Source organism: Flavobacterium sp. CF108 (genome assembly GCF_900129795.1).
In the GTDB taxonomy this organism is placed as follows: Bacteria; Bacteroidota; Bacteroidia; order Flavobacteriales; family Flavobacteriaceae; genus Flavobacterium.
Window position 1 is genome coordinate 173,014 of record NZ_FQWW01000007.1, and the last position, 115,343, is coordinate 288,356.

96 protein-coding genes (2 of these 96 only partly in view) are annotated in these 115,343 nt (G+C 35.6%); 49 read left to right on the forward strand and 47 right to left on the reverse strand.

Features of this window, described 5'->3' with window-relative positions:
- From BUE10_RS18770 to BUE10_RS18790, 5 genes are all read left to right on the forward strand, one after another.
- Positions 1 to 137, forward strand: the 3' end of a protein-coding gene (locus tag BUE10_RS18770) for a DoxX family protein (protein WP_073487603.1). Its footprint begins 265 nt before the window's first position; the window shows 137 of its 402 coding nt (coding positions 266-402); its start codon lies off the left edge, out of view; it ends in the stop codon at positions 135 to 137.
- 242 nt (positions 138 to 379) lie between these two features.
- Entirely contained in the window at positions 380 to 715 is a 336-nt protein-coding gene (locus BUE10_RS18775) for a hypothetical protein (RefSeq protein ID WP_234984771.1), read from the forward strand.
- A 98-nt stretch (positions 716 to 813) separates the two neighbouring features.
- The gene (locus BUE10_RS18780) at positions 814 to 2,469 is read left to right on the forward strand and encodes a peptidase domain-containing ABC transporter (RefSeq protein ID WP_073487606.1); all 1,656 of its coding nucleotides are present in this window, start codon (positions 814 to 816) and stop codon (positions 2,467 to 2,469) included.
- Between the two features lie 2 nt (positions 2,470 to 2,471).
- Entirely contained in the window at positions 2,472 to 3,830 is a 1,359-nt protein-coding gene (locus BUE10_RS18785) for an HlyD family secretion protein (protein WP_056198520.1), read from the forward strand.
- Entirely contained in the window at positions 3,811 to 5,226 is a 1,416-nt protein-coding gene (locus BUE10_RS18790) for a TolC family protein (protein ID WP_073487608.1), read from the forward strand. The genes BUE10_RS18785 and BUE10_RS18790 overlap by 20 nt, the downstream gene beginning before the upstream one ends.
- A gap of 66 nt (positions 5,227 to 5,292) precedes the next feature.
- Here BUE10_RS18790 and BUE10_RS18795 read toward each other — a convergent pair whose 3' ends face one another.
- Positions 5,293 to 6,168, reverse strand: a complete 876-nt coding sequence (locus BUE10_RS18795) for an NmrA family NAD(P)-binding protein (RefSeq protein ID WP_073487610.1) — start codon at positions 6,166 to 6,168, stop codon at positions 5,293 to 5,295.
- A gap of 80 nt (positions 6,169 to 6,248) precedes the next feature.
- Here BUE10_RS18795 and BUE10_RS18800 point away from each other — a divergent pair, with 80 nt between their 5' ends.
- Complete coding sequence (locus tag BUE10_RS18800; RefSeq protein ID WP_073487612.1) at positions 6,249 to 6,611, forward strand: winged helix-turn-helix transcriptional regulator; 363 nt, start codon at positions 6,249 to 6,251, stop codon at positions 6,609 to 6,611.
- A gap of 149 nt (positions 6,612 to 6,760) precedes the next feature.
- On the opposite strand, the gene BUE10_RS18805 is transcribed toward BUE10_RS18800, so the two are convergent.
- From BUE10_RS18805 to BUE10_RS24045, 8 genes are all read right to left on the reverse strand, one after another.
- Positions 6,761 to 7,150 (reverse strand): RidA family protein, encoded by a 390-nt coding sequence (locus tag BUE10_RS18805; protein WP_073487980.1) that lies wholly within the window; start codon positions 7,148 to 7,150, stop codon positions 6,761 to 6,763.
- A gap of 175 nt (positions 7,151 to 7,325) precedes the next feature.
- Positions 7,326 to 7,889 (reverse strand): Crp/Fnr family transcriptional regulator, encoded by a 564-nt coding sequence (locus BUE10_RS18810; RefSeq protein ID WP_073487614.1) that lies wholly within the window; start codon positions 7,887 to 7,889, stop codon positions 7,326 to 7,328.
- Between the two features lie 503 nt (positions 7,890 to 8,392).
- A complete protein-coding gene (locus tag BUE10_RS18815; RefSeq protein ID WP_073487616.1) occupies positions 8,393 to 9,637 on the reverse strand; it encodes a sensor histidine kinase in 1,245 nt (414 codons plus the stop codon).
- A 10-nt stretch (positions 9,638 to 9,647) separates the two neighbouring features.
- On the reverse strand, positions 9,648 to 16,025 hold the full coding sequence (locus BUE10_RS18820; RefSeq protein WP_083598169.1) for a HAMP domain-containing protein: 6,378 nt from the start codon (positions 16,023 to 16,025) through the stop codon (positions 9,648 to 9,650).
- A gap of 122 nt (positions 16,026 to 16,147) precedes the next feature.
- The gene (locus BUE10_RS18825) at positions 16,148 to 16,579 is read right to left on the reverse strand and encodes a response regulator (RefSeq protein WP_073487617.1); all 432 of its coding nucleotides are present in this window, start codon (positions 16,577 to 16,579) and stop codon (positions 16,148 to 16,150) included.
- A complete protein-coding gene (locus BUE10_RS18830; protein WP_073487619.1) occupies positions 16,576 to 18,027 on the reverse strand; it encodes an ATP-binding protein in 1,452 nt (483 codons plus the stop codon). Before BUE10_RS18830 ends, BUE10_RS18825 begins: the two co-directional genes overlap by 4 nt.
- Before the next feature lie 111 nt (positions 18,028 to 18,138).
- Positions 18,139 to 18,516, reverse strand: a complete 378-nt coding sequence (locus BUE10_RS18835) for a response regulator (protein ID WP_073487622.1) — start codon at positions 18,514 to 18,516, stop codon at positions 18,139 to 18,141.
- Positions 18,517 to 18,667: 151 nt separating this feature from the next.
- The gene (locus BUE10_RS24045; RefSeq protein WP_159439068.1) at positions 18,668 to 18,820 is read right to left on the reverse strand and encodes a hypothetical protein; all 153 of its coding nucleotides are present in this window, start codon (positions 18,818 to 18,820) and stop codon (positions 18,668 to 18,670) included.
- 303 nt (positions 18,821 to 19,123) lie between these two features.
- Between BUE10_RS24045 and BUE10_RS18840 the strand changes: the two genes are divergently transcribed.
- The gene (locus tag BUE10_RS18840; RefSeq protein ID WP_056198477.1) at positions 19,124 to 19,372 is read left to right on the forward strand and encodes a hypothetical protein; all 249 of its coding nucleotides are present in this window, start codon (positions 19,124 to 19,126) and stop codon (positions 19,370 to 19,372) included.
- Between the two features lie 82 nt (positions 19,373 to 19,454).
- On the opposite strand, the gene BUE10_RS18845 is transcribed toward BUE10_RS18840, so the two are convergent.
- The gene (locus BUE10_RS18845) at positions 19,455 to 19,682 is read right to left on the reverse strand and encodes a hypothetical protein (RefSeq protein WP_073487624.1); all 228 of its coding nucleotides are present in this window, start codon (positions 19,680 to 19,682) and stop codon (positions 19,455 to 19,457) included.
- 439 nt (positions 19,683 to 20,121) lie between these two features.
- Here BUE10_RS18845 and BUE10_RS18850 point away from each other — a divergent pair, with 439 nt between their 5' ends.
- The 5 genes from BUE10_RS18850 (at position 20,122) to BUE10_RS18870 (ending at position 29,021) form a co-directional block, all read left to right on the forward strand.
- Positions 20,122 to 20,679, forward strand: a complete 558-nt coding sequence (locus BUE10_RS18850; protein WP_073487625.1) for an RNA polymerase sigma-70 factor — start codon at positions 20,122 to 20,124, stop codon at positions 20,677 to 20,679.
- Positions 20,680 to 20,795: 116 nt separating this feature from the next.
- A complete protein-coding gene (locus BUE10_RS18855) occupies positions 20,796 to 21,719 on the forward strand; it encodes a FecR family protein (protein WP_073487627.1) in 924 nt (307 codons plus the stop codon).
- Between the two features lie 115 nt (positions 21,720 to 21,834).
- Positions 21,835 to 25,224 carry a SusC/RagA family TonB-linked outer membrane protein gene (locus tag BUE10_RS18860; protein WP_083598170.1) on the forward strand — a complete coding sequence of 1,130 codons (3,390 nt, stop codon included), beginning with the start codon at positions 21,835 to 21,837 and terminating at the stop codon, positions 25,222 to 25,224.
- Positions 25,225 to 25,242: 18 nt separating this feature from the next.
- The gene (locus tag BUE10_RS18865; RefSeq protein WP_073487628.1) at positions 25,243 to 26,778 is read left to right on the forward strand and encodes a RagB/SusD family nutrient uptake outer membrane protein; all 1,536 of its coding nucleotides are present in this window, start codon (positions 25,243 to 25,245) and stop codon (positions 26,776 to 26,778) included.
- A gap of 419 nt (positions 26,779 to 27,197) precedes the next feature.
- Positions 27,198 to 29,021: an alkaline phosphatase gene (locus BUE10_RS18870; protein ID WP_073487989.1), complete on the forward strand. Its 1,824-nt coding sequence runs from the start codon at positions 27,198 to 27,200 to the stop codon at positions 29,019 to 29,021.
- Between the two features lie 342 nt (positions 29,022 to 29,363).
- Here the strand turns inward: BUE10_RS18870 and BUE10_RS18875 are convergent, their stop codons facing one another.
- Positions 29,364 to 29,903 (reverse strand): ATP-binding protein, encoded by a 540-nt coding sequence (locus BUE10_RS18875; protein ID WP_073487630.1) that lies wholly within the window; start codon positions 29,901 to 29,903, stop codon positions 29,364 to 29,366.
- A gap of 221 nt (positions 29,904 to 30,124) precedes the next feature.
- Between BUE10_RS18875 and BUE10_RS18880 the strand changes: the two genes are divergently transcribed.
- The 9 genes from BUE10_RS18880 (at position 30,125) to BUE10_RS18920 (ending at position 41,939) form a co-directional block, all read left to right on the forward strand.
- Positions 30,125 to 30,703 carry an RNA polymerase sigma factor gene (locus BUE10_RS18880; protein WP_073487632.1) on the forward strand — a complete coding sequence of 193 codons (579 nt, stop codon included), beginning with the start codon at positions 30,125 to 30,127 and terminating at the stop codon, positions 30,701 to 30,703.
- A 254-nt stretch (positions 30,704 to 30,957) separates the two neighbouring features.
- Positions 30,958 to 31,806, forward strand: a complete 849-nt coding sequence (locus BUE10_RS18885) for a FecR family protein (protein WP_073487633.1) — start codon at positions 30,958 to 30,960, stop codon at positions 31,804 to 31,806.
- Positions 31,807 to 31,909: 103 nt separating this feature from the next.
- Positions 31,910 to 35,149, forward strand: coding sequence for a TonB-dependent receptor (locus BUE10_RS18890; protein ID WP_073487635.1), 3,240 nt, complete (start codon positions 31,910 to 31,912; stop codon positions 35,147 to 35,149).
- 239 nt (positions 35,150 to 35,388) lie between these two features.
- Positions 35,389 to 36,702 (forward strand): hypothetical protein, encoded by a 1,314-nt coding sequence (locus BUE10_RS18895; RefSeq protein WP_083598172.1) that lies wholly within the window; start codon positions 35,389 to 35,391, stop codon positions 36,700 to 36,702.
- A 493-nt stretch (positions 36,703 to 37,195) separates the two neighbouring features.
- Positions 37,196 to 38,512, forward strand: a complete 1,317-nt coding sequence (locus tag BUE10_RS18900) for a hypothetical protein (protein WP_073487639.1) — start codon at positions 37,196 to 37,198, stop codon at positions 38,510 to 38,512.
- Between the two features lie 69 nt (positions 38,513 to 38,581).
- Entirely contained in the window at positions 38,582 to 39,430 is an 849-nt protein-coding gene (locus tag BUE10_RS18905) for a T9SS type A sorting domain-containing protein (RefSeq protein ID WP_073487641.1), read from the forward strand.
- Between the two features lie 46 nt (positions 39,431 to 39,476).
- The gene (locus tag BUE10_RS18910) at positions 39,477 to 40,259 is read left to right on the forward strand and encodes a hypothetical protein (protein ID WP_073487643.1); all 783 of its coding nucleotides are present in this window, start codon (positions 39,477 to 39,479) and stop codon (positions 40,257 to 40,259) included.
- 24 nt (positions 40,260 to 40,283) lie between these two features.
- Positions 40,284 to 41,639 carry a S41 family peptidase gene (locus BUE10_RS18915; RefSeq protein WP_083598174.1) on the forward strand — a complete coding sequence of 452 codons (1,356 nt, stop codon included), beginning with the start codon at positions 40,284 to 40,286 and terminating at the stop codon, positions 41,637 to 41,639.
- Between the two features lie 27 nt (positions 41,640 to 41,666).
- Positions 41,667 to 41,939, forward strand: a complete 273-nt coding sequence (locus BUE10_RS18920) for a hypothetical protein (RefSeq protein WP_073487645.1) — start codon at positions 41,667 to 41,669, stop codon at positions 41,937 to 41,939.
- Positions 41,940 to 41,948: 9 nt separating this feature from the next.
- Here the strand turns inward: BUE10_RS18920 and BUE10_RS18925 are convergent, their stop codons facing one another.
- Positions 41,949 to 42,563 (reverse strand): tetratricopeptide repeat protein, encoded by a 615-nt coding sequence (locus tag BUE10_RS18925; protein ID WP_073487647.1) that lies wholly within the window; start codon positions 42,561 to 42,563, stop codon positions 41,949 to 41,951.
- 179 nt (positions 42,564 to 42,742) lie between these two features.
- On the opposite strand from BUE10_RS18925, the gene BUE10_RS18930 reads away from it, so the two are divergent.
- From BUE10_RS18930 to BUE10_RS18960, 7 genes are all read left to right on the forward strand, one after another.
- Positions 42,743 to 43,333: a Crp/Fnr family transcriptional regulator gene (locus BUE10_RS18930; RefSeq protein ID WP_073487649.1), complete on the forward strand. Its 591-nt coding sequence runs from the start codon at positions 42,743 to 42,745 to the stop codon at positions 43,331 to 43,333.
- 75 nt (positions 43,334 to 43,408) lie between these two features.
- The gene (locus BUE10_RS18935; RefSeq protein ID WP_073487651.1) at positions 43,409 to 43,996 is read left to right on the forward strand and encodes an NAD(P)H-dependent oxidoreductase; all 588 of its coding nucleotides are present in this window, start codon (positions 43,409 to 43,411) and stop codon (positions 43,994 to 43,996) included.
- Positions 43,997 to 44,024: 28 nt separating this feature from the next.
- On the forward strand, positions 44,025 to 44,246 hold the full coding sequence (locus tag BUE10_RS18940; RefSeq protein ID WP_073487653.1) for a 2TM domain-containing protein: 222 nt from the start codon (positions 44,025 to 44,027) through the stop codon (positions 44,244 to 44,246).
- Positions 44,247 to 44,265: 19 nt separating this feature from the next.
- Positions 44,266 to 44,994 (forward strand): putative quinol monooxygenase, encoded by a 729-nt coding sequence (locus BUE10_RS18945; protein WP_073487654.1) that lies wholly within the window; start codon positions 44,266 to 44,268, stop codon positions 44,992 to 44,994.
- A 53-nt stretch (positions 44,995 to 45,047) separates the two neighbouring features.
- Positions 45,048 to 45,872, forward strand: coding sequence for a DJ-1/PfpI/YhbO family deglycase/protease (locus BUE10_RS18950; protein ID WP_083598176.1), 825 nt, complete (start codon positions 45,048 to 45,050; stop codon positions 45,870 to 45,872).
- Between the two features lie 14 nt (positions 45,873 to 45,886).
- Positions 45,887 to 46,996, forward strand: a complete 1,110-nt coding sequence (locus BUE10_RS18955) for an alkene reductase (RefSeq protein WP_073487656.1) — start codon at positions 45,887 to 45,889, stop codon at positions 46,994 to 46,996.
- A 125-nt stretch (positions 46,997 to 47,121) separates the two neighbouring features.
- On the forward strand, positions 47,122 to 48,162 hold the full coding sequence (locus tag BUE10_RS18960; protein ID WP_159439069.1) for an adenylate/guanylate cyclase domain-containing protein: 1,041 nt from the start codon (positions 47,122 to 47,124) through the stop codon (positions 48,160 to 48,162).
- Here BUE10_RS18960 and BUE10_RS18965 read toward each other — a convergent pair.
- From BUE10_RS18965 to BUE10_RS18980, 4 genes are all read right to left on the reverse strand, one after another.
- Positions 48,155 to 48,514: a hypothetical protein gene (locus tag BUE10_RS18965; RefSeq protein WP_073487660.1), complete on the reverse strand. Its 360-nt coding sequence runs from the start codon at positions 48,512 to 48,514 to the stop codon at positions 48,155 to 48,157. The two genes, BUE10_RS18960 and BUE10_RS18965, sit on opposite strands and share 8 nt — an antisense overlap.
- A gap of 97 nt (positions 48,515 to 48,611) precedes the next feature.
- Positions 48,612 to 49,232 carry a DNA-3-methyladenine glycosylase gene (locus BUE10_RS18970; RefSeq protein ID WP_073487661.1) on the reverse strand — a complete coding sequence of 207 codons (621 nt, stop codon included), beginning with the start codon at positions 49,230 to 49,232 and terminating at the stop codon, positions 48,612 to 48,614.
- Positions 49,233 to 49,304: 72 nt separating this feature from the next.
- Positions 49,305 to 53,021: a hypothetical protein gene (locus BUE10_RS18975; protein ID WP_073487663.1), complete on the reverse strand. Its 3,717-nt coding sequence runs from the start codon at positions 53,019 to 53,021 to the stop codon at positions 49,305 to 49,307.
- 24 nt (positions 53,022 to 53,045) lie between these two features.
- Complete coding sequence (locus BUE10_RS18980; RefSeq protein ID WP_073487665.1) at positions 53,046 to 53,831, reverse strand: hypothetical protein; 786 nt, start codon at positions 53,829 to 53,831, stop codon at positions 53,046 to 53,048.
- 477 nt (positions 53,832 to 54,308) lie between these two features.
- Here BUE10_RS18980 and BUE10_RS18985 point away from each other — a divergent pair, with 477 nt between their 5' ends.
- The 10 genes from BUE10_RS18985 to BUE10_RS19030 all read left to right on the forward strand — a co-directional run bounded on the left by BUE10_RS18985 (position 54,309) and on the right by BUE10_RS19030 (position 70,181).
- Positions 54,309 to 55,874, forward strand: a complete 1,566-nt coding sequence (locus tag BUE10_RS18985; RefSeq protein ID WP_073487667.1) for a peroxidase, FMP-type — start codon at positions 54,309 to 54,311, stop codon at positions 55,872 to 55,874.
- Positions 55,875 to 56,209: 335 nt separating this feature from the next.
- Positions 56,210 to 58,597, forward strand: a complete 2,388-nt coding sequence (locus tag BUE10_RS18990) for a TonB-dependent receptor (RefSeq protein WP_073487669.1) — start codon at positions 56,210 to 56,212, stop codon at positions 58,595 to 58,597.
- A 189-nt stretch (positions 58,598 to 58,786) separates the two neighbouring features.
- Entirely contained in the window at positions 58,787 to 59,413 is a 627-nt protein-coding gene (locus BUE10_RS18995) for a LuxR C-terminal-related transcriptional regulator (protein ID WP_073487671.1), read from the forward strand.
- Between the two features lie 172 nt (positions 59,414 to 59,585).
- A complete protein-coding gene (locus BUE10_RS19000; protein WP_073487672.1) occupies positions 59,586 to 61,118 on the forward strand; it encodes a pyridoxal phosphate-dependent decarboxylase family protein in 1,533 nt (510 codons plus the stop codon).
- Between the two features lie 6 nt (positions 61,119 to 61,124).
- Complete coding sequence (locus BUE10_RS19005; RefSeq protein WP_073487674.1) at positions 61,125 to 62,456, forward strand: lysine N(6)-hydroxylase/L-ornithine N(5)-oxygenase family protein; 1,332 nt, start codon at positions 61,125 to 61,127, stop codon at positions 62,454 to 62,456.
- 2 nt (positions 62,457 to 62,458) lie between these two features.
- A complete protein-coding gene (locus BUE10_RS19010) occupies positions 62,459 to 63,574 on the forward strand; it encodes a heparan-alpha-glucosaminide N-acetyltransferase domain-containing protein (RefSeq protein ID WP_073487676.1) in 1,116 nt (371 codons plus the stop codon).
- Positions 63,575 to 63,741: 167 nt separating this feature from the next.
- On the forward strand, positions 63,742 to 66,129 hold the full coding sequence (locus tag BUE10_RS19015) for a GNAT family N-acetyltransferase (RefSeq protein WP_073487677.1): 2,388 nt from the start codon (positions 63,742 to 63,744) through the stop codon (positions 66,127 to 66,129).
- Between the two features lie 10 nt (positions 66,130 to 66,139).
- The gene (locus BUE10_RS19020; RefSeq protein ID WP_073487679.1) at positions 66,140 to 66,736 is read left to right on the forward strand and encodes a GNAT family N-acetyltransferase; all 597 of its coding nucleotides are present in this window, start codon (positions 66,140 to 66,142) and stop codon (positions 66,734 to 66,736) included.
- A 10-nt stretch (positions 66,737 to 66,746) separates the two neighbouring features.
- Positions 66,747 to 68,549 (forward strand): IucA/IucC family protein, encoded by a 1,803-nt coding sequence (locus BUE10_RS19025; protein ID WP_073487681.1) that lies wholly within the window; start codon positions 66,747 to 66,749, stop codon positions 68,547 to 68,549.
- 267 nt (positions 68,550 to 68,816) lie between these two features.
- Complete coding sequence (locus tag BUE10_RS19030) at positions 68,817 to 70,181, forward strand: MATE family efflux transporter (protein WP_234984772.1); 1,365 nt, start codon at positions 68,817 to 68,819, stop codon at positions 70,179 to 70,181.
- Between the two features lie 275 nt (positions 70,182 to 70,456).
- Here the strand turns inward: BUE10_RS19030 and BUE10_RS19035 are convergent, their stop codons facing one another.
- Positions 70,457 to 71,473 (reverse strand): chemotaxis protein CheB, encoded by a 1,017-nt coding sequence (locus BUE10_RS19035; protein ID WP_073487685.1) that lies wholly within the window; start codon positions 71,471 to 71,473, stop codon positions 70,457 to 70,459.
- Between the two features lie 492 nt (positions 71,474 to 71,965).
- Here BUE10_RS19035 and BUE10_RS19040 point away from each other — a divergent pair, with 492 nt between their 5' ends.
- Entirely contained in the window at positions 71,966 to 72,391 is a 426-nt protein-coding gene (locus tag BUE10_RS19040; protein WP_073487687.1) for a response regulator, read from the forward strand.
- Between the two features lie 172 nt (positions 72,392 to 72,563).
- Here BUE10_RS19040 and BUE10_RS19045 read toward each other — a convergent pair whose 3' ends face one another.
- Positions 72,564 to 72,782 (reverse strand): hypothetical protein, encoded by a 219-nt coding sequence (locus BUE10_RS19045; RefSeq protein ID WP_073487689.1) that lies wholly within the window; start codon positions 72,780 to 72,782, stop codon positions 72,564 to 72,566.
- Positions 72,783 to 73,264: 482 nt separating this feature from the next.
- Here BUE10_RS19045 and BUE10_RS19050 point away from each other — a divergent pair, with 482 nt between their 5' ends.
- Complete coding sequence (locus BUE10_RS19050) at positions 73,265 to 73,669, forward strand: response regulator (protein WP_073487690.1); 405 nt, start codon at positions 73,265 to 73,267, stop codon at positions 73,667 to 73,669.
- A 289-nt stretch (positions 73,670 to 73,958) separates the two neighbouring features.
- Here the strand turns inward: BUE10_RS19050 and BUE10_RS19055 are convergent, their stop codons facing one another.
- From BUE10_RS19055 to BUE10_RS19110, 12 genes are all read right to left on the reverse strand, one after another.
- Positions 73,959 to 76,766 carry a M16 family metallopeptidase gene (locus tag BUE10_RS19055; protein WP_083598178.1) on the reverse strand — a complete coding sequence of 936 codons (2,808 nt, stop codon included), beginning with the start codon at positions 76,764 to 76,766 and terminating at the stop codon, positions 73,959 to 73,961.
- A gap of 14 nt (positions 76,767 to 76,780) precedes the next feature.
- Positions 76,781 to 79,042 (reverse strand): Gldg family protein, encoded by a 2,262-nt coding sequence (locus BUE10_RS19060; RefSeq protein ID WP_073487692.1) that lies wholly within the window; start codon positions 79,040 to 79,042, stop codon positions 76,781 to 76,783.
- A complete protein-coding gene (locus tag BUE10_RS19065) occupies positions 79,039 to 79,995 on the reverse strand; it encodes an ABC transporter ATP-binding protein (RefSeq protein ID WP_073487693.1) in 957 nt (318 codons plus the stop codon). Before BUE10_RS19065 ends, BUE10_RS19060 begins: the two co-directional genes overlap by 4 nt.
- 63 nt (positions 79,996 to 80,058) lie before the next feature.
- The gene (locus tag BUE10_RS19070; RefSeq protein WP_159439070.1) at positions 80,059 to 81,393 is read right to left on the reverse strand and encodes a RagB/SusD family nutrient uptake outer membrane protein; all 1,335 of its coding nucleotides are present in this window, start codon (positions 81,391 to 81,393) and stop codon (positions 80,059 to 80,061) included.
- Positions 81,394 to 81,438: 45 nt separating this feature from the next.
- Positions 81,439 to 84,681 carry a TonB-dependent receptor gene (locus tag BUE10_RS19075; RefSeq protein ID WP_159439071.1) on the reverse strand — a complete coding sequence of 1,081 codons (3,243 nt, stop codon included), beginning with the start codon at positions 84,679 to 84,681 and terminating at the stop codon, positions 81,439 to 81,441.
- 248 nt (positions 84,682 to 84,929) lie between these two features.
- The gene (locus tag BUE10_RS19080) at positions 84,930 to 85,973 is read right to left on the reverse strand and encodes a FecR family protein (RefSeq protein WP_073487698.1); all 1,044 of its coding nucleotides are present in this window, start codon (positions 85,971 to 85,973) and stop codon (positions 84,930 to 84,932) included.
- Between the two features lie 215 nt (positions 85,974 to 86,188).
- The gene (locus tag BUE10_RS19085; RefSeq protein WP_073487700.1) at positions 86,189 to 86,776 is read right to left on the reverse strand and encodes an RNA polymerase sigma factor; all 588 of its coding nucleotides are present in this window, start codon (positions 86,774 to 86,776) and stop codon (positions 86,189 to 86,191) included.
- Positions 86,777 to 86,850: 74 nt separating this feature from the next.
- Positions 86,851 to 87,264, reverse strand: coding sequence for a cupin domain-containing protein (locus tag BUE10_RS19090; RefSeq protein WP_073487702.1), 414 nt, complete (start codon positions 87,262 to 87,264; stop codon positions 86,851 to 86,853).
- Between the two features lie 277 nt (positions 87,265 to 87,541).
- The gene (locus BUE10_RS19095; RefSeq protein WP_083598182.1) at positions 87,542 to 88,282 is read right to left on the reverse strand and encodes an alpha/beta hydrolase; all 741 of its coding nucleotides are present in this window, start codon (positions 88,280 to 88,282) and stop codon (positions 87,542 to 87,544) included.
- A complete protein-coding gene (gene ygiD / locus BUE10_RS19100; protein WP_176427555.1) occupies positions 88,279 to 89,169 on the reverse strand; it encodes a 4,5-DOPA-extradiol-dioxygenase in 891 nt (296 codons plus the stop codon). Before ygiD ends, BUE10_RS19095 begins: the two co-directional genes overlap by 4 nt.
- 12 nt (positions 89,170 to 89,181) lie before the next feature.
- Positions 89,182 to 89,745, reverse strand: coding sequence for an ester cyclase (locus tag BUE10_RS19105; RefSeq protein ID WP_073487704.1), 564 nt, complete (start codon positions 89,743 to 89,745; stop codon positions 89,182 to 89,184).
- A gap of 82 nt (positions 89,746 to 89,827) precedes the next feature.
- On the reverse strand, positions 89,828 to 90,658 hold the full coding sequence (locus BUE10_RS19110) for a helix-turn-helix domain-containing protein (RefSeq protein WP_073487706.1): 831 nt from the start codon (positions 90,656 to 90,658) through the stop codon (positions 89,828 to 89,830).
- A 307-nt stretch (positions 90,659 to 90,965) separates the two neighbouring features.
- On the opposite strand from BUE10_RS19110, the gene BUE10_RS19115 reads away from it, so the two are divergent.
- From BUE10_RS19115 to BUE10_RS19125, 3 genes are read left to right on the forward strand one after another with little or no spacing between them, the layout of a single operon-like run.
- Positions 90,966 to 91,187, forward strand: coding sequence for a tautomerase family protein (locus tag BUE10_RS19115; protein ID WP_073488002.1), 222 nt, complete (start codon positions 90,966 to 90,968; stop codon positions 91,185 to 91,187).
- A gap of 28 nt (positions 91,188 to 91,215) precedes the next feature.
- Positions 91,216 to 91,611 (forward strand): YybH family protein, encoded by a 396-nt coding sequence (locus BUE10_RS19120; RefSeq protein ID WP_073487708.1) that lies wholly within the window; start codon positions 91,216 to 91,218, stop codon positions 91,609 to 91,611.
- 20 nt (positions 91,612 to 91,631) lie between these two features.
- Positions 91,632 to 91,838 (forward strand): hypothetical protein, encoded by a 207-nt coding sequence (locus BUE10_RS19125; RefSeq protein ID WP_073487709.1) that lies wholly within the window; start codon positions 91,632 to 91,634, stop codon positions 91,836 to 91,838.
- A gap of 219 nt (positions 91,839 to 92,057) precedes the next feature.
- On the opposite strand, the gene BUE10_RS19130 is transcribed toward BUE10_RS19125, so the two are convergent.
- Entirely contained in the window at positions 92,058 to 92,735 is a 678-nt protein-coding gene (locus BUE10_RS19130; RefSeq protein WP_073487711.1) for a YceI family protein, read from the reverse strand.
- Positions 92,736 to 93,232: 497 nt separating this feature from the next.
- On the opposite strand from BUE10_RS19130, the gene BUE10_RS19135 reads away from it, so the two are divergent.
- Positions 93,233 to 94,345: an NAD(P)-dependent alcohol dehydrogenase gene (locus BUE10_RS19135; protein WP_073487712.1), complete on the forward strand. Its 1,113-nt coding sequence runs from the start codon at positions 93,233 to 93,235 to the stop codon at positions 94,343 to 94,345.
- A gap of 107 nt (positions 94,346 to 94,452) precedes the next feature.
- Complete coding sequence (locus tag BUE10_RS19140) at positions 94,453 to 95,010, forward strand: NADPH-dependent FMN reductase (protein ID WP_073487714.1); 558 nt, start codon at positions 94,453 to 94,455, stop codon at positions 95,008 to 95,010.
- 73 nt (positions 95,011 to 95,083) lie between these two features.
- Here the strand turns inward: BUE10_RS19140 and BUE10_RS19145 are convergent, their stop codons facing one another.
- The 6 genes from BUE10_RS19145 to BUE10_RS19170 form a co-directional block, all read right to left on the reverse strand.
- On the reverse strand, positions 95,084 to 95,761 hold the full coding sequence (locus BUE10_RS19145) for a hypothetical protein (RefSeq protein WP_143187741.1): 678 nt from the start codon (positions 95,759 to 95,761) through the stop codon (positions 95,084 to 95,086).
- Between the two features lie 16 nt (positions 95,762 to 95,777).
- Entirely contained in the window at positions 95,778 to 96,650 is an 873-nt protein-coding gene (locus BUE10_RS19150; protein WP_073487716.1) for an alpha/beta fold hydrolase, read from the reverse strand.
- 312 nt (positions 96,651 to 96,962) lie between these two features.
- The gene (locus BUE10_RS19155) at positions 96,963 to 97,571 is read right to left on the reverse strand and encodes a TetR/AcrR family transcriptional regulator (RefSeq protein WP_143187742.1); all 609 of its coding nucleotides are present in this window, start codon (positions 97,569 to 97,571) and stop codon (positions 96,963 to 96,965) included.
- A gap of 189 nt (positions 97,572 to 97,760) precedes the next feature.
- Complete coding sequence (locus BUE10_RS19160) at positions 97,761 to 98,384, reverse strand: Crp/Fnr family transcriptional regulator (protein ID WP_073487719.1); 624 nt, start codon at positions 98,382 to 98,384, stop codon at positions 97,761 to 97,763.
- 107 nt (positions 98,385 to 98,491) lie between these two features.
- Entirely contained in the window at positions 98,492 to 98,740 is a 249-nt protein-coding gene (locus BUE10_RS19165) for a hypothetical protein (RefSeq protein ID WP_073487721.1), read from the reverse strand.
- Between the two features lie 73 nt (positions 98,741 to 98,813).
- The gene (locus tag BUE10_RS19170; RefSeq protein WP_073487723.1) at positions 98,814 to 99,806 is read right to left on the reverse strand and encodes a DUF6268 family outer membrane beta-barrel protein; all 993 of its coding nucleotides are present in this window, start codon (positions 99,804 to 99,806) and stop codon (positions 98,814 to 98,816) included.
- Between the two features lie 290 nt (positions 99,807 to 100,096).
- Between BUE10_RS19170 and BUE10_RS19180 the strand changes: the two genes are divergently transcribed.
- Both BUE10_RS19180 and BUE10_RS19185 read left to right on the forward strand, forming a co-directional pair.
- Positions 100,097 to 101,176, forward strand: coding sequence for a sensor histidine kinase (locus tag BUE10_RS19180; protein ID WP_073487726.1), 1,080 nt, complete (start codon positions 100,097 to 100,099; stop codon positions 101,174 to 101,176).
- Entirely contained in the window at positions 101,173 to 101,901 is a 729-nt protein-coding gene (locus BUE10_RS19185) for a LytR/AlgR family response regulator transcription factor (RefSeq protein WP_073487728.1), read from the forward strand. Before BUE10_RS19180 ends, BUE10_RS19185 begins: the two co-directional genes overlap by 4 nt.
- 80 nt (positions 101,902 to 101,981) lie before the next feature.
- Here BUE10_RS19185 and BUE10_RS19190 read toward each other — a convergent pair whose 3' ends face one another.
- From BUE10_RS19190 to BUE10_RS19210, 4 genes are all read right to left on the reverse strand, one after another.
- On the reverse strand, positions 101,982 to 105,080 hold the full coding sequence (locus tag BUE10_RS19190; protein ID WP_073487731.1) for an efflux RND transporter permease subunit: 3,099 nt from the start codon (positions 105,078 to 105,080) through the stop codon (positions 101,982 to 101,984).
- 5 nt (positions 105,081 to 105,085) lie between these two features.
- A complete protein-coding gene (locus BUE10_RS19195) occupies positions 105,086 to 106,147 on the reverse strand; it encodes an efflux RND transporter periplasmic adaptor subunit (protein WP_073487733.1) in 1,062 nt (353 codons plus the stop codon).
- 5 nt (positions 106,148 to 106,152) lie between these two features.
- The gene (locus BUE10_RS19200) at positions 106,153 to 107,472 is read right to left on the reverse strand and encodes a TolC family protein (RefSeq protein ID WP_073487735.1); all 1,320 of its coding nucleotides are present in this window, start codon (positions 107,470 to 107,472) and stop codon (positions 106,153 to 106,155) included.
- 595 nt (positions 107,473 to 108,067) lie between these two features.
- Complete coding sequence (locus BUE10_RS19210) at positions 108,068 to 108,454, reverse strand: winged helix-turn-helix transcriptional regulator (protein ID WP_073488007.1); 387 nt, start codon at positions 108,452 to 108,454, stop codon at positions 108,068 to 108,070.
- Between the two features lie 535 nt (positions 108,455 to 108,989).
- Here BUE10_RS19210 and BUE10_RS19215 point away from each other — a divergent pair.
- On the forward strand, positions 108,990 to 109,475 hold the full coding sequence (locus BUE10_RS19215) for a hypothetical protein (RefSeq protein ID WP_143187743.1): 486 nt from the start codon (positions 108,990 to 108,992) through the stop codon (positions 109,473 to 109,475).
- A 96-nt stretch (positions 109,476 to 109,571) separates the two neighbouring features.
- On the opposite strand, the gene BUE10_RS19220 is transcribed toward BUE10_RS19215, so the two are convergent.
- From BUE10_RS19220 to BUE10_RS19235, 4 genes are read right to left on the reverse strand one after another with little or no spacing between them, the layout of a single operon-like run.
- Positions 109,572 to 110,879 carry a PcfJ domain-containing protein gene (locus BUE10_RS19220; RefSeq protein WP_073487741.1) on the reverse strand — a complete coding sequence of 436 codons (1,308 nt, stop codon included), beginning with the start codon at positions 110,877 to 110,879 and terminating at the stop codon, positions 109,572 to 109,574.
- The gene (locus BUE10_RS19225; RefSeq protein ID WP_073488010.1) at positions 110,876 to 111,259 is read right to left on the reverse strand and encodes a PcfK-like family protein; all 384 of its coding nucleotides are present in this window, start codon (positions 111,257 to 111,259) and stop codon (positions 110,876 to 110,878) included. Before BUE10_RS19225 ends, BUE10_RS19220 begins: the two co-directional genes overlap by 4 nt.
- A 25-nt stretch (positions 111,260 to 111,284) precedes the next feature.
- A complete protein-coding gene (locus BUE10_RS19230) occupies positions 111,285 to 111,644 on the reverse strand; it encodes a DUF7222 domain-containing protein (protein WP_073487743.1) in 360 nt (119 codons plus the stop codon).
- A 42-nt stretch (positions 111,645 to 111,686) separates the two neighbouring features.
- Positions 111,687 to 112,079 (reverse strand): single-stranded DNA-binding protein, encoded by a 393-nt coding sequence (locus BUE10_RS19235; protein WP_073487744.1) that lies wholly within the window; start codon positions 112,077 to 112,079, stop codon positions 111,687 to 111,689.
- A 353-nt stretch (positions 112,080 to 112,432) separates the two neighbouring features.
- Here BUE10_RS19235 and BUE10_RS19240 point away from each other — a divergent pair, with 353 nt between their 5' ends.
- Complete coding sequence (locus BUE10_RS19240) at positions 112,433 to 114,070, forward strand: endonuclease NucS domain-containing protein (RefSeq protein ID WP_073487746.1); 1,638 nt, start codon at positions 112,433 to 112,435, stop codon at positions 114,068 to 114,070.
- A 110-nt stretch (positions 114,071 to 114,180) separates the two neighbouring features.
- Here the strand turns inward: BUE10_RS19240 and BUE10_RS19245 are convergent, their stop codons facing one another.
- Both BUE10_RS19245 and BUE10_RS19250 read right to left on the reverse strand, forming a co-directional pair.
- On the reverse strand, positions 114,181 to 115,110 hold the full coding sequence (locus BUE10_RS19245; protein WP_143187744.1) for a hypothetical protein: 930 nt from the start codon (positions 115,108 to 115,110) through the stop codon (positions 114,181 to 114,183).
- Positions 115,079 to 115,343, reverse strand: the 3' portion of a protein-coding gene (locus BUE10_RS19250; RefSeq protein WP_073487750.1) for a hypothetical protein. 287 nt of this gene lie beyond the right edge of the window; 265 of the gene's 552 nt are visible here — the last part of the coding sequence; its start codon lies beyond the right edge, outside the window; it ends in the stop codon at positions 115,079 to 115,081. Before BUE10_RS19250 ends, BUE10_RS19245 begins: the two co-directional genes overlap by 32 nt.

Sequence of the window (115,343 nt, forward strand, 5' to 3'; positions counted from 1 at the left end):
GTCAGGATATTTTAAAAATTAGTGATCACGGAGGCTGGGAATTAGACCTTCTGGGGTTATATTTCTTTACGGCAATTGCATTGTTTTTTACCGGAGGAGGAAAATTTGCAGCTTCAAAAAGCAATAAGTGGGACTAAAAACTCATTAAAATATAAAAATATAAAGCGGCCGTTTGAGCCGCTTTTTTTATGATTTTATTAGTAAGAAAGTCAGTAAAATCAAAGGCTGATAATAATTTGAATTCTAATGTTATTCTAATGTAGCGACGAAAATTTAGTTTTAACTTGCACCCTGAAATTTATTTTTTACGATGCTTAATAAAATTAAAAATAGCCTTTTATGTAAATGCCTTCAGGTGTTACTAATCGGCTATTTTTTAATGAGCAGTATTAATGTCTCAGCAACTTTCAGCCGAATTATAAAAGAAAATACTGAAACTCATTCTGTTAAAGGAATAGCGTGTACTCTTTTGAAGAAAATCTTCAAATGCGACGGAATTCCCGAAGAACTGGACGACTATGAAACAAAAGATACTAAGACCACAAAACTCGCAAAAGGAATTGTGTTATTAGAATATCTGGTTCCTTTAGACGCATCTGTACCGGGATTTTATTTTCAAAATAACCTTAAAGGAAAAAACTATATAGACAATCCAATTTTCTCCTTTGGATTTCACGGTAAGATCCATTTGCCTCCTCCACGATTTGTAATATAAGTATTTAGTTTTGATTGGATTATGGTAATTTTTGTAATCCTTAATGCGATATTTTTCGTAAATTAACATCTATTAATCTTGTATTTATATATAAATCCATGACACCTTTAAAACGTTTTTATAACTTACTCGCGTTAGACAAACGTGACGTATACCAAATTATATTTTATGCCGCTTTTGCGGGTTTGGTAAACCTTTCCCTGCCTTTAGGAATTCAGGCGATTATTAATTTTATTCAAAGCGGACAGCTTAGTGTTTCGTGGATTGTGCTGGTTTTTTTGGTTACAATTGGAGTTGGCTTTGGTGGAATCTTAACCATTCTGCAGCTGCGAATTGTAGAAAATCTGCAGCAGCGAATCTTTGTGCGTTCGTCTTTTGAGTTTGCATACAGACTGCCTTTAATTAAGTTTAAAGAAATGTATTCTGAATATGCTCCGGAAAAAGCCAACCGATTTTTTGATACCCTTATGGTTCAAAAAGGAACAGCAAAACTTTTACTGGACTTTTGTACAGCTTTTTTGCAGGTTGGTTTGGGGATTATTTTACTGGTTTTGTATCATTCCTTTTTTACCGTAATCGGACTTTTATTTATCGTTATTCTGTATGTCATTTTTAAATTTTCTTATAAAGATGGTTTAGAAACAAGTCTTAACGAATCAAAGTTTAAATATAAAGTCGCGGCCTGGCTTCAGGAAATTGCACGTAATCGCGAGAGTTTCCGTAGAAAAGGCGGTTTCGATTATGCTTTAGACAGAAATGACGGTTATGTGAGTCATTATGTCAATTACCGTGAAAAACACTTTCAGGTAATGAAAAAACAATACATTCAGCTTACAATTTTTAAAGTAATTGTTACAGCTGCCCTTTTGTCGATTGGTGGTTTTCTGGTAATTCACCATCAAATGAACATTGGGCAGTTTGTGGCAGCTGAAATTGTGATTGTATTGCTGATCAATTCCGTAGAAAAAATAATCTTCGGACTGGAATCTTTTTATGATGTATTGACATCTTTAGAAAAAATTGGTCAGGTTACCGATATGGAAATTTCATGTATTCCAAAAACATCTGCTGTAACCGAAACAGGAATTACAATCGAGACCGAAAGTATTGCATACAATTATCCGGAACATAATAAAAAGTCGCTTAAAAATATTAACCTGAAAATAAATCAGGGCGAAAAGATCATTTTAAGAGGAACCAACGGTGCGGGAAAAAGTACTTTATTACGCTTACTTGCCGGATTGCTGGAACCAGAAGGCGGCGCGATGTATGTGACCGATAATTTCATGAACCGTTTAGACGAAGACACTTACAGAGCACAATCCGGTACACTTTTGCAGGGCGATACGCTTTTTGAAGGAACAATTAAGGAAAACATTCTTTTTGGAAATGAAACCATAAATAATGACGATTTAAAATGGGCTTTAGATAATGTGTGTTTAACGCCTTATATTAAAACTTTCCCGAACGGACTGGAACATCAGATTCATCCGGGCGGACGTGAACTTTCGGCTTCAGATGTTCAAAAAATTCTTTTGGCCAGAAGTATTGTGACCAAACCTAATATATTATTCCTTGAAGATCCGGTTGATAAAATGGACGAACTGACGTCGGGTAAAATTGTTGATTTTTTACTTGCCGAAGAAAATGACTGGACGGTAATTGTTACTTCTAAAAATGATGTCTGGAAGAACAAATGCAGCCGTATGATTACGATTGATGATGGAAAAATTATTAACGACATAAAGCTTTAATCATGCTTAATATATCAAAAGATAATAACGTACTTATAACGCCGGGTAAATACAAATCGATTACCGCCGTTGCCCGCAGACCGCACTATAAAATTTTAAACCGAGTAATTGTTGGATTTTTAATTTTCTGCATTGCCTGTCTTTTTCTTCCGTGGACACAAAATATTTCCGGAAGCGGTTCTGTAACAACTTTAAAACCAGATCAAAGACCACAGACTGTTCATAATGCCATTGCCGGAAGAATCGAAAAATGGTATGTACAGGAAGGGGATTATGTAAAAAAAGGAGATACGATTTTGTTTATTTCTGAAACCAAAGAAGATTATTTAGATCCGAATTTAGTTGGAAACACAAAAGATCAGGTTGATGCCAAAAAAATGGCTGTAGAATCGTATGCTGATAAAGTAAGTTCGCTTAACGTTCAGGCACAGTCGCTTAATACGGAAAGAGAATTGAAACTGCAGCAGGCTCAAAATAAAATCAAACAAGCCCAGCTGAAAATTAAAAGTGACAGCATGGATCTTGAAGCGGTAAAAACGCAGTTAAGAATCGCAAAAACACAATTTGACCGTTCGACTGCATTGAATAAAGAAGGTTTAAAACCGCTTACAGATGTAGAACAAAAACGATTAAAACTGCAAGAATCTGAAGCGTATATTATTACACAGCAAAATAAACTTTTGAGCAGTAAAAACGAATTGATAAATGCAAGAGTAGAAATAAACCGCATCACGGCTGAATATTCTGAAAAAATATCAAAATCAAGAAGTGATAAATTCACCGCTTTAAGCACGCAATATGATACAAAAGCTCAGGTAAATAAACTGGAAAATCAATACGTAAATTACAGTATTAGAAATGGTTTGTATTACATAACAGCTCCGCAAAGCGGATATGTAAACCGTGCTTTACTGGCCGGACTTGGCGAGACAATTAAAGAAGGAACGCCAATTATCAGCATTATGCCGGCAAGTTATGATATTGCGGTTGAAACGTATGTAGATCCAATCGATCTTCCGTTGGTACATCGCGGTGCAAAAGTGCGTGTTTGGTTTGACGGATGGCCAAGAATTGTATTTTCTGGATGGCCGGGATTGTCATACGGAACTTTTGGCGGTAAGGTAGTGGCAATTGAAAATTTTATTAGTGCCAATGGAAAATATAGGGTTTTGATTTCACCAGATGGAAACAAAGATGAAAAATGGCCGAAAGAATTAAGCATTGGAGCAGGAGCGCAGAGTATTGCTTTATTAGAAACGGTTTCGGTTTGGTATGAAATATGGCGAAACTTAAATGGATTTCCGCCAAATTATTATAAGTCAGATGAAAAGGAGGCAAAAAATGGGAAAGACAAAAAATAAATTTAAAACTATAGTTCGACTGTTTTCTCTTTTGTTTTTATTCAGTTTTTCTGCTTATAGTCAGGATTTTAATAAAGAAGAATTGAGTTACAGCGAATATTTAGGATATGTAAAAAAATACCATCCGCTGGTAAAACAAGCTAATCTTGAAATTAGCAATGCGCAGGCAGCGTTAATGCTGGCGCGCGGTGGTTTTGATCCGAAAATTGAAGTCGATTACAATAAAAAAGAGTTTAAAGGAACAGAATATTATTCGCTTTTAAACAGCAGTTTTAAAATCCCGACTTGGTACGGAATCGAAATTAAAGCTGGATTTGACGATACAGACGGACAATATTATAATCCGCAGAATCGTACGCCGGATAACGGATTAACTTCTTTAGGAGTCAGCGTGGCGCTTGGGCAGGGAATGTTTATCAACCAAAGAATGGCAGATGTCCGAGAAGGAAAACTGCAGTTAAAACTAAGCGATGCACAGCGAAAACTGAGAGCAATTGAGGTTTTGTATAAAGCAAGCGAAGCTTATTTTGAATGGAGAAAAAGTTACAACGAGGCCGAACTTTATAAACGATATCTTGGTTTTGCAAGTACACGTTTTGCGGGAGTAAAAAAACTAATCGAACTTGGAGATTCTCCTGCAATTGACAGCGTTGAAGCCGGAATTACGGTTCGAAACCGGGAATTAAATGTTGAAAATGCAAATCTAAAATTAGCAAAAGCAAAATTGTATTTGTCTAATTATTTATGGCTTGAAAATGTTCCTGTTGAATTGGGAGATATGGTGAAACCGGAAGAAAATCTAATTCTGACTTTAGAAGAAACCCTAAAAACAGATGCGATGATGGTCAATGTGGAAACGTTAGATACGCATCCCAAAATTCAGGCTTTAGAAACTAAAATGTCGATGCTGGAAGTGAACAGACAATTGAAAGCCAATTCGCTGCTTCCAAAATTAAATGTGGGTTATAATTATATTTCTGAGCCTTCTTATTTTGATTCTTTTAATGCTGATGATTATAAGTTTAATATAGATTTCAGCATTCCGATATTTTTGAGAAAGGAGCGAGGAAGCCTGAAAATGGCAAAACTTAAAATTCAGGATTTAAAATTTGATATTGAACAACAGAGACTGGAATTGAAAAACAAAATAAAAGCCCAGCAAACGGAAATTGCTTCTTTAAAAAGGCAGAAAAATGTAATTGACAATTTGGTAAAAGATTATGTAACGATGCTGAATTCTGAAGAGAAGTTGTTTTCCTTCGGCGAAAGCTCGATCTTTTTACTTAATTCGAGAGAGAATAATTTGGTAAGCGCAAAACTGTCTCAAATTAGTATTGAAAATCAGTTTTACATTTCAAATGCTGAGTTGTATAAAATATTGGCTAATCCCGATTAATTTGAATTTCCTAAAATAAAAAAAGCAGCAAAGATAATTTGCTGCTTTTTTTGCTTTAATAAGTAATTAGAATTTTGTTGCAAATTCTTTCGCAAAATCTTCCAGTTTTATTTTTCCGTCAACAGAAGCATTGCTTGATAAGAAATGTTCAATGATTTTTCCGCTTCTTAAACCAGTTCCCATTTCGGCATAAAGATTAGCAATTTCTTCCGGAATTCCTGCTTGTGCCATTCCTCCAAGAGCTTGTTCATCTGTAAATTCAACCCACGGTAATTCTGGTTTTGCAATTGCTGCACCCAAAACTTTTGCAGCTTCACCCGGAGTACGAACATCGCTGATAATATATCGGATATTTTTTCCTGCCGGAGTCTGCTGTAATTCTTCGGCGACAGCCTGAGCAATATCTACCGGATGCACAAACGGAATTGTTATATCAGCTGGATAATTTGAACCAATAATTCCAGCTCCCTGAATCATCGGAACATCATTATAAAAATTAGTGAAGAAGAAACCTGCTCTTAAGAAAGTTACAGAAGTATTCAATTCCTTATATATTTCTTCAATTTTATGAAGTCCGGCAATTGGACCAGTTCCGTTTGGTAAATGAGCGCCAATACTGCTTAACATTACGACTCTTTTTACTTGAGCTTCTTCGATTGCTTTTGCAAAAGATTTACCAGCGTTTTCAGTATTTGCAATTACATTTGCTCCGCCTAAATTTGGAGGTGTCATGGCAAAAATGGCATCCGCACCTTTTAATGTTTCCAATAAAAATGCTGCATCGCTTACAGAACCTACTGCTGCTTTTGCGCCCAGATTTTCGATTGCTGTTTTTCTGTCAGCATTACTGCTTATTACGGTTACGTCGTGACCTGCAGCGACAAGTTTTGTAGTTAATGGTTTTCCTATGTTCCCTAAAGAACCTGTTACTATAATTTTCATATATATAATTTTTTTTATTACAGTTACAAAGGTATCTTTGTACTTACTTTTATACAAGTACTTACCCTATAGTATGTATCATGACAGCAATTAAAGAATCATCGACAATTCAGGAGAATAAGCAATATGCACTGGAAAAATGCCCGGTTACGTTTGTAATGGAAAAAATAGGCGGTTACTGGAAACCTATTATTCTTTGGCATTTATCAAGCGGAATGAAACGTTACAGCGAATTAAAAAGAGAAATTCCTGCCGTGACAGAAAAAATGCTCATTCAGCATCTAAAACAATTAGAGGCAGATGGTCTTGTGATTCGGGAAGCAAAACCAGTTGTACCACCTTTTGTAACTTATAGATTAAGCAATGCAGGACAAGGTTTACTGCCCGTTATTGAAGCAATGGCGGAGTGGGCTTTTAAAGTTAAGGATGGAGAGTTTCTTTAGAAGGTTCAAAGGTTTTTTAGTTGCAAAGGTACAAAGGTACAAAGGTACAAAGGTGCAAAGTGACAAAGGTTTTAGAAAAAATCTTAGAATCTCAGCATCTTAGTATCTCAGAACCACCTTTGAACCTTTGTGACTTTGTACCTTTGAACCTATTTAACAACTGTCGCTTCCAATTCTACCTTAACGGTTTCAAAAAGACTTTTTACTTCCATTAAAGTTGTGGCTTGCTGAATGTTGTGTTTGGTAATCCATTCCTGCAGGATATTGAAGTGAGGCCAAAGCTCGGAAGTTGCAGTTGTATAAATCGTTAATCTCACGATGCCGCTGCATTCGTAACCTGCTTCGGTGATTACTTGTTCCAGATTTTGGATCGCTAATTTTAACTGCGATTCCATGTTTTCATTGCTTGAAATTCCTTCGGCATTTATAGCAGTCTGTCCGGAAACATACAATGTTCCCTGCGGATTTTTTACTTCAACTGCCTGATTATAACTACGCTCGTTTTGCCATTTCCACGGATTGACAACTCTTTTTTCCATTTGATTTCCTTTTTTAGTTTGTGCCAATAGCGGCATTGTTGCGATTAATAATAATCCTAAAAGTTTTGTTGTTGTTTTCACGATTACAGTTTAAAATTTATACTGCAAAATTGAAAATAACTTGTGGAAACAGGTCTTGACATTTGTCACGATTATAATGTGCGAAATGTCACATTTACGAAGATAATCGGCTTAAGGTTTCGCGCGAAACGCCTAAATAAGAAGCAATAAGACTTTTAGGAACGCGCTGAAAAAGAGAAGGGTATTGTTTTAAAAGCTGCTCGTAACGTTCTTTTGGATTAGAAGTCATCCAGTAAAGAATACGACGCTGTGAGGCAAGAAAACCAAAGTTGGCTTTTTCCAGTAAAAAGCGCAGCATTTTTGGGGAATTATCGCATAAGTCTTTATAATCCTCCAAAGTAAAACAAAGCACTTCTGTATCTTCAAGACATTCTAAAGACATTGTAGCTTTTGTTTGGGTGAAAAAAGCATAATAATCACTTTCCCACCAGTCTTCCATAGCAAAGGAAGCAATATGCTGTTTTAGGGATTCATCGGTGTAAACCAATTTTAAAAGTCCGGAAATTATAAAATAAGCATATTTTACATCATCTCCTTCCTGAATTAAAAATTGATGTTTTTTGAATTTTTTGGTGATAAAATGCTGACTGATAAATGAAAATTCTTCATCTGTCAGCTTTATTATTTTTTCGATATGTTCCCGAAGTTTTTCCTGCATGTTATGGTCAAAGATATTTAAATTTTTTGATGATCAAAAAGGGTGATTTTAATTGGATTGAAATTAAAACCGGATTGAAATCGCACACGTCGTTAAACCGGATTGAAATCCGGCCCTACAATATGAATCATCCCTTCGGAATTTTACATTCTGGGTGTTAATGCGATCTATAATTTTTCGGCATCAAAATAAAGAGCCGAAGGCTCGATTTATATTGTAGGGCTGGATTTTAATCCAGTTTCGGTTATGATATTTTAGGTGTATAACGAAATTAAACCGGATTGAAATCCGGCGTTACAATGATATTAAACCAGATTGAAACAAACATATCGTTAAACCGGATTGAAATCCGACCCTACAATATGAATCATCCCTTCGGGATTTTACATTCTGGGTGTTAATGCGATCTATAATTTTTCGGCATCAAAATAAAGAGCCGAAGGCTCGATTTATATTGTAGGGCTGGATTTTAATCCAGTTCATATTGTAGATTCGGTTTTAATTCATTTTTGTGGAATATAAATATTAAACGTCGCGCCCTCCATTGGTTTTGCCGTAGCATTAATAATCCCATTATGATTTTCAACAATCTTTTTTACAATGGCAAGACCAATTCCGGTTCCATCGTAAATATCCCTGCTGTGCAAGCGTTGAAAAACACCGAATATTTTTTCGCTGTGTTCCGGTTCAAAACCAATTCCGTTGTCTTTAAAACTGATATGACAATAGTTTTCTGATGCTGATAATTTATCATTTTGTAATTCTTCACCACTGACAATTCGGCTTTTGATTTCGATTTGAAGCGGAATTTCCTTTTGAGAAAATTTCAAAGCATTATTTACCAAATTTTCGATAAGCTGAATAAATAAAAACGGAATAATATTTATTTTGCCATGAAGATCCGTAATAATCGAGGCATTTTTTTCCTTAATATTTTCCCGAAGTGCTTCTTTTACATCTTCAATAATGATATTAAGATCCGTATTTTCATAAATACGATCTGTAATATTCGTTCGTGAAAAAGTCAAAAGATCATTGATTAATTCCCGCATTCGGTTGGTCGAATATAAAATACGCTCGAATTTTGCCTGTCCGTCGGGACTTAAATTTGGATATTCTTTTGCCAGAATAATGTTAGTAAAGGTTTGAATTTTACGCAGCGGTTCCTGTAAATCATGACTTGAGATATGCGTAAAAGCATCAAGTTCTGTGTTTTTCTTTTTTAACTCAGTTGCATATTTTTCTATGGCAATGTATTGTGCTGCCAATTCTTCATTTGCTTTTGTAATTTTGGCATTAAGCGCAGTGGCTTCTTTTTCTTTAAGAAGCAGTTCCCTGTTTTTCTTATACAATTCTGTAAACACCATCACTTTTGCCTGAAGGATTTCTGCAGACAAAGGTTTAATCATATAATCAACAGCTCCAGACTGATATCCTTTAAAAATATAATCGGTGGTGTTCATATTGGCAGTTAAGAAAATTATAGGAACGTGTTTGAGTTTGTCGCTCTGGCGAATGAGTTCAGCAGTTTCGAACCCATCCATAAGCGGCATCTGCACATCCATAAGTATAATGGCAAAATCTTGGCTTTTAAGGAGAATTCGCAGTGCATCTTTTCCGGAAGTTGCTTCTACAAATTCATATCCCTGATCTGCAAGTATGACCTGAAGAGAAAGTAGGTTTTCCTTCTTGTCATCGACAATTAATATTTTAACCGGATGTTCTTCTATGGGGTTCTGGTTTTTCATAATAGGGGAATTATTTTAACCACACTCTCATTAAAGAGGATAATTGTTCAACATTAACCGGTTTTGTAATATAATCTGATGCGCCCGACTCGATACAGCGCTGTCTGTCGCCTTTCATTGCTTTTGCTGTTACGGCAATAATAGTTAAGTCTTTATGTCGAATGTTTTTTCTAATGATTTTCATGGTTTCATAACCGTCTAATTCCGGCATCATGATGTCCATTAAAACAATATCAATTTTTAAATTCTGACTCAAAATATCAATGGCTTCGTGACCGCTTTCTGCGCTGATTACGTCTAAACCAAAACGCTCTAAAGCAGTTGTAAGTGCAAATAAATTTCGAACATCATCATCTACCAAAAGCACTTTTTTATTGATTAGAACATCTTCTTTTAAATAATACGTTTCAATTCTGTCTTTCATGCTTTCCGGCAGGTCTTTATGCACACGATGCATGAATAGGGCAGTTTGATCTACTAATTCATCAATAGATACGGCACTTTTTGTAATAATGCTGTGTGCGAAACGGCTGAGTTTGCTGCGTTGTTTTTTATTGACATCGCCGGCAGAATGTACAATTATAGCCGTTTCCTGTCCGCTGATATTATTTTCCAGATCGCTGATTAAGTCCAAACCATCAGCATCCGGAAGCATTAAGTCTAATATGATGCAGTCAAATGATTTTTCCTGAATCAGTTTTACGGCATCTTTTGCTGTTAAAGCGGTTGATACCGAAATATCTTCGCCTTCAACGGCTTCGACAATTCGTTCCAGTTCAAATTCATTATCATCAACTACAAGAAGATTTTTTTCTTTCTTGTCTTTAAAGTCCTGAATATCATTAAAAAGAGAAGTCAATAATTCGTTTTTGACAGGTTTAAGGAAAAAGTTTCTTGCACCGCGTTTTAAACCTTTGTTTCTTTCATCTTCTCCGGAAATAATATAAACTGGAATATGACGAAGCGTGAAATCTGTTTTTAAACGGTCGAGAATTTTCCAGCCGCTGGTGTCCGGCATGTTTAAATCCATTGTAATAGCGTGCGGCTGAAATTGATTGATATAATCAACCACATCATTTCCGCGAGTCGTTACTATCGCTTTTATACCATGCTGATGGGCTCTTTCGACTAATATTTTAGCAAAGGTGATATTGTCTTCGGCAATTAGAAGAATTTTGTCATTTGGTTTAATATCAGTTCGGTCGTCACCAACTTCATCTACAAAATACAAATCCATATCGGATTTTTTGAAACTTGCAGACGGAAGTGATTTCAAACGGCTTTTTCCGGCGTGAATAACGTTGGTTTCTTCATTTACATTAATGTCTTCCAGTTCCGGAATATGAACAAATTTAAGCGGTAGGAACAAGGTAAATTTACTTCCAATGTTTGTATCACTTTCGAGTTCGATGCTTCCGCCTAATAAATCAGAAAGTCCACGGCTGATGGATAATCCTAAACCGGTTCCTCCATATTTACGGCTTGTAGATCCTTCTGCTTGCTGGAAAGCTTCAAAAATGATGTTTTGTTTTTCTTTGGAGATTCCAATTCCGGTGTCAGAAATTTCAAAAGCAACAACGGCTTCGGCATTTTCTAAACTGGCGTTTTTAGTTTTCCAGTTATTATCTGCTTTATAAATGTTTAATCGAACACCGCCTTTTTCAGTAAATTTGAATGAATTCGAAAGCAGATTTTTCAGAATCTGATTCAATCTTTGCGAATCGGTTTCCATAACTTCAGGAAGATTATTATCCATTATAATTTCAAAATTGAGATGTTTGGCCTGAGAAATAGGGTTGAAGGTAGATTCCACAAATCGGCTGATTTCTGCAAAACTAATTGGGTTGTAATCCACAGAAATATAACCGGATTCAATTTTAGAAAGATCCAGAATATCATTAATTAACTGAATTAAGTCATCTCCGCAAGAGTTGATTGTTTTAGCAAACTGAATTTGTTTTTCCGATAAGTTTCCGTCGCGGTTCGCGATTAATTCGTTGGCTAGAATCTGCAAACTGTTCAGAGGTGTACGCAACTCGTGCGACATATTCGCCAGGAATTCTGATTTGTATTTGGATGTCAAAGTAAGCTGATCCGCTTTTTCTTCCAAAGCTTTACGGGCAACCTCAACTTCCTGATTTTTGAGTTCCACTTCTTCTTTTTGATTGGCTAATAAAATGGCTTTTTCTTCCAGCTCTTCGTTGGTATTTTTCAGTACTTCCTGTTGACTTTTCAGCTCACTTGCTAACGATTGTGACTGTACCAATAACTCTTCAGTTCTTGAATTTGATTCGATAGTATTTAATACAATACCAATACTTTCTGTTAATCCTTCAAGGAAATCTAAGTGTGTCTGACTAAAGGTATCAAGCGAAGCCAATTCAATAACTGCTTTAAGTCTTCCTTCAAATAAAACCGGAAGAATAATTACGTCTTTTGGTTTGGCATCTCCTAAACCAGAATTGATTCTGATATAATCTTTTGGAACATTACTCAATATGATTCGTTCTTTTTCTATCGCAACCTGACCAATAAGTCCTTCGCCCATAGCGTAGGAGGTAGGTGAATTTTTTCGTTTGATGTAAGCGTAAGAGGCAATTAAATTCAGTTTAGAATCCATGAATTGTTCGCCTTCTTCCAGAATATAGAAAAGTCCGTGCTGCGCAGTAACAACGGCAGCAAGCTCTGAAAGGATTTTCATCGTTACAGAATTAAGCTCTTTTTGCCCTTGAAGCATTTGGGTAAACTTAGCTAAATTCGATTTCAGCCAGTCTTGTTCTTGGTTACGTAAAGTAGTTGCTTTTAAGTTTGAAATCATTTGGTTGATAGTATCCTTAAGAGCCTCAACTTCACCTTTTGCTTCAACACCAATTGTTCGGGTTAAATCTCCCTGTGTTACCGCCGATGCAACCTCAGAAATCGCACGTACCTGAGTCGTAAGATTTGCTGCTAATTGGTTTACGTTTTCGGTTAAATTTTTCCACGTTCCAGAAGCTCCGGGAACATTTGCCTGCCCTCCTAGTTTTCCTTCGGCACCTACCTCACGGGCAACCGTTGTTACCTGATCTGAGAAAGTGGCGAGTGTATCAATCATCTCATTAATAGTATCAGTAAGCTGTGCTACTTCACCTTTTGCATCAATAGATAATTTTTGCTTTAAGTTTCCTTTTGCTACAGATGTTACAACTTTTGCAATTCCACGAACCTGACCCGTTAAGTTGGATGCCATTACATTAACCGAGTCTGTTAAATCTTTCCAGGTTCCGGCAACACCTTTTACTTCAGACTGTCCGCCCAGTTTTCCTTCGGTTCCAACTTCACGCGCCACACGTGTAACCTCAGAAGCGAATGAATTTAACTGTTCCACCATCGTATTGAAGGTGTTTTTCAAATCGAGGATTTCTCCTTTTACGTCAACCGTAATTTGTTTGGAAAGGTCACCATTTGCCACGGCTTTGGTTACATCGGCAATATTACGTACCTGACCCGTTAAGTTCGATGCCATCTGGTTAACGGAATCTGTTAAATCTTTCCATGTTCCAGCAACTCCGGGAACGAATGCCTGCCCGCCCAGTTTTCCGTCGGTACCAACCTCACGCGCCACACGGGTTACCTCTGATGCAAAAGCACGAAGCTGATCCACCATGGTATTTACGGTTTCTTTTAATTGAAGGATTTCTCCACGAACGTCGGCTGTAATTTTTTTCGACATATCTCCATTTGCCACGGCAATCGTAACCTCAGCAATATTACGTACTTGAGTCGTTAAGTTACCCGCCATTTGGTTAACGGAATCTGTTAAATCCTTCCAAGTTCCGGCAACTCCGGGAACATTCGCTTGTCCTCCCAGTTTTCCTTCGGTACCAACCTCACGCGCCACACGAGTTACCTCAGAGGCAAACTCACGAAGCTGATCCACCATCGTATTCAGGGTTTCTTTTAATTGAAGAATTTCCCCGCGAACGTCAACGGTAATTTTTCGGGACATATCTCCATTTGCCACAGCAATCGCTACATCGGCAATATTACGTACTTGGGCGGTAAGGTTTCCGGCCATTTGATTAACAGAGTCTGTTAAATCTTTCCAGGTTCCGGCAACTCCGGGAACGTTTGCTTGTCCTCCCAGCTTTCCTTCGGTACCAACTTCTCGCGAAACCCTTGTTACCTCCGAAGCAAAGCCTCGAAGCTGATCCACCATCGTATTAATTGTATTTTTTAACTCTAAGATTTCTCCTTTTACGTCAACCGTAATCTGGAGCGATAAATCTCCTTTTGCTACGGCTGTGGTTACTTCGGCGATATTACGTACCTGTCCGGTTAAGTTGGATGCCATTTGGTTTACGGAATCTGTTAAATCTTTCCAAGTTCCACCGACACCTTCTACCTGCGCTTGTCCTCCCAATTTTCCTTCGGTACCAACCTCACGAGCCACACGAGTTACCTCAGAAGCGAAAGAGTTCAGCTGGCCCACCATCGTATTAATGGTATTTTTCAACTCTAAGATTTCTCCTTTGGTATCAACAGTAATCTGGCGGGATAAATCGCCTTTTGCTACGGCTGTTGTAACCTCAGCAATGTTACGTACTTGTCCGGTTAAGTTCGACGCCATTTGATTAACGGAATCGGTTAAATCTTTCCAGGTTCCACCGACACCTTTTACTTTTGCCTGACCTCCCAGTTTTCCTTCGGTACCCACCTCAAGTGCCACACGCGTAACCTCAGAAGAGAAGGAGTTCAGCTGATCTACCATCGTATTGATGGTTTTCTTTAACTCTAGGATTTCTCCTTCGGCTACAGCCGTAATTTTTTTCGATAAATCTCCATTTGCTACAGCGGTTGTAACCTCAGCAATATTACGTACCTGTCCGGTTAAGTTCGATGCCATTTGGTTTACCGAATCGGTTAAATCTTTCCAGGTTCCACCAACACCTTTTACTTTTGCCTGACCTCCCAGTTTTCCTTCAGAACCTACCTCACGCGCCACACGGGTTACCTCGGCACCAAATGAGTTCAGCTGATCCACCATGGTATTGATGGTATTTTTTAATTCGAGGATTTCACCCTCAACGTTTACGGTAATTTTTTTAGATAAATCGCCTTTTGCTACAGCGGTTGTAACCTCGGCAATATTACGTACTTGTCCAGTTAAGTTGGATGCCATTTGATTTACGGAATCGGTCAAATCTTTCCAAACCCCGCCGACACCTCGTACTTTTGCCTGACCTCCCAGTTTTCCTTCAGAACCTACTTCTCGAGCCACACGGGTTACCTCAGAAGAGAAGGAGTTCAGCTGATCCACCATGGTATTAATGGTATCTTTCAACTCCAGGATTTCTCCTTTTACGTCAACGGTAATTTTTTTAGATAAATCTCCTCTTGCTACCGCGGTTGTTACATCGGCAATGTTACGTACTTGTCCGGTTAAGTTCGATGCCATTTGGTTTACCGAATCCGTTAAATCTTTCCAGGTTCCTCCAACACCTTTTACCTGCGCTTGTCCGCCCAGTTTTCCTTCTGTACCAACCTCACGCGCCACACGGGTTACTTCTGAAGAAAAAGAGTTCAGCTGATCCACCATCGTATTGATGGTATTTTTTAATTCTAAGATTTCTCCTTTTACGTCAACGGTAATTTTTTTAGATAAATCTCCTTTTGCCACCGCCGTTGTTACATCGGCAATATTACGTACCTGACCAGTAAGGTTACTCGCCATTTTATTTACAGAATCGGTCAAATCTTTCCAAACCCCGCCCACACCACGAACTTTTGCCTGACCTCCCAGTTTTCCATCTGTTCCAACCTCACGTGCCACACGCGTAACCTCCATCGAGAAAAGGTTCAGCTGTTTTACCATTCCGTTTACCTCTTTTGCAATTCTGAGGAATTCTCCCTGAAGCGGGTTTCCTTCAATAGATAGAGGCATTTCCTGAGATAAGTTTCCTTTTGCTACCGATGTAATTACGTGCGCAATTTCGATTGTTGGGTGAACAAGATCTGAAATTAAGGTGTTTACAGAATCAACGCAGGAACTCCACGAACCTCTTGCGCCGTCCAGAACTACACGATTGTTTAGTTTTCCTTGTTTACCAATGCTTTTACCCACTTTTTGGAATTCAAAAACCATTCTTTCGTTCAGGTCAATGATTTCGTTTAAAGTATCGCAAATGGATCTTTTTATTCCGTTTTGATCGGTAGGGAAACGCTGCGAAAAATTCCCGTTTTTAACTTTCAGCAAAATCTTCAAAAATTCGGCATCGTTTAGAATAGATTCTTCTGGTTCGATTTTTTTTACTTTGGTTCCAGATGGTTTTTTTTCATCTGTTATGATTGGCAGTGCGATCAAGACCTCATTTTCTGGCGCTTTATCGGTGTGTTTTGCTTTTTTCATAATTGGCGGCTTGGAGATTTTAGATTTTAGAGTTCAGATTTTAGATTATTTCTAACTTTTGATTTCTAATTCTTGCAATTGATATTGTAATTGCAATTGACATTTTAAAATTTCTATTAAATTTAAGTATTTTCATTCAATAAAATTTTCCTCAGATGAAATTGTACAAAGGCATCCATAGAATCGGGTCTTTTGGTATTATCGTTGTAATTCAGTGGTTTAATGATATATCCTGAAATACCAAGTTCTTCGGCAGTAACTCTGTCATTGCTTTCAGAAGATGTGGTCATGATAAAAACATTTAGGTCTTTTAAATTCTCATCGCTTCTTATAATTCTAAGAAATTCAATTCCGTTCATTTTTGGCATATTAATGTCCAGAAGAATTACATCTGGCACAAGCAAATCTTCAGGATCTCTTAATAGTTTTAGTGCTTCAAGTCCGTTGTAGGCAGTATGAAGAATATATTGAATCTCTAATTTTTTTAAAGAACGTTCTACCGAAATAGTATCCAGTTCATCATCTTCAATTAGTAAAATATTTGGCTTTCTCATACGGCTTTAGTATTTCTCCAGGTAAAAGTAAATTCTGCCCCTTCGCCCAGTTTTGATTGTACATTGATGGTTTCACCTTGTTCGTCAATTATTTTTTTGACAATGGCGAGACCAATTCCGGTACTTTCCATTTCGTTTCTTTCTCTCAGGGTTTGAAATATTTCAAAGATTTTTTGATGATATTCAGGATCAATCCCAATTCCGTTATCTTTTATCGAAAACTCAAAAACGTTCATTATTTTTTCGCATTTTATTTCGATGCGAGGCTTTTCGGGATTGGAGTATTTTACAGCATTACTGATTAAATTAGAAAAAACCTGCTCGAGTTTTAAACGCTCTGTAAAGATTTCAGGAAGATTAATAATTTCTAATTTGAATTTTCTTGGAACAATGGACTGTGCAATTTCATAGACCATTGCATTGGTATCAACCAATTCCGAAGGTGTTTTTCGGTTTATTCGGGCATAATCCAAAAGGCCGTTGATTAAAGCTTCCATACGCTGTGTTCTTTTCGGAATTATGTTCAGATAGTTTTTTAGGGCAGGAGAGAGCTCTTGTGATAAATCTTCTTCAATCCAGCTGATTACATTATAAATACCGCGAAGAGGCGCTTTTAAATCATGAGAAACTACATAAGCAAATTTGTTAAGCTCTGCATTTTTGTTTTCCAGTTCCTGAATGTTTTTTTCCAGTCGGCGCGACATAATATTTAAAGAGGAAGAAAGCGCACTTAATTCATCATTTCTATAATCCTCAACTATGGTAAATTTTCCTTTTGAAATTGTATCGGCCACGCGAACCATTGAATTGATACGGTTCGTAATCAGGATAACGATATAAGCTGTGCTTGCAACACCAACAAATATGGTTAAGGATAAAAATATAAGCGAAAATGTCCTGGTATTTGCTAAAGACTGCAGTAACATATCGCTGTGATATTTACGGGTTTTGTATTCGATTTTGTCGAATCTTTTAAACTTTTTGGTAATGGCATCATTAATATTTTTGCCTATATGTTTTTTGAGTCTGGTGTCTAAAAGGTTTTGATAAACTACGGGATTATTATCCCTATTTTTAATTAATTCTGATGTATATACAAGCCACTCAATATGCAGCTGGGTTATAGAATCTATAATAGACCGCTGTGTATTATTAATGCCAACAAGGGACCGCTGTTCATTAAGATATTCGGGTACTTTTTTTATTCCTCTATGATATTCTTCTAAAAAGGCGGTATCGTTTGTTAAAAAATAACCTCTTACGGCACTCTGCATTTCAAGAATGGCCCTGTGGGTTTTATTAGAGTTTCGGATTACGGCTTCTGATTTTGAAAGAAACTGAGAATTAAGCTGTACTTTTTTAGACAGTCTGTAATTCGTATAAGAATCTGCTACAGAAAGTAAAATGATAAGGGTAAATGCGAGAAGTATTTGAGTTGATAATTTCATTGTTTTTCTGTTATGAATCTCAAAGAGACCAGGTTGTAACAATAAAAAAAGCAAAAAACGACAGAGAACTGAAATGAAGCGGAGCGGCAGTATTAAAAAGTACAGTACGCATTATACGATATAATGACTTAGTATTTTTTTTAATTCAGTGAAATCATCTGGCTTCGAGATATATTCATTTGCTCCGTATTTTTTGGCCTTAAGCTTAATTTCTTCAAATTGTGAAGTAGAGAAAATAATGATAGGAATATTTTTAATAGCTTCTTGCTTTTTAATTTCTATTAAAAATTCTAAGCCGGACATAATTGGCATATTGAGGTCAAGAAAAATAACATCGGGGTTAATTTTTTTGTGGATTAATTTATTGAGTGCTTCTACAGGGTTTTGGATGGCAATATAATCTGCGCTGGATACCGCTTGCAGGGCTCCCATAAAAAAATCGCAATCGTCAATATCATCGTCTATTTGCAATATGTTTTTATAAATCATATAAATATGGGGTGTTTAAAAGATGAGATTTCATTGAAAAAGAACTGCATAGCAATATTTTTCTTACTAAAAAGTAAAAATAATATTACCAATTTTGATCTCTTTTAATGTGTTTTTTTAAAGAAATTTATTAAAATTCTTTAAAAATATTTTAATCGATAGTCGCTTCTAATGTATCTGTTTTATGAATTGAAGCTTCTTTTTGATCATGTGTGGAATTTTCATCTTCGCAAAGCGAGTCGCAGCTGTAGTTCAAAATTGAAATTAGGATAACAATTAAGAAGATTGATAAAAGTATTTTCATGGTTTTATGTTTTGGTGAAACATTTAGTTGACTGAAAAGTATAACTATACCTTAAAATTTTCTTACATAATTTTTAAATATTGCTGCATAATTCTCATGCCAGATAAAATACTCTAACATGATATAAACTAAATTAAAAAGCCATATCAACGACGACACAGTTTTTTAATAGTATAATTCTTAATTGTTGATAATATGCTGATAAACAGTTAATAACTACTGCCTTGATTTTTATATACTTAAATATTCGAATGTTTATATTTGATAAAGGAATAGTTAAGGAATTAATTTAAATATTAATATATGGAACGAGCTATAAAACTACAAGTACGCAAAGAATTAGACGGACGCGAGCAGTTTAATGTAATTAAGTTAAAGGGCAGTTTAATCTCCAAGGGCTACACTGAAATAATACATATATTAGATCAGGACGAAAATTATCATATTAATTCTTTTGCAACTTCTGCAGAAAGCAGAAATGAAGTAAAAGATTTTATCGCTGATTTTATTTCCAGCCAAAACCTCGCCGACGCAGTTACTGTTTTTAAATAAACTAATTATTTTACACCAAAACCAAAAAAAAGCTATCTGATTTCAGATAGCTTTTAATGATTATTTATTATTAGAGAGAGACTTACAACGGTCGATCATAGCTCTCTAGGGTTTCCTCTTCATCATCGTAATAATTGTCATCTTCATCTTCAAGACTGTCATCTTCATCGTCCCAGGAAGCTTTATTACTCTGACCTCTAAAATATCGGCTTATTTCCTGATCGCCGCATATTGTTATCGAATCATACAGACAAAAAGATTCTTGTTTTCTAAATGTGGTTTCGTCATTTTCGTTTCCTTCAAAGTTCATGATATCAGTATTTAGAGGTTAATAATTGCCGCTTAAATTTTGCTATTGTTAGAGAACATATTGCGGGATGCTAAATATATAACTGTTAATCCTAATAATTTTATAGTTTAAATTTTAAAAGTTATATAATTCACATATTCAGTTTGTTATAAAAAATAATTTTATTCTTTTAGCTAAGTTATCCATAATTTTTATTCTCCCGGCTTTTTTAAATCTATTGGTAACAAACAAAACGAAATGTTAATACAATGTTTCATAATCCTGCTGTTTTATTAATGTAAACGTAACCTAACCGACCTACCCTCGTTTTTAATTTTGGGGACATATTATTAAAACAAACTATTGTAGTATATGTCATTTTTCAAAGTAAGCATACTTCACCAAATAAATGTTCTTGCAAACATTATTTTCCCGGCCAATAATAATAAAGTGAAGTATTATGTATAAAGGTTATTCTGATGAAGAACTTGTTGAATTATTAAAACAAGGAAAAGATAAAGCTTTTGATGAACTGTATTTTAGATACCGTGATGTACTGGTGCGCTTCGTTTATATAAGGATGAAATCGGTTCCCATTTCTGAAGAAATTGTTCAGGAAGTTTTTACCACCATCTGGGAACGACGAAAAACCATCATAATCCAAAAAAGTTTTGCAGCATATATCTACACTTCGGTTCGTTACACAACCTTAGATTATATTAAATCCCACACCGTAACAGATCAATATATTCAGGAAGTTTTAGACCGAAATACCGTTTCTTATAACAGTCATAATGCAACCGAAGATTCTATTTTTTATGATGAATTACAAATAGCGGTTGACAAAGCAGCCTCGTTACTTCCAAAAAAATCAAAAGAAGTTTTTATTCTCAGCAGGATCAAACATTATTCTAATAAAGAAATCGCTGACGAACTTAACGTTTCGATCGATACGGTAAAATATCATATTACATACGCCTTAAAATTTATGCGGACTTATTTAGGAGAGTTTAATTGATTTTAAAATTTCCGAAATTGATAAGCCGACTTTTTTCTTAACAAAAGCGTAACCTTTTCAACCTACCTGAATTTTCAATTCACAAGACATACTATTAAAGACATAAAGAAATTATAATGCCTGATAAATTAAAACAAGAAATAAAACATTTTTTAGGGGGAAATTATTCTCCAAAAGGACAAGAAATGTGGAATAAATGGTACGATCGTACTAATGAAGCTTTCGAGAATATGGAGACTATACAATCAGATCGTTCCAAACTAAAAAAAGAATTAAGACAAATAAAGAAATCAAACGAGATTATTTTTCTTCAAACTAAATATTGGACAGCTGCGGCTTCCTTATTTGTATTATTTGGAACATCATTTTTCTTTTACCAAAAAGTAATAAATGCTGTTGAAACTAAAGAATATGCAGCAAAGTTAGGCGAACACGCTAAACTAACTTTAAGCGACGGAACACAAATTTGGTTAAACGCCGGAAGCCATTTAAAATATCCAAAAGAATTTAAAGGAGATACTCGCGAAGTTTATCTTACCGGAGAAGCTTTTTTTGATGTAGCCAAAGACAAAAAACATCCTTTTATAATCCACACTGATAAAATGGACACCAAAGTATTGGGAACGAGTTTTAATGTTCAGGCTTATCCGGACCAAAGAACACAGGAAGTTTCTGTTATGACCGGAAGAGTAAACGTAAAATCGACCGTTACAGAAGAAAATGTATATGTAACACCGGGTCAGAAAGTAGTTTTTAAATCAAAAAATAACAAACTGCAGGCTTTTAAAGATGTTCCGGTAAACACGATTTCGTTATGGCGTAAAAATATAATTGTTTTTGAAGATACGCCAATGCCGGAAGTTATCGCAACCATAAACAGAAACTACAATGTTGCCATCGAAATTAAAAACAAGAATCTAAACGCACTTAAAATAAATGCCTATTTCAAAGAACTTCCTGTAGATCAGGTTGTGGCCTTGGTATGCAATATTGTAAACGCCGAATATAAAGTTGAGGACGGGGTTTATAAAATTCAATAAGAGTGAATAGTGAATAGTAAAAAGTGAGAAGTAAAAAATCTAAAATCAGAATTCTAAAATCTAAAATTAAAAGCCAAACTTAAAATCTAAAATCTAAAATTTAAAATTTAAAACTATGAATGAAAAACAAAAGCGGTACGTCGTAAAGTTTCAAAGCATTAAAAAAGCTATGTGGGCAAAAGTAATCTTATTTATTGCTTTGTTTTTTACCGGATTAATAAATGCCGGAAATATTGATTTTGATAAAAAAGTAACCTTAAAAGTAGAAAATGAAAGCTTGAAGAATGTTTTTCAAAAAATTGAAAATCAAGCTAACGTGCATTTTATGTACGAATCAAATCAAGTTAATACGAACCAGAAAATCAGTTTAAAACTTACGAACGTTAAACTGGAGCAGGCATTAGATAAAATATGCAGTAATTTTTCTCTTCGATATGAAATTGTAAGCAATAATATCGTTATCAAAAAAACGCAGAAAGTAGCCGGTCTTACTGATGATCAAAACAAAATTATTGTTTCGGGAACTGTTTTTGGCGGAGACGATAATATGCCATTGCCGGGAGTAGGTATTAAAGATAAAGGTTCTAATACAACAACTGCAACAGATTTTGACGGAACTTTTAAAATGGAAATCAACGCCTCTGAAGCGGTACTTATTTTCTCATACGTTGGTTATGCAACACAAGAAATAAAAGTAACAAAATCAGAAAATATCACTGTAAAATTAGCAGCCGATATGAAACAGCTTCAAGAAGTTGTAGTTATGGGTTACGGAAGCGTAAAAAAGAATGAAGTTTTAGGATCTGTAGGATCTGTTTCTATGAAAGAAGCTTCAAGCAGAACGTATAACAATGCGGGTGAATTATTGCAGGGAACTGTAGCGGGTGTTACCGTTATTAACGACGGAGGAGATCCAACAGCTTCGCCAACAATCAATATTCGTGGTATTGGGTCTTTAAACGCAGAAACGCCGTTAATTGTTTTAGACGGAATTATCTACAGCGGTTCATTAAATACTATAAACCCAAATGATATCGCTTCAATCAGTGTTTTAAAAGATGCGGCTTCGGCGGCGATTTACGGGGCAAGAGCTTCTGGCGGGGTAATTTTAATTACGTCTAAAAAAGGAATTTCGGATAAAATTAATGTAAACGTTAATTATCAGGGAGGTTTTCAAAATGTGGCTAAAAAACTAGATGTTTTAAACGCTGCAGAATATGCTGACGCCATGAATACTGCAAGAGATAATGCAGGTTTACCAAGAATTCCTGCTTTTGATCCTGCTTTTGAACCAACAGCAAGAACAACAAAAACAAACTGGATGGATGAAATTTTCCGTACAGGAGAAATTCAGGATTTATCTCTTTCGATAAATGGAAAAACAGAAAAATCAAATTTCTTTCTTTCAGGAAGTTATAGAAGAAACGAAGGTATTTTATTAAATACTTTTGGAAACCGTTATACAGTAAGAGCAAATACATCTTTTAAACTGGCCCCAAATTTTACACTTGGAGAAAACTTATCATATTCCTTAACAGATGGTCAGTCTGCTAATACTTCAAGCGCCTATACAGGAGCAATTTTAGGAGCAATTTTTTATCCGCCAAATGCAACAATTTACAGAGAAGATGGTTCTGGACAATTTGGAGGAGTTCCTGAAAAATATATTGGATCTTACGGAGACGTTATTAATCCCGTTGCTTACTTAAAAAGATTAGACAACAGAAATCCAGTTTCTACAGTTTTAATCAATCCTTATGCTGAATGGGAAATTATCGAAGGATTAAAAGTGAAGTCAAACTGGGGTTATACAAGAATACAAGATAACGCAACAGATTTTACGGTTAAAATTACAGAACCGGGAAAAATATTCGACTTTAACAGATTGACGAAAAAGTCAATGACCATTACTGATTTATTGAGCGAGCAGACTATTTCTTATGAAAAATCATTAGGAAAACACAACTTCAAAGCTTTAGCAGGATATACGTATCAGGAAACTAAAAGAGATTATTATACCGTTGAAGGAACTGGTTTTGATAACGAAGATCCATCTCAGCGTTATTTACTAAATGCTAAAGTAATTCAGCAGACTGATGCAGGTTTATCTGATGAAATTATTTCTTCTTATGTGGGAAGGTTAAACTACGATTTTAATCAAAAATATTTATTATCAGGAATTGTACGCCGCGACGGAACCTCAAAACTTTTACAAAATAACCGTTGGAAAGTTTATCCATCAGTTTCGGCAGGTTGGTTAATTTCTGAAGAAAGTTTTATGAAAAGTATTAACCCAATTGTAAGCAATTTAAAACTTCGTGCAAGCTGGGGACAAATAGGAAATTTAGGAAATCTTGGGCCATACCAGTTTAGTGTGCCTTTAACACAGACAACAGCTTTAATTGGAGCAACTCCGGTTATCAATTACGGTTATTCTGAAAGAGAACTTTCAAATCCAAATTTAAAATGGGAGAGTTCAGAGCAGACCAACATTGGTTTAGATTTTACGATGTTCAAAAATTCTTTATTGGGTTCTGTTGATGCTTATGTAAAAACAAACAAAGATATGTTGGTTCGTGATCAGCTTCCTGGGGTTTCAGGAACTCCACAAGGTAGAATTGTAAATTCTGGAGATGTTGAAAACAGAGGTCTTGAAGCAAGTTTAACATACCAAAAAACACGTGGGGAATTCAAATTTGATGTAACGGCAAACGCTGCATTTTTAACCAATAAAATTGTTTCTATTAAAGATGATTTGACTTCACTTGAGCCTTTAAATTTAAGCCGAGTTCGTAGTTTACCATTATCAAATATTTATCAGGTTGGAAGCCCGGTTGGTGCTTTTTACGGATACGCAACAGATGGATTATTTCAAAGTACTGCAGAAGCAAAAGCCTACGTAAATTCGAAAGGAGTGGCATATCAGCCAAATGCAGTTGCCGGAGATATTAAATTTAAAGATGAAAACGGAGACGGTGTAATTAACAACAGCGACAGAGTAGTACTTGGAAGTCCGTTTCCTAAAACAACTTACAGCTTAAACGCTAACTTCAAATACAAAGGTTTCGATATGAATATCTTTTTTAACGGAGCGGTAGGAAACAGTGTTTTCAATGCTGTTAAATATACAGGTTTAAACGGTTCTTTCCCAGGTTACAATTTATTGGCTGAATCTAAAAATGCCTGGTCGCCAACCAATACAGATACTAATATTCCAGTTCTTTCTGCTACAGACAACAACAATAACTTTGGACGAATCTCTGATTTTTATATCGAAGATGCTTCTTTCTTAAGATTAAAAAACGTGTCAATAGGATATACGGTTAAAGAAAACTGGTTAAACGGAAAAGCAAAACTAAGATTCTTTATTTCTGGACAAAACTTGTTTACGATCACTAATTATTCAGGAATGGACCCGGAAGTTGGTCTTAGAAACTTTGGAATGGATGTAGGTAAATATCCGCTTTCCCGAATTTATATGACTGGTGTAAACGCTACTTTTTAAAAATATAAAATAAACAAAATGAAAAAATTAAGTCTTTTATTATTGAGTTTTGTGCTATTGGTAAGCACCACAGCTTGCGAAAGTGAACTTGATGTTATTCCGCAGGGAGCACCGTCAAGCGGAAATTTCTGGAAAACTCCGGCAGATGCACAAGCAGGGGTAAATTCGATTTATGCATTGTATTCTGATGATAATATGTACGGTCGTGGTTTCTTTTGGTTAAACAACGCCAGTGACGATATTGGAACAAAACCAAGACAAAATGCAGAACGTATCAAAAATTTTATTGTTGACGGATCAGAATCGGATACAAAAGATATCTGGAAACTTCATTACGAAATTATGAAACGCTGCAACGACGTAATTCGTAATATTCCGAATATTCCTTTGGATGAAAAAACAAAAAACGGAATGCTGGGCGAAGCTTATTTTAATCATGCTGTAATGCATTTAGAATTAGCGTATCATTATGGAGACGATCGTGCCGGAATTCCTATTCAGGATAGAGAAAATTTTACAAACGTTTACGTTCCGCGTGCTAAAAACGTTGGAGAAAACTACGCTTATATCGCTGCTGATTTAAAGAAAGCTGCTGATTTATTACCATATTTTAATGAGCTTACACCAGATAATTATGGGCGTGCACACAAAACGGCTGCCTGGGCTTATTTAGTTCGTACATACTTGTATGCTAAAGACTGGGATAATGTTATAAAATATGCCAACATGATTGTAGCAAGCGGAAAACATAAACTGCTTGACAATTTTGAAGATGTATTTAAAATTAAAAATAACTGGTCTACAGAATATATTTGGTCTGTAACGTCTAGTGCAGAAAATACTGGTCTTGGTTCAATTTTTCCTGGAGTTTGTTTAGAAGATAAAGGCTGGGGAGCTTACAATGGCTGGGGGAATTTTTATCCAACAAAAGAATTGTTTGATACCTATGATCCAACTGATAAAAGACGAAGCGCTACAATACTTCAAAAAGGAGATAAATTCGTTTATTTTGGAGAAGAAGTAACTTTTAACGAAGGTAAAAATATTGTAAGTTCAAGTAACAGAACGGGTTATCAGTTTAAAAAATACATGGAGCCGTTTAGTTATCCAAAAACCAATTCTGGAGCTGTAGATATTCGTTATGTAAATGCAAACGGAGACAAACCTTCAACTGCTTTAAATGTTCCGCTTTTGCGTTATGCCGATGTGCTTTTAATGCTGGCAGAAGCCAAATTAATGAAAGGTCAAAACGCAGATACTGAAATCAATTTGATTCGTCACCGCGCAGGTCTTGGTGATCTTGCAGGAGCAACATTGACAGATTTAAAAAGAGAAAGAAGATGCGAATTAGCAGGTGAGTGGACAGACCGTCATTTTGATTTAGTGCGTTGGGGAGATGCAAAAGATGCTTATGCAAAACCGCTTCACCATTATAACGGAACTGTAATTTATCCGGCTCGTAATTTCAATCCTGCAATTCACCACGTTTGGCCAATACCACCAGATGAAATCGCAGTGAGCAAAGGAGCTTTGACTCAAAACCAAGGATGGTAATTTAATGGTTAATTATGAATTGTGAATGGTTAATTATCAATTAGTCGTGAACCATTAATAATTTATAATTAACAATTTACCATTAACAATTAATTAGTTTGTTTGTTTATTTTTTTTTTACGCTGCAGGCTTGTTGTGGAGTCTGCAGGCGGTAAAAAATAATTTACAGCATTAAATATTATAAAACCAGTCTTTTTTGAAGGACTGGTTATTATGGTTTTTTTAGCCACAGATTAAAAGGATTAAAAAGGATTTTTTTAGCCACGAATTACACGAATTATTTTTTTTGATTCTTGTGAATAAAATTTGTGGAAATTCGTGTAATTCGTGGCAAAAACCCTTCTACACAAAGTAATTCAAAAATCATTTTAATCCTTTTAATCTGTGGCAAAAACCAAACAGCTTTAATAAAAAAATCAATGAAAAAAATATTCACCCTTTTCTGCCTTCAATTCTTCCTGTTTGTACAAGCGCAGGAATATAGTTCTTCTAACATTCATTCGCATAATGATTATGCAAGTCCGCTTCCGTTTTACGGAGCGTATTCTAACGAAACCGGCGTTATCGAAGCTGATGTTTTTGTGGTAAATAATGAATTATTTGTAGCTCATAATTTCAAAGACATTACGCCTCAGAATACATTAAAAAGTATGTATTTGGAACCACTTTCTTTAAAATTAAAAAGTTTAGGAAGTAAAGCTTATCCAAGCAATAAACCTTTGATTTTAATGATTGATATTAAATCGGATGCCGAAGCTACGCTGAAAGTTATTGCGCAGCAGTTAAAAACATTTCCTGACATTATTATAAATAAAAATATTAAGGTTGTTATTTCAGGAAACAGACCAAATCCTGCACAATGGAAGGATTATCCTGAATTTATTTATTTTGACGGAAGGCTTAACGAAGAATATTCTCCGGAGCAATTAGCTCGTGTTGAAATGATCAGTGAAGATATAAAAGTGTTTACGCCTTGGAACGGTAAAGGTGTTTTAACACAAGCCGATTTAGAAAAAATTCAGGCAGTGATTAAAAAAGCCCACAATCAAAATAAAAAAATAAGATTTTGGGGCACGGCAGATAACGTAAATACGTGGATGACTTTGATGAATTTAAAACTTGATTTTATTGGTACAGATAATGTTTCAGAATTGACACATTTCATCAATAATATCAAATCAACGTTTTATCAAAATACAGAATTTTATCAGGCTTATGTTCCTAAAAATGTTTCGGCTTTCGCCAAAAAGAAACCCAAAAATGTTATTCTTTTAATTGGTGACGGAATGGGATTAACGCAGATTTATGCGGGTTATACAGCCAATAAAGGGCAGTTAAGCCTTTTTAATATCCCAACACAGGGACTTTCTATAACAAAAGCTTCTGATAGTTATATTACAGATTCTGCAGCCGGAGCAACAGCAATGGCAACAGGACATAAAACCAACAACAGGTTTATAAGCGTTGATGAAAGCGGAAAACCTTTAGAATTAATTACACAGCAATTAGCTAAAAAGAATTATAAAACTGCTATTATTTCGGCAGGAAATATTACAGACGCAACCCCGGCCGCTTTTTACGCACATCAGCCGGATAGAAGTTACAACGAGTCCATAGCAAATGATTTTCTAAGTAATCCGTCGGATATTTTAATTGGCGGTGGAACAAAAGAATTTAAAGCCAGAAAAGACGGTAAAGATTTATCTAAAGCATTAGTGGAGAAAGGATATACTTTTTTAGATAAATTCAGCGCTTTAGATACAATTAAAAACAGCAAATTTGTTATTGCAGATGATGCTGCGGTAGTTTCAATGAAAAATGGAAGAGGAGACTTTTTAACTAAATCTTTTGCTAAAACAGTAAGTACTTTTGCAAAATCAAAAAATCCGTTTTTTATGATGGCAGAAGGCGCACAGATCGATTACGGAGGACATAGTAATAATGTTGAATATGTGGTTCGCGAAATGCTTGATTTTGACAAATTAGTAGGGCAGGCAATGGAATTTGTTGATAATAATCCTGAAACTCTTTTAATTGTTACGGCAGATCACGAAACAGGCGGACTTTCCTTAATCGACGGAAGTATTGAAAAAGGATACGTTCACGGAAGTTTTAGCACCAATGATCATACAGCAGTTTCGGTTCCCGTTTTCGCTTATGGCGCAGGAGCTCAGAATTTTGCAGGTGTTTATCAAAATACAGAGATTTATGCTAAAATAATAGAAGCGATTACTAAGAAGTAATCTTCTCAAAAAAGTAAAGAGGCAGTTCAAAGCCGAGACAGCCTCTTTTTTATTTTAAATGTTTCCTTGTTCTGTAGGAACATTTCATTGGTAGAAAATTATATTTTTATAAGGGTTTACGTTTCGTAGGAACGTTTGATTTTGACATTGTTTTTTAATAATCTGACCTATCAACCGTTCCTACGGAACGCAAATGTGGCTGATCTTTATTTTTTTCTACCTACGAAACATTCCTATGGAATGATAAGTCGGATATCAAAAAGTGATCAATTAAGTCACTTAAAATAAACAAAGTAATTATAATAAAAGAGCTGCCTCGACTTTTGAGACAGTCTCTTTTGCTTATAATTTTATTTTCTCCAGTATAAGCTCAATTCTCTGGTTTGTTGTTAAATCTCCTGATATTTTTAGAATTGGTGATTCAATAGTTGTTAACCAATTTTCATGAGCTTTCAGGTTTCTGCTGGCAATTCCTTTGCTGTCATCATAATCAGAAGCCCAGGTTATAAAATTCTTAAATTGTTTTATTCTTTCCGGTTCGGTATAAATTACGTTTCCATATCTTTCAAATTCTCTTTTCTTCAATCGTTCCATTCTAATTTCTAGTGGAATGTATAAAAAGACCACTAAGTCAAACTCAGGAAAAACATTTTCGCCCCATTCAAATATAGAACCTCCAAGAATCCAGTTCTCTTGATTTTCGAGATCTGATTTTATAGTAGAATTTCTCTCGTCAGGATCTCTTCTTATGATAAAAGGAGTTTGGGTTTTCTCCCAAAAATAGGCATCGCTGTCAAAGTAAGGTATATTTAGTTTTTTGGACAAGGCTTCACCAGTTGTCGTTACGCCGCTTCCGGATGCGCCAAAAATATGAATTTTCATTACGAAGAGTTACTTGCTGATTTGTACATCAAAATTACAAATCTTTTAATGATTTGCTAATACAGCAATTTTTAGAAATGCGTGAGCCTCCTGTAAAACCCTTTAAACACAGGAAACTGGTTTCAATATTAATAAATTATTAAATGACCAAATTGTAAAAAATACCAATAAATGTTTATTATACTTTTGTAAGGCTCTTCTTTAACATTTAAAATTGCATTATGAGTTCTAATTTGATATTAAGGTTGCGTGCTGGAGACGATTCTTGTTTTAAAGAAATATATGAATTGTACCATTTTAAAGTTTTTTGTTTTGTCAAAAAATATACAGCGCAGCTTGCAGATTCAGAAGATGTGACGCAAAATGTATTTATTCATCTTTGGAAATATCGGGCAAAATTAGACCCAAATGTTACGCTGGAAGCCATTCTATTTAAAAGTTCCAAACAGGAAATCTCAAAATGGTATAAAAAGCAAAACCGAATTTTTTCTGTAGAAGACGATCAGCTCATTAAGGAACTCGACAGTGCCGCCGAACCTGATGAAGATATCAGTTCGCAGCTGGAAAAAATCGAATATCTGCTAAATAAAATCCCTGAAAAAAGAAGAAAAATATTCAGCCTTCATAAATTTGAAGACCGCAGCTACAAAGAAATTGCAGTTGAGATGAATATGTCTCCAAGTGCCGTAGCGAATCAAATCTCTAAAACGTTACAATTTTTAAAGAAAAATTCGGTAAAGAACCATGAACTTTATTGGTTCACACTTTTCTTTATTAGTCAGACTGAATTTATTTCTTAACCGGATTAAAATCCGGCCCTACAATATAGGCCGAGCCTTCGGCTCTTTTTTAAATTCCGAAGGAATGATTATATGTTGTAGAAACGGATTTTAATCCGTTAATTTTTTGTTTTCAATATAATGCTGCCAAATCTTCTCGCAGATTAAGAAAACGTTAATAGTAACAATACCCCGTGATATTTAAAAGAATGAAAACCTAATGTAGTTGAATCGGGGAGATTCGCGCATGATTTTTCGATTCTAAATAAATCTAAATGAGAAATAAAAAATTAAAAGAAGAATGGAATGCTATACCTAATAGAGGTATTCTTCCAAATGATACAGAAGCCAGAATGTGGAATAACATTCGGAAGTCTACAATTCATAAATATAAAAACCTTTATAATTGGACTGCCGCTGCTTGTGCTGTAGTAGTTCTTTCTATTGGGGGCTATCATTCTTTTAATCGATTAGATTTATCTAAGCCTAAAATTACTTCAACCATAACTTTTAAAGATGATATACGCCTTATATCTCTGCCTGACGGTACAAGAGTTTGGCTGAATCAAAATACAGTAATAGATTATCCGGCAAAATTTTCCAAAAAGGAACGAAATGTAACTTTAAGAGGAGAAGCCTTTTTTGAGGTAAAGCGAGATGTTACACGCCCGTTTATTATTACTTCTGGTGCTGTAAAAACAACTGTTTTGGGAACTTCATTCAATGTTAAAGCCTACAATGACAATGATGCTCAGGTAAGCGTAAGAACAGGAAAAGTAAAAGTTGAAAGTACACAAAATACTGTTTTCCTTGAAAGAGGTTATAGAGCCATATATGCCGAAAAAACGGCTACTGTTAATAAAGAGAAAACATACAGTTTTGAACCAAAGTGGAAAAATGTTTTACTATATGTTGATGGTTTAACCCTTGATGAGGTTATTACAACACTAAAACGCGACCATAAGTTTACGGTGAATTATCTGGATGATGATTTAAAAAATCTAAAAATACAGGGAACTCTGGATACCCGACAAGGTTTTTATGAAACGCTGCAAACCATTGCTTTTGCTTTAGAAATACATATCAGCCCGGCCGGAAACAGCACTTATATAATCGGTAAATAATAAACAACAATTTATTGTCTACACAGCCATTATTTTAAAATTACGAAATAATTAACGCAAAATATCTTATTAAAATTAATTACATAAACTAACAATTTCAACTATGAACAATGATTTTTCCAGGCATTATTTTACTGCCATTTGGATTTTGCTTTTGGGATTTTTTCTCGGAACAAACACTATTTATTCGCAAACAGGAACCGTATCGGTTGATTTTAAAAACTCTTCGCCTCAAAAAATCATTGATAATTTAAAATCACAAACACCTTATCAATTTGTTTATCAAAAAGACCTTGACTTAAGTTTTCCGCTTGTTACCTTAAAAAAAGATAATGTAACAATCGATGAAGTACTGAATGATTTACAAACCTTAACCAATTTAGATTTTAGAAGAACAGACAATAATATTGCGGTTAAAAGAAACGACGCAGTTAAAAAAAAAAGGAGAGGGAAAATTGTAGGAAAGGTGGTTGATAACAATGGACTTTCGCTTCCTGGAGCCAATATTAAAGTTGTTGAAACAGGTTTCGGCGCACAATCAGATATTGATGGCAGTTATACTTTAGAGCTTGAAGCCGGAGAATATACTATTGAGATAAGCGTGATTTCTTTTCAAACTCAAAAAATTACTCATGTAAAAGTGCAGGATGGAGAAGAGACACCACTAGTTGTTTCTTTAAAGGAAGATGCACAATCGCTAAATGAAGTAATCATTGTACAAAATTATAAGCAGGCTACAGCTTCGGTTGAAGGAATGTTAATTCAACAAAAAAAGGCTGCCCAGTTTTCTGATGGTATTTCGGCAGAACAAATCGCAAGAACTCCTGATAGAGACGTAGCAGCTTCTTTAAAACGTATCACGGGAGTTACAACTGTAAATGATAAATATGTTGTAGTACGTTCGATGGGAGAAAGATGGAATCAGGCCGTTATGGATGGAATCGCTTTACCAAGTACTGATGCTTATCAGCAAAACTTTTCTTTTGATATTATTCCAACTGCAATGGTAGAGAGTATCGTAGTAAGTAAATCTGCTACGCCAGATATGTACGCTAATTTTGCCGGAGGATATGTAGAAGTAAAAACAAAAGATATCCCAAAAGAAAATTTCACCAATTTTTCTATTAGTAATTCTTATAACAGCAAGAGTACTTTTAAAGAGAGACTATCAAAACAGGAGGGTGATTACGATTATTGGGGATTTGATGACGGAAGACGTAATTATCCTACTAATCACACAACAATAGATCCGCCAACAACAGAGGCAGTATCTGGACCGTTTATTGCATATTCTAAACTATTTACCCAAGATAATTTTACTACTTATAAAACATATGGAGCACCGGGAACTACGCTTCAGTTTGGTTTAGGGCGTGTTTATAAATTAAAAGACAATAACAAATGGGGGTTTGTAGGTTCTTTTATTTTTAAAAACACGCAGGAAACCTTAGAAATTGAACACACTCAAAGAGGAAGTTACCAAAAGAATTCTTTATTTGAAGAAGAGAACAAAGATAGAGCTTATTCAACTTTTACAAGATACGGTTTTAGAAACTCAGGAAACAACTACAATTATAATTCAACATTAGGCGGTATGTTTAACGCTGCAATTCAGCTTGACAACCATAAAATTACAATGCGTAACACCGTTATGCACATCTACAATAATCAATTAACGCAAATTAGCGGCTGGACAGATGGTACTTATATTCCAGATATATTAAGCGGCCAAAATTTGCCTACCACATCTGAATCTAATTACCCTGTTTACACGACTTTTATTCAGAATAAAATTGAAGGAAATCACAAATTTGATAAGTTAGAAGTCAATTGGTATGGAGCGTATGGAAACGTTAGAAAAGATACCAAAGACGCAACATTTGTAGACATTGGGAGAGTAAAAGTAGGTGATGATATTCTGTCAGCTTATAGTGTCGATAACACTAAACAGAGATTTCCATTTAGCCGTAGTTATTTTACAAATGACGAAGTAGATTACAATTGGGCAGTTAATTTTAAATACGTTTTGAATTTTGGTGATTCTTTTACAAACGATATCAAGGCAGGATATTTTGGTACTTATAAAAAAGCAACCAATCAACAGGAATCAGCAAAATTGATTACGGTTGGCCAGGCAGCTACTAGTGTAACAATTTACGAACCTTTACCAGAATTTTTAGATGGCTCAAATTACTATTATGGCGGTTTTGGCTGGCAAAAATATGGTATCTATGGTAATAGATATGTTGGAGATGTTAAGGTGCATTCTCCTTATTTAATGCTCGATGATAAAATTGGTCAATACGTAAGATTCGTTTGGGGAGTAAGGGCAGAAAGCTATTTATATACTCAAATAGAAAGCCAGTCTGAAAATCCTAGTGGTTTTTCTGAAGTACAAGGAGATGATAAAGTATGGCAATTTCTGCCATCTGCCAGTTTAATTATCAGTCCAACTAATAAAATGAATGTCAGATTGGGTTACAATAAATCAGTTTTACGTCCGCAATTTGCAGAACGCTTAGGTATTCCATATTATGACCCGCTTCGCGCTGCTAAAATTTACAATTATACAGACGGAATAGTTTCGAGCGTTGCTAATAATTATGATTTAAAGTTAGAATGGTTTCCTTCTGGAGGAGAAATTTTATCCTTTGGGATATATCATAAAGATATCGATAATCCAATTGAAGCTGTAGGTTTTTTAAATCCATCAGGTTTTAGGGATATCTACAATATTAATTCAAATAAAGCCAAACTTTGGGGAGTTGAATTAGAATTCTATAAAAGTCTTTCTTTTTTAGGTGAAGGTGATCTTTTAAAACATTTGTTTGTTTACGGAAATGCTTCTGTAAATGATACAAAAGTTACTTCATACGTTAGTCTAGAGGGTAACGGAGAACTTTATGAAGCGAACAGACCGCTTTACGGGCAGTCGCCATATACTTATAACTTAGGAATGGATTATGTTGGCGACCGTTTTGGATTCAGCCTTAGACATAATGCTGTTGGAGATCAATATATTTTGGTTGGTTTTGACTATTCGGCAGAGGAAATCCGTATGCCTTATTCACAAACAGATGCTCAGCTGAGTTATAAATTTTTCAAGAAGAAAGACCTGCAGTTTAAATTCAGTATCAAAAATATGTTTGATACAGGCGTACAAACCTACAATAATAGAAACAGTTACAGTAAAATAGAAGATGTGCCAATGGGATCTAACCCAAGGTCAGGATACAGTCTTGGAGCTAATGCAACCAAGAAGTATGACCCGGATATTGATCAGGTAGTATTTAAATCATTTGCAGGAAGAACGATTAGTATTTCTCTAAACTATGATTTTTAAAATTAGCTATTGTTAATACTAAGTTTATAAATATAAGTATTTTCCTGCTGGATATTAAGAAAAAGTTAACAATAAAAATAGACATGATATTTTGCTTTTTTGAAAGCTAATACAATAAAGAACGAGAATAAAAACTCTGTTGAATGTATTGAACCAGTTTATTTTAAAATTTTAAGAAGACCCTCTAATAAATTACTAAACTATCAAATATCATGTTTAATTATAAAAATAAAATTAGTATGAAAAATATTTTCCTATTGGTAATTGCAGCTCTTATTATGACCTCTTGCCAAAATGATGATTCGTCTGATGCTTCTTTTTCTATAAAGACAGCAAGTGCTGATTACAGTGGATACCCTGCAGTAGTACAAACAGTAAGTGGCGATATTACAACAAATACAACATGGACAAGTGACAAAGTTTGGGAAATTAATGGAGTACTAAGGGTAAAATCTGGAGCGACATTAACAATTCAGGCAGGTACATTTATTAAAGCCAAGCCTCTTGCATCTGGAGTTGCTCAAGGGGTTCTTGTTATTACTAAAACAGGTAAAATTAATGCACAAGGAACTATAAATTCACCAATTATTTTTACCAGCTACAATTTATTAGATGGCAATGCATCAACAACAGCTGTTCCTGGGGATTTTGGAGGTGTTATTGTTTTAGGTGATGATCAGACAAATACGGGATCAACTACAGATATTGTTGAAGGATTAGGAGACCAGCCTAATGTATCTGATTTTTATTATGGAGGAGCAAATGCAGCTCATAACGGAGGAACTATAACGTATGTTCGTATAGAATTTGCTGGTAGAATTTTAGATTGGACAAACGGGGTAGAAATCAATGGTCTTACTTTTGGTGGTGTTGGAGCTTCTACAACGGTTAATCATGTACAGGTATCATACAGTTTAGATGATTCATTTGAATTTTTTGGAGGAAGAGTTAATGCTTCACATTTAGTTTCATTTGCACCACAAGATGATAATTTTGATTTTGATCTTGGCTATACAGGAACTATCACTAAAGCGATAGCACTTGCTGATATAAATTCTTTACATGCTTATAATGGAACAGCACCAAACTTAGTACCAGATTCTAATGGTATCGAATTAGACAATAATGCTATAGGTCGTTCAACAACTCTTATAACTCGTCCTGTAATTTCTCAAATGTCAATTATCGGAGTAAGTAATCCTACATCTGCCAATTTATACGAAAAAGGTATCCATGTGCGTAGACTAGGACAAATTAACTTTAGAGATGTTACTGTTACAGGATACAATCATGGAATTGTTTGGGAATCTCCTTCGGTATCGTCTGCTTCTCTATGGAGTGCGGTATCAATCCACGGATATGTAAATCCAGTATTGCCAACAACAACAGTTCTAGGGTTTGGAAATGTCTCATCAACCGTAAATCCAGGACACAAATGGTCTTTAACACAGCCATTCTTTAATGATGGTCCTTTAGATTTTACTGGTGCAACAGGCGCATTTAAAACAGAAGCACTTTGGACAAACAACTGGACTAAGTTTGTTAATTTCTAATATTCCAAATAGTTTTTCAGGCAGTATTAAGAAAAAGTTAACAATAAAAAACACCCATGATATTCTGTTATTTCAAAAGCTAATACTAATAAATAAACAAGTTGGGTAAAAATAAAAACTCTTTTTGCTGAGAGTATTTAAAATGTTCTTTGAAAAATTTAAATAGATAAAAGAATGAAACCTGCAGATATACGGAATCTTCAATTTAAGCCAAAAAACAATAAAGAAGACAAGGCATTAGGTTTATCATATCCAAAGACATTTATCTTTTTGTGTATTTAAATTTTAAAGGGAATCGAAGTTGATCCTTTCATTGAAATGAAAAAATCCTAATAGTGAAAGATGGAAGTTAGGTAAGCTCCCCGGACGGTAAAACGGATGTGTTTGAAAAAACAAATTTACCAAAAACGAGAAAGACCTAAGGAAAGAAATTTTGCTGCTCTCTCCAAAGGCCTAGTTTAATAGCGGCAAATATAGCAATAATTAAATTATTATGAAAAAATTTTTTATGTTCGCAATTGTAGCTCTACTTGTGAGTTCTTGCCAAAATGATGATTCTTCTGCTGATTCTTCTTTTTCTATGAAAGCTGCTGGGGCTGACTACAGCGGATATCCTACAACAGTGCAAACTGTAAGTGGAGATATTACAACTAACACAACTTGGACAAGTGACAAAGTTTGGGAAATTAACGGAGTAGTTCGTGTAAAATCTGGAGCTACATTAACAATCCAGGCAGGTACTTACATTAAAGCAAAACCTCTTGCTGCTGGTGTTGCTACAGGAGTTCTTGTAATTACTAAAACTGGTAAAATTAATGCACAAGGAACTTTAAATGCTCCAATTATCTTTACAAGTTACAACTTGTTAGATGGTAACGCTTCTACAAAAGGAGCTCCTGGAGATTTTGGTGGTCTTGTAATTTTAGGTGATGATCAGGTTAATAACGGATCAACTACTAATATTATCGAAGGATTAGGTGATCAGCCAAATGTTTCTGATTTCTTCTATGGTGGATCTAATGCTTCTCACAATGCAGGAACAATTTCTTATGTTCGTGTTGAATTTGCTGGTAGAATCTTAGATGCTGCAACTGGTGTTGAAATCAATGGTGTAACTTTTGGTGGAGTTGGTGCTCTTACTACAGTTAATCACGTTCAGGTTTCTTACGGTAGAGACGATTCATTTGAATTTTTTGGAGGTAGAGTTAATGCTACTCATTTAGTTTCTTTTGCTCCAGATGATGATAACTTTGATTTTGATTTAGGTTACACTGGAACAATCACAAAAGCAATCGCTCTTGCTGATATTAATTCTACTCACAGTACAAGTGGTACTGCACCAAACTTAGTACCAGATTCTAATGGTATCGAGTTAGATAACAATGCTGGTGGTACTTCTACAACAATTATTACACGTCCTGTTATCTCTCAATTATCTATTATTGGTGTAAGTTCTGCAACAGCTGCTAACTCATACGAAAATGGAATCCACGTACGTAGATTAGGGCAAATCAGCCTTACTGATGCTACTGTAACAGGATACAACAGAGGAATCAACTGGGAATCTCCTTCAGTATCAACTGGTTCTTCTTGGTCTGCAATATCTATCCACGGATATGTTAATCCAGTATTGCCAACAACAGTTGCTTTAGGTTTTGGAAATGCTACATCTACTGTAGTTCCAGGACACAAATGGTCTTTAACTCAGCCATTCTTTAATGACAGTGCATTTGACCTTTCTGGTGCTACAGGTGCATTCAAAACTGAAGCACTTTGGACAGCTACTTGGACTAAGTTTTCAAATTTCTAATTAGTTAGGTTAAGCAATATTTAATTCAGCATGGGCAGCATTTCTGTCCATGCTTTTTACAAATAAAATATGAAAAAAATTATACTATTATTTTTATTACTAATGATTACAACTGTATCATCTGCCCAGTTTACAATTTGGGAAGATGATTTTGAGGATGGTGACGTTTCAGATTGGACTTTATTAGACAAAGATGGCAACAGCAGTAACTGGAGTGCCCGAAAAAACATTCAATTTGATGAAAATACAGGAGGAATTAAAGATGGTAATTTTAATGTATTAGGTTCTTATAATATTGATTTAAATACGGGTGCGGCGCTTGATATAATAGAACAAAACTGGGCCATGCTGCCAGCAATAGATTTGTCGTACTACAGCGGAAAAATTGAATTAGATTTTACTGCACAAATGGCAATTTTCGGCGGAAGCAAAAATATTTTAGTATACGGAGGAACATCTCCAGATCCGGCTTCAGCCACACTTTTGGGAACCGTTTATATGGAAAGAATATCACAATTAGATCCGGAATTTAAAGATTATGTGGTAGATATTTCGCAGTTTGTCGGCAATCAAAACGTTTACATTTCCCTTTTAAATGAAAACAGCAATTTTGTTGGATATGAAGTTGATAAAGTATGGATCACTGCCGAAGCACTTTTAGGTGTTGACGATTTCGATAAAAATAATACAATTCGCCTTAAACAAAATCCTGTTGCCGAAAATTTAGAATTAGAAATAAGCGAACAATTTCTAAACGAAGATTTTGCAGCAAAAATTTATAATTCCTCAGGATTGTTAGTTAAAAGTAATGCAGATTTAAAAGAAAATATTTCAGTAGTAAATCTTCCGCAGGGAATTTATTTTCTGGTAATATCAAATAATACAACTTCCAAAAAAATAAAATTTATCAAAAAGTAAACAGATAATTATTTTCAGAAATAATTATAAAGACAAAATATAAAATATGAAAACTAAAATTGTTCCAATACTTTTATTTTCAATTGTACTTCTTCTTTGCCAGGCCTGCATCAATGAAGATATGGTTCCTTATTATGAAGAACAGCAGCCCGGAAAAGTAGTAATACAAGGTTACAATGCACAAAAAGATTCTATACAAATAGCGGTAGATGGAAAAATCCTTGTAGAAGGAAAAACAAATGCCTACATAAAAAAAGTTGCTAAAAATTACGAATTTGTATTTTATTCAAATAAAACAAAATTGGTTGAAATTACGAATAAAGTAAGCAAGCAGCTTCTACAATCTTATCAACTAACTACTGCAAAACCTATTGATACTATTTCTTTTTATACCAAAGAAGATTTATGGATAAACAATGTTTTGGCAACGAAACCCGGAAAAATAACACAGACAGGAAATGCAGGTTTCAAATTTATTTTTCCAACCCTTAATAAATATTCTGCCAGCGGTTATACCGGAAAACTAGACGGAATAATGCGCAAAGTAAACGGAGAAGTAGTAGGAGTAGTCAAAAACATTGGCAAAGATAACTTCAGCGATTTTATAGAATTTCCATCAAGTCTGCCTCCAATTATCAGAATGGAATTGGTTAAACATAATACAACCGAATCTTATATAAGCGGCAGACAAGTTATTACAGTTATGCTGATGCTGCCAAACAAATCAGGATTAATCGTTTTGGATGAAAGAAAAGATGGAAATGGCAAATTTCAAAGTGTTGATGCAAGTTTAAATCTGGTAGATTTTTTTGATTTTACGGCTCATTAAAATAATTAATTCTAAGATTATCCAATGAAAAACTGTTTGCCTATTAAGCTGTTTTCTTTTTTCTTTTTTACCCTGTTTCTTATTTCGTGTGAAAACACAGATGAGCCAGTAACGTATGAAGAAAATACAAATGAATATGTAAACGACTGGATGTACAATCAAATGAAAAGATATTATCTATGGAATAATGTAATAAAAAGCCAAGGTAATTTAGCCTCAGATCCAAAAGAATATTTTAAAACCTTACTGCAGTCCGAAGATATTTATTCCTACGCAATACATCCTGAAAAACCCGAAACTTCACCTAAAAGCCTTAGAAGTAAATTCGGGTTTGACGTAAGTTTTATAGCGTTTGAAGGAAAATATTATGGTGTAATATTATATGTTTTAGAAGATTCTCCTGCAAAAAATAATGGTTTGCAAAGAGGACAGCTTATTACCCATATTGAGGGAACAGAATTGAAGTTTGAAAACTATGATAATCTGTATAATAATATGCTTGCCGAAACGGAGCTGGATTTAAAATTAGTTTCTTATTCTGCCCAAACAGGCTTTTCTAATCCAAAAACAGTTTCTATTTTGCAGGGGTTTACCTTTTTACAGCCCATTCCATATCAGGTAATCGAAGATAAGAATACTAAAATTGGTTATGTAAGCATTCCACATTTTGATGTTGGACAAGCACAATTGTATCTGCAGATGTTTCAGGAATTAAAAAGCAAATCCATAACAGAATTGGTTTTAGACTTAAGATATAATGGAGGAGGAGATATCTCATCTGCGACAGCATTGAGTATAATTTTGGCACCAAATATAAAAGCAGACGATCTTTTTATAAAATTTGAAGGAAATCAAAACGGAGGAAATGTTGACCAATCTTTTACTACGGCTTTAAAAAGTAATGAATCTTCGGTAAGTTTTGATGCCTTACGCAATGCACATCCTTTTATTAATAGAGTTTATATTTTATGCGGAAAACGTACGGCATCAGCATCAGAACTTATTATTAATAATTTAAAACCCTATATGGAAGTTATTACAATTGGCGAAAAAACATTTGGTAAAGATGTAGCAGGATTTCCAATTTCAGACGACCGGAATCCGGATAAAAGAGGCTGGATATTGTACCCTTCCATATATAAATTATTTAATGCCAGACACGAAGGAAATTATTCAAAAGGAATAAACCCTGAAATAGTTTTAAATGAATTACAGCAGCCAGAAGTATTTGCTTTAGGAAACCGCTCTGAAACTTTATTACAAGGAGCCTTAAATAGAATATCAGGAAACACAAACAAAATAAAAACAGAAACTGTACAATCATTGCCGCTTAGCAAAATAAGTACAGATATTGACCCGCTTTTGCAAATTACACCATGAAAATTATAAATACATTGATCGTTCGTTATGCAGGGAATTGATAACATTGAACATCGAAAATTGCTGCAAATTTTTGAGAAATATAAAGATGAAACTATTGCGGTACAAACAACATCAGAAGATGATCTTAAGATTTACCAAAACATGGAAGAACTCGATGTTTTGTACAATTGTTTTAAAATCTTATTGGCAGAATTACAAAAATGTACCAGAGATTATGAACTAAAGAAAAAATCAACCCGCAGTATTATTCATAAAAACTTAAGGAAGATAAAAACAGGACCTGAAAAGAAGCTTTAATAGAAAAATCTATATTTCAGGATTTATTACAGGAGACAGTTCTTCTTTTTTGATCTGGCGAAAAGGCGTTCTGATTTTATTCCTTTTAAGCCTTATTTTCTTTATTTGATAAAGACAATCAGTCAGCAATGCCTTTATTTCTAAATAAGAATTATTATGAAAAGAACTAATGTTATGTTTCAGTTTTTCGATATGGTTTCCTGCGTTTATTAAATCAGTCTCAAATGTTTTTAATAAACCAATTTCAATATTTTTATTCTTTTTATAATAATGAATACAGTTATGAAGATCCTCAATTTGTCCCGTAAAATCAAAAACGGCTTTTTTAGAAACGGCCCGATGGTAGTAATAAGAAAACTCTAGCGGGTTAAATTCAATTACCTTATCAAAATCTTCAATGGCTTTATAATGATGTTCCAGTTTTTGAAAACAGCTCGCCCTTAATTCATAAGCTGTCGAATCAAATTCATAATTCACCACATTATCTAAATGAATAATAGCCTCCTGAAAATGGCTGGTGGAATAAAGCTGTTTTCCTTTCTCTAAATCCACAAAACTATTTTTAAGGTTTGATTTAAAAAATTTGTCCTTAAATGTTGTTTTTAAAGTCACGAACCATTTCATAATTTTAAATTTAGGAAGTTATACTATTCAGCTGGCTAAATTTTGACTGGACGTTAAAGTTAATAAAAAATTAATACACAGGACATTATAAGTTTAATTTAAATAAAAAATAATGGTGTGTTTTTTACATTTTAAAAAACATTCTTTTTAAATTAGAGGTTTCAAAGCAAATAAGGATAATGAATTTAGCTAAAGAAATATTTCTAAAATCAGTAAAGGAAATTTGTCCTAACGTTACTGATGCTGAACTTTCTCAATTTGCTTCAAAAATTACAATTGAAGAATTCAATAAAAAAGACTTCTTTCTTCAATACGGAAAAGTACAAAAAGCTATAGGATTTATAGCAAACGGATTAGTGCGTTCCTCTTTTATAGATAATGAAGGCAATGAAATTACTGTAGGTTTTTACGCCGAAGGTGAATATGCCACACACTATCCCGCCTTTATAACACAGCAGCCCAGTAAATATTCCATTCAGTGTTTAGAACCTGTAATTATGGTTTGTCTATCGTATGAAAACATGCAGTGGATTTATGAGCATTTACCAAGCTTTGAACGATACGGACGATTAGTTGCCGAAGAAATTTTAAAACGTCAGCAGGCCCGTATCGAAAGCTTTATATTTCAAACCGCCGAGGAACGTTATCTCGATTTTATAAAGTGTTATTCAGAGCTGTTTAACAGGATTTCCATTTCACATCTTTGCAGTTATCTGGGTATTGAAAGACAAACACTTACCAGAATTCGTCAAAAATTAGCGCACCAATAGTTTTTGACACATTTGTGTCAGGAAGTACTTTCCATTATTTAAAATCTTTGCAGTGTCAAATTAAAATGATGCGCAATGAAAACGAATATCTTATTAATACTTGGTCATCCTTCTCAAAACTCATTTTGTAATGCCTTGCTTAATGCATACAAAAAAGGAGTAGAGCGTACAGGAGCAATTTGTAAAACCATTTATATCTCTCAATTAGATTTTGATGTAAATCTGGCTGACGGATATAAAACCGGAAAAACAGTACCGCTTGAAAAAGATCTAATTCAGGCTCAGGAACTCATTTCTTGGGCAGATCACATTGTATTGTCTTATCCTAACTGGTGGGGTTTTATGCCTGCCGTTACCAAAGGATTTATAGACAGAATCTTTATGCCTGATTTTGCATTCAAACATCACTCAGGAAAAATCTTCCCCGAAAAACTTTTAAAAGGAAAAAGCCTTAGGCTGTTAATTACGATGGACACTCCTAAATGGTGGTTCTATCTCATCTATCGTGCTTCTCAATATCAAATCCTCAAAGACATCGTATTCGGTTACGTAGGATTCGATCCTATCAAATTCTCCACTTTTGGTTTCATGAGAAAATCAACAGAAAAACAGCGTATTAAATGGCTGAAAAAAACAGAAAAATTAGGAACACAACTTATATAAAAACAATCAATTAATAAATTTTAATATCATGAGACATCTAGCAAACGAGCATACAATTGCTCACATTGACCCTAAAAAAGGTTTCAGAATTCACTTATTAGTATTTGTATTATCAATTCCTGCCATTTGGACCATTTGGTTTTTAACAGACAGAACGTATCTATGGCCGCTTTGGCAGACTGGTGCATGGGCAGTAGGTTTATTATTTCATTATCTGGGCGTTTTCATCTTTAAAAACGGAAATAAATAATCTCAAAATTTTAGAAGTTATGATAACAAAAGCAAAACTCACAGTTTCTAAAAAAGTCTTAGGGATTTTCACCGTTCTATTTTCATTACAAAGCGCATTGGCGTCGGCACAAAATGAAACAGCTAAAATTACGCGCTACGAAGTAAAAGAGCAATATCAGGAGGATTTTCAAAAAGCTATAAGCGAGTACGTTCAAAAATCTATTTTAAAGGAAAGCAACATTATGTCTGAAGCTTATTTTGAACAGAATAACAAAACGGTTATATGGTTATTTGAACGCTGGACGAGCAAAGCAGCATTGGATAAAAACAATTCAAAATCTTTAAAAGAGCTTGTAAAAACTGCATTAGTAAAACCTGAGAAAATAATCTATGTAAAAGATTTAGAACCTCTCACTAAAGAGCAATGGAGAAGAACAAGTAAAAAAGAAGACAATCAGTTAACCATTATGCTTTTTGTAGATGCAAAGGCCGGAACAGAGAAAAACTTCATGGAAGTTTACCATACCGCAATGCCGCAGTTTAGAAGTGAACCCGGCGTAGTAACGTATCAGTTATCGCAGCTGGAGAACGATAAAACCCAATTTGTAACCTTCGAAAAATTCAGAAGTAACGATGCATTTCAATATCATCTCAATTTTCCGCCAATTCAACCCGTAATAGATTACCTAAATACGAGTATAAAAAAACAGCCGTTTCAGGACGGAATTCATAACCTAATTGAATTTGCACCGCTTATTCGAGAGTAACATTAAACAGAAAAATTTTAAACACAAATTATTAATATTTAAAACCTAAAAAAATGAAAACAATTAGTAAAATCATTGCAGCAGGTATAACAAGCGTACTTGCTGTAGTAAATGCAGAAGCACAAGTAACCGTAAAAACAAACGAAATGAAAACAAACTACAGTCATGAATTAGAAGTTGTAAATCAATTATCTACTCAGTCAGCCGTTGTAAATATGCCGGTGACAAAATTATTAAACGCACCAGGGAACGAAGCTTTAAAAGCTTTCTTCTTTACTCCGGTAAAAGACAAAACAGCATTAAAAGGCAAAAAAATTGCCGTAATCGTAGCCGATGGTTTCGAAGAAATTGAATTAACAGGGCCAGTATGGTATTTTAAAGAATTAGGAGCAGAAGTTGAAATAGTGTCACCAAAATTTAATCCGGCTCCAGAAAGATACGGTTTAGTATTTCCTGAAATGGCAAATACGCATGTTATGGCGATTCAATACTTACAGCCTGTTGGGTGGATAAAATTTGACCGTACCGCAGACCAAATAAAGGTAAGTGATTACGATGCAGTATTTATTCCGGGTGGAGCCTGGAATCCGGATAACCTTCGTTATGACAAAGATGTAATCAAATTTATTCAGGACTTCAATAAATCAGGAAAATTAATTGCGGCTATTTGTCACGCTCCGGTTGTATTGGCTTCTGCCGATATTTTAAAAGGAAGAAAGCTGACAGGATACTGGAACATTCAGGTAGATTTAAAAAATGCCGGCGGAACTATTCTTGAACAACCTGTCGTAACAGATGGAAACATTATTACCAGCCGTCACCCAATTGATGTGGCAGATTTTTCAAGAGCTGTTGAAAGCTGGTTAATTAAAAAATAAGAAAACAGATTATTATGAAAATAGATATTTTTAAACCAGTTCAGATTGGTTCATTACAATTAAAAAACCGTATTTCGATGGCACCAATGACAAGGGCAAGAAATGAAGATGGTATTCCAAACGAAAATAATGCGGTTTATTATGAACAGCGTTCTGGCGCCGGTTTAATTATTACAGAAGGAACAGCCATTTCTGAAACAGCAAAAGGCGTATTATACATTCCCGGATTATATACAGAGCAGCAAATTGAAGGCTGGAAGAAAGTTACAAAAGCAGTACATGAAAAAGAAAGTAAAATATTTTCTCAATTATGGCATGTAGGCAGAGTATCACATACTTCAAATCAACCTAATGGAATCGCTCCGGTTGGTCCATCAGATATTCAGGCACAAAATACATCGGCTTGGGGTTATAATGAAAATGGAATAGAAGGTTTTGTTGCGGCATCAAAGCCTAAAGCACTTTCTGTAAATGAAATTAAAAATGTTGTTACCGATTTTGCAAATGCAGCTAAAAATGCCATTAAAGCAGGATTTGACGGTGTAGAAATACATGGAGCCAATGGTTATTTAATTGAACAGTTTTTAAACCCTTTTGTAAACAATCGTAAAGATGAATACGGAGGAAGTATCGAAAATCGTTCAAGATTCTTACTAGAAATTATTGATGCTTCGGTTGATGCTGTAACCAATGAAAAAGTTGGTATTCGATTAACGCCATACGGAGGTTTAGGAGATTTGCCGCATTATGATGAAATAGAAGCAACATATCAATATCTGGCCGAAGAATTAAAGAAAAGAAACATTGCTTATATCCATATCATGGATCAGCAGTCAAAAGGAAGTCACGCTTTACCGGATGGCTTTATAGAGCGTTTCCGTTCTTGGTACGATGGCGTTATTATTCTTGCCGGAAGTATGGACAGAGAAAAATCAGAACAGCTTATTAATGCCGGAATTATTGACATTGCCGGATTTGGAGAACCTTTTATATCGAATCCTGATTTAGTAGAACGTTTACAAAACAATTGGGAATTAACGCAGCCAATTCGTGATTTGCATTACGGATTAGGTAATCACGGTTATACAGACTGGGAAGTTTATAAACAGCCCGCAGAAATTTAATATTATAAGAATAAAGTTTTCCCTGAATGAATTTCATTCAGGGATTTTTTTTGAACAGAAAAACTTCTGCGGTAGTTTATATTAAGATTTTATCTATTTTTATAAAGAACGAAAGCATCTTTAATATGGATTTGCCTAAGCTGCCTTTTTATAAAAAATACAGTCTTGCTTTTAAAGCCGCTATTGCCGGCGGAATCTTAGGTTTATTATATGCCTCAATTACTGATGCAGAATCCAACTTTGATTATTTAAAGCTTTTGCCCGGCATAATTATAGGCGTTTTTATTGGTTTTATTATTATAACATTTGAAAAACGGCTTATCAATTTAAACCGATATTCCTTTTTAGGAGCGATGCTTTTAAAAGCTCTTATTTACAGCATAAGCATATTGTTGTTTTTACTTTTCTTTGTTCTGATATTTTCAGAGATGCTGGGGCATCTTTCTTATCAGGAAGTTTTTATTAAATATGCTAAAGAACGTTTGTTTGAGGATTATATGTTTTCTCTGGGAGCGTCTATATTTTTAATTCTCTTTTTAGAAATCAGCAGTTTATTAAGTTCTCGTTTTTTCTATAATTATTTTACAGGACAATACCATCGGCCAATTCAGGAAGAGCGAATTTTTATGTTTGTCGATGTAAAATCATCTACCACACTCGCCGAACAGTTAGGAGATATTCTATACAGCAATTTACTGCAGGATTTATTCAACGATTTTACCCATGCAATTCAAGCATCGCGTGCAGAAGTTTACCAATACGTGGGAGATGAAATTATTCTAACATGGAAATCTGCAGCCGGATTAAAAGAAAAACGCTGTCTATATTGTTTCTATCTTCTTAAACAATGTATAGATAATAAAAGAGAATATTATTTAGGAAAATACAATCTGGTTCCAAAGTTTAAAGCCGGAATGCATATAGGAACCGCCGTAACAACCTGGGTAGGAAAAGTAAAAAAAGAAATTGTTTACCATGGGGATCTCTTAAATACAACGTCAAGAATTCAATGCGAATGCAACAATTTTAACCACGATTTTGTCATTTCTGAAACCATGAAAAATGCACTTTCCGAAGATAATTCGATAACCTATATTCAAAAGGGAGAAATACTTTTGCGTGGAAAAGCAAAACCAATGAAATTATATACCGTTGATTTTAGTTAAGCCGTTCTGTAGTTTCTAATCTCAAACAATGCTCTGTGCCTAAAAACAGCGGATTTCCATGTTTTTCTGACCAAAAGCCATCCAATACATCTTTTGTAATGCATCTATAAACCGCAACGCCTTTATACGTTTTATTGTCATCGCCTTTATAACTAAAATTAATGATCAGAATATTATCTTTAAAGAAACCATGACCTTTTTGAACCTGTGCATTATTGATGAACCATTTTGCAATAATTCTATTGTTATCGTCTAAGGATAAACTCAAAGTACCTTTGTAAGTAACGTGATTACTCTCTTCCTGATTGCTTCCGGAAATGGAATAATCACCAATTAAATCTTGTATTGTCATTTATTTTTTGATGGAGAAATTGAATAGATGCTAGGTATAAATCACCTCAATAATTTTACAAATTTATAAAATTTTAAAGTTTCGAAAAATTACCGTTTTATACCTTATTTGGTTTGCTGACATATTTATTTCCTTTAATAAAAAACCGCCACGGCAAAAGTGCATCTTCCTGTGCGTAGGCAACACCCACGCGTGGCGATGCAGCAATTTGATCTTCAGTATATCGAATGCCGTGATCTTCCAGCCAGATTTCTTCTCCGCCTAAATCTTTTTTATTAAAAGAACGATCAATGCCCAAAGCCTTTGCTGCAGAACCCGGACCAGCAGAAATTGCCCCTTTTGATGCAGACATATTCCGTCTCGTTTCCATAATATCTTTTCCAGTCAAAGGTTCAATCGCCCGAATTAAAACCGCATGAGGTTCACCTTCAACCGAACTTACAATATTAAAAAGATGATGAATTCCGTAACATAAATAAACATACGAAACACCGCCCTGGCTGTATAAAGTCTCCGTTCGATCCGTTCTTCGTCCGCCGTAAGCGTGTGAAGCCTTATCCTGAATGCCAAAATAAGCTTCTGTTTCTACAATTATTCCAGAAGTTATTTCACCGTCAATTTGCGTATAAAGCACTTTTCCCAAAAGATCTTTGGCAAGGAAAATAACATCTGGATTGAGGTAATAAGAAAACGGTATTTTGCTTGGAGATTCGACCATTGTTATTCAATTATAAGTTTGATACGAAGGTCGAAATTTCAAAGCAATTTATAAAGCAATTATTTTTTCAAATCAAAGACTTTTGTTAACGTCGAGGATTTTATTAATCAAAGCCAGTACCGTTACAACGCTGCCTCCCACTAAAGTTACCTGATCATAACTGTCTTTATTAAGATACATTAGCAGAATCAAGGCACTAACGGCAATAATTATTATCGGAAACTTAAATTTGCTATAGGTTCCATTCTTACTTTGGTCGTTAAATCTTTGGATAAATGATGCATCGCGTTTACTTTTAGATAAAATAAAAATTCTAAAACTCAAACTCATCATTTTTAATCTTCCGGTTAATTTATGACAGTCAATTATTCCATTTTCCATAAGAGTCATAAGAGTATCTTTGTTTTTGTAATTTACAAAGTGATCTAAGGCAAAATCATAAAGAACGTAGCGAGTTTCACTTGGGAGGCCTTTCCAGATAGCATCATACTCATTGTAAAATCGTTTATGGTTAGAATTAAGTATAAAATCCATTCTTAAAAAAGGGGATATTTCATTCTTATTATCCCAATCAAAAACTTCGTCGATATAAATTCTGCGTTTGGGCGGGACTTTAATGTTATTAGATTTATCGACTTTGTCTGCTTTGTTGGTACTATTAGCCTGAATTAGTTTTTTTATATCATCATTATTTACCATGGCGATAAAAACGTGATCATTTGTTAATTTATTTTTCGTGAATGGATAGTATTTTTCATAAGAAACCTGCATTAAATCATAAAAGAAAAAACGGTTACTATAGTAGTTTAGTAAGAGATAGGCCAAAATGGTAATAAATAAAACAAATATCAATAAGGAAGAAATGATTATAATTGAAGCAATATCATTTTCACCTTGAAAAATTGCCAGCGAATTTAGATAATATTTGTCGCTAAGTCTGCTGAATGTAAAATTTTTAATTTCGTAACTGGCAGGACGATCAAAAAAGCTAAGGTTTGCCTTTTGCATGATATGATCTTCAATTTGTTCTTTGCTTTGATTTTTGTTTAGATCTTTAGGCTGTTCTTTGTTTTGTTCGTTAGTTTGGTTTTTAGATTGTACTTTGTTTTGTTCTTTAGTCTGTTCCTGACAATTACAGTTATAAGCTTCGGTTACTCTATCAGGTATTATAAAATCATCTTTATCTTTTATATTTTGCTCTTTGGCATCAATTGAAGCGCAGTAGTAGTTTGCAAAATCATTTATTTCGGTAACATAAAAAGCACTAATTAAAACGAATGGAAATACAAAAAACTGATACAAAAGTCTTGCAGTAAGGAAGCTGGTATAAGGAATTCTGTTAACCCCTTCATTTTTATTTACAAACGCCTTAAGTTCATCTTTTTGTCCATTTCTCCATTTTCTGTAATGGAAAACTAATCTGATATGTACGCTGAAAAGTAGTAAAACTGCAAAAAACAAATTCCATTCTAAGTATACAAATAAGGGAGGAAGAATGGTAGGAATAACTAAAAACAAGACCAGTTTATTTAGTAGCATCTTAGGGTTTAGAGTACGAATACTTAAAGTAATCAGGTTTATAAATGCAGCATTTAAGCCAAGTGCTATACAGAAAACTAAGACTATAGAAGGAGCAAAAATGAAAGATGCTATTAATGCTAATAGAATTGAAATACCATTGACAATTAATAATAGTTTATATTCATCAGTTCGGCTGTTATCTGGAAAAAGATAATAAAAGTGATGTTTTGACAAAGCACTAATGCGGCCGCTGTAAAAAATTATGGAATAGATATAATTGATTAATATTATAAAAAAGCCATATAAAACCGCAATTAAAAATCCGTTCGTAAATGTAAATATGGATAAACGATCGAGGTGAGACAAATCACGGACTCCAAGAATATAGATAGGGGAGATACTGTTTATATCTAACTTTTTTGCATAGATTTGATACGCTTTTCCTTGATATTCCATTTCAAATGAATTAGGAATTATACCAGATAGCACGCTCGCAAATTCAGGATTACTTTGAGATTCGTAATATAAATTTTGATATAAATTCTTCCCGGGATCATTTTGCAGTATAATACCTCCATATCGGTCTACAATCATATAACCAGTTCCCGGAGGCAGTTCTAATTCATCAGAAAAATATTCTCTAAAAGCAATACCTTCAATTCCGCTTTTCGGTTTTTCAAGGGAATCTTTTTGGGCATATATTAATTGGTACTTATTACTGTCTCTTGAAAAAACGGCAGTTAGTACAGGCCCGGTTTTTATATTACCTGTATTTTTCTGCTGCAGTATTTTGAAGTACATTCTATCTGAATATTTTCTTGGGATATCGAGTTTTGTATTAGTTAAATCTTTGGTAAGTATCCCTTCATTGTCCATTCTAAAATAGTTATCCAAATATTTAATCAGTTTTAAACTATTTGTATCTTTTCTAAAATTGATTATATCCTTTTTTAAATTAGTTATATCTTTTTTTAAATTAGTTATGTTTTTTTCAAGATTATTGGTATCTTTTTTAAAATCAGTAATTTCTTTTTTTAAATTAATTATATTTTTTTTAAAATTAGTAATGTCTTCTTTTAAATTATTCGTATCCTTTTTAAAATCGTTATTTTCTAAAATAAGATATTTATCTTCGTCATCTGAATTATTTTCAGGAAGAGGACCTTCATTTAAATAATTGGTTTTTGAATCGGTTTCTAAATATATTCTGGCAAATTTTATTTCTGAACTTTTCCATGCTGTTCCCAATATCGAATCATCATTTTTCCAATTCTCATAAGTCTTAATTTGATTGCTAAAAGACTTGTCTATTTTGTTTACCAACTGTTCTAAATCATTTATAGTTTTGGTTTTTATGGCATTGTTCCAATAAGATAATGTAGCAAATATGACAAGAATTGCAGTCAATAATCCAATAGAAAATACAACACCAACTAAATCAAATTGACTTAATCTTTCTTTGTAGCTGCTTATAACGGGTTTTATAAAATTTATGCCTAATATTAAAAGAATTACTAATATGAGGCTAAAAATCAAAAGGTTAGAATCAATTTGCTGCACATTACTGTCAAAGACAGATTTTTGAATTCCCACAGCTAAAAAAAGTGTCTTATTAGTTTGAGGAATATTTATTTGATTGGTGTAATATCTAACGGAAGATTTTTTAAAACTAAAAGGGCCATTGTTTCTATTGTATCGAATCAAACTATCCTGATCAACAAGGCTGACATTTTTTGATAAAAATGATTTATGAGATTGACACTGTCCTCCTTCAACAGGACAAATATAAAATGATGTAAAATAAGTGGTAGAATCAATTTTATTTAAAAATTTGACTAGATCAATAGTGATTTCATTAGTGATTGTGTCCTTAAAAACATCCTTTTTATCTGGATTATTAACGGAATCTGTAGATCTTTCTAATAATTTTATTGTCCTTGATAATTTTATTGTCCCGTTTTCAAATTCCTGATATTTTTTTTTATTTATAGTAATACTATCGATATAAATATTTGTAAAATCCCTATAGTATATTAGGCGAGAGTTGTCTGTTGTATCGCTTATAAATTTGACCTGATCATCTATGTAAGCATTCAATTGTTTTTCGATACCTTGTAAAATAACTATATTTTTGGCATCTTCTTTTTGCTGATTATTAGGGAGAATATAAGAAAGATATCCAAACGTTAATGCAGCAATAATCACCGCCGTTACTATGGAGTAAATGTGTTTGTTGAATAAATCGCCTATGCTGGAAGAAAGTCCCATTTTGTTTACTTGATTAATAAAATATCATACCCTTCTTGGATCTCCTTTTAAATACGTTTTGCTGAATTTAAAATATTCGGTTGAGGTTCTTTCGCCTGCTTTTCCGTCGACTCTTAGTACGCTTCCGGCTTTATTGAGCAGTGTTTGCAAATCTTTAGCTTCATTGGTAACAGCTCCGGAATAGTATAATGTTTTATTGCCCTGCGCCAGTATTTGTTCTACAATATGACCATTAGGAAGTGTTATCAGCTTTTGCTCGCTCAAACGTCTTAGTAATACCGCAGCCCCGCATTGTTTTGAAACTGCATTAGGATCATATTTTCCGTCTTTTACATATTTCCCTTTTGAATAATGATTGGAATAACTCCATAAATAGGGAGAATTAATACCTTGTTTATAATAACCTAAACCATTAAATAATTCCAGTTTATAAAGAATTCCGGCAATTTCCCAATTCGTCCATAAGTTTAGTTTGTCAAAAATTAAAGCATCATTAGCACTGTATTCCCATGTAAAGGGCGGATTACCTGTTTTTGGACGTCCCGCAGGAACCTGAACCGTACGTTTAGAAAGCGGATCACCATTATGTAAATGAGTATCAAACCTTAAACTAGCTTCCATGCAATGTATTATCGCAACGACATACCAGGGAATATTTAACGGATTTCCCACAGATTGATACCTTGCCTTATTCGAAACCAATTTTGCAACTAGTTTATCAATTTCAGGATATTTAGCTTCTTTTATAATGCAGGAAGCAAATAATTTTTCATAATTAGCTTTCTTGTCTGGTGGTACTATTGAACTCATAATCGTTGGGTTTTAATTTATTAATTCATTTGATATCATTTTTTAAATTTCAAAAGCTTTATAAATAAAAGGGCAATGAGGTAATCAATACGTTATGATGCCTGATTTATGCAAAAGCATACGAAATAAATTAAGCAGTCATTGAAAAAGAAGGCATGTAGAATATTCTCTTTGTAGGTGCGTATGAGAATTAATAATTTACTGATTGTAAATATATTATGTAAATGTGATTCAAATTTATCACAATATAAGAAATGAAAAAAGGGTGTTTATACCCTTTTTTAAATTTAAACCCCAGAGATAATTCCATCCTTTATATAGCTTGTTTTGTGACGAATAATTCCCGCTTTATGCCATTTTTTTATAATTGATTTTCTATCTCCGGTAATTTAGATTCACGGTAGTGTTTTTAAAGTTATTTTAAAGCATTGCCATGTTTTTGAATGCCCAGATTTACTAATCAAAAAAATAAAAACGATGCTAAAACGAAAAAACGGCGCTGATGAGATAAACCTGCCTCATATAGCTCAAAATCTAGATGTAAGTAAAAAAGAATTATTATTTGGAGATGCCAAAGACAAGGAAAGTAAAGGAATATTAGGAGATTTGATGGATGGATATGCAAAAGTTCAAATTGAAGATCCAATAAGAGCTTTTCATGAAAGTAATTTACAGCAAATTGTAAACAACGTAGATTATGGTATTTTAGAGGTATTACAAGGAACTTGGGTAAGTTATAATCATAACGGACAAAATGATAGAAAATTAATAGGAAGCGGAATCCACACCACAATTATGCCATCGCCAGGTACAAATGCAGGAACGATTCCCGGAAAATACAGTTTCGATTGCGAAGAGTATATAGAAAAACTAACCTTTGATTTAGTGCCTGGAGGCGTTCGTAATCGCGGTGGTGCAAACGAACAATTTTGCGGAGCTGTTAAATACGAACAAAGTATTAAAAGTGTCAACACTGTAGAGGGGCAAGATTCTTTAAAATATACTCCAATTCACGAAGAAAACGGGATGTATTTATGGCTGAGCGATATATTTAATTATGCCGCTACCGAAAAAACAATTAAAGAAGATCGCGGTGTACACCCAGTATCACCAACAAACCCAAATAAAGATTTGTATAAAAGCGGCTATCAGGACGAAACTCTTTTTTTGATTGTAAATGATCATGGACAAAAAGAATATGTAACGCTGGAAAATTTAAACGGAAGACCTTATTCTGAAATTATTGCCTCTAAAGAATTGAAGCCCGGAGCCGGACAAACAGGACCTTACTTTATTCCCGATTATTCTATTTCACGAAGCGGAGTAATTCCGCATGGAAGTACTATAACATTATTAGGAGACTTGGTTCAGGGAGATCCAAGTTATTTAATTGATGGTGCACCTCAATTTCCATATGGAGATGCAGCCTGGAAATACGATCATCTTTCCATTTCAAGAACTATGGGAGGAGCAGGAGCAAGCGAAAAAAAACCGATAAATCTTGACCAGGCACCGCCTGCCTGGGTATTCGAAAAATTAAATGATATAAATGACCCCGGAGAGAATAAAATTTATACACAGCGAATTCTTGCTGATGATTTGTATCCCTATTCTGTAAGACCAGATTTGCGCCTTCGTGATTCCATCAAAGGAGAAAAAATAAAAAACCATGTTCTTATTCAGTTATCATCAAAAAATAAAACAGGAGCACAAGGCGGAATATTAAATGTTCCGTTTGTAAACCGTTTTGTTAGCACTGTTGAAATGAACATGACAATGTGGATTGAAACAGTTATAGAAGAAGGAAAAGAAATCCTTCAATTGCAATACGAGCAGATTATATTTTTTGAATTTGATTTTGGAGACGACGGCGGAACTACAAGCTGGCCGCACATTCAGGTAAATACACTTCGTAAATTAGAAGATGTTTCACCAGATCAAAAACGTTTAATTGAAGAGCAATTCCCAAGCTCAAATACCATTAAACCTTCTGCAGCAGCCGGATCTTCTGCACCTTCAGGATGTCCTTATCATAAAGAATAATTTTTTTGAACACGCTTTTTGTTCCAATTAAAACCTCCAATTTCAGTTGATTTTGGAGGTTTTACATTTAAATCTTAATTGCATGATTTAGGATAGAAATAAATACTTAAATATTTAAAAATATTCGCATAATATTTCGCAAACATCTTTTTTATAGATTAATTAATTAGCTTATTTGTGTTAAAAAAAAAGGATTCTTCTTTTTTATATTTAAAAAATTGACAAATAAACAGTAAAATCTATTTACACTATTATTATTTGGAATAAATACAAATAATTTGGTTTATTTTAACACAACGCATAAATTTGCGCTATTAAAAATAATTCTAAATAACATGAAAGTAAAAATACTACTTCCGCTATTGAGCTGCCTTATGCTGCTTACAGCTGCTACTTCGTTTGCACAGACAGGTACCATCAAAGGTAAAATTTCATTATCTAATGATGAAATCGCTGATAATATCTCAGTAACTTTAAGAGGAACAAAGATTGGAACTGTTACTGATACTGAGGGAAACTACGAAATCAAAAATATTAAGCCTGGTAATTATACATTAAAGGCTTCTGTAGTAGGATTTTCACCAAAAGAAGAAGCTATCACTATTACAGCAGGAAAAGAACTTGTAGTAAACTTTACCTTAATCACAACATCTGAAGCGTTGACTGAAGTATTTGTTAAAGGAAATGCAAACAAGTATACAAAAGCAGAAAGCCAGTATGTATCTAGAATATCAGTTAAAAACCTTGAAAACTCACAAGTTTACAATGTTGTAACTAAAGAATTAATTAAAGACCAGTTAGTAACAAACCAAGATGAAGCTTTAAAAAACGTACCGGGTTTATACCAATTATGGGCTGCTACTAACCGTGCAGGTGACGGTGCTTCTTGGTATTCACTTCGTGGATTTACAACACAAAGTTTAGTAAGAAACGGTCTTGCAGGAAAAGTAAACAGTAATACTGATGCTGTAAACCTTGAAAGAATTGAAGTTATTAAAGGGCCATCGGCTACACTTTTTGGAAACGTAGTTTCTTCATACGGAGGATTAATCAACCGTGTAACTAAAAAACCTTTTGAAACTTTTGCCGGAGAAATTTCATATCAAAACGGAAGCTACGGTTTTAACCGTTTAACTGCTGATGTTAATACTCCAATCAACGACGACAATACAGCTTTATTCAGATTAAATGCTGCTTTTGGAAATGCCAATACTTTTCAGGATTTCGGTTACTCAAAAAGCTTTTTTGTAGCGCCATCTTTCTCTTATAAAGTAAATGATAAACTTACTATTTCTATTGATGCAGAAATAGGAAACCAGGACAACTCAGGTATGCCTCTAATTTATTTTGGTGCAGCTCCATCTCAGTTAGGAGTTAAAAATGCTAAAGATCTTGACATCAACTTTAAAAGATCATTTTTAGGAGACGAATTTGTGATGAATACTAAAACATTAAATGTTTTTGCACAGGCTTTATACCAAATGTCTGAACAATGGACTTCACAAACTGTATTTAGCAGCAGTTCTAATAAAGCAACTGGTTTGCAAACATGGTTTTACCTTTTACCAAACCAACAATTATCAAGAAATGCATGGGATGCAAATGGTAGAGACAACGCTATTGAGTTCCAGCAAAACTTTAATGGTGATTTCAACATTGGATCAATGAGAAACCGCTTTTTAGTAGGTGGTGATATCTATTATGGTTCAAACAATTTAGTATTCAAAAATATCAAAGATTATGCTCCGTATGATGTAATCAATTATACAGGAACGGCAGCTAATTATTATGATTTTAATCCAACGAATGTAAGGGATATGCTTGCCGGAAATGGTAATAATCCATATACGAGCAACAGTGCTATAACAACGTACAGTGCTTATGTTGCAGATGCCATTAACATTACAGAAAGGTTAATTCTTTCGGCAGCAGTACGTTTTGATCATTTTGAAAATCAAGGATCATTTGATCCGCTTTCAGGTACAGAGGCTGGCAAATTTTCTCAAAATGCATTCTCTCCAAAATTTGGTGCCGTTTTTCAAATTTTAAAAGATCAGTTATCAGTATTTGGTAACTACCAAAATAGTTTTAAAAACGTAGGATTTGCAAGTGCAAACGAAGGTGGTACTCTTGTATTGAAACAATTTGACCCTGAAAGAGCAAACCAGTTTGAGTTTGGTGTTAAAGCAAATGCTTTCCAAAATAAATTAAGTGCTACAATTAGTTACTATAATATCAAAGTAAAAGATATCGTAACTGCTGATCCAAATTTCCCAAATGCAAACGTACAAAACGGTACACAATTCAGTAAAGGTTTTGAATTAGAAGTTACAGCAAACCCAATCCCGGGATTAAACCTACTTGTGGGCTATGCAAAAAATGATTCTGAGTTAAATGATGTAAGGCCTGTAACTGCAGGACCAGAAAATTTAATTAACTACTGGTTTAGCTACAACCTTCAAACAACAAAACTAAAAGGATTAGGTTTAGGATTTGGTGGTAACTATGGAGATGCTACATACGTTTACAATGCTGGACCAGGTGAAACTTTTGAATTACCTTCTTACGCTGTAGTAAATGCTGCATTGTATTACGATCAGCCTAAATACAGAGTATCATTAAAAGTAAATAACCTTACAGACGAATTATACTTTAACGGTTATACAACAATAAACGTTCAGGCTCCACGCACAATGATGGGGAGCGTAGCGTATAAATTTTAAGCGATTTTAGAAGTAATTAGAATAGCAAAACGCTCGGACACTGTCCGGGCTTTTTTTTTTAGTACATTCAGCTTATCACAAAAAAAAAACATTATGATTATAAGAAAAAAACTATTTTTTTACATCTAAATAACAGCATAATAATCTTTTTTATATTACTTTTGTTTAGACTAAATCTAAATAGTAAAAATGAAAAATTTCCTTATTGCCGATTCTGAAAACCTACACATAATTGGATTGAGGCACACACTAAAAAAGCTTGTCAAAACACCCAGCTTAAAAGTGACAAATTCACGAGAAGAGCTGTTTAAATGTTTGGATAAAAATAATATAGAATGTTTGATTATTGATCCCAATAATATTTTTTTGTTTTATGATGATGATCTCAAAATTATCAAAACAAAATATCCGCAATGCAAAATCATAATCCTTTCGTATTTTAAGAACAAACAAACCATTGACAGCTTCTTAAAAGAAAATATAAACGGCTTCATATCAAAAGATTGCGAAGAGCAGACTATTTTTGATGCCTTATATAAAATTCAGCACGGAGAACGTTATATATGTCCCAAAACCTTAAATACGTTTATTGATGTTTTTGCTTTGCCAACTGCCCAAAGCGATGAAAAACTGACGCTGAGAGAGTTTGAAATCCTGAAACAAATAGCACAGGGAAATAATGGAAAAAGTATCGCTTCACAGCTTTTTATCAGTATTCATACCTTCAGGACACATCGAAAAAACATCATGAAAAAAACAGGCAGGCACACCACTCCTGAACTGATACTTTATGCTTTAGAAAAGAAAATAAAGTAATTTTCGCATTATTTAAGTAAATTTTATGCTTTATTTCCTACTATAATTGAGGTATTTTGACTACCTCAATTATAGAAATAATTTTCACTTTTTTATGGTATTGATTTAATTTTCGTACAAAACTACATTTGTGGAAAATTATTCTTTAGAATCAATCTAAATAAATACCACAATGGAGGCACAAGAAAAATTAGAAACAATACTGCAAGAAGTCATAATTGAAAATGCGCACGATAAACATGTTTTTTCTAACAACAATAAATCAATTGGGATTTATAAGAAAAGCATGAAAAAGGCCATTAAAACAATTGAAAATCATTTAAAAGAAAGAGATACGCCCTTTACCGGAACCAGTATTTCGACGATTAAGCGAAAAATTGATAATATTTATCTCGAAGAAAATAAGAGAGGAAAAAGCCTGGATTATGTTTTGGATGAATTAAAAGATATTTATTTAGATGATTGTATTCATTTTCATAATCCCAAATACATAGCGCACCTTAATTGCCCAATTTTAACGCCAACACTTGTGGCTGAAGCTTTTGTATCTTCATTAAATTCTTCGATGGATACTTATGACCAAAGTACAGGAGCAACTTTCATAGAATTAAAATTAGTTAAATGGACGCTTGACAAATTGGGTTATCCTGAAAATGCCGACGGAATTTTTACCAGCGGCGGAACGCAGTCCAACATGATGGGATTGCTTTTAGCGAGAGATCATTACATCAAAAAGCATTTCGGAATTGATCCAAAAATGGACGGACTTCCTCCTGAAGCTTCAAAATTCAGGGTTTTATGTTCTGAAGTAAGCCATTTTAGTTTAAAGAAAAACCTAAGTCTTTTAGGTTTAGGACAAAATGCCGTAATTCCAGTTGCTGTAGATCCTGATTTTAAAATGAATGTGAATGCCTTAAATAAGGTAATTCAGCAGCAAAAAGATTTAGGAAATATTCCAATTGCAATTGTAGGAACAGCTGGAACAACAGATTTTGGTTCCATAGATCCATTGGCAGAAATTGCTTCGGTCGCCAATGAAAATGATATCTGGTTTCACGTAGACGCGGCTTACGGCGGTGGATTATTAATCAGTAATCTGCATAAAGAAAAACTTCAAGGAATCGAATTATCAGATTCAGTTACAATCGATTATCACAAAACGTTTTATCAGCCTGTAAGTTCAAGCGGCTTTTTTATGAGAGATAAATCCTTTGTGGATTATATCAAATACCACGCTGATTATCTGAACTCTAAAGAACAGGAAGACGAAGGAATTCCAAACATGGTAAAAAAATCAATCCAGACAACACGTCGTTTTGATGCCTTAAAATTATGGTTTACGTTGAGAATGATCGGAACAGAAGGTTTGAGTTCTTATATGGAAAAAGCAATCTCAAATGCCCAATTCACCGCAGATTTACTGAGAAACAGAGAAGATTTCGAAATCATTCATAAACCGGAAATCAGTGCGATTGTGTTTCGTTATACGCCATTTACCGGAAATGAAAATTCATACTGCGGCATCAACAGCTACATTCGTAAAGCCATTTTTAACGAAGGTAAAGCCATCATTACGAGTACAAAAGTCTACAACGAAGTATTCCTGAAATTCACTTTATTAAACCCGTTAACAACCCCAAAAGATATTGAAGAAATCATCGATTTGATTGTATATCACGGAAATGAATATTCATTAAAAAATTAAAATAAAATGCAAAACAAAATATACGATTTCATAGCAGTTGGAGTAGGGCCTTTCAATTTAAGTCTGGCTTGTTTAACCGCACCAATTGAAAATTTGGACGGATTATTTTTTGATAAAAATGAATCCTTCAACTGGCATCCGGGAATGTTGCTGCAAGACACGACATTACAAATTCCGTTTCTGGCAGATTTAGTGACCTTGGCAGATCCTACAAGTCCGTTTAGTTTTTTGAATTACATCAAAGAACAAGGAAAAATGTATTCGTTTTACATCCGTGAAAACTTCTTGTTACTAAGAAATGAATACAATCAATATTGTCAATGGGCAATTAAAAAGTTACCGAATATCTATTTTAATACGGAAGTTACAGCCATTGAATATGATGAAAATCAACAGCTTTATATTGTAACTACACTTTCTGCTAAAACAAACGTTACTACGATTTACAAAACCAAAAAGATTGTTTTAGGAACCGGAACAGCGCCGCATATTCCAAAATCTTGTCAATCTTTAAAAGGAAAAGCAATCCATTCCTCAGCTTATATTCAAAATAAAGCTTCACTTCAAAAACAAAAATCAATTACGGTTTTAGGAAGCGGACAAAGTGCTGCCGAAGTTTTCAATGATTTATTGCAGGAAATTGATGTTTACGGATACCAGTTAAACTGGATTACAAGATCGTCAAGATTTTTTCCAATGGATTACAGCAAGTTAACGCTCGAAATGACATCTCCGGAATATGTAGATTATTTTTATAATCTTCCTTCAGATAAAAGAGATGATTTGTTGAAGAACCAGAAATTATTGTACAAAGGAATCAATAAAGATTTGATCGCCACAATTTTCGATACCATTTACAGCAAAAAAGTAATAACTGAAATTGATGTGAATTTAAGAACCAACGCGGCTTGTACCAAAGGAACTTACGATGAAATGAATAAATCTTTTGAATTAGAATTACATCAGGTGGAGCAAGATAAAAGATACCGCCACAAAACCGATGCATTAGTCTTAGCAACGGGTTACGGTTATAAATTACCTCAATTTTTAGAAGGAATCGCTAACAGAATTCAATGGGATGATAAAGGACGTTTTGCCACGAACAGAAATTACTCAATTGACAATAATGGAAACGAAGTTTTTGTGCAAAATGCTGAATTACATACGCATGGTTTTGTAACACCCGATTTAGGAATGGCTTGTTACCGAAACTCATACATCATTAAAGAAATTACCGGGGTTGAACATTATGCTGTAGAAACCAAAATTGCTTTTCAGGAATTTGGAGTTCCCGCAGCAGAAGTGATTGAATCTCCGGCATTTGAAACCATCGCATAATTATGGAAACAGTACAACAAAAAAAGAGAGTTTTGGCGATCGATATTGCCAGAGGAATGAGTGTGATTTTGATGATGATGATTCACACGATGTTAATTTACGGAACAATTGAAACGCAGACAAAAACTGTTTTAGGCGAAATTATTTTATGGTTAGGCCGCGGCACAACCATGTTTTTGGTTAGCATGGGAATTTCTTTTGTATTATCAAGAAGACAAACTTTTACAGCCGTTTGCAAAAGAGCGTTATATATTTTGGCTGTTGGTTACGGAATGAATCTTTTAAAATTTTTGGTTCCTGAATTCATTTTTGGCGGACTTCCAGAAGCTTTTGTTTCGGCTTACGGTTTAAAATCAGGAACATTAGAAACAGGGATTTTCTTTTTGCTTTTGGGAGATATTCTACAATTGGCAGGAATCACATTGTTTATTATGGGACTTATCAACCATTATAGCAAAAGTAAATATGTGCCATTAGTTGTGGCTTTGGCAATCATAGCTGTTTCAAAAGAATTAAGCGGTTTCAGAGTCGGAATTGTGGGCTTAGATTATATCTGCGATTTATTTTTTAGCAATCAGTTTAATGTTTATTTCCCTGTTTTTCCGTGGAGTGCTTTCATTTTAATCGGAATGTTTTTAGGAAGATGGTACAAAGAATTAAACGAAAATCAGGAAGTATTTTTTAAGAAAATGTTATTCGTTGGTTTAGCTTTTATTGCCTTTGGAGGGATTTTAAACTTTTCCAATCCCGAATATCATTTTGGAGATTATTACCATTTAGGACCTGGCGGAAGTATTTTATTATTGGGAACAAATCTCGTTTTATATTGGTTGATTAACATTGTAGTACACTTGTTTAAAGAAAATAATAGAGTATTCAATTTATTGATTTTCTGTAGCAAACACGTAACAAGTTTATACGTAATTCAATGGGTTTTGATCAATTGGGGAATGTATGTTTTAGGTTTCTGGGAACATAATCAATGGTTTGTTTTAAGTTTATTCCCGGTTGTAATTGCCACAAGTATAAGTATTCAGCTGGTTTATAATGGAATCAAAACACTTTGGAAAACCAAATGGAGTAATAAAGACAGCAATGAATTAATTGTAAACAGCTAGAATTTATATTCTTACGATTAGATAAACCTGACAGGTTTTTAAACCCTGTCAGGTTTGCATTGAACATAGAAAATCAAAAAATATTTTGCCACAGATTTTAAAGATTAAAATGATTTCGAAACTAAAATCTAATAATCTAAAATCAACAATCTAAAATCTAAAATCAAATGAGCACATATAAACCTATTTATTCAACAACAATTCCGGATTTTGGAGTGATAGATTTTCGTCCGCTGCAATTGTCGACAGACGCTGTAATAATTCATGATTGGGTTAATCGTGATTATGCACAATACTGGGGTATGCAGGGAAAAAATCTCGAAGAAGTCCGTTTAGAATATGAAAAAATAACTCAGGATTCAGATGTTTTTATCGGACTTGTAAATGGAGAAATTTCGTTTTTATTAGAACGTTACAATCCAAAACATGATATTATCGGGAACTATTATACCGTTCAGGATTACGATTGCGGTATTCACATTATAGTTGCGCCGTCAACAAAACCTGTGCATCAGTTTACATGGCATATTTTTTCGAGCATTATGAAATTTATATTCAGAGATCTTACCATCGAAAGAATATTGGTTGAACCTGACATTCGCAACAAAAAAATGTTTGATATCTGCCATCGCGTAGGCTTCGAAGATGCTGATGCAGTCATTTTACCGCATAAAACTGCATTATTGGCCTTTTGTACAAGAGAGCAATTCATCAAAAAAATAGATTCATTTAACCTCAATTATACCGAAATGAATAACGAAAATCAATTAGAATTTCCAGAAAAAGCTATCATACATATTCAGCCCGAAGTTTGGGAAAAAGCCAATCGCTTACTGGTAAAAAAGGCCATTTGTGAGTTCTCGCATGAACTTTTAATTGAACCAATTTTAGAAACTGGAAATACATATTCGCTGTTTTCTGATGATAATTCGGTTAAATATATTTTTAAAGCAGAATTACTTGCGATGAATCATTTGAATATTCAGTTGAATTCGATTTCAAAATATAAAAATGAAGAATTACTTCCTTTAGATGCTGTAGATTTTATTCAGGAATTCAAAACCAGTTTAGGAATTTCAGAACAATTAATTCCTTCTTATCTGGAAGAAATTATAAGTACACTTTACGGAAGCTGTTACAAATTATTAAAAGAAAATTCGACTTCAAAGTCGCTTGCCAATTCTGATTTTCAAACCATAGAACAAGCCATGATGGAAGGTCATCCGGGTTTTGTTGCCAATAACGGAAGAATTGGTTACAACAGCATGGATTACAAAGCCTACGCGCCCGAAGCCGGAAATCCGTTCAGGATTTTATGGCTTGCCGGACATCGCGACAGAACCGTTTATGCCGGAACTCAAAAACTGGATTACGACACGTTAATTCAGCAAGAATTAGGAGCAGAAACTATCGCAAAATTCAATGCCACAATTTCAGAAAAAGGACAAAATCCAAACGATTATTTCTTTATTCCCGTGCATCCGTGGCAATGGTTTAATAAACTTGCCAATTTGTTTTCGCCGGAAATTGCCAAACAAAAACTGATTTGTGTAGGTTACGGCCCAGATTTATATCAGGCACAGCAATCCATCAGAACCTTATTCAACTTAAGTAATCCTAAAAAATTATATACCAAAACATCGCTTTCGATTCTGAATATGGGATTTATGCGTGGTTTACCGGTTTTTTATTTAGGCACAGCGCCAGAAATGGCAGAATGGCTGGATCAATTATTAAGCGGCGATCAATATCTGCAGAAAGTAGGTTTCGGAATGTTGGGCGAAGTTGCTTCTGTAAGTTACATTAATCCTTATTTTGAAAGCTTCGGAAAACACAATCCGTACAATAAAATGATTGCTTCATTATGGAGAGAAAGTCCTGTAGCAAAACTTAAAAATGACGAACAATTAATGACAATGGCGGCATTTTTACATTTAGATAAAGACGGAAATTCGTTATTATCTGAAATTATAAAAGCATCTTCATTATCAATAGACAATTGGCTTGCCGAATATTTCAAGGTTTATTTGAGCCCGTTATTACATTGTTTTTACCAATACGATTTGGTTTTTATGCCGCATGGAGAAAACCTTATTTTAGGGTTAGAAAATCATGTTCCGGTTCGTTCTTTCATGAAAGATATCACCGAAGAAGCCGTGATCCTAAATCCTGATGTTGTAGTTCCTAAAAACATTGACAGAATTTATGCTGAAGTTCCGGAAGACGTAAAATTACTTTCGATTTTTATTGATGTTTTTGATGGATTTTTCCGTTTCATGTCCGCTATTTTAGTTTCGAGTGATAATTATTCTGAAGATCGTTATTGGGAATTAGTGGCAGAATGTATCTCTGATTATCAGGAACAAAACCCACATCTGGAAGCTAAATTCGAACAATATGATTTGTTTGCCAATGAATTTCAGCTGTCTTGTCTGAACCGTTTGCAATTGAACAATAACAAAACCATGATCGATCTTGATGATCCTGTGGCGTTGTTACAATTTCAGGGGAAACTGCAAAATCCAATTGCTCCATATAAAAAAATAATAGCTTAATTCCTTAAAGATGAATAGTATAATAACTCATCCTGAAAACGATGTTGCAAACGACGTTGTTTTTGTAAAAACAATTCCCGGTTTAGGGGTTTTTGAGCTGCGCCCGCTTGATATGGAATTAGATATTCCGTTGATTCACAATTGGGTAAACCGTGATTACGCCGTTTATTGGGAAATGAATGGATTTTCTGTAGAAGAAGTAAAAAATACCTACTATAATATTCAGGAAAAAGCGCAGGTTTATATTGGAAAATTCAATAACAATGTTGCTTTTTTATTAGAATGCTATGATCCGAAAGATGATATTGTTGGCAAGTATTACGAAGCTGAAAAAGGGGATAAAGGCATGCATATTTTAGTTGCACCTTCAGAAAAACCAATTCCGAATTTTACATGGAATATTTTTACCGTAATCCTTGATTTTATCTTTAGTGATGCCAAAAGCCAGCGTATTGTGGTTGAGCCCGACGCAAGAAATCATAAAATTCATTTACTGAATAAAAGGGCCGGATTTATTTTTCAGCGTGTTCTCGATTTGCCGCACAAACAAGCGCATCTGGAATTTTGCACACGCGAAGATTATTACAAGGCATTACAACAGGTTTAATTTGAAACAAATGAAAACACCAACCCAAAATATACAGCACTTAACGAAGGAGAATTGGGACAAAGCGAATGCCATTTTACTAAAGAAAACCTTAAGTGAATTTGCACACGAATTATTGATTGTTCCGATAAAAAAAGTTTCAAATTCATACAGTATTTCTTCGCCCGATAAAAAAGCCGAATATACTTTTGAAGCCACAATTTTAGCCTTAAATCATTGGTCAATTGCTGTAGATTCTATACAAAAGACAATCGACGGAAAAAAATCGCCTTTGCGTTTACTAGAATTTATTATTGAATTCAAAGATGTTTTAGGAATCAGCGAAAGTTTATTACCGACATATCTCGAAGAAATTACAAGTACATTATATAGTACAGCCTATAAAATCGCAAACGAGAAATATTCGTCGAAAGATTTATTAGCACTTGATTACCAAATCATCGAACACGCCATGACCGAAGGACATCCGTGTTTTGTGGCCAACAGCGGTAAAAATGGTTTTAATATTGATGATTTTGCCACTTTTTCTCCAGAAGCCAATGCACCCGTAAAATTATTATGGATAGCAGGACATAGGAGCAAAGCGACTTTTAACGCAATTGAAACATTAGATTATCAAAAAGTATTGCAGCAGGAATTATCTGTTGAAAATATTTCTGCATTCGAAAATATATTAAAATCTCAAGATTTGAATATTGATGATTATTATTTCTTTCCCGTACATCCGTGGCAATGGTTCAATAAACTGGCTTTAATTTTTGCGCCAGATATTGCCGAAAAGAATTTAGTTTGTTTAGGTTATGGCGATGATGAATATTCGGCACAACAATCGATTCGTACTTTTTTTAATACTTCATCACCAGAAAAATTTTATGCAAAAACGGCACTTTCTGTAATCAATATGGGATTCATGCGCGGACTTTCTCCTTATTATATGGAAAGCACACCCGCCATTACAAAATGGGTTGCAGACTTGGTTGAAAATGATTCGTATTTACAGCAAAAAGGCTTTACACTTTTGGGAGAAGTCGCAACAATTGGATATCGCAATTTCTTGTACGAACCTTTAGGAAGAAGTATTCCGCATAATAAAATGTTAGCCACATTATGGCGCGAAAGCCCGATTCCTAAATTATCGAAAGGACAACATATCATGACAATGGCAGCTTTATTACACGTTGACCAATCCGGAAATGCTTTTGTTTCTGAATTAATTAAAAAATCAGGAATCACTGCAAAAGTATGGATCAGCCATTATTTAGACGCTTATCTTTCGCCATTATTGCATTGTTTTTATGAGCATGAAATGGTTTTTATGCCACATGGCGAAAACCTTATTTTAGTGTTAGAAAATCATATTCCGGTAAAAGCAATTATGAAAGATATAACAGAGGAAGTGATGGTTTTTAATGGAGAAATTCCATTGCCCGAAAAAGTAAAACGCATTCATATTGACATGAAAGAACCGCTGAAAATTCTATGCATTTTTAATGATGTTTTTCAGTTTTATTTCCGTTTTCTTTCCGCCATTTTATCCGAAACCCAAACACTTCCCGAAGAAGATTTCTGGTCTGCCGTTGCCGATTGTATTCAGGATTATCAATCAGCTCATCCGCATTTGCAGGAACAATTTAAAAAATACAATTTGTTTGTTCCTGAATTTGATTCGTGCTGCCTGAACCGACTGCAATTACGAAACAACAAACAAATGCTAGATTTAGCAGATCCTATAGACAGTCTTCAATTTGTTGGAAAACTAACAAATCCTGTTGCAGCGTTTAGTCAAAAGCTAAAGTCAGTTCCAACTTTATAAAAGTCATTTCTCGCAAAGTCGCAAAGTTTTTTTTGTCATTTCGACGAAGGAGAAATCTCCGCAAGTAACTCCGCAGCTAAAGTCCAATTTTTGTAGAGCTTCTCGCGAAGATTTCTCCTTCGTCGAAATGACAAGATTGCGCTAAAAAAACGCTGCATCTTCGAAACTTCGTGCGATTAAACCATCACAAAGATTAAAAATAAAACTTTGCGCCCTAGCGCCTTTGTGGCAATAAAAAAAACTATGTTCAAGCGTTTAAATAAAATAATGCAATATGCAGAATCATTTGATTTCACCAAAGGAAGTATCAGAAAAGGAATCCTGATTCTATCCATTCCAATGGTTTTAGAAATGGCAATGGAATCCGTTTTTGCTTTGGTCGATTTGTATTTCGTCGGGCATTTAAAAGAAAGCAATTATGCCATTCAGGTTGTTGGTTTAACCGAATCTGTTTTTGCGATTATTTACTCGATTGCCATCGGAATCAGTATTGCAACAACGGCAATTGTCGCGAGACGTATTGGTGAAAAAGAAACCCAAAAAGCCGCAGAATCTGGTGTACAAGCCATTATAATTGCGATTGCTATTAATGTTTTTATAAGTTTAGGAGGATTTATTTTTGCAAAAGACATTCTCATGTTAATGGGCGCTTCGGCATCTGCTGTAGTTTATGGCGTAAATTATACCAAAATCATGATGGCAGGAAGTGTTTTTGTGATGTTGATTTTCCTGATTAACGGAATTTTCAGAGGCGCAGGAAATGCGATAATTGCCATGAAAAGTCTATGGATTGCTAATATTTCGAATATTATTTTATGTCCGATTCTCATTAACGGATTTTGGTTTATTCCCGCAATGGGTGTTACTGGGGCAGCGATTGCAACAACCATCGGAAGAGGAATAGGTGTTTTATACCAATGTTATTTCCTTTTTTACGGACAGGGAATTTTAAAAATCAAATGGAATTATTTCCTTCCGAATTATAAATTAATTCAGGGCATAATAAAACTAGCAACTCCCGGAGTTTTGCAATATGTAATTGCTTCTTGCAGCTGGATTTTCCTTGCTAATCTGGTTGCTGTAACGGGCGGAGATTATGCGTCATCAGGTTATCAAACGGCAATTCGAATTATGATGTTTTTCATTCTTCCGGCTTGGGGATTAAGTAATGCCGTTGCTACTTTGGTTGGACAAAATCTGGGAGCGGATGAAATTGGAAGGGCAGAAAAAGCTGTTTACAAAACCGCCAAATACAATATGATTTTTATGGGAACCATTATGTTGGTTTGCTTTTTCAGCGCACATTTTTTGATTTCCTTTTTTACGAATGATCCAGTTATTATCAGAATCGCTGTAAACGCATTGCAGATTATGAGCGTTGGTTTTATTTTCTACGGTCTCGGAATGGTTTTAAACAATACTTTCAATGGAGCAGGAGATACCTGGACACCAACCTGGATCAACATTTTAGGATTCTGGATTTTTCAGGTTCCGTTTGCGTATCTTTTGGTTTATTATTATGAAATGGGACCAACAGGCGTTTTTATCGCAATTCCAACTGCCGAAACATTGATTACGATTTTGAGCGTAATTGTGTATAGGAGAGGGCGATGGAAGAGGATTTTAGTTTAAAAATTGAAGATTTAACTTTGTATTTTATTTTCCGATGCAGAAATTAACAAGCTAGTGATTACTGAGGGTTGCAGATTATAAGGTACAAAGAAAGTACAAATCTGTTCAAAATATTACAAACTAAAAACAAGTAAACTTTTATCCAATATTTCAAGTGAAAATGGCATTTTGTAACTGCTATATCATTTTTTCGAGAACACATTAACCCAGCGGTTGATGCAAAGTTATTAAAATTATTTACTATTATTTTGATTATATCATTTAAAAACAAAAAACTATACAGGAGAATCACTTATACTTGATTTGTCGTCAGCTAATAAAATAGTTCTTATTCTGTCAATATGTACCTGTGACATTGCGGCTCTTTCCTTTGCAGAGGCAGCTACGCTTCCTTTTTGATCATTTGCTATCGTGGTGAGCAGATTTTTTCTTTCTTCAAACATTCTTAAGGCAGTCCACATGGTTTCTTCGATTTTCTCGGTCTGTTCTGCTAACAAAGAAGCGGCGGTGTAAGCATGACCTGTATGACAGCGATATCTAAGTCCGGGGCCTTTGTTCATTTTCCACAATACACCTCCACACCCAGGACAGTTAAAAGGAACTTGTTCCCCCAATGAATTGACAGAAGGCAGGTCGCTCAAAACACGTTGTGCAATTTTGACTTCCTTTATAATGTCTTGTGGAACTGCAGGCTTTTTCTTGGGTTTTCTTATCATGAGAGTGGAAAGAATACCGCCCATCTCTGCTATTGGTACGCAAAAGTCCGGCGTCATTTGATTCAGTGCATTTGTAGGCATGTCAGGATAATCTGCATCTGCGGGATCCTGGATTATGCTGATGCCTGCGCACCTTTGAATGGTAATAAGACCAGCTGTACCATCATCAAGATATCCGGTTAGAAGAATTCCGATAGTCCTGTTTCCAAAAGAAGCTGCTGCTGATCTGAACAAAGGGTCTATTGCAGGACGTGAACGATTTTCCTGGGCACCCTTGGTTACTAAAAGAGAACCATCATTTTCAACCATAAGATGATGATCGGAAGGAGCAAAATAAATATAACCGGATTCAATACGATTTCCTTGCTTGGCATGGATACATTTGAGTTTTCCAATTTTATTCAGTGAAGTAAGGAGTGCATCTCCTGTTGCATCAGCAGAGATATGCTGAACTATCAATATTGGTGCGGGAAAATCTTTTGGAAGTTGTTCCACCAAATTTGTCAGGGCTTTCATGCCTCCTGCTGATGTACCTACGACAACAATATAATTATTTTCTTCTGGAACTGGTTTCATCTTATAAATGTAAGCAAATAAGTTTCAACATATTGGAAATATACAGGATGGGATATTAAATTTGTGCAATAACTGTAAAGATTCTTTCTATATAAATATAATTTGATGCTGTTATGACAGATTTAATTGTACTTTCGGTTTAAATAGTTCTAAAATAATGAAAAGTACAGATATAAGAATTTTATTGACAGATGATGATCGAGATGATAGATATTTTTTTGCTCAATCAGTAAAAGATTTGAATTTTAATTGTCCTGTTGAGTTTTTAAAAATGGTGCGGTACTAATTAGTTTTCTTTATAGTTAAAATTTTAAAATCCCGTATATTGGCTTTTGTTTTAAAGTATCTTTCTTTTTATGCAGCTTTTATAGTTGTAGGGTTGTTTAAGTTTTATTGAACCTAGAGCAGCATTAATGTATCTTTGAGATCAAGAACTTCACAGTGTGGGTTTATTTATTTACCTTGTCCGCTAACACTTATTAAATAAGACTTATGAATAAAAGCGGGCCGATTATAATTATAGAAGATGACCAGGATGATCAGGAAGTATTGGGAGAGGTTTTTAGAAGGCTTGAGTATCCTAATGAAATTATTTTTTTCGGTGATGGCGAGCAGGCACTTGAATACCTTACTGAGACTACCATCGAGCCTTTTATTATATTCTCAGATATCAATATGCCAAAACTCAATGGAATAGAGCTTCGGGCAAAAGTTCATGAAAATGAGGATTTGAGAATGAAATCAATTCCGTATTTGTTTTTTTCGACAGTTGCTGAACAGCAACATGTCATCGATGCATATTCCAAATCGGTTCAGGGTTTTTTTGTAAAGCCATCTGATTTTAATCAAATGACAGCCATGATAAAAAACATAGTGGAATACTGGCAGAATTGTGTTTCGCCCAATTACGTAAAATAGCCAGTTTAAGGGATTTACTAGCTGGAAAAGCTTATCTGAGGTGCTTCCTGATTCACTTTATGTTATAAGGGGCAGTTTTTCTCAAGTTAATTGCAGAATACGTATTGATTATTACTTAAATAATTTTAAATATTTTCCTGACATGCCAATTGAAATTAGTGTCATCCTGCTGTTATCCGTTTATTTTTTCCTTATGATACTCCCTGAGCCATTTTTCCATTCTCTGCAATAGCTGCAGTTCTTTAGGATCACCTTCAGGATTAGAAAGTCCTGTAATAGTCCTATCATAATGAAATCTTTTATCCTCAAACTGGCAGGTAAATTTTGGAACCTCGTTATGTATGACCAGCCATTTATCCTGATGGGTGTTTTTAATTTCAAACTTCTTCATTTTTAATCATCTCTACAACAGACATAGGTACAAAGATGATTACTGTTTTGCGCTGTTTTACTGCTGAATTTGAGCCTGCAAAATTAGAGCATTATTGCGCTTTTTTGTTATATAATTTAGAGCTGAGCAATATTTTTTGATGGGGTAATTATCGCTGAAATCAAATTAGTCAAGTATTAAGAATTGTTACCAGAATTTAATTTTGAGTGATCATAATAATGCTGTCTTTTTGGAGATCTTCCCGCAATACGTTCCAATCTTTTGTGCCAAACCCCGGCACAAAAGGATTTCACTGCTATCGGGGCTAGGGTATTTATCAATTAAAAATATAGACCGTAAGTTATTACAAAGTTTTTCAGAGTTGTTACAAATTAGCATTATTGCTCTTTGATATAGTTTTATTTTGTAATAAAATTGCACAGAATTTAAAGACAATAACTGGCTTAAATTAGAATTTTTTTGCTGTAAAATTTAGTTTGGGAATGAAATACAAAAATATATTATTAGTCAACGATATTAACGATGATGCAGAGACTTTTGTATTAGTAGTCAATGCAATTAATCATAAAATTAGATCATCAGTAGAAAGTAGTGCACTTGAAGCTCTAAAAAAGCTTAAGAATTCAAAATTATCACCCGATATAATTTTCTTGGATTATAACATGCTAGATCTTGATGGAACTGGATTTCTTAAATTACTTAGAGATATTAAAGGTCTAAAAAGAATTCCAATTGTACTTTATTCTCGAAATTCAGGACATATGCTACAGGAAGCAGTGACCAAATTCAAGAGAGTGCAGTTTTTGAAGAAGCGTGCGAATTTTAGAAAGCTTTTTAATTCCCTGCAAAAGATAATTATATCTGAAAAGCCTGAAAAAAAAATATAACAACTTAAAACTATTGCTTCTAATTCCCCGCTGGCTCTGGCATTCTTATTTTCAAAAAAAGCTTTATTTTTGAAATAAATAGGAGAGAATTTTTATTTTTTAAGTTAAACTACTATTCATTCATTTAATGAACCTCCTTAAGGAGAAATCAAGGTAATTTTCAGGGTTATTTGTTTGATTAAGTGGTGCTTAAGGTTTTTGGCAGGCTTAAACCAGAAAAGGCTGTCAGGAAATTGACAACCTTTAATGACTAATAAAATAAAAATAAAATTAAAATAATTATTGCCCGTTATTGCTTCGGATCCATAATTACTTCAACGCTGCTAGAACTATCCAAAACATGTTTGCTCAATTGCTGAATAGTTTTTTGATTAATTTTTGAAATTAAATTTTTATAATCAGCGTCCTGCATATTGGGTATTGCATTGATACTGATGTTATAGATGATACTTCCCCAATAAGAATTGGTCTTGATTGATTCTTCCCTGTTTTTTAGAATGGCTTTTTTAATGTCCTCCAGGTCACTGGCAATGACTGGTTTTGATTTAAGATCACCAAGTTCTTTATAGACAATCTGCATTAATTTCTGCTGTTTTTCCGGATTACAGTCAAAACTAAGTGTAAGGTCATAGCGAGGTTTAGGAATTACCTGCAGGCTGCCCTTAACGCTCACACCATAACTTCCCCCTTCTTCTTCACGAATGGTCTGCAGAAAACGTTTTGATAACAGCTCCCCTATGATATACATTCCGATAGCATTTTCTTCGCTGTATTCCATCTTTCCTGTTAAATGCAGATAAGCGGTACTTTTAGGAGTCTGCATTTTACGTTGAAAATGAACCACAGTTTTGCCTTCTGCAGGCTCGAGGTTATGATCTGTAAAGGATGAGGTAGCCGTAAGATCAGATGGGATATTTCCAATGTATTTTTGTATTAATCCAAGAGCAGACTCTGGGATGTTTCCAACAAAAACAAAAGTGAAATTGGCAGCATTTCTAATGCGGTCTCTGTAGATTTTTTCTGCTTTTTGTAAATTGATATTCTCAAGGAATTTTTCATTAAAAATAAAGGTACGAGGGTTGTGATTTGAATTAGCCAGAGCTACAGTATCGTTAAATGCATTATCGTTATCCTCTTTGAGGTTTTCCAAACGATTTTTATATTGTGTTTTTAGGATATCATAGATATTAACATCAAAACGGGGCGCTTCAAAAGAAAGGTAAAGCAATTGTAGCATGGTCTCCAAATCTTGTCCATTTGAACTTCCCTGGAATCCTTGGGTGTTCTCTGTAATATAGGGACTTACTTTTGCTACTTTGCCAGTTAGTTTTTCCTTTAAAGCGGTTGAATCAAAATTACTAAGTCCGGAAGATCTTGCTAGGGTAGTTGCAATTTCGGCAGAAGCTAAATCTTCCTGTTTTACTAAAGATTTACCTCCTTTGCCAAAAGCGGTAAAAAGGACCTGATCTGGAGAATAATTTGTTGGAAGAATGATTATTTTAGCTCCATTCTCCAGTATATATCCTTTTGCATCGGCTAGCTCAGGGACGTTGAAATTTTCTTTAATTTTAACTGGCTTTAGCTCTTTTTGTATTAAAGGATCGTTATTGACCTCTTTTTTATAAGGGGCTAAAGGCATCGTTTCTACCTTTTTCATCACATCGATAACGGCTTGTTTTGTAGGGAACTCATTTTTTTCTTTGTCAGAACCCGTAACTAAAACTACCTGATTAGTGTTTTGTTGTATGGTTTTTAGGTAGTTGTTTAATTCTTCTAATGATAATTTTTTTATAATTCCCACTACAAGATTATAATCATCCTCAGGGCTAAGAAAAGGTTTTGCCTTTAAAAAGTACCCCGTTAGTTTATCGGCCCAGCTATCGCTGTCTACCTTGTCTTTATTTTTAAGAAAGTCATCATAAGAACTTATAAAATCTTTTTTAATACGGTCTAATTCTGCCGGAACTGCACCGTATCTTTTCAAACGTTCCGCTTCGGTATAGACCTCTTCAAAAGACTCTAACAGCCGGTCTTTTTGAGCTGTAGCCGAGAGGTTGAAAGAGGTGTTTAATCTTGAAATCGGCTCAAAATAAGCTTTTAGATTCAGGCTTGATTTTTGATTTTTCAACAATAGTTCTTTTAGACGGCTGTTAAGTATACTGGTATAAAAAGAGTTCATTACATTTTTTCGGGTAAGGGCTGAATCTTTAACCATTGGCTCATCGAGCACATATTGTAATGTGATTTGTGTATTTACGGCTTCTTTATCGCTTGCAGTTCCAAAATACAATTCATCATGTTTAGGGATATCGTAGTACTTGCGCGGCGTTGCTTTTTTTACCAAAGGTATATTCGAGAATATGGTTTTAACCCTTTCCTCCATAGCTTTAACGTCAATATCTCCCACTATAATTACGGCCTGTAAATCAGGTCTGTACCATTTTTTATAGTAGTTTCTAAGTTCTGGATATTTGAAATTATTAATGATATTCAAATCACCAATAACATCTCGTTTACTGTATTTTGATCCTTTGTATAAGATTTGGTCCGTTTGGTTTTTTAAACGAAAACCGCTGGTTCTTCTTGTTCTCCATTCTTCCGTGATGACACCTCTTTCGGCATCAATTTCTTCGTTGTTAAGCGAAAGAGAGCCAGACCAATCGTGCAATACCCAAAGTGTAGAATCAATGAGTTTTTCATTGTTTACCGGAACACCACTGATATTATAAACGGTTTCATCCTGGGCGGTATAGGCGTTGATGTCTTTTCCAAAACTCACTCCATTTTTTTCCAGCATTTTAATGATTCCTTTACCTTTAAAATGTTCTGTTCCGTTAAAGGCCATATGTTCGAGAAAATGAGCAAGTCCATTTTGGTTGTCTTCTTCTAATATGGCTCCCACATTTTGAACAAAATAAAAACTCGCCCTGTCCTTTGGCTCCTCGTTATGGAGAATGTAATACGTTAATCCATTTTTAAGTTTGCCTGTAGTAACATTTTTATCTAAAGCAATGGTAGTTTTGAACTGAGAAAACATAACGTGACAAGATAAAATCAGCATCGCGTTTATGATTTGCTTTTTGTGTGTATTATACATGTTTGGTGTATTTGTTATCTTCTGTTTCTTCTAATGAGTATAAAAGCTCCACTTAGGATGATCAGTAAAGGAAAAACTCCAATGAATATAATTTTACTGATAAAAACCTGATTTGCGCTTACTGTTATAATGTTGTCTACACTTTTGGGACGTGTTGTATCAATTGGAAACTCGTAGTTGCTGAACCATCTAAAAATGTCGGTAACAAACTGAAAGGTACCAGAACCGCCACGGCTGAGTTCAGCATTACCCATTAAATCAGCGTCCCCTGAAAGGATTATTTTCTGCGTTTTTCCATTTATATTTCTTGTGAGTGCAGCTATAAGTGGGACTCCGGATAAAGAGGGCTCTTTTTTGAGCTCCTCAGGTATGGTATTAATACCCAATGGCGCTTCCCAGGCAGGTAAATTATTGGTTTGTAGTAATGTTGTTACTTTAAAATTGGTTTTGGAATCGATTTTAATTCCACTGACACCTAGAAGCGGAATCGGATTATCATTTTTATTTAATTTTATGATACTTGTATCGATGGCTTTTGCCATTTGAGTTACCAAATAATCAGGAGCATTGTCTGCACTTTGCTGTACTATGGATTGTTTGGTAAAGCTGACGCCTAATTTTTGCGTGATCTTTGCCAAAGCACTGTTGGTCTCAGGTTCTGCCAGAATCATTATGTTTTTTCCCTGATCAATATAGTTGTTGATGCGATTAATTGCTCCTTGGCTGAACTCAGTTTTTGGGTCAGCGATAATTAAAATAGAGGTCTCTCCAGGAATATTCTGGGCATTGATATCCATTGAAGAAACATCAAATCCCTGATTGATTAAAGAATATCGGAACGATATTTCATTAAAGCCTGTCTTATAGTTTTTATCCCCTTTTTTATCTATGCTGCGTTCCATATTTCCTGTGGCAAACACAATTTGTACAGGAGAAATAACAAGGCGTTTTAATGAGGCAGAAATTTCTTTTTCCATTGGTATTTTAAACATATCGTCAAAAATCCTCAGGAATGTCTTCTTACCATTATACTCAACGGTTCTCACTACTCTGTTTTGTTCCGGTTTTAAATTGATTATTTTGCTGATTTCTGCCGGTGTATATAACTTTTTTAGCTTTAGGTCTTGTGTTTCCACCATTTTCTGAGCAAGCTGTTTGTCATTTAATCCCGGATTTTGATTGTATAGTTCTGTATTATTGGAAGTATCATAATAATACACATAATCCATTTTAATTTGAGGCAGAAAACGAGAGTACTTCTCAAAGCTTGAAATATCCTGATTCTGTGAGACCGGAAGCCCTAAAAAATAGTTTACATCCAAGAGATTAACATAGGTAGTTATGGTGATTGGCCCTTCCATTTTTTTTACGACTTCAAGGCTGTTTTGTGTGAGTGTTCTACTTTTTGTATGGGTCATGTCACAATAAAAAGACAGTGGAGCCCTTGAGGTTATATAGCCTAGTGCTAAGACAACACTTACCAGGGCCGTATATTTTAAAACACGTTTAGAAGTGGTCTGTGCATCTCTTCCGGTTTGCAGTTTATAAATGCTGAGTCCAATGAAAAGACTGCTTACTAAAATAAAATAAAATACATCTTTGCTTATGATAAGTCCTTCGATCATTTCGTTAGCACGACCGGCAATAGAAAGGAAATAAGTAATATCCTTTACATAATCGACACCCTGCCATAAGGTTCCAATGAAATTTAAACCAGCCAAAACAACCAAAGTGCTGATTGCAGCTACGACTTGATAGGAGGTAAGACAAGACATGAAAAGACCTATTGCGGCATAGGTACAAATTAATAAATACAATCCAATAAGGCCCGAGAGGACAAATTTTATGTCTAAGTTGTCAATAGAGAAGTAGGCATAAAGCGCCAGAATGCCCAGAATACCCATAAACAAAAGACAATAACTGGCAATGGCCAGAAACTTACCCAGTACAATATCCTTAATTTTTATAGGAGAGGAGAGTAAGAGTTTGATTGAACCACTGTTTATTTCTCGGCTTATGAGTCCCATTGTTAAAAGTGGAACATAGAGGTATAAATAATTTTGCATCTCAGTGTAGAGCCCACTAAAACCTGAAAAAACAGTCTGTGATAAATTCTCTAAGGTCATCCCCAATTTTTGGGCTTTTTCGAAACGTTCGATCGAATCGAAGAATTTCCAACTCGACTGGATGGAAAAAATAACTAAAACAACCCATGCAACTGGGGAGTAAAACATGGTGTTCAGTTCTGTTTTAGCTAATCTATATATTGTTTTCATTTATTTTTTTTTAGAATAGAATTTTTAGAAGGTGCTTTTTTAGATAATTGTGCAAAAATTTCATCCAGAGATACTTTTTCGAATTGAATTTCACGCAGCTTCCAGTTATTATAAACACTAAGGGCTACTATTTTTTCAGCAATTTCCTGTGTACCGGTAAAGGTGATCTGTACTTTATTTGAAGTAAGAAAAACAGCATTTGTAACTTCAGGTATATCTCTTATTGTTCTAATTTGGGGAGGGGCTTCAAATCTTACCGTTAGTGTATTTGCCTCAATATAATTATTGAAAGCCTCAAGGGTATCGGCAAAAACCATATGTCCATTTTCAATCATTCTGATATCCTGGCACGTAGCCTGAACCTCAGAGAGAATATGCGAGGAGAATATTACGGCTTTATCTTTAGAGATTTTTTTAATTAAGTTTCGAACTTCTAATATCTGATTGGGATCCAATCCGTTGGTTGGCTCATCGAGTACAACTAGTTTTGGTTCGTGAATAATTGCCTGGGCAATACCTACACGTTGTCTGTAACCTCCTGAGAGGTTTCGAATCAAACGGTTACTAAAATGCGCGATTCCACATTGCTCTTTTGCTTTTTCAGCGGCATACTTTAGATTTTCGTTTTTTACAAGACGTAATTGGGCACAGTGAATTAAATACTCATTTACAGTTAAATCCAGATGTAAAGGCGGTGTTTGCGGTAAAAAACCAATAAGTTTTTTAGCCTCTACCGGATTTTCCTTTAAATTAATTCCATCGATAAAAATATTGCCTTTGGTCTGGTTTAAAACCCCACACAGAATATTCATCGTTGTTGATTTTCCTGCTCCATTTGATCCCAATAATCCTAATATTCTATTTTCTTTGATTTCAAAACTTATATTTTGTATTGCCCAATCCTTGCTGTATTGATGTGACAAATCCTCAACTCTTACAATTGTTGTTTCCATAGTGAATTTTAAAACCTCAAGAATGTTTTTTCGGTGAAAAAACATTCTTGGGTTATTTTTTATTTAGTATCCTGTATTTTGGCGCAAAAAGGGATTAGAACGAATAGCAGCATCTGGTATAGGGTACAGACTGTCTGTGGCACTCCATACTTTGCCTGGTACTGTTCCAAGTACTTGATCTATTGTTCCGGTTCTTTTAAGATCCAGCCATCTATGGCCAAACTCAGCAAAAAGCTCACGTTGTCTCTCAGTGGCAATTAAGGCTAACAATTGATCTGGGTTTGCCTGGGTAGTTGAAGGTAATAAAGCCCTGTTGCGGATTGCATTGATATCTTGTTGGGCTCCGATAATATCATTTAATTTTACTCTGGCTTCTGCTCTTATCAGGTAAAGCTCTGCTAAACGCAGGACTGTTGATCGTTCTACCGGGGCTGAATCATAAGCATTTTTGTATTTTCTAGGGGCTAAATAAGTATTTCCATCTTCGGCCTCCACACTCATGGTCCAGTTGTCTTTTCTGGCATCACCTTCTTCAAACATGGTATTTCCGTTTCTTAGTAAATAGGTTCCTGCATCTGTAAAGAGAGCACTTCCTTCATAAGAATATTCCACATTGAAATAAGGTATTTGCCATATAGCCTCATCATTATCGGCAACAAAGGGACTATTAGTATCTGTTAATCCGGTAATCATTTTATAGGTTCCGCTCTGGTTAATAACCGCTGAGGCATTAGTTGCGGCATCACTCCATTTACCCAGATAAAGATTTACTCTGGCCAGTAAAGTTTCTGCAGCCCATTTGGTAGCTCTGATTCTTTGGGATTTATAATTGTCATAATCTGTAGGAAGGTCAGCAGAGGCCTCTGTCAAATCCGTTACAATCTGATTGTAAACCTCAGTTTGAATCGTGCGTGGAGCCAGTGCAGTTTGATCTACATTTGTAGTTAAAATTAAAGGAACATCTCCCCATAAATTAGTTAGATAAAAATGGCAGTAGGCTCTTAGGAATTTACCCTCTGCAATCCACTGCTTGCTTTTAACAGCGCTGAGTGTTTTACTCTGGCTTACTCCTTCAATAACACTATTGGCATTGTAGATGGTTTTGTAAAAACTGCCCCACATGGTATTTATGTTCCCGTCTTCTGTTGGGATTTGGTTTGTGGTGTAGACTTCGGATAGAAGTGAACTAGGGAGTAGTTCATCTGAGGTTTGCCCCAGAACAGTATGTAAAGAGGCATAATAGGTGTCGGTTACCATACTTTGATAAATTCCATTTACAGCAGCTTCAGCCGTAGGATCAGAAGCGTATACAGTTGAGGAAGATAATTCGTTACTAGGAAGGTCAACATCAAGCATAGAATCACAGCTTGTAAGTCCGACCAAAAGTAAAAACGACAAGATATATTTATACGTTATATAATTATTTTTCATGTTTTTTTAGATTTAAAATGTAAACTGAGTTCCAAGGGTTATTGTGCGCATTGGAGGTAAAACGATACCTTGAGTTTCCGGGTCAAAACCTTTATATTTTGTAAAAGTCACTAAGTTTTGTCCTTGCAGGGAAAGTCGGATGTTTTGGATGAAATTTTGAGTAGTTTGATCCAGAGGAATGGTATACGAGGCGCTTACATTTTTTAATTTGATATAAGAAGCATCTACAATAGTCGCATTTGATCCGGCATAGTTTGCAAAACTTGGAAGGTAGTTTGACTGCAGGGTATGCCCCTGGGCCAAGTACTCATTATACTCATCCACCTGATAATTGGCAATACCATATGGATATCCTGGCTGTAAAGCAGTAAATGACATTAGGTTTCTGCCGTTTTGTTTTACAAATTGGAATAAAAAGTCCAAAGAGAATGCTTTATAACTGATTGAGTTTTGTAATCCGCCATAGTATTTAGGATAGGAGGCTCCAAAATATTGGCGATCGCCTTTTCCTGTCTGAGCAAAACCCGAAGAGATTCTTCCATCACCATTAGCATCTGTAAATTGTGAAACGCCATTGGCATTAACCCCGGTGTAATTGTATAAATAGATACTGCTTAGTGGATTTCCGACAACATAGGTAGTGTAATAACTTGAGTTTTCAATGTTATTAAATGACAGTAGTTTATTGGAATTGGTTGAAATATTAAAAGAAGTACTCCAGTTTAGGTTTTTAGTGTGAACATTGGTTGTATTTAGGGTAAATTCCCATCCTTTGTTTTCAACTTCCGCTGCTAAATTTGCCTGATAAGAAGTAAATCCTGCCTGTGGGCTAAGGGTTGCATTGACCAACTGATTTCCGGATAAATTTCTATAGTAGGCAGCACTAAAGGAAATACGATCGTTTAAAAAACCAAAATCTAATGCGGCTTCAAATTTCTTTGTTACTTCCCATTGATAGTTTGGGTTAGCAATTCTAGTTGCCCCCATAGATGCATTTCCAACCCCGTAGGTACTTGTTGAATAGGTATTAGCGTAACCGTAATCTCCTATGGCATCACTTCCGACTTCTCCGTAACTTGAGCGAAGCTTACCAAAACTAAGCCAAGAATTTCCTTTTAAAAAATCTTCTTCTGTAAAGACCCAAGCAGCACCTACTGAACCAAAATTTCCATAGCGGTTGTTGGCTCCAAAACGTGATGAACCATCTCTTCTGAAATTGACATTAAGAATGTACTTGTTTAAAATATTATAATTTACCCTGCTAAAAATAGAGGCATATTTATATTCAGAAGAACCATTATAAGCAGTAACATTAGTTGCTGTACCCATAATACCAATCAGGTTGTCTGAGCTATATCCCGAGGAGCTTACATAAGAAGGCATTTCGGATTTTCTATTTTGCCAAGAACCACCAACTAAAGCGGTAAGATTACCTTTCCATAAGGCAGTGGTATAGTTTAATTGAGGATCGATGGTGAAGTTATTGGTATTGTTGGTGGAAACCGTATAGCTTCTGGAGAAGTCAAGATCAATACCAAAGTTTTCATAATAGGCATGATTCATTCCTGAGGCTGGTAAAATTTGTTTGGATATCATTTGCGCTCTTCCGTATCCAAGATCGGTTTTAAAAGAGAAGCCTTTGGCTATTTGATATTGAATACTAAAACTGGTAATTAAATTATTGCCTTTGTCTTCTACACTTCTGGTCAAAGCACCTATAGGGTTGATGTCTGTAAAATAGGTAGGGGACCAATATAATGTTCCGTCTTCATTGTAAATGGGACGATTAGGAGCAGTGCTTACGGCATAATTGGTCATATCAAAGAACGGCAGCTTGTTTTGATCGGTTGAAAATATCACTGAGGCTCCTAGTTTTAGTTTTTTATTTAAGGTACTGTGGTTGATATTAAAGTTGGTAGAGAATTTATTATAACCAAAATCTCCGGGTAAAACGGTTGTTTCTTTGTGATAAGCAGCGCTTAAAAGAAAATTAGTAGTTTCACTTCCGCCCTTTAAACTTGCAGAGAAATCATTAAAGTTAGCAGCCCCACCAATTAGTTTTTCCTGCCAGTTGGTTTGAGCTGTTTGATCCCACTGAGTAAGAGCGATTCCATTGCTGAAATTACTAGGGCTGGCTTTACTATTAGTTAAGGCTGTACTTAACATATTGAGGTAGGTTGGTGTATCCAATGTTTTTATCTGATGGGCTACTTCTGATATTCCTGAATTGGTATTGATGGTAAAAACTGTTTTTCCTGATTCTCCCTTTTTGGTGGTAATAAGCACTACACCATTAGCACCTCTTGACCCATAGATTGCAGTAGCATCGGCATCTTTTAAGATTTCAATACTCTCGATATCATTGGGATTTAAAATATTAAGAGGACTTGTAGATTTTTGAGCTCCTCTTATGATTTGATCCGATTGAACCTGCTCCTTTATATCATCCCCTATATATGGGACACCGTCTACAACATAAAGAGGTAAATTATCTCCGGCAATAGAATTTCTTCCACGAATACTAATATTTATATTGCTTCCGGCATAACCTGAGGTCTGGGAAACAAATACTCCGGGAGTTCTTCCCTGAAGACTTTGCAGGATGTTGGTTATAGGCTGCTTTTCAATATCGCTTGAAGTAATTTTAGTTACAGATCCTGTAGAGGTTCTTTTGGTTGTTGTACCGTAACCGATGATCACAACTTCATCTAATTTGGCTAAATCAGACTGCAATTTGATTGTTATGCTTGTTTGATTTTCAATTATTACTTCCTGGGTTTTGTATCCCAGATACGAGACTTTTAGCACATGTTTTCCAGAAGGCAGGTCCAGATAAAAGTGTCCATCGAAATCAGAAACCCCCTGTTTATTACTTCCAACAAGCAAAATAGACACACCAGGTAATGGATTTCCATTTTCATCTAAAATTTGTCCGGTGAGTGTTCGTTCATTCTCGGACAAATTTTCTGCTTTTGATAATGCAGAGGATGAGTTGGTTTCTTGTTTTTTGTAGATCACAACATTCTTATCCACCTGTCTGTATGCCAGATTACTTCCCTGTAACACAGAGGTCAAGATTTCACTTACACTCCTGAAGCCTTTAGGGGTATTTATTTTAGGAAAATCTTTTATAAGTTGTGGCTGGTAAGCAAAGAGTAATCCGGTTTTTTTCTCAATGCTTTTAAAGAGCGTTTTTATATCCTGATTGTGAAGTTCCACATCAACGGATATAGTTTCGAGACTCTGGCCACTCATTTCATTGGCGAAAACCATATGGGTGCCACAGGTCAGTAAGAAAAGGTGGAATAAACTGATTCGCATGATCTTTAGAGTTTTCTTTGAAAGACTGAATAAAGAAGTTTTCTTTTCCCTTTCAAACGTGGTTGTTTTACAGCGTAATTTCATAAATTTGCATGTTTTTTAATGGTTACTAGGATTAATTATTAAGATTCACTGCCATCTGGTGTCGGAGCCAGGTGGCAATTTTTTTGGTATTCGTTTTTTTACTGACAGCCTTTTCCTTCCATGACAATAGAGCCATTTGAGTTATAGTGGTAATTTGCCTCGATAACACTGCATACTACCTTAAGAATATGCTCAAGATCTTCATCGTTTAGGAAACTGGCTGTTATTCTACAATTTTTAATATCTTGATTTGAAAGCGTAATAGAGACTTTGTATTTTTTGGATATAAGAGAAGTGGCTTCTTCCATGTTGATATTGTCAAGAATCAGGTAGTTGCTTTTCCATGCTGTTGCAATTTCAACCTTAACCTTCTTTTGTTCAAAGTCCAGCGTGTTCTTATTTACCGTAATTTGCTCGTTAGGGGTGATCACACCGTATATTTTCTGGGTATCTCCAACTTGTACTTTACCGCGCTCTACCGTAACTTTGATCTTATCGGATTTGCCATAGGCATTTATATTAAAAGCAGTACCCAAAACTTTGGTACTTATTTTTCCAGTATGTACAATAAATGGCTTTTTCTCATTTCGTTTAATATCAAAATAAGCTTCTCCCGAGAGGGTAACTTCTCTGATTGTATTATTAAAAGTTTTTTGATCGTACTGAATACTACTGTTGTCATTTAGAATAATAGTACTTCCATCGGGCAGATGTATAACTTGTTTTCCGTTAAATGCAAGTAAGTCTTTTTTAGCAATTGTATTTTCCCTGATCGTTATACTTGGAAGCGAAGACTGTTCTTTATAAAAAAAGATACTACCAAGGGCTATCAGCACTGTAATACTGGCTGCAGCATATATAAAATGTAAAGACGATTTTCTTTTTTTCTTTTTTTGCTGTATAGAAATTTCTGGAGGTGCAGCTACAGGTTGAGATAAAATTTGCTTTAGGATGTGATCTCCCTTTTGTTGGTCAATGGTATCGGTGGCTTCATTTTCTTGTAATAAAGCATAAATTTTCTCTTTTATAAAATCATCATGCTCATCGGTTTTTATCACATCCATGAATTGATTTAGTTCTGCTTGGGAAAGGGTATTTTGAAGATAACCTTCAACTAATTTTTTGAATATTTCTTTTTTCATCTCCTTATAATTACTTTTTTAAAACTTAGTTTGAGCGATCTAATTGAAAAAAAATGAACAATATTTACTATATGGTTCTAAATATTAATGTTCCAATTAAGGGCGCTTTATTAGGTAGACTCTAAAAAAGTGCAAACGGAGTAGTCTAAAGTTAAAAAAAAGTAAAATAATTTTAAAATTAAAAACAATAAGCTGGTAATCAGTTACTTGAAGAGTTAATTTTGAGTAAAAAAACATCCTAAAAGGATAAGATTGATGTGATTGGTGAGTTTAATTCGAATAAATTTTAAGGCTTGTGCTAGATGTTTTTTAGCGGTCATTGCCGAGATGTTAAGAAGTTCTCCTATTTGCTGATAATTTAAGTCTTCCTCTTTGGCCATTCGATATACTTTTTGCTGTTGGGGAGGAAGTTGTTTAATTATTTCATTTAAAAGCGACGTAAATTCTTCTTCCTCTAAAGGGGCATCTGTGAGGTCAAATGAAATATCATTATAATTAAATTTACTTTTTAAAGTATTCTCTTTGGCAATTTGTTTTAGCATGCTAAAAATATGATTGCGGGCCACAACAAAAATGTAGCTTTCAAAATGAGCAATATCAGTCAAAGTTTCTTTTTTCAACCAAATTTTTAGAAACACGTCTTGCACTACTTCTTCGGATAAGGTTCTTGATTTGGTTATTTTTAAAGCGCAGGAGTACACTACATTTTTATAGCGATTGTATAAGTCTGTAAAGGCCCGCTCGCTTCCTTTAGATAACTCATCTAGAAGTTGCTTTTGGTTGGAACTGGAATTTACAGACATTGGGTATTTAATTTTGTGAAACGATAATTAGGATATCATTTCTTGATTTCTGATTGTTATAGTTATTTTTGGTTCTATTTTTTTATTGATAATTCTTTTTGGTCACCTGCCAGGTATATGGCCAGGACTACCAGATTCGATTTTTCTTTATTAGTACCTTTATGATAGATGTTATAGGACTCAGCAAAGCAGGTATTTTCCTTGTATTGTGTCACTTTGTGGTCCTCTGTTTCAACTGTCAGTGTACCTTCCAGTATATAGGAGAATACGGGAATCTCGTGTTTGTGCCAACCTGTAGTCTCCCCAGGAGGAAAGGTAATTTTCATCACACTTACCTTGGCATCTTTGACATTAGGATATTGAATTTTCTGGCCCATGCTGTTCAGGTCTGACTGTAATAGTTTTTCGATGATTAGTTTGTCGCTATATTGGGCTTTGGCACCAAAACTCAGCATTAAAAAAAGCGCTGGAAATAACTTGTGTGTCATGTTTGTAAGTTTTTAATTATGAATAGGTTATCAAAGGTCTTTTTTTACTTTGACGGTTTTAAAGGTCTTTAATGTTTTCAAAGATGAGAAAATCTCTCCCTTTGAAGTATTGAACTAATTTAAGATTTACTCTTAATCTATGTTAAGGTTGTTTATTGAACACCACTTAAGATTTTGTGAGATTTACTGAGTCAAAAATATAGGCTATGTTCTAAAAAAATACCCACTCTGTAGCAAAGCGGGTATCTTTTAGTATGTACTGGAAAGTAGGAAATTTTCAGTGGTCTAAATTTGTTTTCAGCCACAGGTTTACATCATCAAACATCTGCTTGTTTATTGTATGACCTTCATCGTAGGGATGAAAATCGGGTTTTATACCCTTTGACTCAAGATATGCCAGAGCATCAGTTGCAAATGGAAAATGAAGTACTGCATCTTGTCTGCCGTGTGAAATGAAAACTTTTAGTTTTTCAAGACGTTTTTGATCTGCAACAAGAGGCTTAACCTCGGGAAGTAGTCTGCCACTCATCACGGCAATCCCTTTAATTTTTTCAGGTTCGGTAAGTGCTACGCTGTAACTCATTATACCTCCCTGACTAAAGCCCATCAAATAAACCTGTTTATCGTCAAAATCATGTTCGTTTTTAAGACTTTCAATAAAATCCAAAATACTTACTCTTGCCGCCTCGGCCTGTTGTTCATTGATTTGTGGATGTCCACTTGTAAAGTTTACCTGAAACCAGGCAAAACTCTCAGAGCCAAGGGTAAGAGGGCCACGTGCTGATACTATTAAAAAATTGTCCGGGAGATCATTGGCAAAAGAAAAAAGGTTTTGCTCATTTCCTCCCACACCATGTAGTAGTAAAAGTAAAGGAGGGTCTGCTGTTTTGATCTTGGGCTGTCTTACCAGATAATGTAATGTTGTTTTTTCTTTGCTGGAATTCATAATTGTAAAGCTAAAGATTGAAATTAAAATAAGGATACCAATGGATATCCATAAGGATGTATTGCGGATCATGCTTTGTCTATTTTTACAGAGAGCATATTGAGTGATCCCGCGACTATGGCATCATTAAAAACAGTTGCTTTTTCATCTTTTTCGCGAAGCGCTAAGGTGTAGAGCAGTGGAATATAATGTTCCGGAGTAGGTACGGCAAGCTGGAATTCACGACCCTGTTTATCAAAATCGATAAGAGATTGATGGTCCCCTTCAATAATCATTTTTTTCATTTTTTCATTGGCAATATGTGCCCATTCGAATGCATATCCCGGGGTCATCATTTTATCCCATGCGGCGAGCTGCAGATTGTGCACAGAGTTACCACTTCCTACAATAAGAACGCCTTTGTGTCTTAATGCGGCAAGTTCTTTTGCAAGTTCATAATGATAAGAAGCAGGCTGGGTATAATCAATACTCATTTCGACCACTGGAATATCAGCGTTGGGATACAGGAATTTTATCACCGACCAACAGCCGTGATCAAGCCCCCATTCATTACTTAGTCCAACAGAAGTAGAAGTTATGAGCTGCTGCGTTTCCAGGGCAAGTTCAGGACTTCCAGGTGCTGGATATTGAACATCAAAGAGCTTTTGTGGGAAGCCACCAAAATCATGGATGGTTTGGGGCTTTTGCATTGCTGTGACAAAAGTTCCTTTGGTTTCCCAGTGTGCTGATATACAAAGAATAGCCCTTGGTTTTGGTAATGTTTTTGCGATTTGCTCAAACCCTTGGGTAAAACTATTATCGGCAAGAGCATTCATGGGATTCCCATGCCCGAGAAAAAGAACCGGCATTCGCTCTGTTGCACCAAAAGCATCGGTTGCTGTTTTAAGGGAGCTGAGCTGCATTGCTGCAGCTCCCAATGGTAAAATGGCCATGGTTTTAAGAAAATTTTTTCTATCCATTTTTCACCTTATTTATTTGCCTAATATCTGATCCATATAGGATTTATTATCCCAGAAAAGATATTCTTCCTGCATTACACCATTTTCCCAAACTCCAATGGTTGCCATTGGAAGCTTGAATTTTTTGCCTGTAGGCTGTATAAAAGTACCATCTCCTGCGGGCATAGGGGCTGTGAAAGTACCTTCCATATAACCCATTACAGCGGTAAGATTGCCTGAACCGATTTTATATGGGTGTTCTTTAATACGGGTGTCAGGTGCATAGACAAACATAGCATCAAGAGTTTTGATATGCTGTTCCAAACCTACCTCAGTATGACCGTCAGGAAAATGTACTTTAATGTTCTTTGCGTGACTTTCGTGCAAACGTTTCCAATCACGGTTACTAAAGACCGTATAATCTAAAGTGTCAAAAGTTTCAAGGTGTTTGGCTACTTGAGCATTGGCAGCTGTAAGTTCCTTAATTTGTTTTAGCAAATCAGCCTTATCTTCTTTTTTTTGTGCAAAAACTGTAGTGCTTAGAGCTGTAAAAACAAGTACCGCACCCACTAATTGTTTTGAAATTGAATTTTTCATAATGTATCATTTTTTTATTAATACAAAATTGCAATTATAGGAAAGAGTAACGGTAACGCTTTTGGGAAGAATGGTTGTGTTTTTAGGAAAGAAGCTTCTGCATTTCTTCCCTAAACTCAGTAGGAGTAAGTCCCGCTTTACGCTTAAAGGCATGGGTGAAATAGGTTTTTTCATTAAATCCAAGTTCATAACCTATTTCAGCTATATTCTTATCGGTGGAGATCAGCAGGTTTTTGGCCTGGGTAAGCTTTCGTATTTCGATAATTTCAGAAACGCTTTGCTGGAGGATATTCTGGCAGATAAGATTTAGATTCCGCGTGGTCATAAAAAGTCGGTCAGCATAAAAATTGACATCTTTTGCTTCTGTATAATGTTCTTCCAAAAGTCTTAGAAAATTTTTAAAAGTTGTACCTTGTATCTTCTTAGACTCATCATCATTCAAATTGAGCTTTCGCCTTTCTGATTCCACGATGGTAAAAAGGGCACTTAGTAATTGCCGGATTACTGCAAAGTCAGGAGCATCCTGTTGGTATTCATCAAAGATTATTTTACAGATGGTGTCTAATTTTTTAAAACATATATTGCTTTGCATTGAAATATTGGCCTTGTCGTGGAATGATGCATAAAGACTGAAGGTAGTCTCTGCAATAAATTCACTTTTGAATCTCAGTACCCACATATCGCACTGATTGTCCTTTACAAGGGGTCTTACACGATGAATTTTTCCCTGTGTTACAAAACTAATAAAAGGGGCATCCATCAGACGGGATTTAAAATCGATAAAATGTTCAAGCTGGCCTTTTCCCCCTATGATTAATTCTTCAAAATTATGGGCATGGGGCTCATTTACAGAATGCATGATCTTCTGGGATTCGGCAGCAGTAATACGAAACATATTAAAAATTTCAGTCATAGTATGCTTTTTAAGAGTAGGTTAAAGGTAATTTTTTTTGAAATAGGTAGTATAAAAGTAGCACTGTAAAGCGTTGTGAGTAAAGTGTGTTATTGGAATTAAGAAATATTCTACAAAATTAGAGAATTGTAAGATTGCGAATGCTTAATATAGATTAAGAAGTAGTATTAAACTAAGTTAAGAGTATTTCTTAAACTCGTTTATAAGTGGCATCAGCAGTTTTGTTGCAATTTTGTACCACAGAATGATTATCGTAAAGATAATGACCAGCTGTAAAATTAAAGTAAAACATTTAAATAAGAAAAACATGCCACACGTAGTTGTAAAATTGTATCCTGGAACTTCTGAGGAACAAAAAGAAAAAATAGCACAAGAGATTACCCAGGTAATCATGAAAGGTGCTGACAAACCTGAATCAGCCGTTTCTATTGCTATCAGTGAGGTAGCAGAAGATCTTTGGATGCAAGAGGTATATGATAAAGAAATAAAGCCTAATATGGAAAAGCTTTATAAAAAACCAGGTTATTAAGAGATTTAATTAAATAAGTCATAAAGCTATGAATTGTCAAAAGGAAAAAGAAGCGGTAAGTGCAGTATTGGGCAATTTTGCCCAGGTACTAAATACAGGCCAGTGCGTTTCGATCCCGGAGTTTTTTGCCCATGATGGTATTTTCATACCTGAAGGGATGAAAATGATTATTGGACGTGATCAATTGGGTAAAACAGATAAAGGCTATCTTAGACGATCCAATTTTAAAATTAGTTATACTGTTAAAGACATTACAATAGACGGTCAATATGCTTTTGTAGAAGCTCTTGCCACTACAACAGAAAATCGTGTTTCGGACTTAAAGCTTGAAAAGAAGACCAGTACTGATTTTTTTGTTCTTAAAATGGCAGGGGAACACTGGAAGATTTACCGCTATATTTTTAATAATGTTCGTGTGCAGTAGCCGTTTTAAATAAACTGGGAATGTATGAGGGCAGTGTTGTATTACAAAAGGCAGATGGGGCTGATTTTTTTTTAAAAGTTACCTCTTTGCAGGCTACCTCTTTGGTTTGGCTTGACTGCATTGCCTTGGGGAGAACGGCAGATGAATTGACTCACCAACTTTTGGCGGAATATAAGCTTTGGATTAATCCGGCACCATATATGGAACTTCGGGTGAGGGTTTTATAAGGATTAACATTGCAACTCAAAAAGCTGTTTTACAAATGGGTTTTGGCAGGTTGTTAAATGGATTGTCTTAAAGCACGTTAGCATTATTATTGACAATTAAACAGTAGGATTTTAATGTAGTTTTTTTTGATTTTATGAGACAAAGCAATAGAGCAAGGTAAAAAAGAGGCTGCCTAAGATTTTAGACAGCCTCTTTAAGAATAATAATTAACCGTTAGCTTATTTTTTGGCTGCACTTACATTAATACCAATCTCAATATCTTTACTGATCATCCATTCTGCAGGATCTGCTTGTGAAGCTCCAAATTTGATATCCCAATCTGTACGGTTAACTGTGAATTTAGCCTGTAGCGTTGCAGTACCGTCTACTATAGTAACTTTTGCAGGGAAAGTCACATTAAGGGCTTTGCCTTTAAGGGTAAGGTTACCGCTTATCGTTTTATTAGCACCTTCTACCGCGTCTTTTACGGGAGTATCTAAGTTAGTAACACTGGTAATTTTAAAGCCAGCAGTTGGATTTTTTTCAACATCAAAAAAGTCAGCGCTTTTTAGGTGGCTTTCTAATTCCGAATATTTTTTGTCTTTTTCGGTCACCGATGCCGGGTCTACTTTAAGTGACTGCATATCTATTACAAAGTCACCTGCTGTTAGCTCGTTAGCTTCAATTGAGACTTCACCTGATTTAATGGAAAGTGTTCCCCAACGAGGTGAAAAACCCCCTTTGTGAAATGCTTTCCAGTCTACTTTAGACCTTTGGAAGTTCACTACCAATACTTCTCCCTTTTTTTCGGCAACTTGTTGTTCTTCGCCTGTTGTTGTTTCGCTTGATGATTTTCCACCACATGCCGTTAAAAATAAAGTAACCGCTGCCAATGTTAATACATTAAATTTTTTCATTTGTTTATGTTTAAATAGATTAAAAGGTTTATTACTTACAAGTCCTATTTTAATGCAAAGTTCATTGATTAAAAATAGACGGGGTTACAATAATCAGAAATTTAGTGACAATTTAAGGAAAAAAACTATCATGGGTTTTACTATCGATGATTTTAAGAGGTTAGCAAAATGATATCTACCCTTTTTTAAGGATATAACCGATAATGATATAAAGAGGATTATATTATCTGATTTTAAGTGTATTACTTAAACTAAATTAAGAGTATTTCTTAATATAGTTTAAGGGCATATGTTTATAATTATAAAGAACTTTGATAGGAAGATTATAAGGAATATTTTTTTATCTAAACTTATAGCCGAAATATTGATGTTATTATTGTCATTTTAAGGCTCTTCTTTTGAAATAGCAATAGCATCTTTTTACTAAAACATTTAATTATAATTTATGGTATGAGTAAATAAACATACCAAATTCAGCAACTTTAAAATTTAAATTTATGGAAATTACAGCAGCAATAGTTGGTGAAAAAGGGAGTGATTTTAAGCTTAGTAAAGTTCTTCTTGATGAGCCGGGCTTAGAGGAAGTGTTAGTTAAAATTGTAGCAACGGGTATATGTCATACAGATTTGGTAGCACGTGATTTTATCATGGGGTCGCCAAATTTCCCGGTTATACTTGGCCATGAAGGGGCCGGTATTATAGAAAAAATTGGCGAAGATGTACACCATTTAAAGGTTGGTGATCACGTGGTGCTTACCTATGGTTACTGTGGAGAATGCGAGATATGCCGCAGTGGGACCCCAGCGTATTGTTATGAATTTTTTCAAAGAAATTTCTCTGGCGCGCGCGTAGATGGAACCCACAGCCATCATGATCATGACCACAAACCAATTAATGATAATTTCTTTTCACAATCCTCTTTTGCAACCTATTCTATTGCCCATAAAAATAATGTGATCGCAGTGCCTAAAGATGCGCCTTTAGAAATTTTAGGCCCCTTAGGTTGTGGTATACAAACAGGATCCGGAGCCATAATCAACACGCTAAAAGTTAAAGTAGGGAGTTCGGTGGTTATATCGGGTACCGGTGCAGTAGGGCTTTCCGCAGTTATGGCTGCAAAAGCCAGCTCTGCAACCACAATTATTGCAGTAGATATTAACGATGAGCGATTGGAATTTTCCAAAGAACTAGGGGCTACCCATACGATAAATAGTATGAGAGAAAATGTTCAGGAACGCATTAAAGAAATACTGCCTAATGGTGTTCAGTATGCTGTAGATACTACCGGACGCAATGAGGTTATTAATAACTCACTGGCTGTTTTGGCACCGACAGGTGAAATAGCCATAATTGGCGTTGCTACAAAACCATTAGAGCTTGAAACCAATATTTTCCTAACCAAAGGCTTTAGAATTAAATTTGTAAACCAGGGTGACAGTGTACCACAGGAATTTATTCCTAAACTGATAAAAATGTATCAGCACGGCCAGTTTCCTTTTGACAAGCTTATTAAAACTTACTCTTTTGAAGATATCAATCAGGCGGTTGAAGATTCTGAAAAGGGAAGGACTATTAAATCAGTGCTTTTAATAGGCGATTATAATGCATAATTGATTAAGATATTGCCGGGTAACCGGCAGTTTTTTTGTAAATTACATAAGTAACAATGTTGTTGAAAAGTAACTGCTGAGAAGTCATTAATAAAAAATATAAAATCATGAGCAAAGTAATTGGTATAATCGCAGGAAGCCTGCGTAAAGAATCTTTTTCAAAAAAAATAGGTAAATCCCTACTGGCTATGGCGCCCGAAGGCTTTGAATTCAAAACAATCAGGCTGGATGACCTGCCCCTCTACAATCAGGATTTTGACGATAATAATAAAGTCCCGCCAGCTTATATCTCTTTTAGGGATGAGGTAAAACAACTGGACGGATTTATTTTTATTACACCCGAATACAACAGATCTGTACCGGCTGTACTTAAAAATGCGCTTGATGTTGGCTCGCGTCCTTATGGTAAAAGTGTCTGGGATGGTAAGCCGGGAGCAATTTTTAGTAATTCCCCTGGTGCTGTAGGTGGTTTTGGAGCCAATCATCATTTAAGACAAAGTCTCGTGTTTTTAAACATACCTGTAATGCAACAGCCCGAAGTTTACCTTGCGAAGGTTAATGAACTTTTTGATGAAAGCGGGACTATTAAAGAAGGGGGCACAAAAGACTTTATTAAAGAAGCAGTTGATAGTTACATAGTATGGTTTAATCAAAATGCAAAATAATCGTAATGCTGATACTGCAGTCTGACCTGCAGTAAATAATTAGAAATAAAATAACAAGTATGAAAGGCCTGAACTATTGGTTGTAAATGACAAGATCTTTAAAAAAGCCTTCGGTGCCAATGTCAACAAACAGGCCGATGCCGCCTTTGGCACCCAAACCCATCTTAAGATCATTTACAACCAAAGTGGGATGTTTGCGCCCGTCAATAAATAGTTTCGCCTGTTGTCCTTTAACTACAATTTTAATGGTTATCCATTTGTTGAGCTCCATATGCTCATATGATTCATAAAGGCCAGGAGCAATTTTTCTGCTGTCTGTAAATTTAAAGTCGGGATAGGCAAAATATTGTGTAGAACGGTTTCTACGAAGCTGATCCTCTACCATGGCATTTGCTGGTCTTAGGTAGATGGCTTCAAATTTGGAATTATCCTCATTAATTTGAAATGCTATACCTATAAAGCCTCGTGCGTGGGAAGGGGCACTTTTTAGAATTTTACTCAACACTTTTACTTCAATAACGCCTTGCGCAAATTCAAGATTATTGATCCTGGCATAGGTTGCTTCATCATCAAGAACTATGGTTGAATCTTTAACGACCCGTATGGTTCTGTTTCCCTTTACTTTACTCTGAGAAAGGCAGACCCCCACTGGCTTTAAGTTAGTATCGGTAAGTTTTATCTTTTGCGCAAATAAACCCGGGCTAAAAAGCACCATCAGCACTGCACATTTAAAGATATTTATCATCTTCATTAATTAGACTTTCAATTTAATGTTGTAAAAAATATTGGACAGCCGGCCAGGCAACAGCCCACTTTTGCAGAAAAGCGCCATGACCCGCACCGGGAATAACACTAAGCTGGCCTTTTGCAATAAACTTAGCGGCAGCAGCGGCATGTTCAACAGAAACAAAATTATCGAGATCACCAACCATGACCAGGACAGGACATTTAATAGTGTTAAAGAGTTTTTGGTCGGCCACAAGTTTGTTGTTGAATTCATCCTCCACACGTTCAAAGAGTTCCGGGAGTCTTTTTGGCTCGGGCATCAGGGCCAGCTGCTGATCCATAAAGGCCTTGTCAAGGGTAAAAGCCTGTTCAACAGTAATAGTATTTCCGGGGTCTCCAGGATGCCTTTCTGCTGCTCCAACGACCACTAATTTTTTAACTTTGGCAGGGTAAAGGCTTGCAAGCATGTAGCCGGTATAGCCTCCGTCGCTAAAACCTATCACGGTGGCACTATCTTTTGTTACTGCATTTAATACCGTGGCGGCATCTTTGGCTTTTAGCTCGTAGGTATGGGGTTGGTTTCCCAGTTCTGATTTTCCATGTCCTCTGGTAGAGATGGCTATCACCTGATGATTTACCTTTAGACTGTCAATGAAATGGTACATCTCAAAGGTAGACCCCAATATACCCCCATGGAGCAGTACAACAGGTTCCCCCTTACCATATAGTTCATAATAGATCTTTGCATCGCCAGATGTTATGTAATGCCCTGCTGCTTGATTATTGCCATAAGAAGGTGTTTTCGGGTCTATGGCCTCTTGCTGTAGGGCATAACGCATAGTGACAGGACTTTTTTGCTGACTCTGCACAAGGCTGTTGGTTAAAACCAATAGAATTATAAGATATTTTTTCATCGTGTATTTTTTTACAAAATTAAAAGTTAAATGAATTCTCAGCAATAATCTATTTCAATAAAAATACTTGAACTAGTTTAAGACTAAATTGAATTTTGTAATGTAAAGTGCTGAAAATTAATGAGGTTTGTAATGATAAGAAGTTACAAAATAAAGCATAATTCACTTGGAGTTTAAGATTTTTTCCTAAACTAGTTTATTGTTGCGGGACCAGGGGAACACTATGTTTTTTTGTCGCAAGGTTTTGACTTGGGTATTGCACAGAGTCTTAATCCAAATTTATTTTTTTTGCGGGTGAAGAATTGCCTTTTTTTATTTGCTTAGGATAGCATAAAAATATTCCTTGAGCTGAGTACTGAGTGTCTCTTTATTGTCAAGCGGGGAATTTTGCGACTTAAACAGGTCGTCTATAAAAGGGCTTCCTGAGAAAACTCGAGGTACAAATGCTATAATATTCAGAGCAACCAGATCTACATTCACCTTTCTAAAAATACCGCTTTGAATGCCATCGAGGATAATACTTTTAACCAGATCAAAATTCTTATGGGTACCATTTGTGATTACTTCCTTAATGGCTGACTGGTGCAGCAGTGTCAATTCCCTGCTGAGCAGACGATGAAAATTGCGGTGCGTGTCTATGAAAGAGCCGTAAATATCCAGAAAGCTGTCTAGTTTTTTAGCGGCTCCCTGGTTTTGATCCATTTTTAAGAGTGCATTTTGATAGGCCAAAAATCTTCTTTGGAAAATGGTCAGATACAGGTTTTCCTTAGACCCAAAATGATAGTTCACCAGGGCGAGATTTACATCTGCTGCCCGTGCTATTTCTCTGATTGATGTTCCGTTATACCCTTTATCGGAGAATAAGGTTTCGGCAGTTTCAAGTAGTTTCTTTTTAATTTTACTTATATCTTTTATTTCCATATCCCTTTTAACTGGCAATGCAGCTTTAATATTCTAGCGAAGTGAAGTAAATCAATTAAAAATTTTGCAATATCAAAATCTGACTGTATTTAATAATTGGGCCAGCGGCGGTCCTATAGGCAGCAAAGCTGGCTCAGCATCCCTAAGTGTAATGCATACGTGCAACTTTTACAAAATATGAAAAGGGAGCTATAATTCGTGATCCGCTACAATCTTTTTTCTTATTTTACTTAAAAACTCAGGGGTGATCCCGAGATAGGAAGCAATTTGAGTATTGGGCACCCTGTTAAATAATCCCGGATACTGCTTTACAAAACTTACATAACGTTCCTCAGCTGTGGAGCTGATATTTTGAAGAATACGATTTTGAAAATCCATATATTTTTGTTCGGTGATAATCCTGAAATTACGATCAAATTTATGGTAATTAATAAAAAGGTATAAGAGATCATCATGTTGTATCTGCAGCACTACCGAAGGCTCGAGCGCTTCAATATACAGGCGGCTTGGTTTTTGTTCATAAAAGCTCTGAAGGTCGCTGATCCAATCATTTTCAACTGAAAACTGCAGGTTGTGTTCCTTTCCTGCGGGATCTACGGCAAACATTTTAAAGCAGCCTGAAACAATAAAGAAGTAATGACGGCATATATCGCCTTCCTGCAGCAGATAACCCTTGCGCCTTATGGCTCTTTTTGAAAACAATCGTATGATTTCCTCCTGTTCCTTATCGTTTAAGGGGAAAAACTGGTTAAAAAAACGGATCAATTGCGCTGTAATAGGCTCAGTATATGATGAATGTGTGGTATTGTCCATGCTTTTGTTATAATCAGTAAATATAAGAAATATCGACTTTGTACTGACACTTGATCAGATTATGTATCGCTTAAGTATTTTATTTTTTTTACCCCCCAAGTCGTTTATTATAGCTGGCATGCTTTTTTCGCAAAGGATTCCCCCACTACAAAATTATCAAGATAAGCCTCAAAACCAATCCCGGTGGACACATTATACAGTAATACATCACCGAGTCCTTGTGCAGAGGTTTTGATAATATCGCCTTTGGAGAGGTTACAGTTGTCAATAAGTTCAAAAATTAAAAATATTCCGTCTGTTATGTACAACGAGTATAATGCTCCGGCAGTGTTTGTGTGATATATTGTGCCTTCCATGGTTTTGTTTGCTTAGGTTATTTTAGATTTGAGCGCTATGCTAAAGCTTGCTATACCAAAGTCAGTAAAAGATTTATCTTTTCTTGTATTTAGCAAAAGGGTTAAACGACACACCAAAATTCATGTAAAAAGTCGGATCGTTTTTAATTTCAAAAACCGGATCGGCAAAGGAACCGCTCTTTTCAAATATTCTTCCGTTGGGACTTAATCTGATTCCTGTTTTGGCTGATAGAAGGAAATAGTTGGCAATCATATGTTCGTAAAGCAATCCTGAATTAATATCAAGCTGTCTGAATTCGTATTTTTTTGAAGTGCCGTCGATGTTATACAAATAGAAGTTGGTCTGATCCAGTTCGGTACCCAGGGAGATTCTTCCGTTTTCAAATACGTTTTTTCTTAACATCATGCTCTTAGGCAGGTTGATATCGAGAATAAGTCCGTTGTTAAAGTGGTGTTCATAGGAAACCGTTGGAATAAAGGGACTTTGTGCGCTGGGATCAATATTGACAAGGAAACCTATACTAAGTTTGGTTCTTTCATTAGAGGTCAGTACCATTGTTCCGGTGAGTATCCCTTTTACACGTTCGAAATGCTGCTCACTTCCATCAACCATAACAGTGGAGCTAAAGAATGTTGTTTTTTTAAAGAGCTTGGTGAAATATACAAAGTTAAGGGCGCTGAACTGGTAATGGAAGTCTTGTTCAACGGCTGTTTTCTCTGCTGTTGTTGGTGAGGTAAGCAGAGATTCGGAACTGAGGTACTTGTATCCAAAGGTTGCCCCGAGCATCCATTTCCTTGTTTTGATGAAATTATAATTGGCGCTTATTTTTGCCTGATTGAGTCCGTCAACTCTACTCTCAGGCAGTTTTGTATTGCCCATCTCAGGTGTAAAATTGTAAGGAGCAACGTGCGTGAATTCCACATTAAGGGCACGGGTAACAGGGAACTTGTCCGCGGCGTAGGCAATAACCTTTTTTTTGATGCTGTCAGATGCTGTTTGAGAAAAGCATGCCAGAGATGGCAAGAGTATGCAGCAGACAAAAAGTGTTTTTTTTAGAATTTTCATAATTTTACATTTAATTAATAGCAATTTGTGATCTGGTCTCCTGGATTTAGCCCATGGAATTGTTACCGGCAGGAATCAGCCCATGTAAATTCTTGCGGGTAATTCTCGGAACAAAAGAAGTTATAATGGCAATACACTTTTTTGATTTTATACCAAATCCTTTCCAAATTCGACTAAATGGATTATTTGGGAAAATTTGTAGTACAAGGAAGGGGTTTGGTATAATTTTGTATGATTGAAAAAAGGCAATGCCTTATATTTGTCTCACTAATTAATTTAAAGACAGCACTATGAAGCATGCCACAGAACAGATCAGGGATAAAGAAGCAATTGATTTGCTTGTTGAGGACCGTTATCGCATTGCAAGGCATGCACTTTTATGGCTGGGACTTTTGGCAACTGTTTTTTTCTCGAACTGGCTCAAGGAGTATACCGGGGAGATCAAATATTTAAGGCTGCTTTGCGTACATCTTTTGTTTATTGTAATGTTTTATATCAATATGTATGTTTTGGTGCCGCGTTTGTTTTTTCGAGGCCATTATATTCTTTATTTTATCTTTCTTTTTATACTCGTTGTGGTAGTGCTGGGACTCATGTCGGGTATACTTAAAATCTATCTCGATCCTAAGGGACTGGCCGAAGTGCGTCAGAACGGTATTGACGATACGGGTTTTTACGAGGGTATTATCATTGTGATTCCTATTATTTTCATGACCACGGCCTTTCAGCTTTTCAAACGATGGAAGATCGACAGCCAGAGGATTGCTGAGCTGCGCAATCTTACCCTTTCGATGGAACTCATGGAGCTTCGCAATCAGATTAATCCGCATTTTCTTTTCAATATGCTCAATGGCATAAAGGCTCTTATACGCAGTAATCCTGAAAAGGCAACTCAGGTGATTATGAAACTTTCGGAGTTTTTGAGGTATCAGCTCTATGAGAATAATGAGGAAAAGACTCCTCTGCGATCCGAGATGGATTTCCTTTCCAATTTTATGGATCTGGAGATGCTTCGCCGTGATCATCTGACTATAGATATCCAGAGTAAAACTTCTGCAAAAATACTCAGTACGATTTTTATACCGCCGAATCTTTTTACTACTTTTTTAGAGAATGCGGTTAAACATAGTGAGGATGTAGGGGAGACCCCTGCTTATATTTTTATAACTTTGGAAGTGAAAGACAGGAGATTGGAATTTATATGCCGCAATTCCAAGAATCCTCTGTATGTTGCTCCTGAGACCGAGAGCAGCGGACTAGGTCTGCCTAACATAAAAAGACGCCTGAAGCTTTTATATGAAGATGATTTTGTACTTGATATTACTAGGGGCGAAAATGAATTTACCGTTAATTTAAATATTCCCATATGAACTGTATAATTATTGATGATGAGCCTCTGGCACGTGAGGAGATGAAGGCGCTCGTGGAAGAGGTTTCTAATCTTGAGATCCTGGGGACTTTTTCCAACGCACAAACTGCCTTGGAATATTTAAAGAGTCATACTGTTGATCTGATTTTTCTGGACATTCAGATGCCTATGGTCACGGGTCTGGAGTTTGCTAAGAGGATTCCCGGACAAAGTCTGATTGTATTTACTACAGCCTATCCTCAACATGCCCTTAAGAGCTATCAGCTTGATGCTATTGATTATCTTTTAAAACCTATAGAAAAATCCCGTTTGGAGAAGGCTATACTCAAAGCCACAACCTATCTGGGATTACTTTCCGACGAAACTGAAAAAAGCACTGTTGAGACCAATAATGAAGATTATCTGGTTATAAAGTCTGATCGTCGTTTCCACAGGATTGCCTTTGGGGATATCCGTTATATCGAAGGGCTTAAGGATTATGTTGTGATTTATACCAAAACCAATAAGCTTATTACGGCGATGAACCTTAAAAACATCCATCAGAAGGTCCCTGCGGGAATTTTTATGAGGGTCAGTAAATCTTATGTCATCAACAGGAACTTTATTGATTCCTTTGACCATCATACTATTTATTTGGGAGAGACTGAAATCCCTTTAGGAGAAGTTTTCAAGAAGGAATTTTTCAACAAATATGCAAGTGGTTCCTTTAATACGGAAGGTACTTAAAAAATATACAATCCCGTAAAAAATAGATAGCCAGTCCTTTAAAGACTGGCTATCTGGCATATAAAAAGGCACACAGGCGGTTATTCTGTTTTGTGAGGTTTGACTACGCTTATAAGACGATCAATAATCAGATACATGCTTGGTACCACAAAAAGGGTCAGTACCATTGAGCTGCTAAGCCCTCCGATGATTACCCACGCCATTCCATTTTTGATTTCAGAACCCGATCCGCTGGCAATGGCAATAGGGAGCATCCCAAGAATCATCGCCAGGGTGGTCATAAGAATAGGACGGAGCCTTTCTTTTCCGGCCTCCAGTAGCGCCTCATGAACGGTATGACCTTCGCTTCGTAGATGGTTAGTAAAATCTACGATCAGGATCGCATTTTTAGATACCAGTCCCAGGAGCATGATCATTCCAATGATGGTAAAGATGTTCAGGGTCTCCATGGTCAGTGCCAGGGCAAGAAGCGCCCCTACTAATGCAACTGGTATGGAGAAGAGCACAACAAAAGGATACACGGCATTTTCATAAAGTGCTACCATGATCAGGTATACCAGAATGATGGCGGTAAGCAGTGCCAGACCAAGGCTTCCAAAGGCCTCTCCCTGGTTTTTGGCATCACCCAGATATTGTATGGTGATCCCTGCAGGGGCTTTAATAGAGGCTGTTTTATCCTTTATTTCACTAGTTACGGTTCCAGTGGGGCGTCCGGCAACATTGGCCTGTACGGTAATGGAGTTCAGACGGTCGATACGCTGTAATGTGGTCTCTCCAAGGGTTTCTCCAACAGTGGCAAATTGCCCCAGCAGTATCGTTTCTCCATGGTCGTTGACAAGGGGCATATTACGCAGACTACTGATATCGGAGCGATTGGACTCATCCAGGCTTACACGAATATCGTATTCATTACCATTTTGGCGAAAAAGACTTTGGTCATTACCGCTAAAGGCATTTTGCAGGACAAGGCCCACTTGTGAGCTGTTAAGTCCTAAAAGGCTCATTTTTTCCCTGTCTAGTTTGATGTCTACCTCGGGTTTTGGGTCTTTTACCGAGAGTTTGACAAACTGGGTTCCGGGTACTTCTGTTACTGCTTTGCGATATTGTTCGGCAATCTTTCGCACTTCTTTAATATCCGTGCCTTTGATGGCAATCTGCACTGGGGCACTGTTGACATTACCGGTTATGGAAATGGCAGAGGCTGTTATTTTTACTCCCGGGAGTACCCGGCTGAGTTTTTGTTGCATGGCGATACCGAAATCCTCGGAGGAAATCGAACGTTGTTTTTTATCGACCAGGGTTGTGGTTATCTCGGCAAGATTGGCATTAGAGGCTGCCCCTGAAACACTACCGCTTACAAATCCGATACTGGAAAAAGCTTGTTTTACCTCAGGCTGCGCCAAGAGAATGGCTTCTGCTTTTTGGGTCATCATGTTGGTTTGGTAAATCGAAGCTGTGGGGTCAAGTTCAAGGTTGATCACCAGATCGCCCTGATCTGTAGCCGGTATGAAGGCCCCGCCGATAAACCCGGCAGGTACCAAAGCGATACTGCCTATAATCAGAAGGATGGTACCTGAGAGCAGCCATCTTTTTTTACCCAATACCCATTTTAGGGCTTTGCCGTATTCTTCTTTAAGACTTTCCAGAAAGTATTCAAAATTCATATTAATACTACCCCAGAGACTGTCATTATTAAGCTCTTCGACACGGCCGAAACGGCTGGCTAAAAGTGGTGTTATGGTAAAAGACACAAAAAGGCTCATAAGGGTGGAGATTACCACCACTAACGAGAATTCCCTAAGTATGGATCCTATCATTCCACCGGCCAGAGAAAGGGGCAAAAATACCACTACGTCTACCAGTGTAATGGCCAGGGCAGTAAAGCCAATCTCATTACGGCCTTCAAGGGCAGCGGTTCGTTTGTCACTTCCCATCTCAAGATGGCGGTAGATATTCTCGAGCACCACTATGGAGTCATCCACAAGGATTCCCACCACCAGGGACATGGCCATAAGGGTCATCATATTGAGAGAGAACCCTAGGAGATACATGGCAATAAAGGTTGGGATGATGGAGGCAGGGAGTGCCACTAGTATAAAAAGCGAGCTTCTAAGGCTGTGCAGAAAAGCGAGCATAACAATTCCAACAATAAAAACGGCGAGCATAAGATCGTGTATTACTGCGTCGGCTGAGCTCAGGGTATAGATGCTTTGATCAGAAGAAATAGTGAATTTCAGTTTTCGATCCTTATATTGGTTTTCAATGCCGGTAAGTGCTTTTTTAACCTCGCGGCTCACATCAACGGCATTGGCATCGGTTTGTTTTATGATCTGCACCCCAATGGAAGGTGTGCCGTTGATATGGTTTATAGCAGTGGTTTTTTTGGCAGCGTCTGTTACCTCGGCAATATCAGAGAGCAGTATGGTGCTGCCTTGTTTGGTGGTTGACACTGATATGCTGCGGAGCTGTTCAAGGGATTGCAGGTTGGCATCATAGCGTATGGATACCTGGCGTTTGGGCGTTTCGATATTTCCGGCAGGGAAGGAGAGGTTGGCGTTTTTTATGGCCTGGGTAATTTGCGAGAGCGAGAGTCCGTAGTACTGGAGCTTTTCCATATTGATATGCACTTGTATCTCGCGCTTGTCTCCTCCGATTATAATTACCTGTCCTACACCGGGTACATTTTGCAGGATGGGCCTTAGTTGGTTGTCAACAAATTCATATAGTTCACGCGGGGGCATACTAGCGGTTACTCCGGCTTTAATAACGGGAGTTTCCTCTAAATTGACTTTGTTGACCTGAGGTCTTTCCGATATGGCAGGAAGGTCATTAATAGCTTGGTCTGCTTTACGCTGCACGGCGCGTTCGGCCTGATTGATATCAGTTCCGCTTTTAAACTGCAGAGTGATCTGTGATACGCTTTCCTGTGAGGTAGAATTCATTTGATTGAGACCTTCCACTGCGGCGAAGGCATCCTCTAATTTTTTAGTCACTGAGGTCTGTACCTCAGAGGCAGATGCCCCGGGATAGATTGTACTGACCGATACGGTTGGGACTTCAATTTTAGGGAGCAGGTTATAGTTTAGGTTCAGATAGCATTGCAACCCGAAAAGCACCAGTACGGTGAAGATTACAATGAGCAGCAAAGGCCGTTTTATGGCAATTTCAGTTATAGACATAATTTTTAATTATTTGATAGGATCACTGGTGTTCTGTTTTGTAGATTGATCTGACCTGAGGTGACTACCTTTTGTCCGGGACTTAAACCTTCAAGTACTGCAATGCGGCTATTGTATTGAGCTCCAACCTTGATGGGGCGCAAAATTGCCCTGCCTTGTTCGATGATATACACCGAGGCATCACTGGTAGATTCCAGAAGCGCTTCACGGGGTATCAGCAGGGCCGTTTGAGGCTTATTATTAGAGAAATTTATTTTTACAAAAGTACCCGATCTAAGAGGCGCCTCTTTATTATTCTCAGCGGTAATCTCCACGGCATAGCTGTGCGCGGCATCGGCCTGCGGGTTGATATAGGATACTTTGCCCAGCCACTGTTTGTCTGGATACACCTCTGTTTGAAGTGTAGCGGTTTGTCCTTCTTTGATCTGGTATACTTCTGATTCGCTCAGGCTTACCGTTACTTTGATTCGCGATAGGTTTACAATAGTGGCTACCTGAGTTCCTGAGGTCACAAAAACACCTTCTTCTACAGGCCTTGCAGAAATTGTCCCGCTAATTGGGGCTTTTATGGTAGCATCTGAAATCTGGCGCTGGAGCTGTGAGGAGCGGTTGATGGCCTCGGTGTAATTCTGGCGTATTTCTTCCACTTTTTCCCTGGTGGCAGCATTTCCTTCAAGGAGTTCACTGTAGGTCTGCAGATCACGCTTGAGTTTGGCAGCACTGGATTGTGATTTTTGAAGATCCAACTGCAGGAGTCTTGTATCAATGCGCCCTAATAGCTGTCCCTGTTGTACTTGTGTTCCGAGCTCAAAATTTAGTTTTAGAACATTTCCGCTGGCTGTAGCCAGTGCTGTTGCTTGTTTATAGGGAGCGAGTTCTCCTGTTTTTAGAAGAGCACTCTGAAGGGTTTCTTGGACAACGGTCGCTACTGTAACAGGGATAGCAGTAGGGTTTGTAGCGATGGGGCTGTTGCGTTTATCGATAGTATTCTTGTTGGAAGCGAGCCTGAAAACGATCAGGACAATAAGTCCTAATACTACTAAGGCAATAATTGATTTTTTCTTCATGGTGTTTAAAGTGAATTGTAAAAATTTTGCAATGTACCGGCTGCTTTCTCAAGATCGATGCGTGCCAGATAATAGTTATAGAGGGAACTGAGATAGGTGAGTTGGGATTGCTTGAGTGCATTTTGAGTAGTGATCCAATCGGTGAGGTCTGTGGTTCCTTTTTGGAACTGTAGGTCTGTTACCCCCAGAACCGATTGGGCAAGGGTGACATTACGCTGATCATTCTCGACATTGACCTGTGCTTGCTGGAGTTTTGTTTGGGCATTATTGAATTCCATTTTATACTGGTCATGAACGAGTTTTAGGTTTTCTTCCGAGTTCAGGCGTTCGATATCCGCCTGACGGTATCGGGCGCTTCGTTTATAGAAATCCAGGGTCTGGATGGTAAGTTTAAGACCAACGGCTGAGAAAGGATTAAGCTCATTGTAGGATTGTTTAAGGTCATCTCCAAATCCCACAGCACCATAACGAGCATAGGCAGTAAGGGTAGGAAGCGCCTCGGCTCGGATGGTTTTTTGTTTTATTTCTTTGAGTCGAACATCAAGTTCCGCCAGGCGGTAATCCGTGCGGGCAGGGGCTGAGAATTCGCCGTTATATTCCAAGGCCAGGTGTCCCGGGACAACAGTATCCACCTGAAGAGGTGTGCTTAGGGGATACCCCATTTCGAATTTTAATTCATTATGTGCCAGTTCGAGGTTGCTTTGGGCTACCCTTTTCTGAGAGAGGCTGTTGTTGTAATCCACCTGTATCTTATCGAGGTCTTTTTGCAGTGTTACTCCTTTGTTTACCCTGAGCCTTAGGATATCAATCTGTTTTTGATAGGTATCCAGATTGTATTGTATGAGTTCAAGCTGCTGGCGGTAGATAAAGATATCGAGATAAGCAGTGGTGATATTATATATAATAGATTCGCGTGACTGCTGCGCATTAAGCTCAGCCTGCTCACGGTTGTATTTATTGGCTCTCAGACCTGTGAGCAGTGACTGGTTGTAGATGACCTGATCAAGCTGGGCGGTAGCATTGGTGCTGTATTGCTTGGAAAGACTCACTTTTAAGTCCTTATCGCCAAATATACCCGCTGGGATTATGGTCTGCTGGAGTTTAAGATTGTCATCGAGTGTTGAACTCAGGCTCACCCGTGGAAGATAGTCCGCTAGCGCTTCACGGGCTCTGGCATCGGCGGCAATTTTCTCGTTAGCATAAATGGTATTGTTGTGGTTGTGCTCAAGTCCATATTCGATGGACTGTTTAAGATTCCAGGAATCCTGCGCTGACATATTCCAGCCAAGGAAAATCAGAAGGGCAGTATAGATAATTTTGCTCATAAAAATAGTACTCTTGTCATTATGGCGACCAAAATACCTGTTTTAATAAGGCTTATTTGAGTTATTATACTAAATCCCCCTGTTCTTATACCAACTTGTTTGCCCGGCTGATATTAAAAAAGCAGGTTGTAAAAAAATATAAAATAAGGACAATTGAAAGTGAATTAAAGTTCCGGGTAAAAAAGGTTTTATTCCGGCAATGAGCTATTGTTTTTTTGATTACAAAGATACATTTGCAAACTGTGTAATAAAACCAGAGTGAAAACATATGGCTGGTTTTATGAAATCTAAATTTTATTTTGGAGGAATAGTTAGGTCTAAAATTTTAATAATCATTAATTAGTGATTTTTTAGAGAGTAATGTTTTGGATGCTTTTAATAAAAGCTCCTGTATTGTTTATTTTGTCTTTTATACAGGTGTCGTATTGTGCTAATTGAAATTGCTCCAGCATATCTTTTTTTAGATATTTAATTATTGATTCAATACTGTGGGTATTATTTTCGCCGTGTCTTTTAAGTTCACGCTGTTTGCTTTCTAAAAAAGCTAAAGTCTTTTTAATCTCTCAATTGAACAACTTTCCATAACATTGTATTTTTATTTTGTCTCTAAAGATTTCCTTCCTCTTTCTTCCTGTATTTTTTTGCGGTGTTCAATTCCAAAATCTCTTAAAGACAAAATTACAGGTTTTACTGACATGCTGTAATCGGTAAGTTCATATTGAATTCTTAACGAATCTTCTGTGTAAATTTTTCTGTTAACAAATCCGTTGAGTTCCATTTCTTTAAGTTCGTGAGACAATACCTTTGCTGTTATTTTCGAAACTTCTTTTTGAATTTCGCCAAATCTTTTATTTCCCTGCATAAGTGCTATTGTTATGGGAATCCTCCATTTACCACTTATTATATACATGGCATCCATGACAGGAAGTACCTCCAATTTGCATTGCATGACTGATGATTTATCGTGCCTTTTATCTGGCATGTTTTGGTCTTTAATAGCTTCCATGAGTCTGATCTGAAGGTTTAGTTAGTTAAAGTAATCGTTGCTTTCAGGTTATATGTTAATTTATTTGGAGTAAAAATTTTATACTTTATGTCTTACGATCAGCGTATGTTTTAAATAAAAATTTTTCTGAGCATTTAATTTTAAGAATGAAGCAAAGGCCACAGTAAATGTGAAATTTTTCCATTAAATAGTTTTAAGTCAGGAATTTATGCAACTATTTTTTTGAATTTGATAAGTCAAACTTATTATATACCGCTTTTGCTATTTTGTTTATTATACAAATCCTGCTGTTTATTATACAAACAAGGTTTATTAACAGCTTAAATGATTTTTATCAGACTGCTTTCTTCTTTAACTTTCTTAAAATAACAGTTACCTCTACGATAGTAATGTTTTTCATAAAACAATATGTCATAAAATTGCTGGAGCAACATGGTATTTAGGTATTGATTATCATTGATTTATCCTGATTTTCAGACATACTCAAAGTGCTGATATAAAATTGGAGTTCGTGAGAGTGCAAAGCGTGAAATCTTATGCTGTTATTGATACTGCGCCGGAAAAGGCCTTTGATATTGTATTTATGTCTGACCACCTGAGCGTTTTTAATAACATTGGGTATGTCGGGGCTTTCTTTTATGTATTGCCCAACATCCATTTTTTCAGACCAGGTTATCAGCACAGGATCTATTTTGAAGATGGGGGTAATGCAGTTAGAAAACTCAATACCTATCTTCCGGGAATATCTTTCTCAGCAATGATTTATGATTTTAGTTCCTGGCGGTACAGAGGTCTGGGCTGTATTGATTACTTTTATTTTGTTAGTGAAGATTTGGAAAAGAAGGGATACGGCATTATAGAGTTTGAGTATCGTTTCCAATTTCGCTCTACAGTATGGGCATTTATGTTTTATATTTTTGGCAGAAGGATTGTGCAAAAACGCATGGATACTGTATTGTCTATTATAGTTCAGGATGTTTCAGCTGCGTGCTTATAAGCAAGTGTTACTCCATTGCCGGGCAAGGCTCAAGTTCATGGAAGTGCCTGAATCCTACCAAGCGGAAAAACCGAAATTTCTTCGGTTTTTCCGCTTTTAGGCTTTTACAGCTTTCTGTTTTTTCATGCGGGATCGTATTTGATACAGGTTTTTTTTCATCAGGTTCAGAATGACTTTATGATGTTTTGAATAATTATTTTTCAGACCACGGCACTGAGCTATCTCCATTTTGGAAAGGGAAACTTCTATGGTTTCAACAGGGGTATTGTCTATTCGTGCAGAGAACAGCAGGGAATCTTTCTTTTTAAAATATTCGTTGGTAAATACGCAGTGTTTTAAACTATCTCCCTCTTGCATAAATTCGGTAACATTTTCCAATACCGAAATAGTAATCCCAGCCTCTGAAAAGCAAAGCCCGAAGAATTGTTTTTTTTCCTGGGCGTACAAAGTTTGCGCCTGCTGGATTTCAGCACGCATTTCCTTTAGGTATTTTTTTCTCTGCAATTCTCTTTTTCTCTGTACCAATTTATCATGCTCCTGATTTAAGTTCTCAGGGCAGACCAACAGGGCAGAGCCGGTGTCTTTTTTGAACCAGCGCAGAAGTTCGATGTAATCTTCCCAAATCCCAAAATCCGAAACCGTATATTTATTTTTAAGGCATATCTTTACTGCCTGCCAATTTAGCCTAATATGCTGATCGTGGGAATGAAGGTAATAGCGGAGCCATGAAACCTGCCCCGTTTTTAGAAGGGTTTCGGATATGGGGTCTTTCAAAAGTGATGAAAGCACTACCTGAGGTGCTATGTTATAAAATGCTCTTTTAAAACCATTTCTTTTTAAATCGGGAAGTACTTTTAAACGTGGATAGACCCTGTAGGGACTGATACGGTACTTAGGCGAGTTTTGAAAATCCTTTGGACGGATTTCAAGGGGCGAATAGTACTGCCACGCATCGTAAGCCTGCGAAAATACGTTTGTGCTGAGTGACATGGTTCGTACTTCGCCTTTTTGGCTGATCCAATGCTGCATTACCTCCTTATGATAATAGGAGGGCAGGCAGTTTTTCTTCATCTGTTTGGTCGAGCAGATAATGCGCACGACCTGAAAATCTGCTTGCACAGTCACCACTGCGCTGTATTCTATTTCCTTGAAATATACCTGATTGCATCCGTGCATTTTAAGCTTTCCTTTGCATTGGGTACATTTTGTAAATTTCAGGGACTGTTTTTGGGATTCAGGTTTCCAAGCATGCCCGCAGTCCAGACAATGGATTTTTCCCCTAGAGAGCACTCCCCATTTGAGAAAAACAGACTGCTCTGCCCAAGTGTGCATTTCAGGGGTTATGGGCGCAAGGGATGCGCTTAGCGAAACGATATGCTTTTCGGTGGTGGTATGTGGTTTCATAAGTCAAAGAGTGTCAGGGTGGTTTGTGCGGATTTTGGCTTTTGAATTACCGCAGTTTCCTGCGCAACAATCTGAGGGGCAGTTAAAGGAGCAGGAGTGAATAAATCAGCCTCTGCAGGCTGATTGACCACTACTTTACAATTGATGGGAGCATGCTCGGCAATAGTATCATCGGTATAATATTTGACCGCCATGTCAAAGATTTCCTGATTGTCAAAGGCGCATAATCCTGTTTTTTTAACCTCGCCGAAAATGTAATTGAAACAGCTCTCGATGTTTTTAGTTTCTTTGGTAAGGCTCTGAGCCAAGACTGTATCGCTCATCGCAGTTGAATGGAGATAATTCTCTATAGCGGTTTTAAAGTCGTCAGATGGTTTCATAATGGGAAGTGTTTGATTAAAGAAATTATTCAAAGGCGTTTCTATAGATGTCATAGCAGTATTCTTCAAAGCAGAGCCAGCACAAAAAAGTGTAGTGGGGTAGTTTATATCGGTTGGCTACAGGCTCTCCAAATGCTTCTTCCAAGTCCTCCTTAATGGCTTCCAAATCTTCAAGGTGTTTGATATAAAAAACCTTGCAGTCGTTGTGATAGATAAATTCCCCTATCATACCGCTGATACAGCCCCCTCTTTGCAGGTCTTCGAGGAAAGACTTCAGCTGTTCTTTTTTCTTTCCGTTATAGTCGTCCAAATGGCTCAAAATGATTTCGTTAAATATTTGGCTTACATCGTAGTCCGTATATTGGTTTTTTTCCAAGGCTTTCATAATTTGATTTTTTGGCGTTTATATATACAATCCGAACCTCCCTTAAAAAGGCAGGTCATCGGGATCGTCAGATTTATTTTGTTTTTTCGGGGTACTGCCTGCGTTTACAGACCCATCTTCTTTTTTGGCAAAAGCCAAGATTTTAAAGCTGTTGATGTGAAAGGTCAACGACCCCATAGCCGAACCGTCCTGACCGATATAGGTATTTAGCCCTACACGCCCGAAGAGCTGAACAAGCGCCCCTTTTTTAAGCCACTCGGCTACTTTTACACTCATCCAATAGGAGCAGTCGACAAAAGTTGTTATTTGTTTGTATTCGGCACTTCCTTTGGGCTTGTAGCTGTCATTGATGGCAATGGAGAAGTTAACGACCTGTTTTTCATCTCCCACTTTGCGGGTCGATGCATCCTTTGTAATACGTCCTGTGATTTCCATGATTTCTAAAATTTAATGATGAATACTTTTTTAAATTTCTTTTCCCATGCCCCGCATAATTGTTTTCAAAAGAAAAAACGGAAAAAAAGAAAGCAAGAACCGAGTGACCGATTGTGAGGATGCGGAGTGCTATAAGTCCCGAAGGGTGGGCAGGCGAAGCTGACCATTATGCGCACGAGCATACGGCGGGCACTATCTTGGCTGCCTTTTTATGCCGTTTCGAGTGAAAACTGCTGTTTTTTTATTGTCTGAGCAAGTCCTGAATCTGAAATACGGAGTGTTTTCTTTTGATTATTTCAATACCTTACAGGTTTTTATCATCAATGGAATAATTTCAAGTTAAATCAGATTGTATGAATAATTACGAGGCTCTCATCAGGGATCATCTTGCCGAAAATTTAGGAATCCTAAATCCGGAATATGAGTTAATAGGTAAGGAGCATTATATACCCAAAGGGATCACTACCAAAAGTTTTATTGATATACTGGCTAGGGACAGGGACAACAACTATATCATAATTGAAGTAAAAAGGTCCAATCAGGCTGAAAGACAGGCTATTCATGAAATCTATAAATATGTTGAAGCAATCAAGAATAAGTATAAGGCAAATGCCAGTGAAATAAAAGCTATCATAGTGTCTACAAGCTGGGAGGAGCTCTTGGTTCCGTTTTCGGCATTTGTCAACGAGTCCGATATTACTGTGGAAGGGTTTCATCTTGAAATTGACAGCGGGTTTAAGGTAATCTCGGCGAGAAAAGTGATTCCCTGTAAAACAAACAAGGGACGGCTGTTTAGCCCACTCCATAAATGTAATTTATATAACGATGAGAGAAATTTACAAAAAGGGTTAAAAGACCACCATAAAAAATATAAACTCAAAGGTTTTGAAGATTATGTTTTGTTTGTTTTGAAAGCCCCTGAAAGTGATGAGGATGATTATAAAATAAGATTAGCGGAAATGGCAGGCGCGATAACAGGATCAGAACCGGATTATGATTATTTTGGAAAAGTTGTACTGCCAAAATTTATGATTTATTCTGCTTTCCATAGATTATCAACCGGGCAATACAAGGAAATTTTAAAAAGAGATTTAGTTATTTATGAGCAGACACTAGATTATTTAGAGTTTGGTGAAATTACTGATCCCGAGGCAATCGACGAAGTATTGGAAAGAAATATTTTAGGAAGCCTTAAACCTTATTTTTATTCTGATGAATGTGAGAGCGCCTATCCTGCAAAATTAGTCAAAATCCTAACGGAAGAGAATTGGCAAATATTAAAAATTATCCGATCTGATTCCCTGGATCAGAATACCTTATTGTCGGATGATAAGATTTTAAGTGAGATGATGGGCAATACAGGGGTCACAAATGCTCTTTTAAAAGATAGTTTTATAATCGGAGACAAAGCCAAATTTGTCCAGATGAAAGAGAACCTGGTAAATGCCTTAAAACATAATGAGGTCTGGAAGAATCATTTAAAAATTTTCTTTGAGGACATTCAATCCTTGGAAGGATATAAATTTGAGATTGAAATTCTCAATACCAGCCATATTCTACTTAGTTTTATCTTTATTGTCATTTCTGAACAAAGAAATGAACATCTTCCAAGATATATTACAAGAGTGAGTAAAGATAGTCATGAGAAATTCTTTCTGGGTACCTTTAAGTGGAGTGGAAAGAAACCAGACCTAAATGGTATTATAGACAGATATTTTAACGGAAAAGCGGAAAACCTTGTGATGACTTTAACCTGGGGCGGTTTTGATCGAAATAATGATGCTGTTTTAGAGGAACTCGGGCTTACCTATGAAAGTTATGTTGTAGAGATTACCGATGGACAAAAGGAGGACTTTTGGTTTAGAAATTTTAGATATGAGAAAATAAAATTTATTGAAGATGGAATATATAGGTTTATGAACGAAAACAAAGATTTTGTTGACGAATTAGTTACAATCTACGAAAAACATCGTTTTGAGCTAAAAAAATAAATACTCTTACTTACTAAACTTACGACCTTATAATCATTTTTCAGGAAGGATAAATGTCCGATTTAACTTGATATGATTGAATTTATAGGGGACATTAGAGAGTTAGTCAATTAGTCCGATAAATTCCATTTTGATTTATCTTTTTCTCCCTGATAAATCTGTGGAGTAAATTCCTGGAGATGGATGGGTGTTACTGTGCGATTATATAGATATTCCTGAATTTGTAACTTCCTCTCCTCTGTAGGATAAAGGAAATAGTTCATAAACATTACTCTAAGTTCCATGTTGGGGTAGTTAATACTAGGATCATGAAGAATTTGATTTCCGCCTAAAAACCAACTATCAGGGAGTCTGTTTCCAAACATTTGAAATTGCAATCCGGGCAGTAATAACTGAAGGTCATTGGAAATGTCTGCAAAATTATTTTTTTGTTTTAATCCTTTTTTCAGCAGGTCTATTGCTAAAGAGTCAGCATCAAGTTCGATCTTTTTTAAAGTGGTAATAAATTCAGGTTGTGTTTTTTCCATCATAGTGTGGGACACTGTAATTGTGTTTTCATCAAAAGAGCCTTCTTTACCTAAGATAAAATGACCAATTTCGTGTAGAATAATAAGCTCGACAACAGGCAGTAAAGATTCTTCTCCTGATAAAGCATTCTTTGCTGTGAAATTTCTAATAGAGGGAATGTTTAGCAGGATCAATTGATTCTTAATATCAGAAAAACCTTCCGAGTAATTATTCTCTCTAGTTGACGAATATGGGATTACAAGAATTTCATTAGGATCTTCAGGATTATAGTCCTGGGCCAGTTTTAATTTTTTATTAAATGCTTTAGAATTTAATGAATTTAGTTTTTCCAATATAATTCTCAGGTCCTGATTTATGGATTTGTCACTGTCTAATCCATTTTGTGCCAAAAATTGTTTTTCAATATCAAGACTATCGACTTTTTTTTCTTCCTTACATGAAACAAAAATAAAACCAGTAAAAATAAAACTAAGAACAATATTAATCAGCACATATTTTTTGATCATACTCATTTGTAACTTTATTTCGTTCTTCATCAGACTTTGCTGAATCATATTTCCTGTAGAAATCATTAAGGTCTTGTGTTGCAGCAATTACTGATTTACCTGCATTATTTTTTTTATCATTATAGTGTGTACTGACATAATTTGTCAAGGTTGACAAGAAAGTTAATAGCGCAATGGTTATTGCAAATTTATTATAAGCACTTAAAACAGGCAATGCTTCATTATTTTTTTTTGAAGCC

Coding starts and splice junctions, on each gene's coding strand:
- BUE10_RS18775 (WP_234984771.1), top strand. CDS start 380: ATGAGCAGTATTAATGTCTCAGCAACTTTCAGCCGAATTATAAAAGAA.
- BUE10_RS18780 (WP_073487606.1), top strand. CDS start 814: ATGACACCTTTAAAACGTTTTTATAACTTACTCGCGTTAGACAAACGT.
- BUE10_RS18785 (WP_056198520.1), top strand. CDS start 2,472: ATGCTTAATATATCAAAAGATAATAACGTACTTATAACGCCGGGTAAA.
- BUE10_RS18790 (WP_073487608.1), top strand. CDS start 3,811: ATGGGAAAGACAAAAAATAAATTTAAAACTATAGTTCGACTGTTTTCT.
- BUE10_RS18795 (WP_073487610.1), bottom strand. CDS start 6,168: ATGAAAATTATAGTAACAGGTTCTTTAGGGAACATAGGAAAACCATTA.
- BUE10_RS18800 (WP_073487612.1), top strand. CDS start 6,249: ATGACAGCAATTAAAGAATCATCGACAATTCAGGAGAATAAGCAATAT.
- BUE10_RS18805 (WP_073487980.1), bottom strand. CDS start 7,150: ATGGAAAAAAGAGTTGTCAATCCGTGGAAATGGCAAAACGAGCGTAGT.
- BUE10_RS18810 (WP_073487614.1), bottom strand. CDS start 7,889: ATGCAGGAAAAACTTCGGGAACATATCGAAAAAATAATAAAGCTGACA.
- BUE10_RS18815 (WP_073487616.1), bottom strand. CDS start 9,637: ATGAAAAACCAGAACCCCATAGAAGAACATCCGGTTAAAATATTAATT.
- BUE10_RS18820 (WP_083598169.1), bottom strand. CDS start 16,025: ATGAAAAAAGCAAAACACACCGATAAAGCGCCAGAAAATGAGGTCTTG.
- BUE10_RS18825 (WP_073487617.1), bottom strand. CDS start 16,579: ATGAGAAAGCCAAATATTTTACTAATTGAAGATGATGAACTGGATACT.
- BUE10_RS18830 (WP_073487619.1), bottom strand. CDS start 18,027: ATGAAATTATCAACTCAAATACTTCTCGCATTTACCCTTATCATTTTA.
- BUE10_RS18835 (WP_073487622.1), bottom strand. CDS start 18,516: ATGATTTATAAAAACATATTGCAAATAGACGATGATATTGACGATTGC.
- BUE10_RS24045 (WP_159439068.1), bottom strand. CDS start 18,820: ATGAAAATACTTTTATCAATCTTCTTAATTGTTATCCTAATTTCAATT.
- BUE10_RS18840 (WP_056198477.1), top strand. CDS start 19,124: ATGGAACGAGCTATAAAACTACAAGTACGCAAAGAATTAGACGGACGC.
- BUE10_RS18845 (WP_073487624.1), bottom strand. CDS start 19,682: ATGAACTTTGAAGGAAACGAAAATGACGAAACCACATTTAGAAAACAA.
- BUE10_RS18850 (WP_073487625.1), top strand. CDS start 20,122: ATGTATAAAGGTTATTCTGATGAAGAACTTGTTGAATTATTAAAACAA.
- BUE10_RS18855 (WP_073487627.1), top strand. CDS start 20,796: ATGCCTGATAAATTAAAACAAGAAATAAAACATTTTTTAGGGGGAAAT.
- BUE10_RS18860 (WP_083598170.1), top strand. CDS start 21,835: ATGAATGAAAAACAAAAGCGGTACGTCGTAAAGTTTCAAAGCATTAAA.
- BUE10_RS18865 (WP_073487628.1), top strand. CDS start 25,243: ATGAAAAAATTAAGTCTTTTATTATTGAGTTTTGTGCTATTGGTAAGC.
- BUE10_RS18870 (WP_073487989.1), top strand. CDS start 27,198: ATGAAAAAAATATTCACCCTTTTCTGCCTTCAATTCTTCCTGTTTGTA.
- BUE10_RS18875 (WP_073487630.1), bottom strand. CDS start 29,903: ATGAAAATTCATATTTTTGGCGCATCCGGAAGCGGCGTAACGACAACT.
- BUE10_RS18880 (WP_073487632.1), top strand. CDS start 30,125: ATGAGTTCTAATTTGATATTAAGGTTGCGTGCTGGAGACGATTCTTGT.
- BUE10_RS18885 (WP_073487633.1), top strand. CDS start 30,958: ATGAGAAATAAAAAATTAAAAGAAGAATGGAATGCTATACCTAATAGA.
- BUE10_RS18890 (WP_073487635.1), top strand. CDS start 31,910: ATGAACAATGATTTTTCCAGGCATTATTTTACTGCCATTTGGATTTTG.
- BUE10_RS18895 (WP_083598172.1), top strand. CDS start 35,389: ATGAAAAATATTTTCCTATTGGTAATTGCAGCTCTTATTATGACCTCT.
- BUE10_RS18900 (WP_073487639.1), top strand. CDS start 37,196: ATGAAAAAATTTTTTATGTTCGCAATTGTAGCTCTACTTGTGAGTTCT.
- BUE10_RS18905 (WP_073487641.1), top strand. CDS start 38,582: ATGAAAAAAATTATACTATTATTTTTATTACTAATGATTACAACTGTA.
- BUE10_RS18910 (WP_073487643.1), top strand. CDS start 39,477: ATGAAAACTAAAATTGTTCCAATACTTTTATTTTCAATTGTACTTCTT.
- BUE10_RS18915 (WP_083598174.1), top strand. CDS start 40,284: ATGAAAAACTGTTTGCCTATTAAGCTGTTTTCTTTTTTCTTTTTTACC.
- BUE10_RS18920 (WP_073487645.1), top strand. CDS start 41,667: ATGCAGGGAATTGATAACATTGAACATCGAAAATTGCTGCAAATTTTT.
- BUE10_RS18925 (WP_073487647.1), bottom strand. CDS start 42,563: ATGAAATGGTTCGTGACTTTAAAAACAACATTTAAGGACAAATTTTTT.
- BUE10_RS18930 (WP_073487649.1), top strand. CDS start 42,743: ATGAATTTAGCTAAAGAAATATTTCTAAAATCAGTAAAGGAAATTTGT.
- BUE10_RS18935 (WP_073487651.1), top strand. CDS start 43,409: ATGAAAACGAATATCTTATTAATACTTGGTCATCCTTCTCAAAACTCA.
- BUE10_RS18940 (WP_073487653.1), top strand. CDS start 44,025: ATGAGACATCTAGCAAACGAGCATACAATTGCTCACATTGACCCTAAA.
- BUE10_RS18945 (WP_073487654.1), top strand. CDS start 44,266: ATGATAACAAAAGCAAAACTCACAGTTTCTAAAAAAGTCTTAGGGATT.
- BUE10_RS18950 (WP_083598176.1), top strand. CDS start 45,048: ATGAAAACAATTAGTAAAATCATTGCAGCAGGTATAACAAGCGTACTT.
- BUE10_RS18955 (WP_073487656.1), top strand. CDS start 45,887: ATGAAAATAGATATTTTTAAACCAGTTCAGATTGGTTCATTACAATTA.
- BUE10_RS18960 (WP_159439069.1), top strand. CDS start 47,122: ATGGATTTGCCTAAGCTGCCTTTTTATAAAAAATACAGTCTTGCTTTT.
- BUE10_RS18965 (WP_073487660.1), bottom strand. CDS start 48,514: ATGACAATACAAGATTTAATTGGTGATTATTCCATTTCCGGAAGCAAT.
- BUE10_RS18970 (WP_073487661.1), bottom strand. CDS start 49,232: ATGGTCGAATCTCCAAGCAAAATACCGTTTTCTTATTACCTCAATCCA.
- BUE10_RS18975 (WP_073487663.1), bottom strand. CDS start 53,021: ATGGGACTTTCTTCCAGCATAGGCGATTTATTCAACAAACACATTTAC.
- BUE10_RS18980 (WP_073487665.1), bottom strand. CDS start 53,831: ATGAGTTCAATAGTACCACCAGACAAGAAAGCTAATTATGAAAAATTA.
- BUE10_RS18985 (WP_073487667.1), top strand. CDS start 54,309: ATGCTAAAACGAAAAAACGGCGCTGATGAGATAAACCTGCCTCATATA.
- BUE10_RS18990 (WP_073487669.1), top strand. CDS start 56,210: ATGAAAGTAAAAATACTACTTCCGCTATTGAGCTGCCTTATGCTGCTT.
- BUE10_RS18995 (WP_073487671.1), top strand. CDS start 58,787: ATGAAAAATTTCCTTATTGCCGATTCTGAAAACCTACACATAATTGGA.
- BUE10_RS19000 (WP_073487672.1), top strand. CDS start 59,586: ATGGAGGCACAAGAAAAATTAGAAACAATACTGCAAGAAGTCATAATT.
- BUE10_RS19005 (WP_073487674.1), top strand. CDS start 61,125: ATGCAAAACAAAATATACGATTTCATAGCAGTTGGAGTAGGGCCTTTC.
- BUE10_RS19010 (WP_073487676.1), top strand. CDS start 62,459: ATGGAAACAGTACAACAAAAAAAGAGAGTTTTGGCGATCGATATTGCC.
- BUE10_RS19015 (WP_073487677.1), top strand. CDS start 63,742: ATGAGCACATATAAACCTATTTATTCAACAACAATTCCGGATTTTGGA.
- BUE10_RS19020 (WP_073487679.1), top strand. CDS start 66,140: ATGAATAGTATAATAACTCATCCTGAAAACGATGTTGCAAACGACGTT.
- BUE10_RS19025 (WP_073487681.1), top strand. CDS start 66,747: ATGAAAACACCAACCCAAAATATACAGCACTTAACGAAGGAGAATTGG.
- BUE10_RS19030 (WP_234984772.1), top strand. CDS start 68,817: ATGCAATATGCAGAATCATTTGATTTCACCAAAGGAAGTATCAGAAAA.
- BUE10_RS19035 (WP_073487685.1), bottom strand. CDS start 71,473: ATGAAACCAGTTCCAGAAGAAAATAATTATATTGTTGTCGTAGGTACA.
- BUE10_RS19040 (WP_073487687.1), top strand. CDS start 71,966: ATGAATAAAAGCGGGCCGATTATAATTATAGAAGATGACCAGGATGAT.
- BUE10_RS19045 (WP_073487689.1), bottom strand. CDS start 72,782: ATGAAGAAGTTTGAAATTAAAAACACCCATCAGGATAAATGGCTGGTC.
- BUE10_RS19050 (WP_073487690.1), top strand. CDS start 73,265: ATGAAATACAAAAATATATTATTAGTCAACGATATTAACGATGATGCA.
- BUE10_RS19055 (WP_083598178.1), bottom strand. CDS start 76,766: ATGTATAATACACACAAAAAGCAAATCATAAACGCGATGCTGATTTTA.
- BUE10_RS19060 (WP_073487692.1), bottom strand. CDS start 79,042: ATGAAAACAATATATAGATTAGCTAAAACAGAACTGAACACCATGTTT.
- BUE10_RS19065 (WP_073487693.1), bottom strand. CDS start 79,995: ATGGAAACAACAATTGTAAGAGTTGAGGATTTGTCACATCAATACAGC.
- BUE10_RS19075 (WP_159439071.1), bottom strand. CDS start 84,681: ATGAGTGGCCAGAGTCTCGAAACTATATCCGTTGATGTGGAACTTCAC.
- BUE10_RS19080 (WP_073487698.1), bottom strand. CDS start 85,973: ATGAAAAAAGAAATATTCAAAAAATTAGTTGAAGGTTATCTTCAAAAT.
- BUE10_RS19085 (WP_073487700.1), bottom strand. CDS start 86,776: ATGTCTGTAAATTCCAGTTCCAACCAAAAGCAACTTCTAGATGAGTTA.
- BUE10_RS19090 (WP_073487702.1), bottom strand. CDS start 87,264: ATGACACACAAGTTATTTCCAGCGCTTTTTTTAATGCTGAGTTTTGGT.
- BUE10_RS19095 (WP_083598182.1), bottom strand. CDS start 88,282: ATGATCCGCAATACATCCTTATGGATATCCATTGGTATCCTTATTTTA.
- ygiD (WP_176427555.1), bottom strand. CDS start 89,169: ATGGATAGAAAAAATTTTCTTAAAACCATGGCCATTTTACCATTGGGA.
- BUE10_RS19105 (WP_073487704.1), bottom strand. CDS start 89,745: ATGAAAAATTCAATTTCAAAACAATTAGTGGGTGCGGTACTTGTTTTT.
- BUE10_RS19110 (WP_073487706.1), bottom strand. CDS start 90,658: ATGACTGAAATTTTTAATATGTTTCGTATTACTGCTGCCGAATCCCAG.
- BUE10_RS19115 (WP_073488002.1), top strand. CDS start 90,966: ATGCCACACGTAGTTGTAAAATTGTATCCTGGAACTTCTGAGGAACAA.
- BUE10_RS19120 (WP_073487708.1), top strand. CDS start 91,216: ATGAATTGTCAAAAGGAAAAAGAAGCGGTAAGTGCAGTATTGGGCAAT.
- BUE10_RS19125 (WP_073487709.1), top strand. CDS start 91,632: ATGTATGAGGGCAGTGTTGTATTACAAAAGGCAGATGGGGCTGATTTT.
- BUE10_RS19130 (WP_073487711.1), bottom strand. CDS start 92,735: ATGAAAAAATTTAATGTATTAACATTGGCAGCGGTTACTTTATTTTTA.
- BUE10_RS19135 (WP_073487712.1), top strand. CDS start 93,233: ATGGAAATTACAGCAGCAATAGTTGGTGAAAAAGGGAGTGATTTTAAG.
- BUE10_RS19140 (WP_073487714.1), top strand. CDS start 94,453: ATGAGCAAAGTAATTGGTATAATCGCAGGAAGCCTGCGTAAAGAATCT.
- BUE10_RS19145 (WP_143187741.1), bottom strand. CDS start 95,761: ATGAAGATGATAAATATCTTTAAATGTGCAGTGCTGATGGTGCTTTTT.
- BUE10_RS19150 (WP_073487716.1), bottom strand. CDS start 96,650: ATGAAAAAATATCTTATAATTCTATTGGTTTTAACCAACAGCCTTGTG.
- BUE10_RS19155 (WP_143187742.1), bottom strand. CDS start 97,571: ATGGAAATAAAAGATATAAGTAAAATTAAAAAGAAACTACTTGAAACT.
- BUE10_RS19160 (WP_073487719.1), bottom strand. CDS start 98,384: ATGGACAATACCACACATTCATCATATACTGAGCCTATTACAGCGCAA.
- BUE10_RS19165 (WP_073487721.1), bottom strand. CDS start 98,740: ATGGAAGGCACAATATATCACACAAACACTGCCGGAGCATTATACTCG.
- BUE10_RS19170 (WP_073487723.1), bottom strand. CDS start 99,806: ATGAAAATTCTAAAAAAAACACTTTTTGTCTGCTGCATACTCTTGCCA.
- BUE10_RS19180 (WP_073487726.1), top strand. CDS start 100,097: ATGAAGCATGCCACAGAACAGATCAGGGATAAAGAAGCAATTGATTTG.
- BUE10_RS19185 (WP_073487728.1), top strand. CDS start 101,173: ATGAACTGTATAATTATTGATGATGAGCCTCTGGCACGTGAGGAGATG.
- BUE10_RS19190 (WP_073487731.1), bottom strand. CDS start 105,080: ATGTCTATAACTGAAATTGCCATAAAACGGCCTTTGCTGCTCATTGTA.
- BUE10_RS19195 (WP_073487733.1), bottom strand. CDS start 106,147: ATGAAGAAAAAATCAATTATTGCCTTAGTAGTATTAGGACTTATTGTC.
- BUE10_RS19200 (WP_073487735.1), bottom strand. CDS start 107,472: ATGAGCAAAATTATCTATACTGCCCTTCTGATTTTCCTTGGCTGGAAT.
- BUE10_RS19210 (WP_073488007.1), bottom strand. CDS start 108,454: ATGCCAGATAAAAGGCACGATAAATCATCAGTCATGCAATGCAAATTG.
- BUE10_RS19220 (WP_073487741.1), bottom strand. CDS start 110,879: ATGAAACCACATACCACCACCGAAAAGCATATCGTTTCGCTAAGCGCA.
- BUE10_RS19225 (WP_073488010.1), bottom strand. CDS start 111,259: ATGAAACCATCTGACGACTTTAAAACCGCTATAGAGAATTATCTCCAT.
- BUE10_RS19230 (WP_073487743.1), bottom strand. CDS start 111,644: ATGAAAGCCTTGGAAAAAAACCAATATACGGACTACGATGTAAGCCAA.
- BUE10_RS19235 (WP_073487744.1), bottom strand. CDS start 112,079: ATGGAAATCACAGGACGTATTACAAAGGATGCATCGACCCGCAAAGTG.
- BUE10_RS19240 (WP_073487746.1), top strand. CDS start 112,433: ATGAATAATTACGAGGCTCTCATCAGGGATCATCTTGCCGAAAATTTA.
- BUE10_RS19245 (WP_143187744.1), bottom strand. CDS start 115,110: ATGAGTATGATCAAAAAATATGTGCTGATTAATATTGTTCTTAGTTTT.